Origin of the sequence: Ulvibacter antarcticus, from assembly GCF_003688405.1 — a bacterium.
Taxonomy (GTDB): domain Bacteria; phylum Bacteroidota; class Bacteroidia; order Flavobacteriales; family Flavobacteriaceae; genus Ulvibacter; species Ulvibacter antarcticus.
Genome location: NZ_REFC01000011.1, coordinates 57,672 through 173,014 on the forward strand (window position 1 = coordinate 57,672; position 115,343 = coordinate 173,014).

General features: G+C 37.3%; 99 protein-coding genes and 1 tRNA gene (2 of these 100 cut by a window edge). 26 read left to right on the plus strand and 74 right to left on the minus strand.

Annotated features, from left to right (window positions below; translation table 11 throughout):
- The 5 genes from BXY75_RS00515 to rimP all read right to left on the minus strand — a co-directional run.
- Positions 1 to 321 carry the 5' portion of a hypothetical protein gene (locus BXY75_RS00515; RefSeq protein ID WP_121905747.1) on the minus strand. 201 nt of this gene lie to the left of the window's left edge, so 321 of the gene's 522 nt are visible here — the first part of the coding sequence; the start codon lies at positions 319 to 321; the stop codon falls past the left edge of the window.
- An 18-nt stretch (positions 322 to 339) separates the two neighbouring features.
- Positions 340 to 1,560, minus strand: coding sequence for a T9SS type A sorting domain-containing protein (locus BXY75_RS00520; protein WP_121905748.1), 1,221 nt, complete (start codon positions 1,558 to 1,560; stop codon positions 340 to 342).
- A gap of 249 nt (positions 1,561 to 1,809) precedes the next feature.
- A complete protein-coding gene (infB, locus tag BXY75_RS00525; protein WP_121905749.1) occupies positions 1,810 to 4,605 on the minus strand; it encodes a translation initiation factor IF-2 in 2,796 nt (931 codons plus the stop codon).
- Between the two features lie 61 nt (positions 4,606 to 4,666).
- A complete protein-coding gene (gene nusA, locus BXY75_RS00530; protein ID WP_121905750.1) occupies positions 4,667 to 5,899 on the minus strand; it encodes a transcription termination factor NusA in 1,233 nt (410 codons plus the stop codon).
- Between the two features lie 6 nt (positions 5,900 to 5,905).
- Complete coding sequence (gene rimP / locus BXY75_RS00535) at positions 5,906 to 6,370, minus strand: ribosome assembly cofactor RimP (protein WP_121905751.1); 465 nt, start codon at positions 6,368 to 6,370, stop codon at positions 5,906 to 5,908.
- 163 nt (positions 6,371 to 6,533) lie between these two features.
- Between rimP and BXY75_RS00540 the strand changes: the two genes are divergently transcribed.
- Together BXY75_RS00540 and BXY75_RS00545 are read left to right on the plus strand one after the other, a co-directional pair.
- Positions 6,534 to 7,358: a universal stress protein gene (locus BXY75_RS00540; RefSeq protein WP_121905752.1), complete on the plus strand. Its 825-nt coding sequence runs from the start codon at positions 6,534 to 6,536 to the stop codon at positions 7,356 to 7,358.
- Complete coding sequence (locus BXY75_RS00545) at positions 7,355 to 7,963, plus strand: hypothetical protein (protein ID WP_121905753.1); 609 nt, start codon at positions 7,355 to 7,357, stop codon at positions 7,961 to 7,963. Before BXY75_RS00540 ends, BXY75_RS00545 begins: the two co-directional genes overlap by 4 nt.
- Positions 7,964 to 8,012: 49 nt before the next feature.
- On the opposite strand, the gene BXY75_RS00550 is transcribed toward BXY75_RS00545, so the two are convergent.
- From BXY75_RS00550 to BXY75_RS00705, 32 genes are all read right to left on the minus strand, one after another.
- Complete coding sequence (locus BXY75_RS00550) at positions 8,013 to 9,302, minus strand: phenylacetate--CoA ligase family protein (RefSeq protein WP_121905754.1); 1,290 nt, start codon at positions 9,300 to 9,302, stop codon at positions 8,013 to 8,015.
- A complete protein-coding gene (locus BXY75_RS00555; RefSeq protein WP_121906566.1) occupies positions 9,299 to 10,975 on the minus strand; it encodes a C45 family autoproteolytic acyltransferase/hydolase in 1,677 nt (558 codons plus the stop codon). Before BXY75_RS00555 ends, BXY75_RS00550 begins: the two co-directional genes overlap by 4 nt.
- A gap of 13 nt (positions 10,976 to 10,988) precedes the next feature.
- Positions 10,989 to 11,876, minus strand: a complete 888-nt coding sequence (locus BXY75_RS00560) for a cupin-like domain-containing protein (protein ID WP_121905755.1) — start codon at positions 11,874 to 11,876, stop codon at positions 10,989 to 10,991.
- Positions 11,877 to 11,881: 5 nt separating this feature from the next.
- Complete coding sequence (locus BXY75_RS00565) at positions 11,882 to 13,429, minus strand: phytoene desaturase family protein (protein WP_121905756.1); 1,548 nt, start codon at positions 13,427 to 13,429, stop codon at positions 11,882 to 11,884.
- A complete protein-coding gene (locus BXY75_RS00570; RefSeq protein WP_121905757.1) occupies positions 13,426 to 17,061 on the minus strand; it encodes a 1-acyl-sn-glycerol-3-phosphate acyltransferase in 3,636 nt (1,211 codons plus the stop codon). The genes BXY75_RS00565 and BXY75_RS00570 overlap by 4 nt, the downstream gene beginning before the upstream one ends.
- A complete protein-coding gene (locus BXY75_RS00575) occupies positions 17,054 to 18,250 on the minus strand; it encodes a DUF2062 domain-containing protein (RefSeq protein ID WP_121905758.1) in 1,197 nt (398 codons plus the stop codon). The genes BXY75_RS00570 and BXY75_RS00575 overlap by 8 nt, the downstream gene beginning before the upstream one ends.
- 105 nt (positions 18,251 to 18,355) lie before the next feature.
- A complete protein-coding gene (locus BXY75_RS00580) occupies positions 18,356 to 18,844 on the minus strand; it encodes a hypothetical protein (protein WP_121905759.1) in 489 nt (162 codons plus the stop codon).
- Positions 18,844 to 19,212: a hotdog family protein gene (locus tag BXY75_RS00585; protein ID WP_121905760.1), complete on the minus strand. Its 369-nt coding sequence runs from the start codon at positions 19,210 to 19,212 to the stop codon at positions 18,844 to 18,846. The genes BXY75_RS00580 and BXY75_RS00585 overlap by 1 nt, the downstream gene beginning before the upstream one ends.
- Complete coding sequence (locus BXY75_RS00590; RefSeq protein ID WP_147437207.1) at positions 19,213 to 19,803, minus strand: hypothetical protein; 591 nt, start codon at positions 19,801 to 19,803, stop codon at positions 19,213 to 19,215.
- Between the two features lie 34 nt (positions 19,804 to 19,837).
- Positions 19,838 to 20,467, minus strand: a complete 630-nt coding sequence (locus BXY75_RS00595; RefSeq protein ID WP_121905762.1) for an outer membrane lipoprotein carrier protein LolA — start codon at positions 20,465 to 20,467, stop codon at positions 19,838 to 19,840.
- On the minus strand, positions 20,457 to 21,236 hold the full coding sequence (locus BXY75_RS00600; protein WP_121905763.1) for a polysaccharide deacetylase family protein: 780 nt from the start codon (positions 21,234 to 21,236) through the stop codon (positions 20,457 to 20,459). Before BXY75_RS00600 ends, BXY75_RS00595 begins: the two co-directional genes overlap by 11 nt.
- Positions 21,230 to 22,294, minus strand: a complete 1,065-nt coding sequence (locus BXY75_RS00605; RefSeq protein ID WP_121905764.1) for a beta-ketoacyl synthase N-terminal-like domain-containing protein — start codon at positions 22,292 to 22,294, stop codon at positions 21,230 to 21,232. Before BXY75_RS00605 ends, BXY75_RS00600 begins: the two co-directional genes overlap by 7 nt.
- Positions 22,294 to 23,496, minus strand: coding sequence for a beta-ketoacyl-[acyl-carrier-protein] synthase family protein (locus tag BXY75_RS00610; RefSeq protein WP_121905765.1), 1,203 nt, complete (start codon positions 23,494 to 23,496; stop codon positions 22,294 to 22,296). Before BXY75_RS00610 ends, BXY75_RS00605 begins: the two co-directional genes overlap by 1 nt.
- 13 nt (positions 23,497 to 23,509) lie before the next feature.
- The gene (locus BXY75_RS00615) at positions 23,510 to 23,767 is read right to left on the minus strand and encodes a phosphopantetheine-binding protein (RefSeq protein ID WP_121905766.1); all 258 of its coding nucleotides are present in this window, start codon (positions 23,765 to 23,767) and stop codon (positions 23,510 to 23,512) included.
- Positions 23,764 to 24,378, minus strand: a complete 615-nt coding sequence (locus tag BXY75_RS00620; RefSeq protein ID WP_317125228.1) for a beta-ketoacyl-[acyl-carrier-protein] synthase family protein — start codon at positions 24,376 to 24,378, stop codon at positions 23,764 to 23,766. Before BXY75_RS00620 ends, BXY75_RS00615 begins: the two co-directional genes overlap by 4 nt.
- A 331-nt stretch (positions 24,379 to 24,709) precedes the next feature.
- A complete protein-coding gene (locus tag BXY75_RS00625) occupies positions 24,710 to 25,771 on the minus strand; it encodes a methyltransferase (protein ID WP_121905768.1) in 1,062 nt (353 codons plus the stop codon).
- 51 nt (positions 25,772 to 25,822) lie between these two features.
- Positions 25,823 to 26,974: a beta-ketoacyl-[acyl-carrier-protein] synthase family protein gene (locus BXY75_RS00630; protein ID WP_121905769.1), complete on the minus strand. Its 1,152-nt coding sequence runs from the start codon at positions 26,972 to 26,974 to the stop codon at positions 25,823 to 25,825.
- Complete coding sequence (locus BXY75_RS00635) at positions 26,967 to 27,407, minus strand: acyl-CoA thioesterase (protein WP_245962897.1); 441 nt, start codon at positions 27,405 to 27,407, stop codon at positions 26,967 to 26,969. The genes BXY75_RS00630 and BXY75_RS00635 overlap by 8 nt, the downstream gene beginning before the upstream one ends.
- Positions 27,397 to 28,665 carry an ABC transporter permease gene (locus BXY75_RS00640; protein ID WP_121905771.1) on the minus strand — a complete coding sequence of 423 codons (1,269 nt, stop codon included), beginning with the start codon at positions 28,663 to 28,665 and terminating at the stop codon, positions 27,397 to 27,399. Before BXY75_RS00640 ends, BXY75_RS00635 begins: the two co-directional genes overlap by 11 nt.
- On the minus strand, positions 28,658 to 29,401 hold the full coding sequence (locus BXY75_RS00645) for an ABC transporter ATP-binding protein (RefSeq protein WP_121905772.1): 744 nt from the start codon (positions 29,399 to 29,401) through the stop codon (positions 28,658 to 28,660). The genes BXY75_RS00640 and BXY75_RS00645 overlap by 8 nt, the downstream gene beginning before the upstream one ends.
- Positions 29,402 to 29,444: 43 nt before the next feature.
- Positions 29,445 to 30,449 carry a BtrH N-terminal domain-containing protein gene (locus tag BXY75_RS00650; RefSeq protein WP_121905773.1) on the minus strand — a complete coding sequence of 335 codons (1,005 nt, stop codon included), beginning with the start codon at positions 30,447 to 30,449 and terminating at the stop codon, positions 29,445 to 29,447.
- 3 nt (positions 30,450 to 30,452) lie between these two features.
- Positions 30,453 to 30,854, minus strand: a complete 402-nt coding sequence (locus tag BXY75_RS00655) for a hypothetical protein (RefSeq protein ID WP_121905774.1) — start codon at positions 30,852 to 30,854, stop codon at positions 30,453 to 30,455.
- Complete coding sequence (locus BXY75_RS00660) at positions 30,854 to 31,312, minus strand: ABC transporter permease (RefSeq protein ID WP_121905775.1); 459 nt, start codon at positions 31,310 to 31,312, stop codon at positions 30,854 to 30,856. Before BXY75_RS00660 ends, BXY75_RS00655 begins: the two co-directional genes overlap by 1 nt.
- Positions 31,313 to 31,750 carry a hypothetical protein gene (locus BXY75_RS00665; RefSeq protein ID WP_121905776.1) on the minus strand — a complete coding sequence of 146 codons (438 nt, stop codon included), beginning with the start codon at positions 31,748 to 31,750 and terminating at the stop codon, positions 31,313 to 31,315.
- Positions 31,751 to 32,884, minus strand: a complete 1,134-nt coding sequence (locus BXY75_RS00670) for a beta-ketoacyl-ACP synthase III (RefSeq protein WP_121905777.1) — start codon at positions 32,882 to 32,884, stop codon at positions 31,751 to 31,753.
- Positions 32,881 to 33,810: an NADPH-dependent FMN reductase family protein gene (locus tag BXY75_RS00675; RefSeq protein WP_121905778.1), complete on the minus strand. Its 930-nt coding sequence runs from the start codon at positions 33,808 to 33,810 to the stop codon at positions 32,881 to 32,883. Before BXY75_RS00675 ends, BXY75_RS00670 begins: the two co-directional genes overlap by 4 nt.
- Before the next feature lie 87 nt (positions 33,811 to 33,897).
- Positions 33,898 to 34,809: an LpxL/LpxP family acyltransferase gene (locus BXY75_RS00680; RefSeq protein ID WP_121905779.1), complete on the minus strand. Its 912-nt coding sequence runs from the start codon at positions 34,807 to 34,809 to the stop codon at positions 33,898 to 33,900.
- A gap of 19 nt (positions 34,810 to 34,828) precedes the next feature.
- The gene (locus tag BXY75_RS00685) at positions 34,829 to 35,071 is read right to left on the minus strand and encodes an acyl carrier protein (protein ID WP_121905780.1); all 243 of its coding nucleotides are present in this window, start codon (positions 35,069 to 35,071) and stop codon (positions 34,829 to 34,831) included.
- Between the two features lie 5 nt (positions 35,072 to 35,076).
- The gene (locus BXY75_RS00690; protein WP_121905781.1) at positions 35,077 to 36,297 is read right to left on the minus strand and encodes a beta-ketoacyl-[acyl-carrier-protein] synthase family protein; all 1,221 of its coding nucleotides are present in this window, start codon (positions 36,295 to 36,297) and stop codon (positions 35,077 to 35,079) included.
- Between the two features lie 15 nt (positions 36,298 to 36,312).
- Positions 36,313 to 37,065 carry a 3-oxoacyl-ACP reductase FabG gene (fabG, locus tag BXY75_RS00695; RefSeq protein WP_121905782.1) on the minus strand — a complete coding sequence of 251 codons (753 nt, stop codon included), beginning with the start codon at positions 37,063 to 37,065 and terminating at the stop codon, positions 36,313 to 36,315.
- A 152-nt stretch (positions 37,066 to 37,217) separates the two neighbouring features.
- A complete protein-coding gene (locus tag BXY75_RS00700) occupies positions 37,218 to 38,348 on the minus strand; it encodes a WG repeat-containing protein (RefSeq protein ID WP_121905783.1) in 1,131 nt (376 codons plus the stop codon).
- Positions 38,349 to 38,352: 4 nt separating this feature from the next.
- Complete coding sequence (locus BXY75_RS00705) at positions 38,353 to 39,888, minus strand: HAL/PAL/TAL family ammonia-lyase (protein ID WP_121905784.1); 1,536 nt, start codon at positions 39,886 to 39,888, stop codon at positions 38,353 to 38,355.
- Between the two features lie 126 nt (positions 39,889 to 40,014).
- On the opposite strand from BXY75_RS00705, the gene BXY75_RS00710 reads away from it, so the two are divergent.
- Positions 40,015 to 41,268 carry an NAD(P)/FAD-dependent oxidoreductase gene (locus BXY75_RS00710; protein ID WP_121905785.1) on the plus strand — a complete coding sequence of 418 codons (1,254 nt, stop codon included), beginning with the start codon at positions 40,015 to 40,017 and terminating at the stop codon, positions 41,266 to 41,268.
- A gap of 37 nt (positions 41,269 to 41,305) precedes the next feature.
- Here BXY75_RS00710 and BXY75_RS00715 read toward each other — a convergent pair whose 3' ends face one another.
- Together BXY75_RS00715 and BXY75_RS00720 are read right to left on the minus strand one after the other, a co-directional pair.
- A complete protein-coding gene (locus BXY75_RS00715; protein WP_121905786.1) occupies positions 41,306 to 41,908 on the minus strand; it encodes a hypothetical protein in 603 nt (200 codons plus the stop codon).
- A gap of 1,055 nt (positions 41,909 to 42,963) precedes the next feature.
- Positions 42,964 to 43,035 (minus strand) — tRNA-Gln (locus BXY75_RS00720).
- Positions 43,036 to 43,352: 317 nt separating this feature from the next.
- On the opposite strand from BXY75_RS00720, the gene BXY75_RS00725 reads away from it, so the two are divergent.
- On the plus strand, positions 43,353 to 46,652 hold the full coding sequence (locus tag BXY75_RS00725) for a glycosyltransferase family 117 protein (protein ID WP_121905787.1): 3,300 nt from the start codon (positions 43,353 to 43,355) through the stop codon (positions 46,650 to 46,652).
- A gap of 25 nt (positions 46,653 to 46,677) precedes the next feature.
- Positions 46,678 to 47,298 (plus strand): polysaccharide deacetylase family protein, encoded by a 621-nt coding sequence (locus BXY75_RS00730; protein ID WP_121905788.1) that lies wholly within the window; start codon positions 46,678 to 46,680, stop codon positions 47,296 to 47,298.
- Here BXY75_RS00730 and BXY75_RS00735 read toward each other — a convergent pair.
- Together BXY75_RS00735 and BXY75_RS00740 are read right to left on the minus strand one after the other, a co-directional pair.
- Entirely contained in the window at positions 47,295 to 47,591 is a 297-nt protein-coding gene (locus BXY75_RS00735; protein ID WP_121905789.1) for a thioredoxin family protein, read from the minus strand. The two genes, BXY75_RS00730 and BXY75_RS00735, sit on opposite strands and share 4 nt — an antisense overlap.
- Before the next feature lie 145 nt (positions 47,592 to 47,736).
- Entirely contained in the window at positions 47,737 to 48,960 is a 1,224-nt protein-coding gene (locus tag BXY75_RS00740; RefSeq protein ID WP_121905790.1) for a metallophosphoesterase, read from the minus strand.
- Between the two features lie 108 nt (positions 48,961 to 49,068).
- Between BXY75_RS00740 and BXY75_RS00745 the strand changes: the two genes are divergently transcribed.
- From BXY75_RS00745 to BXY75_RS00755, 3 genes are all read left to right on the plus strand, one after another.
- Positions 49,069 to 52,002: a GH92 family glycosyl hydrolase gene (locus BXY75_RS00745; protein WP_121905791.1), complete on the plus strand. Its 2,934-nt coding sequence runs from the start codon at positions 49,069 to 49,071 to the stop codon at positions 52,000 to 52,002.
- 328 nt (positions 52,003 to 52,330) lie between these two features.
- On the plus strand, positions 52,331 to 53,341 hold the full coding sequence (locus tag BXY75_RS00750; protein ID WP_121905792.1) for a N(4)-(beta-N-acetylglucosaminyl)-L-asparaginase: 1,011 nt from the start codon (positions 52,331 to 52,333) through the stop codon (positions 53,339 to 53,341).
- Between the two features lie 10 nt (positions 53,342 to 53,351).
- On the plus strand, positions 53,352 to 54,677 hold the full coding sequence (locus BXY75_RS00755; RefSeq protein WP_121905793.1) for a sugar MFS transporter: 1,326 nt from the start codon (positions 53,352 to 53,354) through the stop codon (positions 54,675 to 54,677).
- A gap of 458 nt (positions 54,678 to 55,135) precedes the next feature.
- Here BXY75_RS00755 and rpmA read toward each other — a convergent pair whose 3' ends face one another.
- The 9 genes from rpmA to mutY all read right to left on the minus strand — a co-directional run bounded on the left by rpmA (position 55,136) and on the right by mutY (position 62,714).
- Positions 55,136 to 55,399 carry a 50S ribosomal protein L27 gene (gene rpmA, locus BXY75_RS00760; protein WP_121905794.1) on the minus strand — a complete coding sequence of 88 codons (264 nt, stop codon included), beginning with the start codon at positions 55,397 to 55,399 and terminating at the stop codon, positions 55,136 to 55,138.
- Between the two features lie 40 nt (positions 55,400 to 55,439).
- Positions 55,440 to 56,192: a 50S ribosomal protein L21 gene (rplU, locus tag BXY75_RS00765; protein WP_121905795.1), complete on the minus strand. Its 753-nt coding sequence runs from the start codon at positions 56,190 to 56,192 to the stop codon at positions 55,440 to 55,442.
- Between the two features lie 137 nt (positions 56,193 to 56,329).
- Positions 56,330 to 56,788 (minus strand): DUF4199 domain-containing protein, encoded by a 459-nt coding sequence (locus BXY75_RS00770; protein WP_121905796.1) that lies wholly within the window; start codon positions 56,786 to 56,788, stop codon positions 56,330 to 56,332.
- Positions 56,789 to 56,849: 61 nt separating this feature from the next.
- Positions 56,850 to 57,722 carry a DMT family transporter gene (locus BXY75_RS00775; RefSeq protein WP_121905797.1) on the minus strand — a complete coding sequence of 291 codons (873 nt, stop codon included), beginning with the start codon at positions 57,720 to 57,722 and terminating at the stop codon, positions 56,850 to 56,852.
- 28 nt (positions 57,723 to 57,750) lie between these two features.
- Positions 57,751 to 59,157 carry a T9SS type A sorting domain-containing protein gene (locus tag BXY75_RS00780; protein WP_121905798.1) on the minus strand — a complete coding sequence of 469 codons (1,407 nt, stop codon included), beginning with the start codon at positions 59,155 to 59,157 and terminating at the stop codon, positions 57,751 to 57,753.
- An 85-nt stretch (positions 59,158 to 59,242) separates the two neighbouring features.
- Positions 59,243 to 59,800: a gliding motility lipoprotein GldD gene (gldD, locus tag BXY75_RS00785; RefSeq protein ID WP_121905799.1), complete on the minus strand. Its 558-nt coding sequence runs from the start codon at positions 59,798 to 59,800 to the stop codon at positions 59,243 to 59,245.
- A gap of 1 nt (position 59,801) precedes the next feature.
- A complete protein-coding gene (locus BXY75_RS00790; RefSeq protein WP_121905800.1) occupies positions 59,802 to 61,106 on the minus strand; it encodes a gliding motility-associated protein GldE in 1,305 nt (434 codons plus the stop codon).
- A 21-nt stretch (positions 61,107 to 61,127) separates the two neighbouring features.
- Positions 61,128 to 61,574 carry a single-stranded DNA-binding protein gene (locus BXY75_RS00795; protein WP_121905801.1) on the minus strand — a complete coding sequence of 149 codons (447 nt, stop codon included), beginning with the start codon at positions 61,572 to 61,574 and terminating at the stop codon, positions 61,128 to 61,130.
- 51 nt (positions 61,575 to 61,625) lie between these two features.
- Positions 61,626 to 62,714, minus strand: coding sequence for an A/G-specific adenine glycosylase (gene mutY / locus BXY75_RS00800; RefSeq protein WP_121905802.1), 1,089 nt, complete (start codon positions 62,712 to 62,714; stop codon positions 61,626 to 61,628).
- Positions 62,715 to 62,823: 109 nt separating this feature from the next.
- On the opposite strand from mutY, the gene BXY75_RS00805 reads away from it, so the two are divergent.
- The 3 genes from BXY75_RS00805 to BXY75_RS00815 all read left to right on the plus strand — a co-directional run bounded on the left by BXY75_RS00805 (position 62,824) and on the right by BXY75_RS00815 (position 66,303).
- Entirely contained in the window at positions 62,824 to 63,132 is a 309-nt protein-coding gene (locus BXY75_RS00805; protein WP_262697274.1) for an HU family DNA-binding protein, read from the plus strand.
- Positions 63,133 to 63,461: 329 nt separating this feature from the next.
- Positions 63,462 to 65,015, plus strand: a complete 1,554-nt coding sequence (locus tag BXY75_RS00810; RefSeq protein ID WP_121905803.1) for an Rne/Rng family ribonuclease — start codon at positions 63,462 to 63,464, stop codon at positions 65,013 to 65,015.
- Between the two features lie 808 nt (positions 65,016 to 65,823).
- Positions 65,824 to 66,303 carry a regulatory protein RecX gene (locus tag BXY75_RS00815; RefSeq protein WP_121905804.1) on the plus strand — a complete coding sequence of 160 codons (480 nt, stop codon included), beginning with the start codon at positions 65,824 to 65,826 and terminating at the stop codon, positions 66,301 to 66,303.
- Here BXY75_RS00815 and BXY75_RS00820 read toward each other — a convergent pair.
- The 3 genes from BXY75_RS00820 to BXY75_RS00830 form a co-directional block, all read right to left on the minus strand.
- Positions 66,293 to 66,784, minus strand: coding sequence for a DUF6646 family protein (locus BXY75_RS00820; protein ID WP_121905805.1), 492 nt, complete (start codon positions 66,782 to 66,784; stop codon positions 66,293 to 66,295). The two genes, BXY75_RS00815 and BXY75_RS00820, sit on opposite strands and share 11 nt — an antisense overlap.
- A gap of 42 nt (positions 66,785 to 66,826) precedes the next feature.
- A complete protein-coding gene (locus BXY75_RS00825; protein WP_121905806.1) occupies positions 66,827 to 67,681 on the minus strand; it encodes a cupin-like domain-containing protein in 855 nt (284 codons plus the stop codon).
- Positions 67,682 to 67,790: 109 nt separating this feature from the next.
- On the minus strand, positions 67,791 to 68,423 hold the full coding sequence (locus BXY75_RS00830; RefSeq protein WP_121905807.1) for a fibronectin type III domain-containing protein: 633 nt from the start codon (positions 68,421 to 68,423) through the stop codon (positions 67,791 to 67,793).
- Between the two features lie 674 nt (positions 68,424 to 69,097).
- Here BXY75_RS00830 and BXY75_RS00835 point away from each other — a divergent pair.
- The 3 genes from BXY75_RS00835 to BXY75_RS00845 are packed head-to-tail and all read left to right on the plus strand — an operon-like array spanning position 69,098 to position 70,416.
- The gene (locus BXY75_RS00835; RefSeq protein WP_121905808.1) at positions 69,098 to 69,301 is read left to right on the plus strand and encodes a helix-turn-helix domain-containing protein; all 204 of its coding nucleotides are present in this window, start codon (positions 69,098 to 69,100) and stop codon (positions 69,299 to 69,301) included.
- A gap of 31 nt (positions 69,302 to 69,332) precedes the next feature.
- Complete coding sequence (locus BXY75_RS00840) at positions 69,333 to 69,857, plus strand: DUF2975 domain-containing protein (protein ID WP_147437208.1); 525 nt, start codon at positions 69,333 to 69,335, stop codon at positions 69,855 to 69,857.
- Positions 69,858 to 69,885: 28 nt separating this feature from the next.
- Positions 69,886 to 70,416 (plus strand): GNAT family N-acetyltransferase, encoded by a 531-nt coding sequence (locus BXY75_RS00845; protein ID WP_121905810.1) that lies wholly within the window; start codon positions 69,886 to 69,888, stop codon positions 70,414 to 70,416.
- Here the strand turns inward: BXY75_RS00845 and BXY75_RS00850 are convergent.
- From BXY75_RS00850 to BXY75_RS00885, 8 genes are all read right to left on the minus strand, one after another.
- Entirely contained in the window at positions 70,413 to 71,498 is a 1,086-nt protein-coding gene (locus BXY75_RS00850; protein WP_121905811.1) for a hypothetical protein, read from the minus strand. The genes BXY75_RS00845 and BXY75_RS00850 overlap by 4 nt on opposite strands.
- A gap of 87 nt (positions 71,499 to 71,585) precedes the next feature.
- On the minus strand, positions 71,586 to 71,861 hold the full coding sequence (locus BXY75_RS00855) for a F0F1 ATP synthase subunit epsilon (RefSeq protein WP_121905812.1): 276 nt from the start codon (positions 71,859 to 71,861) through the stop codon (positions 71,586 to 71,588).
- 75 nt (positions 71,862 to 71,936) lie between these two features.
- Positions 71,937 to 73,442 carry a F0F1 ATP synthase subunit beta gene (gene atpD, locus BXY75_RS00860; RefSeq protein ID WP_121905813.1) on the minus strand — a complete coding sequence of 502 codons (1,506 nt, stop codon included), beginning with the start codon at positions 73,440 to 73,442 and terminating at the stop codon, positions 71,937 to 71,939.
- 505 nt (positions 73,443 to 73,947) lie between these two features.
- On the minus strand, positions 73,948 to 74,841 hold the full coding sequence (locus BXY75_RS00865; RefSeq protein WP_121905814.1) for an aminotransferase class IV: 894 nt from the start codon (positions 74,839 to 74,841) through the stop codon (positions 73,948 to 73,950).
- A gap of 1 nt (position 74,842) precedes the next feature.
- Entirely contained in the window at positions 74,843 to 75,568 is a 726-nt protein-coding gene (locus BXY75_RS00870) for a sulfotransferase-like domain-containing protein (RefSeq protein ID WP_121905815.1), read from the minus strand.
- Between the two features lie 251 nt (positions 75,569 to 75,819).
- Positions 75,820 to 77,667 carry a glutamine--fructose-6-phosphate transaminase (isomerizing) gene (gene glmS, locus BXY75_RS00875; RefSeq protein WP_121905816.1) on the minus strand — a complete coding sequence of 616 codons (1,848 nt, stop codon included), beginning with the start codon at positions 77,665 to 77,667 and terminating at the stop codon, positions 75,820 to 75,822.
- A gap of 11 nt (positions 77,668 to 77,678) precedes the next feature.
- Positions 77,679 to 79,355: a DUF4270 domain-containing protein gene (locus BXY75_RS00880; protein WP_121905817.1), complete on the minus strand. Its 1,677-nt coding sequence runs from the start codon at positions 79,353 to 79,355 to the stop codon at positions 77,679 to 77,681.
- 133 nt (positions 79,356 to 79,488) lie between these two features.
- Complete coding sequence (locus tag BXY75_RS00885; protein WP_121905818.1) at positions 79,489 to 80,298, minus strand: glycogen/starch synthase; 810 nt, start codon at positions 80,296 to 80,298, stop codon at positions 79,489 to 79,491.
- Between the two features lie 103 nt (positions 80,299 to 80,401).
- Between BXY75_RS00885 and panC the strand changes: the two genes are divergently transcribed.
- The 4 genes from panC (at position 80,402) to BXY75_RS00905 (ending at position 84,102) form a co-directional block, all read left to right on the plus strand.
- Positions 80,402 to 81,247, plus strand: coding sequence for a pantoate--beta-alanine ligase (gene panC / locus BXY75_RS00890; protein WP_121905819.1), 846 nt, complete (start codon positions 80,402 to 80,404; stop codon positions 81,245 to 81,247).
- A gap of 304 nt (positions 81,248 to 81,551) precedes the next feature.
- On the plus strand, positions 81,552 to 81,899 hold the full coding sequence (gene panD / locus BXY75_RS00895; protein WP_121906567.1) for an aspartate 1-decarboxylase: 348 nt from the start codon (positions 81,552 to 81,554) through the stop codon (positions 81,897 to 81,899).
- A gap of 2 nt (positions 81,900 to 81,901) precedes the next feature.
- Positions 81,902 to 82,876 (plus strand): lysylphosphatidylglycerol synthase transmembrane domain-containing protein, encoded by a 975-nt coding sequence (locus tag BXY75_RS00900; RefSeq protein ID WP_245962899.1) that lies wholly within the window; start codon positions 81,902 to 81,904, stop codon positions 82,874 to 82,876.
- Positions 82,877 to 82,953: 77 nt separating this feature from the next.
- Positions 82,954 to 84,102, plus strand: a complete 1,149-nt coding sequence (locus BXY75_RS00905; RefSeq protein ID WP_121905820.1) for an alpha/beta hydrolase-fold protein — start codon at positions 82,954 to 82,956, stop codon at positions 84,100 to 84,102.
- Between the two features lie 79 nt (positions 84,103 to 84,181).
- On the opposite strand, the gene BXY75_RS00910 is transcribed toward BXY75_RS00905, so the two are convergent.
- The 3 genes from BXY75_RS00910 to BXY75_RS00920 all read right to left on the minus strand — a co-directional run bounded on the left by BXY75_RS00910 (position 84,182) and on the right by BXY75_RS00920 (position 92,413).
- Complete coding sequence (locus tag BXY75_RS00910) at positions 84,182 to 88,156, minus strand: T9SS type A sorting domain-containing protein (RefSeq protein WP_121905821.1); 3,975 nt, start codon at positions 88,154 to 88,156, stop codon at positions 84,182 to 84,184.
- Positions 88,157 to 88,714: 558 nt separating this feature from the next.
- Positions 88,715 to 89,365: a response regulator gene (locus BXY75_RS00915; protein ID WP_121905822.1), complete on the minus strand. Its 651-nt coding sequence runs from the start codon at positions 89,363 to 89,365 to the stop codon at positions 88,715 to 88,717.
- A gap of 186 nt (positions 89,366 to 89,551) precedes the next feature.
- On the minus strand, positions 89,552 to 92,413 hold the full coding sequence (locus BXY75_RS00920; protein ID WP_147437209.1) for a sensor histidine kinase: 2,862 nt from the start codon (positions 92,411 to 92,413) through the stop codon (positions 89,552 to 89,554).
- 33 nt (positions 92,414 to 92,446) lie between these two features.
- On the opposite strand from BXY75_RS00920, the gene radA reads away from it, so the two are divergent.
- The 3 genes from radA (at position 92,447) to BXY75_RS00935 (ending at position 96,402) form a co-directional block, all read left to right on the plus strand.
- Positions 92,447 to 93,808 carry a DNA repair protein RadA gene (gene radA / locus BXY75_RS00925; RefSeq protein WP_121905824.1) on the plus strand — a complete coding sequence of 454 codons (1,362 nt, stop codon included), beginning with the start codon at positions 92,447 to 92,449 and terminating at the stop codon, positions 93,806 to 93,808.
- Between the two features lie 33 nt (positions 93,809 to 93,841).
- The gene (locus tag BXY75_RS00930; RefSeq protein ID WP_121905825.1) at positions 93,842 to 94,975 is read left to right on the plus strand and encodes a M23 family metallopeptidase; all 1,134 of its coding nucleotides are present in this window, start codon (positions 93,842 to 93,844) and stop codon (positions 94,973 to 94,975) included.
- A gap of 62 nt (positions 94,976 to 95,037) precedes the next feature.
- The gene (locus tag BXY75_RS00935; protein WP_121905826.1) at positions 95,038 to 96,402 is read left to right on the plus strand and encodes an acyl-CoA dehydrogenase family protein; all 1,365 of its coding nucleotides are present in this window, start codon (positions 95,038 to 95,040) and stop codon (positions 96,400 to 96,402) included.
- Between the two features lie 110 nt (positions 96,403 to 96,512).
- Here the strand turns inward: BXY75_RS00935 and BXY75_RS00940 are convergent, their stop codons facing one another.
- The 4 genes from BXY75_RS00940 to BXY75_RS00955 form a co-directional block, all read right to left on the minus strand.
- The gene (locus BXY75_RS00940; RefSeq protein WP_121905827.1) at positions 96,513 to 97,550 is read right to left on the minus strand and encodes an NADP(H)-dependent aldo-keto reductase; all 1,038 of its coding nucleotides are present in this window, start codon (positions 97,548 to 97,550) and stop codon (positions 96,513 to 96,515) included.
- A 153-nt stretch (positions 97,551 to 97,703) separates the two neighbouring features.
- Positions 97,704 to 98,666 (minus strand): OmpA/MotB family protein, encoded by a 963-nt coding sequence (locus BXY75_RS00945; RefSeq protein ID WP_121905828.1) that lies wholly within the window; start codon positions 98,664 to 98,666, stop codon positions 97,704 to 97,706.
- Between the two features lie 27 nt (positions 98,667 to 98,693).
- On the minus strand, positions 98,694 to 99,071 hold the full coding sequence (locus BXY75_RS00950; protein WP_121905829.1) for a DUF2255 family protein: 378 nt from the start codon (positions 99,069 to 99,071) through the stop codon (positions 98,694 to 98,696).
- A gap of 24 nt (positions 99,072 to 99,095) precedes the next feature.
- Entirely contained in the window at positions 99,096 to 99,860 is a 765-nt protein-coding gene (locus tag BXY75_RS00955; protein ID WP_121905830.1) for an exodeoxyribonuclease III, read from the minus strand.
- Positions 99,861 to 100,012: 152 nt separating this feature from the next.
- On the opposite strand from BXY75_RS00955, the gene BXY75_RS00960 reads away from it, so the two are divergent.
- Positions 100,013 to 103,429, plus strand: a complete 3,417-nt coding sequence (locus BXY75_RS00960) for a hypothetical protein (RefSeq protein ID WP_121905831.1) — start codon at positions 100,013 to 100,015, stop codon at positions 103,427 to 103,429.
- Positions 103,430 to 103,531: 102 nt separating this feature from the next.
- Positions 103,532 to 104,008: a hypothetical protein gene (locus BXY75_RS00965; protein WP_147437210.1), complete on the plus strand. Its 477-nt coding sequence runs from the start codon at positions 103,532 to 103,534 to the stop codon at positions 104,006 to 104,008.
- 163 nt (positions 104,009 to 104,171) lie between these two features.
- On the opposite strand, the gene BXY75_RS00970 is transcribed toward BXY75_RS00965, so the two are convergent.
- Positions 104,172 to 105,707, minus strand: a complete 1,536-nt coding sequence (locus tag BXY75_RS00970) for a glycine--tRNA ligase (RefSeq protein ID WP_121905833.1) — start codon at positions 105,705 to 105,707, stop codon at positions 104,172 to 104,174.
- Between the two features lie 141 nt (positions 105,708 to 105,848).
- The gene (locus BXY75_RS00975; protein ID WP_121905834.1) at positions 105,849 to 106,727 is read right to left on the minus strand and encodes a hypothetical protein; all 879 of its coding nucleotides are present in this window, start codon (positions 106,725 to 106,727) and stop codon (positions 105,849 to 105,851) included.
- Positions 106,728 to 106,815: 88 nt separating this feature from the next.
- On the opposite strand from BXY75_RS00975, the gene BXY75_RS00980 reads away from it, so the two are divergent.
- Complete coding sequence (locus BXY75_RS00980; RefSeq protein ID WP_121905835.1) at positions 106,816 to 107,478, plus strand: ComF family protein; 663 nt, start codon at positions 106,816 to 106,818, stop codon at positions 107,476 to 107,478.
- A 66-nt stretch (positions 107,479 to 107,544) separates the two neighbouring features.
- Positions 107,545 to 109,149 (plus strand): Ig-like domain-containing protein, encoded by a 1,605-nt coding sequence (locus BXY75_RS00985; protein WP_121905836.1) that lies wholly within the window; start codon positions 107,545 to 107,547, stop codon positions 109,147 to 109,149.
- On the opposite strand, the gene BXY75_RS00990 is transcribed toward BXY75_RS00985, so the two are convergent.
- From BXY75_RS00990 to BXY75_RS01005, 4 genes are all read right to left on the minus strand, one after another.
- Entirely contained in the window at positions 109,136 to 109,912 is a 777-nt protein-coding gene (locus BXY75_RS00990; protein WP_121905837.1) for an amidohydrolase, read from the minus strand. The two genes, BXY75_RS00985 and BXY75_RS00990, sit on opposite strands and share 14 nt — an antisense overlap.
- Positions 109,913 to 109,975: 63 nt before the next feature.
- Positions 109,976 to 110,446, minus strand: coding sequence for an ankyrin repeat domain-containing protein (locus BXY75_RS00995; RefSeq protein ID WP_121905838.1), 471 nt, complete (start codon positions 110,444 to 110,446; stop codon positions 109,976 to 109,978).
- A 97-nt stretch (positions 110,447 to 110,543) separates the two neighbouring features.
- The gene (gene katG / locus BXY75_RS01000) at positions 110,544 to 112,799 is read right to left on the minus strand and encodes a catalase/peroxidase HPI (RefSeq protein ID WP_121905839.1); all 2,256 of its coding nucleotides are present in this window, start codon (positions 112,797 to 112,799) and stop codon (positions 110,544 to 110,546) included.
- Between the two features lie 125 nt (positions 112,800 to 112,924).
- Positions 112,925 to 114,064 carry a methionine aminotransferase gene (locus tag BXY75_RS01005; protein ID WP_121905840.1) on the minus strand — a complete coding sequence of 380 codons (1,140 nt, stop codon included), beginning with the start codon at positions 114,062 to 114,064 and terminating at the stop codon, positions 112,925 to 112,927.
- Between the two features lie 104 nt (positions 114,065 to 114,168).
- Here BXY75_RS01005 and BXY75_RS01010 point away from each other — a divergent pair, with 104 nt between their 5' ends.
- A protein-coding gene (locus BXY75_RS01010) for a response regulator (protein ID WP_170152826.1) crosses the window boundary here: on the plus strand, positions 114,169 to 115,343 show its 5' portion. Its footprint extends 1,078 nt past the window's final position; 1,175 of the gene's 2,253 nt are visible here — the first part of the coding sequence; it begins with the start codon at positions 114,169 to 114,171; its stop codon lies beyond the right edge, outside the window.

Sequence of the window (115,343 nt, forward strand, 5' to 3'; positions counted from 1 at the left end):
ACCTCCATAGAATTCAGCGAATAACCAATCGTTAATACTCAGTTCTCGTCCATAAGACAAATTAGCTTCCACAAACACATCAGATCTATTCGGTCCCAATACATTAACTTTCAACTCAGAACCACCCATAGCAGAAAATCTAAACTTATTGTTATTGAGATCGAACACAACGTCCAGACCTCCTGCGGCGCCACCCGTATCCTTATCGAAATAACCACCAATCGTGCCGGATGCACTATAGATTTGAAATCCCGCTTCATTTTGTGCAACCGAGTTACTCAACACAAGTAAAAATGAACATACAATTATTAGCTTTTGCATAAGTTTTCATTTAATAGTTTAACTACTTTTTATAATTTTCTCTACAGATATTCTATTGCTCTCGTTTGTTAGATGGACAAAATATATTCCAGTTGACAGAGTGCTCATATCCAAATTGAAGGTCAGACCGTTTTTAACAAATTGATACAATAACTGGCCCTGTAAATCATAGATTTTTATATCGACAATAGGCTTGTCTGAGGTAATCTGTAATGTATCTTTTAATGGGTTAGGGAATAGAAAAATGTTTCCCAATTCATTTTCATTTAAAGACAAATTACAATCATCCGTGAATATTAACTCACGCCCTACATGAGTTTCTATAAAGCCGGCTAGATTGGAGTTTATATCATCTAAACATACAGTTTCTAATGTCGGGAGACTCTCAAAATTACTTGATGAACTTCCGGATGTGTCGAAATTTAAATTATTCCCATTTCGCAGATTAATGTCTGCTAAATTTAAATTCTCACGACAATCTAAGGTTCTTAAATTTACATTTTCGTAAAGGCTCAATACTAAAAGGTCATTATTCCTAATATTCAAACCTAGTAGCTCAATATTATTTGATAAGTCAATATTTGAAATCGTGTTATTGGCACAATTCAAATTTCTCAGATTTACATTATCACTAACATCCAAAGTTGTGAGATGGTTGAAGGGACTGATTAAAAATTCTAAATTCGGACTATTGCCAAGGTTTAACGATATTAACTCATTAGATTGACAATCAACTGTAGTCAAATTTGTTTTATTACTTAAGTCTAATGTCACCAAAGAATTTGTACTACATGAAATTGACTCTAAATTATCATTTCCGCTTAGACCCAATGTTTCCAGCAAATTATCTGATGTATTCAAGTCTCTTAATTGAAGATTCCCACTAAGATTTATTGTGGTTAAGCTATTCCTGTCACATCGAAGTACTTCTAAACTACTGTTTGTAGATAAGTTTAGATTAGTGAGTTGATTCCAACTGCAATTGAGTCCGACAATATTGACAAACGCTTCAATCCCTGTTAAATCTGCAATATTTCCTGGATTAGCAACTGTACCATTTACTTCAATAGTGCCAGTGAATGCTTCAGCTTCCGCCAATTGTATTTCACTATCACTATTGGTGTCAATTATCGGTGAATGATCAAGAAGTTTAGTCTTAAATTCAGCATCCGGTATATTAACTATTTGTGCATTTATACTTGAAGAAAGCACGAAAAAAACTATTATTATGTATTTCATTGGTCGGTGTTTTTTGATTAATTTTTGGGTAAAACTTTATAGGGAGGGTCTGTTAAAGCTACTAAAAAAAAGTCATACTCACGGAGTCTACAGTCTTGGTTCAAGAATATAGACTGAAAAATTCTACCGGAAACTGATGGCTTCAGACCATATGAGAGGCATTATATAAACAGATATTAGAAAGTTATAAAATAAAAAAAGCGACTCATATGAGTCGCTTTTTTTATTTATTCCGAAGAAAAGAAAATCCTATTTCAACTTCTTCTTCACTGCAACCTCCTGGAAGGCTTCAATAATATCGTTTTCAAAAATATCGTTGTAATTCTTGACTTGAATTCCACAATCATATCCCTTCGCCACCTCTTTCACGTCATCTTTGAATCGCTTTAAGGATGATAATTCACCGGTAAACACAACTACACCTTCACGGATAAGTCGGATTCCAGACCCTCTAAAGATCTTTCCACTTAATACCATACAACCTGCAATAGTACCAACCTTAGAAATCTTGAAAGTTTCACGAATTTCTGCAGTACCTGTAACCTCCTCTTTCATAACCGGAGATAACATTCCTTCCATCGCATCCTTCAAGTCATTAATAGCATCGTAAATAATTGAGTACATACGGATATCAATTTCTTCCTTATCTGCTATCTGTCGTGCATTCCCCATTGGGCGCACATTAAATCCTATTACAATTGCATCAGATGCAGACGCTAATAATACGTCACTTTCAGTAATTGGACCTACCGCTTTATGGATAATATTTACCTGAATTTCTTCCGTAGAAAGCTTCTGGAACGAATCTGTCAATGCTTCAACAGAACCATCCACATCACCTTTCAGAATAATATTCAATTCTTTAAAGTCTCCAAGTGCAATACGTCTTCCAATTTCATCCAACGTAATATGTCTCTGAGTTCTCACCGACTGCTCACGCTGTAATTGAGTACGTTTGGATGCAATAGTTTTTGCTTCTCTTTCGTCTTCAAATACATTAAATTTATCTCCTGCCTGTGGAGCGCCATCTAGACCTAGTATTGATACTGGTGTTGAAGGACCTGCTTGTTCTACATTGTTTCCGCGCTCATCATGCATGGCTTTTACCTTACCACTGTTTTGACCAGCAAGAACGTAATCACCTATCTTTAAAGTTCCACCCTGTACAAGAATAGTGGATACATACCCTCTACCTTTGTCAAGGAATGCTTCTACAACCGTACCATTAGCAGATCTGTTTGGATTCGCTTGAAGCTCAAGAAGTTCTGCTTCCAGTAGTACTTTTTCAAGCAATTCGGGAACTCCTTCTCCGGTTTTTGCTGAAATATCATGAGATTGGATCTTTCCACCCCAGTCTTCAACCAACAAGTTCATACTCGCCAATTGCTCCTTAATCTTTTCAGGATTGGCGTCTGGCTTATCTATTTTATTTATTGCAAAAACAATCGGCACACCAGCAGCTTGAGCATGACTGATCGCCTCTTTGGTTTGCGGCATAATTGCATCATCTGCGGCAACTACAATAATCGCTAAATCGGTTACCTTAGCACCTCTCGCACGCATGGCAGTAAAGGCCTCGTGACCTGGAGTATCTAGAAAGGCAATTTTTTGTCCATTCTTTAACTGTACTCCGTAGGCACCAATATGTTGTGTAATTCCTCCTGATTCACCAGCAATTACGTTTTCTTCTCGAATATAATCCAGTAAAGAAGTTTTACCATGATCAACGTGTCCCATCACCGTAACAATTGGTGCTCTGGCCATTAAATCTTCCGGTGCATCCTCCTCTTCTTGAACCGCTTCTTCAATATCGGCTGTGATAAATTCTACTTCAAATCCAAATTCATCAGCAACGATCGATAAGGTTTCGGCATCCAGACGTTGATTCATCGTCACCATCATACCAAGCGACATACATGCAGAAATTACCTTAGTAACCGGCACATCCATCATTGTTGCCACCTCACTTACCGTTACAAATTCAGTAAGCTTTAATGACTTATCAGCTTCTTGCAAAGCCAGTTCATCCTCCGTTTTCTGACGGTGACTATCTCTTTTCTCTCTACGATATTTGGCCCCTTTACCTTTAGATGACTTCCCTTGAAGTTTCTCTAAAGTTTCACGAACCTGCTTTTGTACTTCTTCTTCACTAGGCTCTTCTTTAGGCACATTGGTTCGCGTACCGACACCTTTTCTACCTGGCCCTCTGTTATCTCTAACGTTTCCTCCACTACCTTTTTGTGGCTCTTTACTTATACGACGACGTTTACTCCTCTTATCTTTAGAATCGGAAGATTTACTTTCAGTCTTTTTCTTTTCTGGCTTTTTGAATTTTGTTAAATCAATCTTCTGTCCTGTAAAATTAGGACCATCCAGCTTTTTATATTTTGTCTCTACTATTCCAGAACCCGCTTCACCACTTTCTTCTGTAGTTTCAGATTTCGGTGCTTCAACTTCTTTTGGTGCTTCTTCTTTTTTAGCTTCTTCTTTAGTTGCTACAGGAGCAGTTTCCTTCTTTTTCTCTTCGGAAGGAGTCGCAACTTCTTTAACAGCTACTTTTGGAGCCTCTTCAGCTTTTGGCTTTTCAGGTGTAACCGGCTTAGCCTCTTCTTTTGAAGGTACTTCTTTTACTTCTTCTTTTACAGCTTCAGTTGGAACAGGCTTTTCTACTTGTTCTTCTTTTTTGGCAGCCTTTGGGTTCAAATCAATTTTCCCAACCTGTTTTGTGCCCTCCAATTTTGCTTCAGCTTTGATAACAACAGGCGCAACTCTCTTCTGCTTTTCCTCAATTTCACGCTCTCGCTCCAGACGAATTTCTTCCTTCTCTTTTCGCTTTTCCTCACCCACTTCCTTAGAAGCTACCTTCTTGCTTTTATCCGTTTGAAATTCTTCAAACAAAACCTGGTATTCTGTATCGGAAATTTTGGTAGTAGGACGCGCTTCCACTTCATGTCCTTTGGAACTTAAAAATTCCACGGCACGATCGAGCGAAATGTTAAATTCACGTAATACTTTGTTAAGCCTTATCGATTTTACTTCAGCCATATAAATGCTTTCTCCTGTTTCTTTATTTTAAAAATTTGTATAAAAGTAATTAAACTTTCAACTACTCTTCAAATTCTTCTCTCAATATATTTATCACTTCCTGAATTGTTTCCTCTTCAAGATCAGTTCTAGACACCAAATCTTTCAAGTCGTACTCCAACACACTCTTGGCAGTATCTAATCCAATTTTATGGAATTCCTGAATAATCCAGCTTTCAATTTCATCAGAGAATTCGCTTAATTCTACATCTTCTTCAGCCCCTTCTCTTAACACATCAATTTCATAACCAGTAAGTTGACCCGCCAAACGAATGTTATGCCCTCCTCGTCCAATTGCCTTACTAACTTCCTCCGGTCTTAAAATAACCTCAGCACGTTTAGTCTCTTCATTTAACTTGATTGACGTCACTTTTGCCGGACTTAATGCGCGGGTTATAAACAACGGTAAATTACTTGTATAATTTATTACATCAATATTCTCATTACCTAGTTCACGTACAATTCCGTGAATTCTAGATCCTTTCATCCCCACACAAGCTCCAACAGGATCGATACGATCATCGTAAGAATCTACTGCAACTTTCGCTTTTTCACCAGGAATACGCACTACCTTTTTCACAGTAATCAATCCATCAAATACCTCAGGAATTTCTTGCTCAAACAATTTCTCAAGAAAAACAGGTGCCGCTCTTGACATAATAATTGTCGGCTTGTTTCCCTTTAACTCTACACTTTCAATAATACCACGAACATTATCTCCTTTTCTGAAAAAATCTGAAGGAATTTGTTTTTCCTTCGGAAGGATTAGCTCATTCCCATCATCATCCAACAAAATAACCGCACGATGACGAATATGATGTACTTCTGCCGTATATATTTCGCCTTCCAGTTCCTTGAACTGCTTGTAAATATTTGTATTATCGTGCTCGTGAATCTTCGAAATTAAATTCTGACGCAAGGCCAAAATAGAACGTCTTCCAAGATCAATAAGTTTAACTTCTTCAGAAACATCTTCCCCAATTTCAAAATCAGGTTCAATTTTTCTAGCAGCAGATAATGAAATTTCTTCGTTAGGATCTTCAACTTCTCCATCGGCAACCACAACTCTATTTCTCCAAATCTCTAAATCCCCTTTATCAGGATTGATAATTATATCGAAGTTATCATCACTTCCATACTTTTTCTTCAAAGCATTTCTGAAAACATCTTCTAGTATCGCCATAAGCGTAACTCTGTCTATCAGTTTATCGTCTTTAAATTCTGAAAACGAATCAATTAACGCTAAATTTTCCATATCATCTTAATTAAATTTTACCATCACTTTTGCTTCAATAATCTCTTTATAAGGGAGTACGGCTGTTTTTTCTACCGTAATTTTTCCTTTTCCAATTGGCTTAGGCTCTCTTGCCTTCCAATGGAGCTCAATACCTTCGTCATCAGACTTCATTAAATCTCCTTCAATTACTCGGCTATCAGCAGTTTTTACCTTCAAGGTTCTGCCAATATTCTTCTTAAACTGACGAGGTAGTTTTAAACCTTCAGTAACTCCGGCAGACATCACTTCAAGTGAGAAATCTTCCTCTTCGCGGTCTAAATTATGTTCAATCGCTCTACTAACTGCAATACAATCCTCAACAGTTACACCTAAATCTCCATCAATAGTTATCGATATTTTGTTCTGATCTGTTATAATCATATCGATCAAAAACAGTGATGAATTCTCCTCTAACGCTTGCTCTAGCAGTAGTGTTACTTTTTGATACATTACTTTTTTTCTATAAAAAGAGGGGACTTTACGTCCCCTCTTATTCTTTGGTATTAAATATTGGTGCAAATATACCATATTTTTTAATATTAAAAAAATCACTCCCTCCCATTTTATTTTTGTACTTTAATGGAACATAATCTTTTATCAAAACCGACCAAATATGAAAAGAATTTTAGTCCCTACCGATTTTTCACCACAAGCCGAAAACGCCTTAAAAGTAGCTGCACAATTAGCCTCAAAACATGGAAGTGAAATATATTTACTGCATTCACTAGAAATGCCATTGAGTATAGGTGGTTCGGGAGACACAAGTAAATTACCGGAATCCCTCTTTTTTATCAAACTAGCTGAAAAAAACTTTTCTGAGCTTTTAGAAAAACCTTACTTACAAGAGATAAATGTTTATGAAGCAATTGGGCACAATGAAATCTATAATGATATAAGTGCCACCGTAGAAAAAAGTAAGATAGACATGATTGTCATGGGGTCTCATGGTGCCAGCGGATTTAAAGAAATGTTCATTGGAAGTAATACAGAAAAAGTAGTTCGGACTTCAAAAATTCCCGTGCTGGTAATAAAAAATAATCATCCTGTTTTCGAAATAAACGATTTCGTTTTCGCTACAGATTTTTCCGAAGAATGCCGATGGAGCTTTAATGAAGCTCATAAATTCGCCAAAACGGTTGGTGCTAAAATGCACCTTTTATTTGTAAACACGCCAGGTGACTTTAAAACTACGGCACAGGCAAACGCTATTATGACAAATTTTGTGAAAGGAATGGGAGCCGAAAATTATACGCTGAATGTTTATAACGATAATTCAATCGAAAAAGGAATCTTACAATTTACAAAAGATATAAAAGCACAGTTAATTGGCATGAGTACCCACGGTCGTAAAGGTATTTCACACTTTTTTAATGGAAGCATTAGCGAAGATCTCGTGAATCACGCTAATATGCCGGTGATTACTTTTAAAATACAATGATATTAAAATCATCGTTAATCTTAAGTATAAGTGCGCTATGTCTTAGTTGTGGAACACCGAATAAAAAAAACACGAATGTAATAGGACCAAAAGAAACTATTACAGATACATTGACTACCTCAACACCAAATATTCTGAAACCAGCAGCTCCGGAAGGGGCTGTTTTTGGTAATTTCAATGGAGATAATAATCAGTTATTTTCACACATAGCTAATTTTAATAGCCATCAAGAAAAAACAGAGATCGGTTTTCAGGATAAGGATATTAAAAAGTTAATTGTCCCCAAAACCCTTGGTGGATCATTATCCTTAATAGAATTGGAAGGATTCGATAGAGATTTACTGTTATTTACCGCCAAACTCAAAGACCCCAATTTTAATAAATACTTTTTATTCGTCCAAAGGGATGGTGAATGGAAACCAGTAATAAACGGATTCGCCATTCATAAAACCAATTTAACAGACACCTTGATTCCCATAAAAATCGATCCAAATAACCTTCGAAATATCTCGCGGCATTATTCAGTATTTAATTTAGATGATAGCAATGAAAATGGCTATTCATGGTTATTACAATCGGAAAGTGTTCCAATAAAAAATTGGTAATAAGTCTGTAGGATTATACATTTGCTTTGACTTCCAAAAGCCATTTCTATTATTCGCGTCTGTCGATGATCTCAACCGGTTTTCTACTCATTTTCGGAAAACGAATAGCATTCAGTTCCTTTTTATCATGGAATTCTACTTTTGGTAGCACTCGAAGTTTCGCTCTAAAATGATCCTTTATCTCCGTAAGGAGTGAATCCGTAGGTGCTTCTGTCGCAATTTTTATAAGAATCTCGTCGGTGCCCAGCTCATTGTGAAATATCTCTATCACAAAACTGTGCACTTCACTAAAATGATTCAATATATTATACATCGCCGGCGGATAAAGCGTAGTACCTTTATATTTGATCATTTGTTTTTTTCGTCCAACTACCGGTCCCAATCGCATGGTGTTTCTTCCGCAATTACAAGCCTCCGTATGAGCACGAACCATATCTCCGGTTTTAAATCTTAGAAGTGGCATTGCTTCTACTCCCAAAGTAGTAATAACCAACTCACCAACCTCGCCTTTTTTTACAAGATTATCGTTCTCATCGAGTATTTCTGCAATGATCAATTCGGGGTGGTGATGCCCACCTATTTCATGTTCACATTCGTTAAAAGCTGTGCTCATTTCGGTAGAAGCATAGGTAGAATACAAAGCTATTTCCCACGATGCCTTGATCTTAGAGGCTAAGACATTTAAAGAAAAATCTTCATTTTTAATTGGTTCTCCAATACAAATAGCCGCCTTTACTCCCGAAGTTTCCATATTGATATTATGAAGTTGTGCAAATTCAATTAGCTTTAACAAAAAGGATGGCACACAAATAAGATAGGTAGGTTTAAACTTCTTAATCGAATCCCATTGAAGTTCAGGTATTCCAGAGCCTACTCGAATAATTCCTGCACCTAATTTTCTCGCACCCAAAAAATAAGCAAGCCCAGCCATAAAACGTCTATCCATAGTGGTCATAAGCTGCATAGTATCTTTCGAAGTCACCCCCGCACAGGCAAATGAAATTGCCTCATTATACGCCAGCCTATCCAAATCTTTATCGGTAAGGGCAAAAGTTACCGGTTCCCCCAAAGTCCCGGAAGTAGTTACATAATCGATTATTTTCTCTTTGGAAACGCAAATAAAGTCATCATTAAACTGCTGCAATTGCTCTTTGGTGGTTACAGGAATTTTTGTGAGATCTTCCAGCTTGCTTATAGAATTCAGATTAATTCCATTATCATTAAAAACCCCTTGGTAATAGGTTGAATTCTCACTTAGATAACCCAACAGTTTTTTCAGTTCTTGCTCCTGAAACTGCTGTATTTCGTCTTTAGTTGCTTTTTCAATTTCAGGAATCATTGCTGTGCTTTTCTTTTCGATTTTTTCAGATATTTAACTACATTTTCCTTGTCGGGAACTGTAGTAATTTCTTTACTATTTGCTTTTTCAAATGCTTTTCTAGCTTCGGAAAAATCTTTCTGTTCATAATAATATCGTCCTGCAAGATAATGGGATTTCCAATAATCCGGGTTTAATTGTTGTAATTCTATAAGTTCTGAAGGCTTTAAAACTGTTTCATCATCTATAGCTGCTTCCACTATACGTTCTAATATTCTATATTTTTCGTATTTCTGAAAGGCTTCAGATCTCGCAAACGGGTCTTCTGCAATCGTTAATTCCTCGTTGGCTAAAGTTACTTTTGAAGGGTTTCCGAAGCGATCATTAAACACTTCATTGAGATCATAAGCAACAAATTCTCCTAACTGATACGGATTTGTTGAAATCCAAACCTTTAATTCTTCCGGTTTAAATACGATTCCATGATGTGCTAAAAGCTGATTCAAAGCTTTCTCATTTCCGAAGCCAATTGCAGCATCATTCAAGCCTTCCTTATTCCTTAGAATCGCAACAGCTTCAGTAGGATTCAATTTATCCTCTTCTTTAATTAATTCCTCCATTCGCTCGTAACGATATTGCGAATGACTTTCGGCAATCTGCTTTAAATTTCGCTTGTCTTCAGAAAAAATCGCAGACTGAAAGTGATTGGAACAGATCAATTCATCTGAATTAGGAACTTCATACACTCCTAATTTATGTGGTGAAACTTCAATTAACGCTGCCTTACGATCCTTCGCACTGCTAATAAAAATAGCTTCAGAAACAAAAACCTCCCTTTTTTTGGCAATGGCAATAGCTTCAGAAATAGTTGACGCATATTGAAGAATTTCTCTAGTTAACAGGGAAATTGGCGTTTTTGCAGTGAGCGGAATTTTCGACTTTCCGGCGTTGATAGTGATCGTTAGTCCCTGATCGTTCATTCCTGAAACCACGCCTATCATTCCACCCCAAGTAACCGACATATATTTATGCCCTTCCGAAGGACTGATAAAAGCAATTATTTTTTCCTTAGCGAACTCATCTCCTGCATAAAAGTCAAAATTCCGTCCTACCAAAAGTTCTCCATCTTCGGTCTTATCGTCCCAGACCGCAAAGGACGAACAGCCTACAAGCGCCAAATCCTGTAACGCGTGACCAATATCATGTGCGCTGTGCAAATAAAGCGCTCTGAGATAAGGCGGGGCAATCTCGTTAAAAGCCTCTGAAGAATAGCGACTCACCCCGTAAATTTCTGTTTTATATTCTTCAGTGACATGCTTGTACATCTTCCGATTGTAATATTTTAAAAAACTTCGTAAGAGTGCTTGTTTGGTTTTTGAAGGCACTAAGTCATTTACTTTAGATAGAAAAACCGCTTCTTGCCTTTGCAATAACTCACGAGTAAGACTTCCAATGGTCAGGCCTCGTTCCAGAGGATCTCCTTCTACATACATTTCCCAAAGTCCATGTTCGTTTTTATTTAGAAAATTATTTCCGACGACATAAGAAGAATCGGAAATTTTTATCCGTTCTGGAATCTCATTTTTATATTTCGATAGATCAGGACGATCTTTAAGGGATTTCGAAATGCCACATGAAGATAAAAAAACAAGAAAAATCAAGCTATAGCGCTTGGTTAATGACTTTAAAATCATAATGTTATGACCTCTAAGCATGTTGATTCACACTTTTGCTAAATTTCTTATTGGTTTTACTAAGAATTTTAGCTTCTTTATAATCGACCCACTTTTGCCCAAAAGATTTTCGCATAATGTTTTCAAAAGGGCGCATCATAAATACATTCCCAAGCATTTTTGCAATACGTACAGGATGTTTTGGTAATGCCCTTAGCGTAATTGAAAATCCGCCGTCCAGATATTTTATGTAATGCCAATATCCGCTAGGCATATACAATGCGTCACCGGCTTTCATCTCGGCCTGTATCCCGATAACATTTTGCAGCGCTGGATACTTATTGAAATCTGGCCGGTCCATATCTATAGTTTCGAGATTATGAACGGCAAAAGGCACTTTATAAAGATATTTTGTTTGTTCGGGAGAAAAGAGGGTAACGCTTTTATTCCCTTGAAAGTGAAAATGCAAAAGATCTGAAAGGTCCATATCGTAATGGGGCAATACTCGCGAACCACCTCCACCAAAAAACATCACTGGAAGCCTTTTAAAGAATTTGAGACCAATATCCGGATAGCTGAAATCATTTAGTAACTCTGGCATATTATCCAACAAATTGAAGAAAAATATTCGTAGATCGGTTGGCTGTGTTTTAAGTAACTCCAGATAATCGAACATCTTCATTTCCTTGACTGGCTCAGCAGAATTCTGTGTTCCCTTGGTAGGCTCACTATTATATAATGGGACGATTTGTTCGCCGGCATGTTCCTGGAAAAATTCGATTGTCCATTTTTTATGTGCAGGCCAATCCTTCATCAAACCTTCAATAATAACAGGACGTTGTGGCTTATAATATTTCTCGATGAATTCCTTCTTAGAAATATCGCTAACACGCTCTACATTAACAGTTTTAATTTGATTCATCGGATTTACTCTTTTACTTCTTCCTTTAAATTAGCTTCTTGTACTTTTTGGACGAGATATTCTCCGCCCAGGATTACTGAACAGGTTACGACTCCACTGATTGTAACTCCTAAAATACCATGCATATTTAGACTTTGCCCGGTAAAAAATAAGTTGCGAATCTTAGTTCTGGCAGATACAAATGACTTTAATGAATTACTGGCATCTTTCACATAACCATACATTGATCCTCTGTTACTTCCAATATAATCACGATACGATAAAGGTGTGGAAGAATACACAGCTTCGATACAATTTCGAATATCAGGAAATTTTTTCTCAAGTTCCACAATAAACTGCTCTTCCTTATGTGCTTTGAATTGCTCGTAGGTCTGCCCACGTTCATTTTGATCGGCTGCAGTATTAAAAGTACCTTCCCAAGGAGCTACTTCGTCAAAGTTCATATAGGTCATGGCTGTAAGATTGTCACCATAACCGTCGGTATTCTTTTTTATTCCCATAGAAACCATATACGCCCTTGGCCAATCTTCTTGTGTATAATCATGTACGTTCCAAACTTGATCCAAATCTTTATAATGGTAATAATTCTTGTTTAAATATTTGAAGGTACCCGGCTTTAATACCAAGTAAAGAGTAAACGCTGCTACAGTGCTTTCAATATTTTTTATGCGGGAAACATAGGATTTCCGAAAAAACTGCTCCCCGACCATTTTGATAGTCAATTTAGGCTCAATATTCGAAATAAAAAGATCTCCTTTTACTACCGGACCATCTTTCAATTTGACTGATGCGATTAAACCATCATCAACACCAAAGCCAACAACTTCATGCCGTTTATAGGCTTCGCCACCTGCTTCTTTTAGTCTTTTAAGTAATGATTTAGTGATCTGGCTTCCTCCGTTTACACATCGATACGAACTTTCGATATATGAATTAACAGATAAGGCATGAACATAAAAGGGAGTTCTGTCTGCTTCTCCGGCATATAAAAGATTGCTTCCAGCTAGAACAGCTCTCAATTTTTTATTTGAGGTGACAGAATCAATATACTCTTTTGCATAAAATTCAAATACCTCGGTATCCTCATAATAAGGCTTCCCTACTTTTACATTATACAATGGAAATTTATCGCAGGTATCTTTTAATTTTTTACAATAGGTACGAATTGCTTTTTCCTCGTCTGGAAATTGTTCTAATAGATTTGCGATAAAGTTGTCATAACCCTGCCCGTGTCTATATTCGACCGGATCACCATCGAAAGTGATAAGATCGAAGCCATTTTCATCCAATTTTTTTAATTCCAGATCATCGAGAATACCTAAATACTTAAAATACTGATATAGGTTTTGTCCTTCAGAAAGCCCGCCAATATAATGAACACCAGTATCGAAGATCGTTTTGTTACGTACAAAAGTTTGTAGATTTCCTCCGTACTGGTTGTTTTTTTCCAATACGCAGACAGATCGACCTTCTTTAGCAAGAATTATGGCCGAAACTAAACCACCCAAGCCGCTTCCAACGATTACAACATCATATTTTTCTTTTAATTTCAAGTGACTGCGTTTTTTTTAAAGATAACAAGATTATGGTTTTCAAAAACATTTTGAAACCTTAAATCGGAATCATTTCCAGAATTTTGAAATGTAGAAGGGAACTCTTCCGAAGCATTTAAAATAAAGTAATCTGCCTTTAACGCTAAGGCTTCACTTTTTGATGTGGCGAAAGTCATTCTATTATAATGGTTTGTAATGAAGCTGTTCTTTATAATAGCTCTGGTGTTTTCGTCATTTATGAAAGTACTAATCTTACGATCCGCGCTGTCGAGCATAAGTAAAAAATCTAGCTGACCTTCTCCATTAGATACATTTACGATGGTACTTTTTTTATCTATAAGTTCTATTATTGATTTGTAATCGGCGCTATTAATCTTAAGGTCAGCTTGCACGCTTTTATACAGTGTATTTCCTTTGTAGCGATAATCATTTAATAAGACCGATTGAAAATAAGTATCATCTTCAATTTCATCTCTCAAATCATCAAATTGACTTCTAAAATAAGCACTTATGCTTTTAGTTCTTTGTTTGTACGAAGGTCCAAACGATTTATCTTCGGAAGTAATTCGATTTAGAATCTTAACCGTGATACTCCCGTTTCTAATGACAAAGCTTCCCTTTGGAAGAACCTCAGAGTTCCCATGAATCAATACCGGAATGATGTCAAGATCAAGCTCTTCAGCCAAGTAAAATGCACCTTTATGAAAACGTCTTACTTTGTTGGTAGTAGAACGCGTCCCTTCAGGAAAAGCCATAAGCGAATACCCTTGATCCACCTTTTTCCGAAGATGATCTACTCCTTTTTCAATACCTCCTGATACCGGATAAAATCCTGCCAATTGCACAGCCTTTCCGAAGATAGGTGAATTATACACCCAATCATTCACTAAAAATATAATTTTAGGATGCAGCATTCCAACAGCCAGAATATCAAGAAATGAAGTATGATTAGCGATCAAAATTCCGGGCTTGGAAAACGTCTCATTTCCTTCATTGACGATTCGCTTCTTAACAAAAGGATTGGTATACAAAACTGATTTCATAAACTTAGAAATCACCGCATGAAAGCCTTTCATCTTTACTTTTTTGCTCAGCGGAATTAGCGGCATTATCAACACACTAAAGATCGACAAGCAAAGACCTCCAAGACCATAATACAAAAATGATAACACCGAATGCAGCAACAACCTAAGGGAAATTGGACGTTTAGTATTACTCCCAATAAAAAGAACAAACAATAACGGCTGAATAGTAAACGCTACCAACATAGCCGAGAAGATCCCAATAATAGACACCAATGAAATGGAATAAAGGGCAGGATGCTTTGCGAAAATTAAGACTCCGACCCCAAGTATTGTGGTAATAACCGACAGAATTATTGACGTTTTATGAGTAGATAATGTTTTTTCTCCTGTCTGGTATTCCTTCAACATGCCGTTTGTTACGAAAATGCTATAATCAATCCCCAGCCCAAAAATAAAGGTCGAAATAATAATGTTGAAGATATTAAAATGAATTCCCGTCAATCCCATCACTCCAATTGTGATGATCCAGGTTAGCAATATAGGAATGGCTGTTACCAACGTAAGTGAAAAGCTTCGATAGTAAAGAAGAAGCAACAGCAACACTATGCCTAAGGAATACAGAATTAAACTATTGAAGTCGTTTTTTAGGTTGCCAAGCAGGGTTTCGTTCATCGCCAATCGGTCGATCACAACGGTGTCGTCGAGTCCTTTTAAGGTTTCTTTCACTTCAGCTACATTGGCTTCGTTTACTTTCACAAGACTGGTGACCGTCGTAAAATCTGAATCCTGAGTTATAAAATCATCTAAAGAAATAGAACTTAAATTCCGAAATTGGTCAATGCTAAGAGGAGCAAAATCGGTGTCCAGCAGTTCGTAAAATTGATTGAAGGTCGTTGGTTTTAATCCGAACTTTTGTCCACTTTCTATGAGGTTTGTCTTTATACTTTGCAGCGTTTGTGGGTTCCAGAATTGCGTCCATTGGCTAATTTTCTCCTTTTGAAGTGCTTCGGAAGAAATTAATGCTCCAATAGAATTATAATTAATAATTCTACCATCTTGATCTAATTTCTGAAGCTTCTTAAAAACCGCGTCGTTCTTCCGAAGCGCCTCTTCAGAAGAACTACCATAAGCTGCAATATAAATTGACTTGGAACTAAGATTCGTTAATGCATCCAGATTTTCACGGGCGATAGTGGCTTCAACAGGCTCGTAATTGAGTTTCGAAATATCTTTCTCGAAGATCACCTTATCATAGGTAAAGGCGCTAACTAGCAATGCAACTGCAATAAAAGCGACTAGAACTTTATTTTGATGAAAGTTGTAGTTCGCAATGCGATCAAAAATAGTGGTCTTTGCCTCTCGAACCTTCCCTCCTTTATAGACTTGAGGAATAAACAACAACGCAAAAATCGACGCTCCGATTACACTCACCGCTGCAAAAATCCCTAAATCTTGAAGTGCCTGAGAGTCTAGAAACAGCAGACATAAAAACGCCAAAGCAGTGGTAATACTGCTCATGAGAATTGGCGAAGTGATATCCTTATACAAACTTTCAATAGTTTCATTATTTCTAATGTGCGTAAGAATGTGCAGCGAATAATCCAGGGTCACTCCTAAAAGAACCGAGCCAATCCCAAGCGAGATGGCCGAAATTTCGGAACGAACCAAATACAAAAACGCGATAGACAGCAGACCGCCAAAAACTGTAGGTGCCAATAAAATAAGTGGAACCGTCAGTTTCTTATAGAAAACAACAAAAATGATCATTAGAATAGTGAGTGCAATTCCGACTGTAAATTGTATGTCTTTCTTGATCTGTTGTGCGTTCGCAACGGCTATAAGTGCGGCTCCAAAATACTCGCTTTTTACTTTTTCATTGAAGGCGACGTTTAGCTCATTCTGAAGAGCGTAAAGCGTATCAGCAAATGCCGCATTTTTGGAAGTTTCACTCGACGGATGTATAGGAGTGATAAACAACAACACATGTTCTTCGTCCTTGCTTAATAAAAAACCATCCTTAATAGTGAACTGGTCACCAACGCCCAGGTCCCGTAATTTTTTAAGTGCTTTAAATGTAATTCCTAGTGGGTCTCTAAGAATACTTTTTTTCGCCACGATGCCCGTTGGAGAAAGTAAAGTTTTATAATTGGCTTCTGTAATCGCCGCGATGCTATCTTTTGAGATTTGAGCAGAAATTGCTTCGTAATCAGATTCATTTAAAAAAAGTGGCGCGTTTGTGTACAGAAAATCGAGGGTTGCATCTATATCTTCCTCTTCTACTTTACCTTGAATATCTTTGACAAATTCCGAAGCATTCTTTTCAAGGCTGTCTGCAAACCGCGACGCATATTGTATAAGATCATCGGTTGTTCCTTCAGGCTCTTTGCTGATATTCACAATAATCTTATCTGTGAAATTAACCGATTTCAGGACTTTTTGAAGTTCTTGTGACTTGCTGTTGGTGGGGATTAACTTGCTTATATCCTCTTCAAACTGAATCCGACTTGCAAAGAATATCAGGGTCGCAAGCAGCAGGACTAGTGCCAATGAGCTCCATATTCTGTTCTTCAGAATTTGTTGATATGCTTTATAAAACAATCTACTCATGCTGGAGTGCGATTTGTTTTTTACTAATAATTGTGAGTATCAGATATCCCAAAGAACCTAATACAACTGCCGACAATATTGCTAAAGAAAAACTACCTACGATGTAGGTTTCAAGATGTTTTAGTAGTTCAAAATTTTCAGTCATTTCTTCCATAGTGTATGAATATTCAATACCTAGAACAAACTGTCCCATTTTGGAACTAGCATATAAAACAAAGGGAATAAAGGGTGGTAAGCTAACATTTGAAAAGGTAAAGGCAATTGCTTTATTAAGCTTTAAAAGTATTGCCAAAAAGATAACGATTATGGTATGAAAACCCCAAAAAGGAGATAAGCCAGTAAAGACACCTAACGCTATGGACATCGCTTTTTTTCTCGGGCTATCATCATTCCCTAAAAAGTCTTCCATGATGAAGCGTCTCAGACCTTTTTTTTTATATTTTCTGTAGAGATCACGGGGCTTAATAACGAAAATTGTCATCAAAACAAACCAGATATTTAAAATACTAATTCGTGTAAAATCTTTGAAAGGCCTAAAATGAGAAACCCGTTCTGTTTCATCGTATAACACTTTTATCGGCACATTCTTAACCTCAGTGCCATTCCAGGCTGCTTTTACTATAACCTCAATTTCGAATTCGAATTTTTTAGTGTAATAATTACGTTGGTTTATTTCCCGCAACGGATACAACCTAAAACCTGACTGAGTGTCTTCCAAGCTAATACCGGTTTCAAACCAAAACCAGAAATTGGAGAAATTATTTCCGAAGCTACTCTTCCCGGGAACGCCTTCCTGCTTCATATTTCTAGCTCCTATAAGTAATAAGTTCTCAGTTTCAGAACTTTCTAATGCCTCTACAAAAACAGGAATGTCATTTGGAAAATGCTGTCCGTCACTATCAATGGTAATGGCGTAATGAAAACCTAGTGCTGAAGCCTTCTTAAAACCCAATCGAAGTGCATTACCTTTTCCCACATTTTTGGAAAGATGAATTTGTTCAATTTTTGGAAAACCCTTAAGAATATCGGGCGTTTCATCGGTAGCACCATCATTAACCACAATAATATCATTGGTATAATCGAGCACACCATCGATCACCTTTTTCAACGTCTTGTGATTATTATAAGTTGGTATAATAACACAGCATTTTAGTTGCCTAAGTTTAGTATGTATTGTTGCTACATTCATTATTTCTACTCAGCAAATATACAATAGCTGGAAGAAGGTTATGGTTCAAATTAGCGGAAATTGTACCTTGATTTTATAGTTCCTAAAAAGTAATGTTTGAAGTTACTAAAATATCATTTTATCTTCCTCACTAAAGGACTCTGATGACATAACATACAATTTTACAAAATTCTTAACAGCTGTAGAAGTTGTGTTTTTATAATGCCGTAGTATAAATTCTTTGTCTTCGGAAATGTTGTCGTGGTATTTTAAAAATTTGGGAGCATGTTCCTGTATACTTAACCGAATGGTCCGAATTTCAATATTTTCGGGTTCTGAAGCAATTGCAAACTCGATTAAACCAGCACCTTCTTTGAAAAATTCCTTTTTATCAGAATTTTTTTTGGCGTATTTGGCTGCCATGGTTAACACGGCGCCTTTGTAGGCAACAAGAACTTTGTTATCATCTTTAGAAACGGTTGCAAGTTCTTTTTCTAGTTGTGCAATAATCTCGGTATTCCCGGACGCCAAACCATAAATCTTCCGAATGTGAGTTAAATCCGGCGGACTCACCATAAAGAATGCACAAAATAGTATAGAGAGAATTACTTTCATTAGTCGATTACCTTAAAAGTTGCGCTTAATTTTAGTGCTTCAGTGTCTTCAAAAGAGGAAGTATTCTTTATTTTAACCATACCATCTTCTTCTGTGTAAGAAATAAGAATGGTAAGATCCGGCGTCTTAAATGGATTGATAAGTGCCATAAATTTTATATTGGAAGAAACCGAAAGAAACAATGATTTATTAAGTGCCTTTTCGGTGAGTTCTTTTATAATTTGAATCATACAAACACCCGGCATGATTGGATTCCCCGGAAAATGACCTTTAAAAATATCATGGTCTTTGTTCAAATGAATGTTCGCGGTAATTTGTTCGTCATCCGCTTTGAAATCGGTGAGTGTATATAATCCTTCTATCAGCATTTAGTTGTTTTTTAAGTAATCAAGATGGATTGCCAACTTGATGTTTTTATGAATTATATCGATCGAATCTGCAATTTTATTCTCTTCGGAAGCAGAGTCTGGCACAATGGAATTAAACAATATTTCAAACTTTTCCTTGCGCTTCGATGTATTCGTTATTTTAGTCAATCTTCCTTCCGAAGTATTAGAGAAATAAAAATTAAAACTTTTATCGCTAACCGATTTATAAACTTCTAAATTTTCAGAAGTGAATTTTTGAACCACCGCTACATTCTCCTTAATCAGTACCCTAAAATCTTTTTCTAAAGTAGTAATTATTAACTTCCGATCGAGGTCTTCTAAAACAAAGTTCTTGGTAAAAGTATCACCTTCAAACAGAAAATCAAATATCTTACTCCCAAATTCTGTGGTAAACACTACTCTGTGCGTTTCCGGACCCATTTTCTTTATCACAAGAATTCCACCTAGATTTCTACCGTAAATCTCGATTTTAGCTTTGTAAACGTAATCTGTGTCAATCACAGAAAAATATGAGTTGGTAACTTCGAGATTGGCATGAGGAACTTCTCTTAAGCCTTCTGTTGTTCTCAAGGAACAGGAAGTTAAAAATACCCAACTTACTAGACTAATTATTAAAAACCGCATCTGGAATATCACTATTTACTACTCTTTTGCTAAACACAATTCTTGTAAAATCGGAAGAAGGCTCCACCATTTTCACTTCCAAAACTGCTGCATCATTCTTATCGAACAGTAATTCGAAGGAAGCAATATATCCCGCCATTTTCTTGTCCTTGGGTGTAAATACCGCCTTATTGAATTTGTTCATTGTGCTATATGAAATATCAAAATCTGAATCATTAAACATTGAACCTCTCACACTGTTTACAATAAGTTCGTTTAACTTTTTAAACATTTTACTACTTCCAATATCCACCTTACTTTTAGTGCCGCCATCGTTGATCAATAATTTGTCTTCCTTAAAGATCACGCTATATTTGAAAGGCTTAGTGTATTCCCATTTTACCAATCCTGGAGCTTTAAAGGCAAGTTGCCCCGAAGTTTCGATGTCGTTTTCTAAAAAGTCCATATGCTTATACTGCACAAAGTCACTTTTTATGGTGTTCGTCGCTTTTGAAGTTGTTTCTACCTGCTTCTTAAAAGTGACGATTTCCGCTGCGGACATCACTTTTTCCTGAGCGCAGAAAACTCCTGTTGTTAGGACAAAAAATAATAGTAAATACTTAGTTCGCATAGGGTTCTATTTCCAGCAATTGGTCTACTGTAACCGATTGCATTTTGTTCGATTGCAAAAATAGCAATAAGCGTTCCAAAACGGCTATCGTTTTATCACTTGAATCGTGAAGCAGGATGATATCTCCTTTTTTCAGGTTTTTGGTAATTCGTTTAAAAATGATTTCTTCGGAAAGATTTGTGGTATCAAAAGACCGTTTACTCCAACCAATGCTAATAAAATGAGTTGTTGCAAGTGCTTTTCTTATCCGCGGATTAGTAACTCCAAAAGCCGGACGATACATAGTCATTTCATGGCCGGAAACCTCTTTCACCAGTTTATTAGTTCGTTTTAATTCTGAAATGACCTTTTCTGAAGAGAAAAACCCAAAATTAGAAGCATGCGAATAGGTATGATTCCCTACCGTATGTCCTTCAGAAATAATTCGGTTAAATAAATCCTTTTCTGCTTCAATATGCTTCCCGATACAAAAAAATGTCGCTTTCGCATTGAATTGCTTCAGAAGAGATAATACTTTAGGTGTATACTCTAGATTTGGCCCGTCATCGAAGGAAATAGCAATATTATTATCAGTAATTGTGATATTGCGATGTAACGATGTAATATGATAATCCCAACTAATGAACATCGAACCCATCAAAGTAATGAGAATCCAGATTACAGCAACTATCACGTATGCATAAATAGGAACTTCGAGAAAATAATCGGCAACTATAAAAAGTATAAAAACAGCTGCGGTTATTGCGTTTATGGTAGTAAACCTTAGCATTTTTTTAGAAGAATGAAGCTATGGTTTTCACCTCTGTATTGGTTGTACAGCAGTATAGTCTTCAAATTTTTGGCTTGTACAGCATTCATCCGAACTATGTCTGGTATCGATTGAGACTTGAGAATTTTTGCTCCCAGCCAAAACCCAAAAGAAGACGCAGTATTAAATTCGCCACACAAATGTTTATATCCAACTTGAGGGGTTTCAGAAAAGAGACCGTTGCTCAATTTATTATAATATCCATCAAACTTAACATCGCCGTTATTACCCAGCACAATAAGGTCAATATCGTTTATAGTCAAATCGTTATCCTTCAGAAAATCCTTCGCTGCAGTTTCCACATCCTGTTCATTCAACGTATTGAAGGTTTTTAGATCACAAAGCTCTGCATAACAATTGCTGTTCTGTTCAGAAGAAAGCACGAAAAAATTAGCACCTTCGCTAAACACAGCCCCTTCCGAAGTTGAAGTCAACACATTCCTGAGACTAACTGCCTCAGGTTTAATATGATTTATCAATCGATGGATTTTTACCGTATGGTCGCCCAACTCGTCGACGCCTCCAACCAATATATGGTTCGCTTCTTCGTTTTCCAATTGCATCTTCGCGTCCAACACAGCCGATTCAAAAGAAATTCCGGCATGCACATAGGTAAAATTATAGCCTTTGCAACCCAGTCCGAGTGCGATCTGCCCGCCAACAGTGTTGTGGGTAGATTGAATAAAAGAAGTAGGTGTTAAGTATTCTTCATTATTGTCGATGATGGCACTTACAAATTTCTCTGAGTCAATCACACAACCCATTCCTGTTCCTGTTAAAATAGCATCTACATTTTCCAAATTAGCATCAGTAAGCGCCAATTTTGATGCTACAACGCCCATCTTAATCCCTTTTGCCATTCTACGCGCCGCAGCCGGCGGAATGTAATCCTTATACGCAGGATCTACAGCGAGAATTACCGTGTCATTATAATCGGAAATCTCGTTTAAAAACTCACTGTTATCGAATGTTTTCTGTGCAGATACCGAACCAACACTTTGTATATACACCTTCCTCATCACGCTTCTTTTGAAAAAATTACGGTGGAACAGTTTCCGCCAAATCCAAGAGAGTTGGACAATACAGTAGCAAGCTCTTTCTTTTTCAATACTGTTTGTGGACGGATAGAAAATTCCTTCATCTGGGTTTTATAGTTAAGATTGGGAAAGATTTCATTATGTTGGAGTGCCAAAAGCGAGTAAACTGCTTCAATTGCACCAGCCGCTGCCAAAGTATGTCCTGTATACGCTTTCGTGGAACTAAAATCAGGAGGTGTCTCCCCAAATACTCTAATAATTGCACGACCTTCAGAAAGGTCATTATTTCCAGTTGCAGTACCGTGAGCGTTGATATAATCGATATCTTTTGCTTCCAGCCCCGCAACTTTCAGTGCTTTTTCCATTGCCAAAGTAGCACCATCACCATTATCGGATGAAGCCGTTTGATGAAATGCATCATTAGCATTTCCGTAGCCTTTTACGTAGCCTAAGACTTTTTTATTTTCTGCTTTCACTACTTTATCGCTTTCAAGTACCAAAAATGCTGCTGCCTCGCCTAAATTTAGTCCTTTTCGGTTTTCATCGAAAGGAGTATTGTAGGTGTCAGACAATATCATTAAGGTCTTAAAACCATTAATAGTAAATTTTGAAAGACAGTCGGCGCCACCAACAACCACTCTATCCAGTTTTCCGGATTTTATAAGTCGTGCACCGAACATGATGGCATTCGCGGCAGAAGAGCAGGCGGTGCTAATCGTTGTTACCAAACTTTGCTCGATTCCTAATTGTTCTGCGATCTTTTGAGTTGAATCACCCGCATGATGACCATCGATATATTTTTGAAGTTTTTTATCTTCCAGATATTGGTAATAGTACTTTTCGGTCATATCCATTCCGCCCACGCTAGTGGCAGAAATTAATCCTGTCTTATACTTTGTAATATCCGTTATTTGTGCATCGGCAATCGCTTGTTTTGCAGCGACAGCACCTAATAATGCAGTTCGGGAGTAGTTATTATCACTATCTAAACCGAGTTGTGATTCCAGTTCAGCATTGGTAAAATCAATTTCACCAACCATTATTGCGTCGCGATGAACCGTGTCAATTTTATCAACTCTGGAAATACCCTTTCTGCCCTCTACAAGCGCGCTATAATTCTCTGCCACGTTGTTTCCAATGGCAGAAATAATTCCCATTCCGGTGATAGCAACGCCTTGTGACATATTATAATAAAATCTATTTTGTACGGTTCTCGGCTATATAGTTAGCCATCACCTCTACAGATTCGAAGATTTTTCTTCCTTCTTTTGGATCAGATAGTTTGATACCGTAATCCTTGTCCAACATAACGATCAGCTCTAAGGCATCAATGGAATCTAATCCTAATCCGTCGCCAAACAAGGCATCATTATCGGCAATTTCTTCCACAGAAACATCTTCCAGGTTCAATTGCTCAATGATCTTCTCCTTCAATTCTTGTTTTAATTCACTCATAACTTATATAATCTTGTTATCTCCTCTTTATTGTGTTTTATATTCCCGTTAGGTCCTACCAGATATAAAAATGCGTCATATTTATCGTCATCATAATCGGCCCAACCACAGAGTACTTTATCTGCCTTCCCACTATTTAGTAAACTTGAAGCATAATTGAACAAGTGTACTGCATTGAAGTGCTCAAATATAAAAAAACTATTCTCAGAATACAGCTTATGTTTTATACTTATCTCACCTATACAAATGTTTGGTAGCGTGTACACAAAAACTGCCGGACTGGGATAGTAGTTTTCTTCGTCTTTTATGGACTGTTGATGCTTACGATCGGTATCCAGACTTGAAGCTCTATTTGAAAGTATAATAGCTGTGTTTTCTATATTTTCTTCGGAAGGAAACGTGTTAAGTAAAACATCTGCAGTTAAAAATGCGAGTTTACTTAGATTGTCCATTTTGAAGAATTTCGGATATTTGGTATCCTGAGATTTGTAAGCCGCCTTTATAAAACCTGAAAATTCTTCCGAAGCATCCGTAAAAAGCACTTTTCCGTTTAAGTACAACTTATTATCTCTTATATGAGCAAAATTCTCTATGTATAATTCCTTATTCAATATACAATTTTCAACTTTTCAAATTCAATCAACAATATCAACCACAAAGGACACGAAGTTTTCACTGAGAACACAAAGCCTAGAATTGCTAGACGTTTTTTACTGCTCACTGAGCACTGATCCTTCTCAATATCCCCGAAGTGTCGGGACTTTTCGTTACCACTTCAAGAAATCACTCCTTCTCGATACTATTCCAAAATTCCTTACAGTCATTTTGAAATCACTCCTTCTCGATAATATTCCAAAATTCCTTACAGTCATTTTGAAATCACTCGAAGTGACAATTTTCTCCAACTCTCACATCTCACATCTCACATCTTATGTCTAACATCTATCCCTTCCCACAAACAAACATGGTATGGTACTCTCCTATAGTGATGTCTTCTTTAATTTTTAAACCTGCTTTGGCAATCAATCTTTCGAAAACTTTTGCTGGATACATTTTGCTATTTCCATTGGCTAGGACGGTAAAATATAATGAGGTGGCTTCCAAAATAAACTTAGCATTGTCAAATTTCTGTCGATCGGTGAAGGTTTCTACGATAATTAATTCAGCATTTTCGTCCATAGACGCGGCGCAAGTTGATAGTACTTTTACGATTTCATCTTCAGAAAAACAATCTAAAAACTGACACATCCAAATAACATCGGCTCCGGTTGGAATCTTCGGGTTTTCACTCAACCAATCGATTTCATGTCCGGAAATTCGGTCTTCAAAACCATTCTTCTTTGCATTTGCAAGTGCCTTGTTTAATTGACCGGGTAAATCGACGATCTTTATCGTAAGCTCCTCAGTTGTATTGCAACAATGAACAGCAAATTTTCCGGTGTTTCCACCAATATCAAAAAGCACTTTTGGCTTTCGCTCAAGTACCAATGACAAGGCCTCATCGAATATATCGTCTGAATAATGATGATCGAAATCGAACCAGGATTTTTGAACTTCCGGAGTTAATTGAGATAAGCCTTGATAGATGGTGCTCCAATCCCCAAGTTCCTTTAAACCCTCAGGTTTTCCTGTTTTAATCGCATCATTAAGGTGGAATAAACCCTTATAACAAACCTCGTTTGTAAAATTGATATTTACATTGGCGGTAGTGTTGTAGTTTAAAAAATAACCCACTTTGGTTAATTCGTATTTCTCTTCCTCACATTTCGAAACAATATTTGACGTCTCGGCTATTTCTAGAAGAACGCCTACTCCATATTCGCTTACCGATAATTCTTTTGAAATTTCTGAGACCGTCACGCCTCCCTCATCTCGTTTATCAAAAATGAAATCGAATATCCCCAATTTCCGAAGGGAGACTGTGGCTTGAAATACAAATGGAGCAAAAGCTATTTTCTGAGCTTCTTCTAAGGCTTCAATAGCTCTCATGGGTTTTTTTGACATGCGATAATGGTTGTTTCTACAAATCTAAACTATTTGTTATTAATCTTTAAATTAGTTTTTTGGCAAACACCTAAAAATTGCTGCCGTATTACAACCTCCAAATCCGGAGGCCGTTTTTAAAAATATATTTATCTTTTTGGATGTTGTTTTTGTGATAACATTTAACGGTTCTGAAACTCCTAATTCTGAAAAGCCCAACGAGCTAAACAACGTATTTCTATAGGCCGAATGCATCCCCACTATGGTCTCCAGCAATCCTGAAGCTCCCAATGTATGTCCAAAATATCCTTTCAAACTATTAATAGGTATTGTTCCCATTCCAGCTCTGTTAAAAGCAATGGCTTCCATTTCATCATTAAAAGTAGTAGCAGTTCCATGAGCTGAAATATAATCTATATCTTCCGATTCCAGTTTAGCCTCTTTCATCGCAGATTGAATACTTCTGAATAATCCCTCACCTGTTCGTGATGGTCCGGAGATATGATTGGCATCATTACAAGAAGCTTCTCCCAAAATTTCAACCGCTTCGGAAGCTAAATTACGATCTTGATTAGTTACCAAAACACTCGCGGCAACCTCTCCAATATTTATACCTGTTCGTTCTTTGCAATATGGTCTACAAGGTTCATCACTCATTGCCTGAAACGAATTAAAACCCGATAAAATAAACTTAGTAACCAAATCACCACTCACGATAAATACATGATCGTAAGTCCCTTGTTCGATATATCTTTTAGCTACAGAAATCGCCATTACACCAGAAACACAGGCATTAGAAAGAACGATAGCTTCATTTTTTAAACCAAAATACTCTTTAATTTCATTGCCTAATGCACTGAGATAGGCTCTCTCTTCGGAAAAAGGACTTTCTGCTTCCAATACGTCTATATTTCCTTTGGTGGTAGAGATTATGAGTCCAACGTTTTCCTTCAGAGGTATTTTTGAAGCATCAATCACTTTTTTAAGCGACACCAACATCATTTGTTCCAGTCGTGTGTATTCTTTTTTCGGATTCAGAAGAGAAAAGGCATCTATTAAAGCTTCCGAAGAAATCATCGAAGAATAAAAAGGGGTAGCAAAAAGTTTTGGGTCATTAACTAAAGTGAGTCCCGAAACTTCATCAGCAATCTTATCCACCACTGTCGTACTGTCGAAACCTAGTGAAGAGATTATATTGTTGTATGACAAATACACCTTAGCCATCCAATAAACCTTCTTTTAATTTCCAATCACGGAAAAAACCCGGAATTGTAAGTGAAAGATCTCCGCTATCCAAAGCGACAAAAACCTGAATCGTTTCACCTGTACAAACCAATTCCCCTTTCGGATTAAAGATTTCATACCTAAAAATCATTTTAGCAGCCGGCGAATCTACGTAAATTGTCTTGATGGTAGCTGTATCACCATAGCGAAGTGGCAGTCTATGTTCACTAGTCGATTTCACGATGGGCGATGCGAATCCATTATCTTTTTGATCTAAATAAGAGATCCCATGATGGCGACCAAAAGCCTCCCGGCCATCTTCAAAATATTGTATATAGTTTCCATGCCAAACGATTCCCAGTGGGTCTGTTTCTACAAAACGCACTCGGATTTCATTGGTGAAACTTATTTCTTTGTCAGTATTATACCGCATTTTTTTTTTCATTATAAACAATAGAAATCACTGAAGTAAATATAAAAAACATAAATAACAGGGCGATTTCCGGAAGGATGTCCGTTAGATTTCCATTCCTTAAAAATACATCATAGAAACCGTTTAACCCCCAATTCATTGGAGATATATTCGATAAAAGTTGCATGAATTTTGGCATCACAAAAACAGGCACCCAAACCCCGCCTAAAGCCGCAAGAATAACAACTAAAGTGGCACCAAAAGGAGCCGATTGTTCTTGTGTTTTAGCAATGGTTCCTAATAGAAGTCCTAAGCCAACTGCAGCCAATCCTGCGAAAGTGGCAATGATAAATAGTAAGGGTAATTTCCCCGAAACATCGAGTTTTGGTAATCCAATTAGTGGAAATAAAAACACACCCAGCAACAACATTAATGCAAACTGAATTAAACAAACCGCTACATACACTAGCGTTTTACCGCCTAAAACCGTTGTATAAGACACCGGATTTGTTCGCAACCTCACAAAAGTCCCTTGCGTTTTTTCTTTTACCATATTGATCGACAGCGGAACGATTATAAAGAAAATCGCAAACAAAGTCCAGGCCGGTACATTATGCTGAGTAGAATTTGGAATTACAATTGTATCCCCTTCTGTTTGAGACATTTCACGAAAAGCGATAAAGCTTTCAGTTTCAAAAATAACCTCATCTTCCTCTCCTAATTGTTCCTGAAACGCCTTGTAAATTGATTGTGTCTCAATCTTGGAGATCATTTTATCGATGCCATTTTTCACCGAACTCTTAAATGCTAATTGTGTCGCTGGATCGAAGTACAAACGGACCTCTTTTTTATCAGTTTCTGAAGCGGTTTTAGCAATAGTTTCTTCCTCCTCCAATCCGAATTTCGCCAAGATTCCTTCTACATTAGAATTCACTTTTTTCTGAAGGGCTTTAGAAAGATCTTCAGGGATAATTATGGCTAGCTGGTAGTTTCCGGAAAACACCTTTTGCTTGGCGTCTTCTTCCGAAGCAGACATAATTATCTCAAAGGAATTAGAAGACATCAAACCTTCGTGAATGCTTTCAGAAACACTTCCGCCATCCTTATCAACTAACAGTATAGGTATTTTTGTATCGTTTATTGTTTTGAAACTGCTATCCTGAATTAAGGTAATAGTAATTAATAACAGCAATGGCATTATAAACAAAATGGCAATCCCGCCAAGATCTCTTGTGAGTAATAACACTTCCTTATATGCCGATGCCAACAACTTATGCATAATCTCTAAGGGCTTTACCGGTGATAGCCAAAAATACCTCTTCCAAATTTCTCGCGTCCTGTTGTTGAGAAATTAGATCGGTGGGCTTACCTTTTACAACAATGCTTCCCTGATCAATAATAGCAACACGCGTACAAAAATCTTCGGCTTCGTTTAGATGATGCGAAGTATAGATCATCGTGGTACCATTTTTATTGAGCTGTTTTAAATGATCAATAATTACATTTTTTGACTGCACATCGACCCCAACGGTAGGTTCGTCCAAAAACAAGACCTTTGGATTATGTAAAATACTCGCAATTAGATTAACGCGACGTTTCATACCTCCGGAAAAGGTCTCAACCCGTTTATTAGCGAATTTTGAAAGTCCTAATGTTTCGAGATGATCCTTAATTTCTTTTTTTAAAGTAGCTCCTTTTAAACCGTACATACTTCCGAAGTAAGAAAGATTCTCATAGGCTGTTAATGAAGGGTAAAGGGCATATTCCTGAGGGACAATTCCTATAAGTTTTTTAAGTTCCAGCTTATTTTCTTTATAGTTAAGCTCGTTAATCGTAAACGATCCTGAAGTAGGTTTTACGAGGGAGCTTAACATAGAGATTAAAGTTGTTTTTCCGGCGCCATTGGGACCTAACAAACCAAATATCTCACCATCATTCACCGTCAATGTCAAATCCAGAACTGAAAAATCTTCGGCTCCTTTGTATTTTTTCGACAATTGATTGATCTCGATCATACATCTTCACTTAAAGCGTTTTGGGAATATTAATTCGCCCTTTCTATTTAATTGCTTTCCTCAATTTTTTAAAGAAATCCTTTTCTAAATCGGCTATTTTTTCAAGTTGTGTTGCAACATCATCGTACAAATCGATTTCCACCTTAGTACTTCGATTGCGATAAATTCGAGAGGCATCAACTGCAAAATCACGCCAGAGATCTCCAATGGCAGTCATTTCTTTAGATAATACCGAGAGCTCTTCTTTCTTAAGAATCTTAGCCGCCTCCTGTAAAAATGCTGCGTAAATATATCTGAATCCGCCTCCACCCGTTCCAATTTCTTCCTGCATTCTCACAATCTGTCCCAGATAGTGATTGGCTTTTTTGGTGCCTTGTTTCTTCGGCCATTTCCGAATTAATTTTGCAATGGTTTTAATTCCATTCACACCTACAAATGGTACTGGAGCTAGCATATCGCGACAGGTTTGTTTAATTCCTTTGCGAATTGCTTCTTCTAATTTGAGTTCTTTTGGAAATTCTATCGGGTAGTACATATGTCCTTTAGGAGCAAAAGCACCTTTCGCAAAGCGGACCTTATCGAGTTCTTTGCTACTCAAGGTAGTCACTTCCTCCATCACAGGATCACTAATTAGGTAGGTATCATTTTCTTTTCCGTAGACAACCAGATTATGCGCATTAAAATGAAAGCGATATTCATCCGGGAAATAGGTTAGATTGTACACTCCTACTTGAAGTCCGACAGGATTATTTTTTTCGAGGTTTTCATCCAAACGTTTCTTGGCAGCCTCGCTATTTCTGAATTTTTCTCTTTTAAATTTTACACCAACACGTTTGGCGAATTTGTTGAAAATAAAACCCGGCATCGCCCGATATGTAATAACCGGAGCATGATCTACTTTTAACAAAGGGATGTAACAATATAGTAATCCAGAACCAATTCCGAAGACCATTGGCTCGCTCACTTCAAAGCCGTTGTGTTGCATCAAATTTGAAACCACGCCGTTTTCGCAATGAGCAGATTGATGGTGTGTAAAGTCTATTTTCATGAATTATTGGTCTATATGCTGCAACTGTTCGATTGATATTTCGAACACATCGGCGTATTTTTGAAGTGTTTTAGAGCTTAGTTTGTTAAATACTGAAGGCTTAAAATGTCTTTTTACACGCCATTTCCAGATACCCGCATAACCTGCTAAGACAGAAAGATCCATCTTGTGTAATTCCATATAATATTCTAACGGACTAGTCTCATTGGCCAGTACTCTGGTTTTCGCTTCTTCAACGCGTTCCTTTATTTTCTCGATCGCATTATTTAGTGCAATAGTTTTAGGATCCCAACCGGTGGTATGTTCTGTGGTATACTCCCCATTTTCATCGACCGCATAACACAGCTCTCTAAAGTTGGCAGATTCCAAATTACTTTTATCCTGTGGGACATCACTTTTTTTCATCAGACTTCGTGAATTAGGAAATTTAGTGTACAAGCTACAATTAATTCATCATTATTAAAAGTCTCACATGAAATGCTACAAATAGTGATCACTCCTGTATCGTAACGTGAAATTAAGTTTGCTTTGGTGGTGATGATTTCTCCTTGCTTCGGAAGCGCATACACTTCCACTTTTTTAATCGCGCTGATGTAACCTACTAGATTATTTCCTTCACCTTCATAATCGTCATCTTCAAAATAACTTTGACCAACTATTGCTGAACAAGCTTGTGCAGCGTTTTCGATTAGACCGGTTTCTGAAAGCCTCTCGTTCTTTACGAAAATACAGTCCTTAGTGATATCAAATTCTGTGTGAACTGAAGTCTCATCAATTTCCATTAAACGGCTTACCATTAACAAAGGCTCCCTATGTGGAAGGAACTTCTTTATATCAATATGATGTCCGTCTACAGATTTCACTTATTTCGCTAATACTGTTTTCATTTCTCCCGTTGCTATAACAATACCTCCACTTTGTGTTTCGATTGTTACCAAAGTGACTCCCATTATTTCGTGTAAAATCTTCACTGTAGTTGTCAATTCTTCCGACGCTTTTGGCAGTTTATTTATTTCCACTTTTTTGATGGCGCCAATATAACCGGTAGGTGCTGGTTTTTTTTTCAGAAAATATTGATAACCCGTATGTAAAGCTATTGTTTGAGCCATATGCTCAATAAGTCCTGAAGCAATAAAGGTATTGTTATGACAAAAAATATTGTCGGTCGGAATAGTAAAACCCGATACAACTTGTTTTTCAGAATAAAACAGCAATTTATCTACCATTATAAATGGCTTCTTTTGAGGAATAAGGTTTTGGACAAAATGCTTATCGGTTATTTTTTCGGCCAGTAAATTCATCTAACAAACAGTTAAGTAGGCATACGAATAAGAAAATCTAGCACTCTCGGGCACATGAAATAAAATTCGGTCCCCTTTCTTTAGCTTTCCGGAATTTACTAACTCCTCGAGCATGATAAAGATAGAGCCTGCTCCAATGTTTCCAACGTTTTCTAAATTAAGAAACCATTTATCCCAAGGCATTTCAACTCCTTGATGTGTTAATTCATCGTAAAGATTTTCTTTGAAGTAATAAGATGATATATGCGGAAGATAATAATCGATATCATCTTGCGTAATATTGTGTTTAGTCATAGCCTTTTTAAGGCTATCAACTCCTTTTACAAGTATGTTTTCGCTTAGCAATTTCACATCTTGCTTCATGGCAAAAAGTGACATTTTTCCCCATACATCGGCAGGATATTCACTCCATGGTTTCAGATTTCCATCTTCTAACTTTTCTCCGCCTGCATACATACATGTTTCCAGTTCATGAGCATACGAATAACCTTCCATCCAGTCTATTCGAATTGGTGTTTTTCCCTTTGGTTCATTCTGAAGTAGAAAAGCACCCGCGCCATCCGAAAGCATCCAACGTAAAAATTCCTTGTTAAAGGCTAAAATCGGATTTTCTTCAAGACCTTGTAAGTGACTTATTTCGTTTTCAAAAACATCAGACTTCATCCAGGAAGATGTTCGTTCAGAACCTGTACAAACTGCGTTATTTACCTGTCCGGACTTGATGGCCATAAAGCCGTACTTAAGAGCATTCATCCCACTACAGCAAGCGCCTGAAGGTGAATTAATTTCAATATTTCCGTTTTTAAGAAATCCATGAACCATGGACGCATGTGACGGTAAAATTTGGTCAGGACTAGAAGTTCCACAAGATAACAGTTCGATCTCTTCCTTAGCGAAACCATTTTGACAAAGGCCCATTATTGCTTCTTTGGTGAGTTGCGCGTTGTTGTGAGTTACATCTCCATTTTCATCGATAGCATAATATCGAGTCTTGATCTTGTTATTCCGCAATACAATTCTTCTAGCTTTCGAAGTCTTTCCATTGATCACTCCTAGCTTTTCCTCCATTTGCTCATTGCTCACCGGTTCATTTGGCAAAAACTTTGAGACTTTTGTGATGTAAACTTCTTTCATGAATCCTTCGTTGTGGTCACAGATGAAAAATACGCTTTTTCTCTGTTAATTTTATTCCTCTTAAGGGGATAAGTGAGTAAAAATACAATAAAAACTATAGGGGCTATGACCCATATTGCAAATAACAAATAATATTTAAATAAAACGAGCCATTTCGCTCTTTTTGGACTTCCGGAAGCTCCTTTTTTTATAATAAGATTAGCCCACTTCGAAAACACAAAATTTCCCCGTTCATCGGTCGCGATTAAAAGTGGCTTTACTTTAACTGCTTTTAACTTGAGTAATTCGGGTTGTAATCCTGAAAAATCATCTGCTATTAGGGCATTTTTAATGGGCACTCCAAAAATTTCGGCTCTTTCTATATCTGCTTCGGAAACTCCCGGTTTCGGGAAAAAGCCAAGGAATCTCGTTTTTTTACCCTTAAACATCCAATGCATGATGGTTATTACGCTCACATGATTAATGTTTTTATCGACCATCGCAATGTTTCCGACTAATTTTGCATTACAATCAAGCAATAATATTTTTACTTTTTCCTGCGCCTGAATCCACATATTTCTACAAGCGATCACTGTAACTACGGGCGTGTTGTTTAATAATTTTTTGGCAGCTTCAGACTTTAAAAAAGAATTTACTGGAATAGATGGCGTCAAGTACCAAACGGTATATCCTAAAATGATTAGGTCGTATTTTTTCTGAAGTATTTCCGAAGACAACTCATTAATAGGCTCGGGAATTTGAAGAAAGGACTCCGGAAAAGCATCGTAAAAATCTTTTTCCTTCCACGGAAAGGGATATTCATTCACCGGCTGAATTTGATGATAGTCAACATGTACATCCTTCCCTTCAATAGTAGAAACTATATTCTGAAGGATCTCAGTTAACTGTCCCGTTTGAGAATAATATATAACCAGTACTTTTTTCATATTGTCGATAAATATCCTATTTCTTGATTTTATTTCAGAAAAAAGAACCTATGTCATAACCTTATTAAAAGTTAATCAAAAAAGACTTTATTCTTTGTTCTCTCTTCTTCCTTCTTTCTTCTTATTCACATTCCAGAAATCAAAATAATTAAACCATTGCAATGGGTATTTCTGAAGCATCCACTCCACACTCTTTATATATTTTTTTAAAAGATCCTTCTCATCCCTATGATTCACTTCGGCCAATCTAGCGTATAAATGATAATGTTTTGTAGTTTCTTTCATCACATACACAAAGATCACCGGAACATTTAATCGCGATGCCAATAAAAAAGGTCCCGCAGGAAAGTCGGCTTCTTTTCCTAGCAGTTTTTCCCTTAAAGATTTAGTGTTTTTAAAGTACCTGTCGCCCGTAAAACAAACTAGTTCTCCATTTTGTAGGGCACCATTGATTTCAAAAATATGTGATAAATCCTCTTGAATGAGGATAAACTTGATATTCGATCTTTTTGTAACACTTTCAAGATACTCCTTAATATTTTGGTGTTCGGCATCTGTGGTAACAAGGTTGATTTGCGATCGTGTGTCGATATCTTCAAAGAAATACTCAGCGAGCTCAAAATTTCCAACATGAGCACTTATTAATATTCCCCCTTGCCCCTTCTCGAGTAAATTGGTAATATTTTCAACGCCATCAAACTCGTAGGTGAATTGATCTTTCAGGCCTGAAGCCACTGCAGCCTTATCGATAATAGTTTGCCCAAACCGAAAATAGCTTTTATAAATATGAAGGATACTTTTTAAACGGCCATAAGAAAGACGATGCCGAAAGTAGTAGTAAATAGAATTTGTACTCCGTGTAGCGAAAAAGCAGAAATAAAACGCAACAAAATAAAGCAAAAAATATGCAGCGCGAATACCCAGTTTTCGAATAAAGAAAATAAAGATTTTATACCCTAAAACAGTACCTCTCGATTTACCTTCCCATTCATCCGACATCCGCAGTTATTCGTGATTTTTAGCCTATTTTTTTTTCAATTAAGTCGTAAAAATCCTGAAGTGTAATAACCTTCAGAAAATCTTCTCCCACCAATTTAACACCAAAATTGGCTTCAATAGCAACAACCAAATCGACAAAATCCAGACTGTCCAATTCTAAAGTTTCCTTCAAATTGGCTTGAGGGGCGATCTCCTCTTCTTCTACTTCAAACTCATCGACCAAAAAGTAGTTTATCTTCTCTACAATTACCTCTTTATTCATAACTATTAGGGCACTTTTTTAATTATTAATGCTGAATTCGTTCCTCCAAATCCGAAAGAATTGGACAAAAATACATCAATTTTTTTATTTAACGTTTTCTTAACAAGGTTTAATTTCGCTGCAGCCTCATCCGGCGTTTCCAGATTAATATTTGGAGCTACAAAAGAGTGTTCCATCATTAACATAGAATAAATAACTTCACTCGCACCAGCCATCCAACATTCATGACCTGTCATTGATTTTGTTGAACTAACACAAGGTCCGTTTTCACCAAATACTTCTAAAATCGCTTTAGCTTCATTTGCATCTCCCACAGGAGTAGATGTCGCATGAGCGTTTACATAATCTATCTCACTAGCCTTCAAACCTGCCTGTTGCAAAGCCTTGGTCATCGCCTTTGATGGTCCATCTACATTCGGCGTTGAAATATGTTCTCCGTTTGACGAAAACCCATATCCAATGATCTCCCCTAAAATAGGAGCACCTCTTTTCACGGCAGATTCGTAACTTTCTACTATCAATGTTGCAGCTCCACCACTTGGCACCAGGCCATCACGATCTTTATCGAACGGACGGGATGCTTTCGTTGGATCGTCAATGTTCATAGCAAATACGCCTAGACCATCAAAACTACCCATGGCGAGCTCATTAATTTCCTGAGCACCCCCGCAAATAATCATTTCCTGTAATCCACTTTTAATAAGTTGATATGCCATTCCAATCGCATGAGAACCACTGGCACAGGCAGCACTTACCGTAAAATTGATTCCCGTAAGTCTGAAAATAGTAGAAAGATTCATAGTTACTGTAGAGTTCATGGCTTTAAAAATAGCTCCGGAACCTACCAAAGTAGTGTCTTTTTTCTCACGTATCTTGTCTACAGATTCGATTACAGATCTCGCTGTAGAATCATTTCCATAGAGAATTCCAACTTCATTTGCATCAAGAAAATCCTGATCAATTTTGGCGTTTTCAAGGGCTTCAATCGTTGCAACATAAGCATAAAGGGCTTCTTCGCCCATACTTATACGTTCTCTTCGGGATAATTGTTTTTTAAGATCCGGTTCTTCGACCATTCCGGTGAGTGCAGAACGATAGCCGAATTCTTTTCTCTTTTCGTCAAAGACAATTCCGGATGTACCATTGTAAAGAGATTCCTTTACTTCAGAAAGATTTTTACCTATACAGGAATATATCCCCATACCCGTAATTACAACTCGCCTCATCGGTCACTTCTAATTTTAGGAGTAAATGCCTCCGTTTATATTTATTACTTCGCCGGTAATATAAGAGGATTTTTCCGAAGCCAAAAAAGAAACAATATGTGCCACCTCTTCTGCTTCTCCAAATCGATTTGCGGGGATTAATTTCTTAAGTTCTTTTTCATCCAGATCACCGGTCATATCGGTGCGAATAAAACCAGGTGCAACGGCATTCACGGTTATATTTCTTTTTGCCACCTCCTGTGCTAATGCCTTTGTCGCAGCAATTACGGCTCCTTTAGCCGCACTGTAGTTGGTTTGACCGGGAGTTCCTTTTAATCCTGAAACAGATACCATATTAATTATACGACCATAGCGATTGACCAACATTTTTTGAATAAGATGATTGGTCACATTAAAAAAGCCGTTAAGACTGGTGTTTATCACATTAGTCCAATCTTCAGGTTTCATCCACATAAACAAACCATCTTTGGTTATTCCAGCATTGTTTACAATCACTTCAATAATCGCATCTTTATGTTCCACATGCCAGGCATCCAATTTTGATATGACCTCGGCGGCATTAACAACATCAAATTGAATAATTTCTCCAGCTCCTCCAACAGACTCAACCTCCTTTAAGGTTTTTTGTGCCGCTGCTTCATTGCTATTATAGTTTATTAAAATGTGGTATTTAGTGTCCTTTGCCAATTGAACGCATACAGCACTTCCAATTCCTCTGGATCCACCTGTAACTAAAGCGTATTTTGTTGGGGCTTTTTTTTCTTCCATTATAATCCTGCTCGAAAATGTTTAAAAGGTAAAAATAATTTAATTTGTCTGGTCGAGCGCAGTCGAGACCTACTTGATAATACGTAATTTAACTACTCGACTGCGCTCGAACGGAAAATTAGCCAACACTTTGGACATCTTCGTTTTTTTATTTATTCTGAAAAGTTTTCTACATTCTGAAACCACTTCCCGCCAATTGGCTTACCACTAGTATTGATAAATCCCCATTCCTTTTTATTTTTCACTCGGGCAAGACCATTTCTGAAGCCTTTGAGGTTGTTTTTACTAAAAATTGAAAATCCACCGGCAGTAATCTCATATTCATCTGGAATAACCATCTTACCTGATTTGTCGATAAATCCCCATAATTTTTTAAGCTTAACAGGTGCCAGGCCGTCATCCGAAAAAGTTTCTGCATCTCTAAAGTTCATTGGCACTGCCATATCTCCTTTTTCGTTAATATATCCCCACTCCTTATCATTGGATACAGGTGCCAGACCTTCGTTAAATGCTCTTGCTTTGTCGTATTGTGGCTCAATCACCCAATCTCCTTTAGAATTAATAAAACCTATTTTTTTATTGTTTCGAGCATAAGTTAAGTTAGAGTCTTCAGTAAAGTCCCAAATTTTATCGGCATTCGCAACAGTTGTAAACGTTCCGCCATTGATAACACCATAAGATTCTCCTTTGGCAGCCCAAATTCCCTTCGAACTATAATCACCAATTTCAGAATATTCAACAGGAATATAAACTTTCCCAGTCTTATCAATCATTCCCCAGCTTTCACCATTTTTAACTCTTGCATATCCATTAACAAATGGCTTTATCTCTCTATAAGTTGGTTCAAGAATTAACTTCCCATCGGTACCCATGAGTCCGATATTATCTTCAACTCGGTAAAATGCGATGCCATTTTTATCGAAATCGTATAGCTTTTCTTGAACAGGGGTATTAAATATGTTTCCGGTTTTATCGATATAATTCCATTGATCATCTTTTAGAACTATGGCATATCCAGAATTGAATTCTTTTACCTTATCGTAGGTCGGTTCTATCACCCATTTTCCACTTCTATCTATAAAGCCCCATTTTTTATCTTTAAAAGCCGCGGCGAGTCCATCAGAAAAATCTCCCGCTTTTTCAAATTGTGGATTAATTACAACAGTTCCTTGTGTATTAATATACCCAAACTGATCATTATCTCTAACCAATGCCAGCTCTTGGGCCGATATTGAAGTCAGACATAGGAACATGGCAAGTGCAAAAAGAGGTAGCTTTTTCATAGTGTTAGTTTTCAGAGTTAATAATATATTCTTTTACTTTATTAACAAAAGGATACATAACGACATCATCTTTGAAAGCAGGAACAATTTTACGAATCTCATCGAAGGTTTTTCTGGTTTTGGAAGAGACTTTATCTTTAACTTCCAAATACTCTATTGCCTGTACGATGGTAATTAATTCGATGGCAACTACTTCAAAAGCATTTTCAATCACCTTTTTAGTAATTAGCGCAGCATTGGTACCCATACTTACGATATCCTGATTGTCATTATTATTGGGGATACTATGCACATACATAGGGTTGGAAAGCATCTGATTCTCTGCCGTTGTAGACGTAGCAGTAAACTGAACACCTTGCATTCCAAAATTCAATCCGAGCGTGCCCAGATTTACAAATGGAGGCAGTATATCGTTTAGTTTAGAATTAAGCAGATAATTTAACTGTCTTTCTGCCAACATGCTCATCTTCGCAACTACGATCTTGAGCTTATCCATCTCTAAAGATACGTAATCCCCGTGAAAATTACCGCCATGATATACATGCTTTTTTTCAACATCAACGATAGGATTATCATTAGCCGAATTGACTTCTTCAATTAAGATTTTCTCAACATTATTCAAGGTATCTAAAACAGGCCCTAATATTTGCGGTACACATCGCAATGAATAGTATTCTTGTACCTTTTCTTCAAATACAGAGACCTCATTATTTCCATTATTGGGATTATATAAATGATGCTCTCTTTTTCTGATGAGTTTACTATCACCAAGATGCTTACGCATTGATTCGGCGATTTTTCTTTGTCCTATATGCTTCTTTGTCTGATTCAGATCGAAAGAAAGATGATCGTCATACGCTTCAACAATTTCATTAATCGCAGATGAACAACTTATCATCCAGTTCAATAACCTTCTTGTGTATATCGTATTCACTACACCAATTCCAGTCATTACCGATGTACCATTCATTAGGGCAAGGCCTTCGCGTAATTCGACAGAAATTGGCTTCAAATTCTCTAATTCAAATACACCTTTGGTTGGTTGCAATTTTCCTTTATAAAAAACTTCGCCTTCACCAATAAGTACAAGTGCTAAATGTGCTAACTGCACCAAATCTCCACTGGCACCTACTCCACCATGTTCATAAATAAGAGGAATAATATCCTTGTTAATAAGCGAAGTCATAAGCTTAATAACCGAAGTATGAACCCCCGAATTTCCTAAACTCAATGTATTCAATCTGGCCAACATAGCCGACTTCACATACATCGCAGGAATTGGGTTTCCTGTTCCTGATGAATGACTTCTTATTAAGTTATACTGAAGTTCGATTCTTTGAGAATCTTTGATCTTATATTGAGCCATAGGACCAAATCCAGTGTTCACACCATAGATCACTTTGTTTTCTGAAAACTCTTTCAAGAAATCAAAACTTCGCTGTACCCTGTCGATTACTTGACTGTCAACTTTTATAGACTCATCCTTAAATATAACCTCGTAAAAATCCCTTACTCCTAATTCTCCTTTAATTGTTAACATGTACTTTTGATATAACTTTTAATGATAATTATCAAAAAACTTAAAATAAAAATAGTTAATTTGATTGCAAATTTAATAATTTAAAGCATCTATACGCTATTAATATAAATCAATCTAATTCAAGCAATGACGAACACGAAAAGCATTGATGTACTAATCATCGGAGCCGGCCCTTCAGGTTGTGTCGCAGCAGCACATCTCTTTAATCAAGGTCTTACCATAAAGGTGATTGAAAAAAGTAAATTTCCCAGATTCGTTATTGGCGAAAGTTTATTGCCAAGATGCATGGAGCATTTTGAGGAAGTAGGATTGTTAGACTGTTTGAAAGCTCAAGAGTTCGAAGTGAAATCGGGAGCACGATTTCTTAAAAATGGGGTTGTTTGTGATTTCGATTTTAGCCAAAAACATTCCCAGGGTTGGGATTGGACCTGGCAAGTACCCAGAGCAGATTTTGATAATGCATTGGCAGAAGATCTGGTAAAAAAGGGTGTTAATATTGCCTTTGAACATGAAGTTGTTGATGTTGAATTCGCTTCGGATGGAAAATCTCTTACGACCATAAAAGATAATAATGGTGTCATTTCGACCATAACTGCCAAGTTTATTATTGATTCTTCTGGCTACGGAAGGGTTCTTCCGCGATTATTGGATCTTGATGCACCGTCTGCTATTCCGAAACATTCTTCAATTTTTACACATGTGAAGGAAGCCGATCGTCCTGATGGAATAGAAGGCACACTAATCACTTTTGATGTTGTTACCGACGATGTTTGGTTATGGGTGATTCCATTTTCGAATGGCGTGACTAGTTTAGGATTTGTAGGTCCTACCGAAATCCTTGAATCATACCATGGAACTCCTTCAGAAAAACTCAAAGAAATGATGAAGATGTCTAACCATTATCACGATCGTTTCGACGGAATAGACTATTTATTCGAACCAAGAGAAATAAAGAATTATTCCAAAGCCGTAAAACAATTGTATGGAAAAGGCTATGCATTAACTGGCAATAGCGCTGAGTTTTTAGATCCCGTTTTTTCATCTGGAGTTACCTTCGCAACTGAATCTGCCTTACTTTCAGCAAAATTGATTGCAAAAGAATTGAAGGGTGAAAAAGTGAATTGGGAAGAAGAGTATTCAGATTATATAAAAGAAGGCGTTGGTGTTTTTAGAACATATGTGAAAGAATGGTACACTGGAAATCTTCAGAAAATTTTCTTCCATCGTCCTGAAAACCCCGAGATAAAGAAGCAAATATGTTCTGTATTGGCGGGATATGTATGGGATAAAACAAATCCTTTTGTGAAAAATCACAGCCGATTGGTGAAAACTGTTGCAACCGTTATAGACATGGAATCGAAGCAAAAAAAAAGCGTTTAAGAACAACTTAAACGCTTTTTAAACTATAGTTATAATATTATTTTGCTTTCTTTCTAATATTAGCTGTAACTTCCTTGGCTAATTTTGCGTAGGCTTCTGAAATTCTATAACCAGAATCAAAATCGTAACCCCCGGCACCACCACCTTCAACTTTCGTGTAGTTCGCTGACCAAAGTATATTAGAAGGATTTGCAGTCTCATAAACCGAAACAGTCGCTTCCACTTTTGAGTTTTTTCTAACAATCCCTACGTTGTAGCCTGCCCACATCAAGGTTGTGTGGATTTTCATGGTATAATCGGCACCGATATCCATCCCAACTTTTCTTTCATCATTTTTCCAACGCTTATTGAATGATTCGATAAACTTTGGCTCATAACGATCTTCACGATCTGCAAACCATGATTCTTTGAACTTATCTCCGGTTCCGGCTTCTTTCTCATCCCTTTTCTCCATTTTATCTTTTAGGAATTCCTCTTCAGAATCGTATTTTGGGATCATTACATCACTGTAATCAAACTCCAAATTAAATGCCGTAATATCTTTAAGATTTTTAAAGCTGCCATCAGTAACCTTTACCTTTTGCGCAACCATTATTGAAGTGCTCAAAAGCACTGCTAGAAGTAATAGTGTTCTTTTCATTTTAATAAATTTATTGATTTTAAGTAACACAAACTTAGTGTTTTTTCAATTGGGTGAGATTTTCAGCACTTCTATATTCTGGTTTAATGAATAAAATAAGTCCGAAAATATCATTCAACTAGGCAATTCCTACTCTTTAATGCTATTCTTATTTCGCTTTAAAATGACCATTAATAAGTCTAATTTGGTGTCAAAAACGATAATACCTAAATTGTTAAAGTACGCATACTGTACGGCTTAAGTATGGCTTAAGTATGGATAATGTATGGGGAGTGTATGGAATCTCATATCGGCGTTAGCGACCAAATATGGATAAAAATGGCCAAAACGACGTTTTTCGGACATATATGCCAACTATTATGCAATGAAGATGATTTTAATAACTGAGGAACGGCAGTTTTAGGGAACTAAAGATTAATACTTAGTACTTTTGTCAGTTCGAGCGCAGTCGAGAACTACCAATTCATAATTGCGGAATTTGAATTAAGCTGGGTAATCAGGATCCTTAAACAAATGGAAAACGGCAGTTTTGGGGAATTTGTACATAAAACGCTGTGTTAAAATGTCAGTTCGAGCGCAGTCGAGAACTACCACTTAATAATTGTGGAATTTCAATTAAGCTGGGTAATCAGGATCCGTAAACAAATGGGAAACGGCAGTTTTGGGGAATTTGTACGTAAAACGCTGTATTAAAATGTCAGTTCGAGCGCAGTCGAGAACTACCACTTAATAATTGTGAAATTTCAATTAAGCTGAGGAATCAGGATCCATAAATAAATGGGAAACGGCAGTTTCAAAAACACAACTTAAATCGTTCTTTACCCAGAAAGGGCAAGATGAGGATTAGTGGCAACAAGCAACTAAGACTCGGAAAGGATAGAAATCTAAAATCAAGACTCAAATACTAAGGGAAACGGCAGTTTTGGAGAATTTGTACGCTAAAAATTACAAATTCCCCAAAACTGCCACCTACAATTAAGTAGGCCAATTAAGCGAACATAAAACTTGTAAAACAAAAATCCCAACCTTTTTCAAGATTGGGATTAAGTTTGAAGTTGGCCTACAAGGACTCGAACCTTGAATGTCGGTACCAAAAACCGGTGTGTTACCAATTACACCATAGGCCATTCCAAAAATTTAAAGACTTTCGTCTTCCAGCATAAGATAATCTTTACGCGTTGGAGGCGCAAATTTAATACAAACTTTGTTTTGTGCAAATATTTTTTTGTAAAATATTACTTTGTTAAGAACTAAAGAACGAAATATTGACTCATAAATCGCGTTACATTTGTTTAAACTGTTTTTGCAAAAAATAAAAATAGCCCGTTAATAGTAGAAAGGTCTTATTACAACAGCCTATAATTGATCTATTTCTTATCGCTTTTTAAGTGTCGAACTATTTATATTATTAGTAAATTCGCGCCAACGAAAACTGTAAGCATATATGGATTCCTTTACTTTCAGAAAATGGAATAATATTTTAGGATGGACTGTCTTTGCCATCGCATTAATAACGTATTGGATCACTGTTGAGCCCACCGCCAGTTTTTGGGATGCCGGAGAATACATAACCACGGCTAGCAATCTGGAAGTAGGTCACCCACCGGGAGCTCCGCTTTATCAAATTCTTGGAGCTTTTTTCTCCATTTTCGCAATGGAACCCACCAATATTGCACTTACCATAAACTTAATGTCCGTTTTCGCAAGTGCGTTTACGATACTTTTTATGTTTTGGTCACTCACAATTTTACTAACCAATATCGTTTCAAAGAAAAACGAACTAAACTACAATAATCAAATTGCCATCCTTGGAAGCGCCGCTGTTGGCTCCTTGGCATTTGCGTTTACAGATAGTTTTTGGTTTAGCGCCGTCGAGGCCGAAGTATACGCTATGGCAGCCTTTATCATGTCGGTACTTTTTTATCTTGGCCTTCGCTGGGAACGCGATATGAATACGCCTCGAGGTGATCGCTGGGTAATTCTTATTGCTTTTATGATCGGACTTTCCTTTGGAGTACACTTTTTAGGATTATTAACAATTCCAGCTATCGGATTTCTTTATTTCTTTAAAAATTTTAAAACTGTTACCGTTAAAAATTTCATAGGTGCAAACATTGTTGTGGTGGCGATCTTGCTTTTTATTTTCAAGCTATTATTACCTTGGACAATGAAGTTTTTTAGTGCTTCGGAATTGTTTTTCGTTAACAGTCTGCAAATGCCTTTCAATTCAGGTACGATTATCGCCGGTCTAGTATTCCTTGCTGTATCCTACTTTTTATTACGCTACACACGAAAAAAACACTATGTTCAACTGAATACTTTAGTTTTATGCATCCTTTTTATCCTTATCGGATTTTCAAGTTGGTTGATGTTGCCAATTAGAGCGAATGCAGGAACAGTAATCAACGAAAACAACCCGAACAACGCGCGAGAATTATTAGCCTACTACAACCGTGAACAATATCCGGAAACACATCTCTTTTATGGACCGCTTTTCACAGAAGGATATTCTGGATTGGATCTGGATGATCCCTATAAAGACGACAAACCTAAATACGAAAAAGATCTGAAGACCGGGAAATACATCGTTGTAAATGAGTATAAAAACGCACTTCAGAATTTCGACAATAATCATAAGGCATTCTTGCCTAGAATGTGGAGTATTGAAAATAGCAAAAATTATCTGGAATTCACCGATGGGCTTGACTTTAGTATAAAACGAGAATATCTTGGGGAATCGAGATTAGTTGAAGAGGTGCAAAAGTTTAAACAGGCATACAACCAAGGCTTAGTAGATGGCGAAGACTATGATACCTTTATGAAGGATTTCGGACCATTTATGGACATCGAAAAACCATCATTTTTCCAAAACATGCGCTTTATGTTCGAATATCAATTTGGATATATGTACTGGCGTTATTTTATGTGGAACTTCACCGGGCGACAGGATGATATCCAAGGTCAATATACCAATCAACATGGAAACTGGTTAAGTGGAGTTAAATTCATAGATGAACTAAGACTGGGATCTCAGGACAATCTGCCAAGCGATGCCAAATACAATAAAGCCAGAAATAATTACTACTTCTTACCACTAATCATAGGTATACTCGGACTTATTTTCCATTTTAAAAATGACTCCAAAAGCTTTTGGGTGCTGCTAGTATTTTTCCTTTTTACGGGATTGGCTTTGAAAGTATATCTAAACGAAAGACCCTTCGAACCTCGCGAACGGGATTATGCTTTGGTAGGATCCTTTTACGTTTTTGCGATATGGATTGGATATGGAGTATATGCATTGTACGAAATCCTCAAAGATTATATAAAACCAAAAGTTGCTATACCTGTGGTGTTAGCTATTACCACTTTGGCAGCTCCGGTTCTTTTGATTTCTCAAAACTGGGATGATCACGATCGTTCTAATCGATACACCGCCCAATCTATGGCTAAGATGTATCTCGATTCGCTGGATGAAAACGCGATTCTATTTACTATTGGAGATAATGATACTTTCGCACTCTGGTATGCTCAGGGGATTGAAGGCTATAGACAAGATGTTCGCATCATCAATACCAGCCTCTTTGCCACAGATTGGTACATAGACGATATGAAAAAGGCAGCCTTTAGCAGTGCTCCTATTCCGTCCCAATTGACGCATGATAAATATCGATTCGGAACAAGAGATTATATCGCATTTCAAGCAACAAAACAGGACACCATTGATATTAAAACATGGATGAAATGGGTAGCAGATGATAGTCCGGTGACTAAAGTTGAGCTAAATAGCGGAATTTTCGCCAACACCTTCCCATCGAAGATAATTCGTGTTCCCGTGGATAAAGAAGCAGTTTTAAAAAACGGAATTGTTTTAGAAAAGGACGCAGACAAAATTGTTCCTTATATCGACATTAAACTAAGAGGGGATTTTATTTATAAAAATCGCTTATTAATGCTAGACATTATCGCTAATAATAATTGGGAACGCCCTATCTACTTTAGTGGTGGAAGTTTTGGAGATGACGATTACTTATGGATGAAGGATTACCTTCAACTCGAAGGGGTTGTCTATAAATTGGTGCCTATTAGAACACCGGTGAATCCACGAAATCCTTTTGATATGGGTAGAATTGATGCCGATAAGATGTACGATATTGTTATGGCATGGGATTGGGGTAATAGCGGAAGTCCCGATATTTATCACGATGTGGAAACTCGCAGAAACGGAATTACTTACCGAAGTAATATAGCCCGTTTGGCAGAAACACTTATCAACGAAGCTAAGCCGGAAAAGGCAGAAAGAGTATTGGATCTCGCGATGGAAAAAATGCCTGTCGATATGTTCGAATATTATTCCTTACTCGAACCTTTTGTGTTGGGTTATTATGAAGTAGATAAACCCGAAAAAGCCAGAGCCGTTTACAATGATGTGGTTAAAAAATATCAGGAAAAATTATTGTACTACAGTGGCCTCAAAGTTCAACGACAATATGGGATTGCCGACGAAATTATCAGCGATATGGAGCGCTACCGTGGCCTTATAGATATTATTATTAGAAATGATTCTGAAGAAATGGCACGTAAAGAAGCAGCAAAGTTCAATGATTATTTGAAACTCTTCCGTCATTTCTATTCTGAAGAAGAAGGGGTGGATGTGGATAAAGATCTTCCTCAAGATACAACAACCATGGAGATCCCATTCGATTCGACGCTCTTAGAAGCGGTTGAACAAACTCCTCTAAATTAAAAGCTTGAAACCTTATTTGGTAAAAATGCCCAAACTTGTGCAACGGATGTTTCCGAAGCGAGTTTGGGCATTTTCAGATAAGAATAATACAGTGTATCTCACCTTCGATGACGGCCCTATCCCAGAAGTTACCCCTTGGGTTCTATCGCTTCTGAAAGAACACAATGCCAAAGCCACCTTTTTCTGTATTGGAGAGAATATTACGAAGCATCCCGATATTTTTGAGAGAATTATTTCTGAAGGACATTCCTTCGGAAACCATACCTTCCACCATCTAAACGGTTGGAAAACTGAAACACTCGATTATTTAAAGGATTGTGAGTTATTTGAAGAAGCAATTTCAAAAGTAGATCCTAAGATGATGAAATCGCCTTTATTTCGACCTCCATATGGACGACTCAACTCCAAACAAAGCCGTCAAATTCAGAATAAAGGCTACAAAATAATTATGTGGGATGTATTAAGTTATGATTACAACTCAAATGTTTCGGAAGAAAAATGCCTTCAGAATGTATTAAAAGCAATTCAACCGGGAAGTATCGTGGTATTTCACGACAGTTTAAAAGCAGCAAACAACATGAAGTATGCTCTTCCGAAGCTATTAAAATTTATAGAAAATAAGGGGTGGAAATGTGAAGCGATCTAAACGAATTCCTTCACTAAACCAATAAGAGTATTGGCATCTTGCTCCCCACTTTGACGCCATTTCATTTCGCCATTCTTGTAAATCATGAGCGTCGGCAAACCTTTAACTCGAAGTGCTTCAGCAAGTTCCTGATTTTTTTCCACGTCGATTTTTATAACCCGGGCTTTATCACCAAGCGCAGCGGCAACATCTCGTAAAACTGGATGCATTCCCTTACAGGCATCATCCCAGTCGGCATAAAAATCTAATAATACCGGTACTTTGGTTTCAATTAATTCTCCAAATTTTGACATCTATCTAAAGTGTTACTTGAACAAGACTTATACAAATATAGCATTTCCGATTAATAAATCGCGCTATTAGCCAATTCTAATGCTTGCATAGGGTTTTACATGAAATCAATCCATAGAATTTCTACTACTTCTGAGGCAAATTACCCTAAACATTTTTCCTTTTCTTTAGCTGTATAACCGTAATTTCGGGCCAGATTCCCACACGTCCGGGGTAGCCCAAATACCCAAATCCACGGTTCACATTTATGTATCTTCCGAACTCTTCATAAATTCCTGCCCAATTCTCATAACGGTACTTAACAGGACTCCATTTTATCCACCCTGGAATTTCAATTCCAAATTGCATTCCGTGTGTATGCCCGCTTAGGGTAAGGTGTACATTCTTCTCACTTTCCTTTACTTCTGCTTGCCAATGTGAAGGATCATGGCTCATTAAAATCTTAAACTCATTAGTTGCAAGACCTTCGCAAGCCTGTTCTAAATTTCCTGCCTTTTTAAAACCACCTGCGCCCCAATTCTCAACACCAATCAACGCGAGTCTTTCTCCATTACGTTCCAGATAGCGATGTTCATTCAACAACAGATTCCAACCCATTTCTCCCTGTAAAGCTTTCAGTCGATCGAGATTTTCAATTTTAGCTTCGGAAGATTCCCAATCGACATAGTCCCCGTAATCGTGATTTCCCAACACAGAAAAAACACCATCCTCTGCTTTAAGTTCAGAAAACATAGTAAACCAATCATTCATTTCGGCTGCTACATTATTTACCAAATCTCCGGTAAAAAGTATGACATCACTCTTCTGTTCATTGACAAGATCAACAGCATACTGTACCTTTTTTCTATTGTCGAAACTTCCACTGTGAATATCACTAATCTGTGTCAGCGTGTAACCATCGAATGCTTCAGGAAGATCATCGAATTCTAATACATATTTAAGCACCTTATAATTGTACTTTCCCCGATACATGCCGTATAGCAATGAAGCCAAAGGAATGGCAGCAATACCTAGTGCTACTGTGCTAATAAATTTACGTCGTGAAGGTATAAAATAAGCTTCTTTAGGATCGGTTACTTTAAAATACACACCTACAAATAATCGTACTACGTCTTCTCCAAACATAAAAATGATAAGGACAATTTTAGGTACAAATACAGCAAGTAATAACCCAAAGGCTAACATCCTGTTCGGACTAAGAACACGACTGCTCGACTGGTCTGTTAATTGATAGATCACCACCCCTATTACCAATAAGGAGATTGTAAAATAGAGTCCGTAGACCCAATAGTTCCGACTTAATGTACGTACAGCCTGAAAGGCATAGATGTCAACCAATAAATAAATGACCAATAATATTATCCAGCGCAATTTTTTTCTTTTTTGATAATTCTTAAAGATACAGTGAATTGAAAACCTGAGTAGAACATTTACTTTTTTTTAACGGTTTTTAGTATCTTTTCACAATAGTATGCGTCCATGAAAAACCTCAGCTTCCTATTCTTTCTGTTTTTTGTTGTTAGTTGCTCTCAAAAGGAAACCCTTACACCTGCCAAAAAAGATAAGTCACTTACTGACTACGTTAATACTTTTATAGGAACCGGAGGTCACGGACATACCTATCCGGGTGCCAGTATGCCCTTTGGAATGATGCAATTAAGCCCCGATACCCGCCTTGATGGATGGGATGGCTGTTCCGGCTATCATTATTCCGATAATTATATCTACGGATTTTCGCATACCCATCTTAGTGGTACCGGCGTAAGTGATTATGGAGATATTCTATTGATGCCCACTAATTCTGTTAATTTTAATAATGGTGCAAATGGAAAAAAGGGCTACGGAGATTATTTTACACATGATAATGAAACTGCATCTCCCGGATTCTACAAAGTACATCTCGATTCGACAAACATTGAAGTTGAATTAACCGTTACTGCTAGAGCCGGAATGCATAAATATTCTTTTCCTTCTTCGGAAAATCAAGTGCTGATATTGGATCTGGAACACAGAGATAAACTGCTCGATTTCAATATTACCCAGCTTTCAGACACCGAAATAAGCGGACATCGTTTTTCTGAAGCATGGGCGACCAATCAGAAACTCTTTTTTTACATTCAATTTTCTCATCCAATTAAGTCGCCGCCCGAATCTTTGTACAGAAATCCGGACCGACGTGCTCGTAAAGCAGCTTATACTTTCAATAACCCGAAAAATGATCCAGTTTATGTGTCGATAGGAATATCTGCGGTGGATATTGATGGTGCGAAGAAAAATCTAATGGCCGAAATTGGCACCAAAACTTTCGATCAATTAAAACTAGCGGCTGAAGCTTCCTGGGAAACACAACTCGAAAAGATTGTTATAGAAAGTGATAACACCGATTACAAAACTAATTTTTATTCGGCTTTATATCACAGTATGCTGGCTCCAAACTTATACCAGGATGTGGATGGTCGTTACCGCGGAATGGATCTTGAAATTCATCAAAATGACACTTTTAATTATTATACGGTTTTTTCACTTTGGGACACCTATCGCGCTGCACATCCTTTATATACAATCATCGAACAGCAACGAACCAACGATTTTATCAATACCTTTTTAACCAAATACGACGAAGGAGGAATTATGCCCATCTGGGATTTATCTGCCAATTATACAGGTTGTATGATAGGTTATCATGCCGTACCGGTAATTGCCGACGCCTATGCAAAAGGGATTAGAGGTTATGATGCGGAAAAAGCATTTACGGCTATGAAACATAGTGCCATTCAGGATCAATTGGGTTTAGAAGCTTATAAAAAGTATGGATATATCCCCGTAGAAGAAGAAAGTGAATCGGTTTCCAAGACTCTGGAATATGCCTACGATGACTGGACGATCGCCCAAATGGCGAAAGCTCTAGGTAAAACCGAAGATTATAAATTGTTTTCTGAAAGAGCACAGAATTACAAAAATGTATTCGATCCACAGACTAATTTTATGCGGGGACGATTTAGAAATACTTGGTTCGCACCTTTCGATCCCTACGAAGTAAATTTTAATTACACCGAAGCCAATGCCTGGCAATACAGCATGTACGTGCCCCAAGACATTTCAGGGTTTATGAAAATGATGGGTGGCAAGAAAGTTTTGGAACGACAACTTGATACTTTATTTATCGCAAAGGCAGAAACATCGGGAAGAGATCAGGCAGATATAACCGGGCTTATTGGACAATATGCTCATGGTAACGAGCCCAGTCATCACATGGCATATCTCTATAATTTCGTAAATAAGCCTTATAAAACACAGGAAAAGGTGCATCAAATACTTACTGAATTGTATAAAAATGCACCCGATGGGATTTCAGGAAATGAAGACTGCGGACAAATGAGTGCCTGGTATGTATTAAGTTCATTAGGATTCTATCCAGTAACTCCCGGAAGTAATCAATATATCATTGGAACACCTTTATTTCCAAAAGCCACCATCAATCTTGAGAATAACCAACAATTCAACATAGTCGCAAATAACATTTCTAACGAAAATAAATATATCGAATCTGCTAACCTCAATGGAAAAGAACTTACCCGAAGTTTCCTTTATCATAACGAGATTGTAGATGGAGGATCACTTGTTTTTAATATGACCAATAGCCCTTCTTCTTGGGCAAACAAAGACAAAGATGTACCAGTTACCGAAATTGTTGATCATCTCATTACTCCGGCTCCTTTTCTTGCCGAAGGGGACGTTGCATTTAAAAATCAGACGAAAATTGTTTTAAAGGTGGCTTCGGAAGAAACTAAAATTTATTACAATCTCAATAATTCAGAATATAAAGAATATACAGAACCCTTAATACTTTCCGAAGAAACCATCTTAAAAACCTATGCCGAAAAGAACGATCGTAAAAGTTCCGAGCTAAGTACTCAGTTTTATAAAATCGATCCAATGCTTAGTATTTCGCTGGAAACTGAATATGCCAACCAGTACAATGCAGGTGGAAATAATGCTCTCATCGATGGGATTCGAGGCGCAAAAGATTTTAGAACCGGTGCCTGGCAGGGTTATCAGGATACCGATCTTATTGCAATGATTGACCTCGGAAGTGTAAAATCTATAGAATCCATTAGCGTTAATTTTTTACAGGATCAGCGGAGTTGGATTTTTTATCCGACGGAAGTGAACTGTTCTTTTTCTGAAGACAATACCAATTATACAAAGCTTCCAACAAGGAAAATTGCATCTGCAACTCCTTCCGAAGCTACCGAAATAAAAAATATACAGTTCGACACCCACAGCAAAAAAGGACGTTACATAAAAATTCGGGCGAAAAATCTCGGTGCTCTTCCCAAATGGCATTTAGGGGCTCCGTTCAATGGCACAGCCTGGATTTTTGTGGATGAAATTGAAATTAGTAGTGAGTAGTCAGTAAATACATGTCACTTCGAGTGGTCTCAAAATGACTGCAAGGAATTATGAAATAGTATCGAGAAGGAGTGGTCTCAGAATGACTGAAAGGAATTATGAAATAGTATCGAGAAGGAGTGATTTCAGAATGACTGCAAGGAATTATGAAATAGTATCGAGAAGGAGTGATTTCAGAATGACTGCAAGGAATTATTAAATAGTATCGAGAAGGAGTGGTCTCAAAATGACTGTAAGGAAGTTTGAGATTGTATCGAGAAGGAGTGGTCTCAAAATGACTGAAAGGAATTATGAAATAGTATCGAGAAGCAATTAAAAATACCAATAAATGAAACGTAGAAAATTTATTCAGAATGCATCACTTTCTGGTCTCGGGGTTGTTGCCGGAGCAGCAGCATTAGCCTGTAATGATGCGAAAAAACCTTCCGAGGCAATTACTTCAGCAACAGTTGCTACTAACAACGTACCAACTAAACCTCTTGTAATCGCAACCTGGAATGTCCCCAACGCGACTGCAAAGGCATGGGAAGTGCTTCAAGAAGGAAAATCGGCACTCGATGCGATAGAACAAGGCTGTATGATTGAGGAGGCCAACGCAGAAGGACAATCGGTTGGGATTGGTGGATTGCCAGACAGAGATGGAAGAGTCACCTTAGACGCCTGTATTATGAATAAGGGTGGTGATTATGGAGCGGTGGTCTGCATGCAAAATATCGTTCACCCTATTTCTGTAGCTCGAAAAGTAATGCAAGATACCCCGCACGTACTTCTAGCGGGAACAGGCGCCGAGCAATTTGCCGTTTCGATAGGTTTCAAACGTGAGAATCTTTTAACCGAAGCTTCCAGGAAAGCATGGGAAGAATGGAAAAAAACATCAGAATACAAACCCATTATCAATATTGAAAACCATGATACTATCGGTATGTTAGCGATTGATAAGAATGGAGATATTTCGGGAGGCTGTACTACCAGCGGACTCGCCTACAAAATGGCTGGACGTGTGGGAGATTCGGCTATTATTGGATCGGGATTATTTATTGACAATGAAGTCGGTGGCGCGACGGCCACAGGGCTGGGAGAAGAGGTGCTAAAGACAGTTGGAAGTTTTTTAATCGTCGAATTAATGCGTCAAGGCAAATCTCCGCAACAAGCCTGCGAGGAAGCCATTGGAAGAATTATTAAAAAAAGCCCCGATTTCAAGGATTTCCAAGTTGGATATATTGCGGTGAACAAAAAGGGTGAGACCGGAGCCTATTGTATCCATGAAGGGTTCACCATGATGCGATATCAGGACAATGTGAATGAGAATGTAGCTGTGGATTTTTACAATAAATCTTAACGATTAAGCCATGAATCAAACCAAAAATTACCGATCGGCATTTATCACAATTACCATATTATTCTTTTTATGGGGATTTATCACCGTGTTGGTGGATAGCCTTATCCCCAGATTAAGAGATGTGTTCGCTCTTAGCTACTTTCAAGCCGGATTGGTTCAATTTGCGTTTTTTTTGGCATATTTAGTGTTTTCCATCCCGGCAGGTTGGTTGCTTTCGAAAATAGGTTATAAAAAAGGAATTATACTAGGTCTCATTGCCATGGCTATAGGATGTCTTTTATTCTCACCTGCGGCATCCAACAGATTATTTTGGGTCTTTTTAGTAGGCTATTTTACATTAGCAGGCGGAATAACAATTCTTCAGGTAGCCGCGAATCCCTATGTTGCATTACTTGGGAGTGAAAGTGGTGCATCGAGTAGATTAAATTTATCGCAAGCCTTTAATTCGCTTGGAACTACCATTGCTCCAATTGTTGGTGCGCTGTTTCTGTTAAGTGATACTATAAAATCTTCGGAAGAAATTTCAGCACTTTCCGAAGTAAGCAAAAAAGCATACTATCTTTCTGAAGCTTCCGCGGTAGAGCAACCATTCATGTTTATCGCCGGCTTTATTGGATTATTGGTGATACTCTTCTTGTTGATCAAACTTCCGAAGCTAATGCATGAAAGTCCGAAAGGTGGATATGGCAAATTATTGAGCAATAAGATCGTATTAATGGGTGTCTTCGGAATTTTTCTCTACGTCGGTGCCGAAGTAGCGATTGGCAGCTATTTAGTGAATTACTTTCTCGATATGAATTTGGCAGGAATCGTTGCCGAAAACGACATAATGATGAACATTGCAAATACAATTGCCATGGTGTTCAATAAAAATTTTACAGGAAGTGATCCAAAATCTCTTTTAGGAATTTTTGTCACCTTTTACTGGGGTGGCGCTATGATTGGTCGATTTGTAGGTGCCTATCTCACCAAGATTATGGCTCCTGCGAAGGTCTTGGGAATCTTCGCTTTCATTTCAATAGTTATGTTACTCATATCGATGAATACATTTGGATTGATATCAATGTGGACAATCATTTCTGTTGGTTTATTTAATTCGATTATGTTTCCAACAATATTTACTCTTACATTGGAAGGCCTTGGAGATCTAAAAGCCCAGGCCTCCGGACTCTTATGTACAGCGATTTTTGGAGGAGCACTGCTTCCTCCCTTATATGGCTTTCTAACTGATCTAACCGGCTTTAAAATTGCCTTACTATTAATTATAGCATGTTATGGATACATTCTGTTTTTCGGATATAAGAAGCTGAAATATAATAGCTTATCGACTAAATAGGGGTTATTTTTTGGTAGGTATATTCTTACTTCAAGGAATACAATGAATTATTTTTGTAATTTTACTGGACATAAGTAGGTTGATGACCACGGTTATCGATCAAATTTGGGGCGAAAAGTCATCACATCTGTGGTGGCTTTTCAATTTTTACATCGGTTTTAAATAACAAATCTTCTATTACAATTACCCCTCAGTTTTTAAGTCATTTCAAATTTTGTAAGCAAAACAAAGCAGATTTTTAATCATTAGATAAGATTGCGCTAACTTGATTAAGAAACATCCTTATTATCTTTATACAGTACACAATCTACTAACCAAGATTTGAATATTATCTTGGAATATGAGGAGAAAAGCCGTTTGGGGAAGCGGCTTTCTTTATTTTAAAAACGAAAGTTTATGTCAATAAAAAACCCTGATAGCTAGCCATCAGGGTTTTTTTAATATAAGGTAAATAAGTCTTAAGCTTCCGCACTAGGTACGATAGAAACGTATGATTTATTATCTTTCTTCTTTGTAAATTTTACAAGGCCATCCACTCTTGCGTGAAGGGTGTGGTCTTTTCCACCATATACATTTTCACCTGGGTGATGTGTATTACCTCTTTGTCTTACGATGATGTTCCCTGCAATAGCAGCTTGTCCACCAAAAATCTTAACGCCTAGACGTTTCGATTCTGATTCCCTACCATTCTTAGAACTACCAACTCCTTTTTTGTGAGCCATTTTCTTAAGGTTTTATATTGTTATACTTAAGCAGTTGAGATTACTTCTCGATACCGCCGTCTAATCTGTCTTGTAATTCTTTAAGCTCATCCCACTTCCCTTCGGCAGCAAGTTTAGCTTGTTTTGGCCATGTATCTGTAACCAAGTGCGCTAAATTAGAACTTGCTTCAGTTAAAATAGCGGCAATTGCTTCAGGTTTTGCCTTAGCAACCTTTGCAAATGTATCCAATCCTGCAGCAACCATAGCCTCAGCAGCTTTTGGTCCAGCACCTTCAATCTTTTTAAGATCGTCAGCTTTAGCAGCCTTTTTAGCAGGTGCTTTTGCTTTTGGTGCAGCTTTTGCTTCTTTTTTAGGAGCAGCAGCCTTAGTTGCAGTTGTTTTTTCTTTAGTTTCTGTAGCTTTTTTAGCCACAGGAGCTTTTTCTTCTTTCTTTGGAGCAGCTTTCTTCTCAGCCTTAGCCGGAGTCGATTTCTTAGCTCCAGATCCAGCGATGCTTTCAATAACGATTTCAGAAAGAGACTGTCTGTGACCGTTCTTAACACGGTATCCTTTTCTTCTTTTCTTTTTGAAAACAATAACTTTGTCACCTTTAAGGTGTCTTAAGACTTTTGCTCCAATAAGAGCTCCGTCTATAGCCGGGGCGCCAATAGTAATTTTGTCACCATCACCAACTAAAAGTACATTGTCGAATTCGACTTTCTTACCTTCTTCAGTTGATAAACGATTAACAAAAACCTTTTGGTCTTTTGCAACTTTAAATTGCTGCCCTGCTATCTCTACAATTGCGTACATAGCGTAACGTTTATTAATTTAGTTAATATTACAATCTCCCATTTTCAAAGGGCTAGGCCCTCCGAAGCAAACGAAGGTTTGCGTAGGGGGGTGCAAATATAATTTTATTAATGGAAATTACAAAGTGTTTATTGTCTTTATTTTAAGGTGTTTCGCTTACCTTCAGGAGTATTCCAGGAGTCTTTGAGTAACTGCATATATGCCAGCGAAAGCACCAGAGAAGTAGATACCCCCATAACAAATATGGTAAATAATAACATAAAAGTCCCCAACTCGTATCCTTGCCCCCAAGATTCTAAAATTCTAACGGCAAATTCTGTATCGATCTGATACATATAAATTGCCATAAAAATCGTGAATATTACAGACGCTAGTGCCCCGGACATAAATCCCACCTGAAATCCTTTTTCATATTTAAAGCTACCTGCATCCCTCTTATACCTTCGCATCGCCATCATAAGCCCGGCGCCAAAAATGATTCCGTTTGCCGCACTAAATACAGGATACTGATGCAAACCAAATAATTTCAGAAGTAAAAAATAAGCAACCAAGGCGATGGCCATTAGAATTCCATAACGAGTATATATTTTTGACATAGTGGCTGGTATTTATATCTAAATTTACAAAATTGAAATTAACATTTAACAAAAGAGTGTGTTAACTTTTATTTGACAATAAAACACCTAATAATATTATTCCTCCAGCACCCAATTGTATTATAGTAAACTTCTCTCCATCCAAAACTCCCCATAAGAGAGCCACAATAGGAATTAAATAGGTGACCGAAGTCGAAAAAACAGGGGTGCTTAATTGTACTAGTTTATTAAACATCACCTTGGCCACACCTGTTCCCACCAAAGCCAATATTGTAAGATAGCCTATAGATATATGAATACTTCGGTCTGTTATAAGTGCTTCGGAAAAAAAATCGGAAAAAATTAAAACCAGTATTGCCGGAATAATAAGTACAACAAAATTTCCTACCGCAATTGTCAAGGCAGGAATATTCTGAAGGTGACGCTTTATAATATTAACATTAAAAGCATAACATATACTTGCAATCAAGACCAAACCTGCATACCAGTAATTTTGGTCAGGATTTAGATTACTTCCGCTCCAGATAAGAAGTAGACTTCCAAATAAACCCACAATAACACCGACGAACTGATTTCTAGTAAAACCAATACTAAATACCAAAGCGCCTGCTATAAGAGCCATGATAGGCGTGGTCGAATTTAAAATAGAAGCGATGGCGCTGTCTATTTCAGTTTCAGCAAAAGCAAAAAGAAAGACAGGAATAAAAGTTCCGAGCAAAGCTGAAATAATAATCCACTTCCAGTCTTTCTTCTGAATAGTCTTCAGTTTAGAATACCCGGCTATCAATAAAAAGATAGCAGCAAATAGCACTCTCAACGAACCTAATTGAAGAGGCGTAAGGCCAACCAACGATTTTTTAATAAGAATAAAAGAGCTCCCCCAAACAATTGAGAGTACAATAAGATAAATCCATTTTTTTGGGATTCCTTTCATAGAAGGTGCAAAAGTCCAAAAACTCTACCTAAGATTTAATAAATTTCTTGAAACTATTCTTACCATCAATAGTTACTTGGGCAAAGTACATTCCATTAGCAAGATTAGACACATCTATCTCAGAATAATTTGCCACTTTAATTAGTACACCTTGCAGTGAATATATCATAACACTCTGAATTTGCTCATTGGATGTAATGTTTAAAACATTCTGTGCAGGGTTAGGAAACATTGTGAATTTAATTGACGTATAATCTTCAATTCCTAAATCACAAATTTCACTATACGACGCAGTAGCATCTTTGCACCAGCCTAAATAATTAGCTTGGTCGCATAAGGGATAAGTAGCAGTTTCGTCATCTACTTGAATACATGTAAGATTCGGGTTTCCAAATGCCCACATTTTAGTCAGTCCTATATTATTTCCATTTTTAATATTTAAATTAACTAGTTGATTATCATCGCATCTTAATTGTACCAGATTCGGGTTTTGACTCACATTTAAATTTACAACTTGATTTCCAGTGATCCACAAAAGATCTAAATTCGGGTTTTGAGTTACATCTATACTTATTAATTGATTATTATGTAGAAATAAATCTTCAAGTAAGAAGTTCTGGGTTACATCTAAACTTGTTAATTGATTATTAGCGAAACTTAAATACTCAATTTGAGAATTTTGGGTCACGTCAATGTTCGCAATTTGATTATTACTGCCATCAAAATGTATAAGAAGTGGGTTATGTGATACATCTATCTCAGTAAATTGGTTAAATGGGAAACTTAATTCGATAAGATTATCATTTTGGGCAACATCTAAGTCTGTTAATTCATTAAAACCGCAAAACAATCGTTGAAGATTTTCATTTTGCGTTACATCTATTCCAGTAATTTGATTTTGTGCGCACCCTAAAGTTTTTAGATTATATAATTGAGTTACATCCAAACTTGCTAATTGATTCTCACTTGCATACAAAGATTCAAGATTTAAATTTTGAGTTAAGTCCAAATTGGCTATTAAATTATCCTTGCAGTTCAAAAATTCAAGATTCGGATTTTGTGTTACATCTAAAGCACTTAGTTGATTACTCCAGCAGTCTAAATATTTGAGGTTTATGTTTTGAGTAACATCCAATGTTGTTATTTCGTTAAAATGGCATTCTAGATATTCCAAACTAATAAAACTCTGTATTCCTTCCATAGAAGATACTTCACCTACTGTAGTTCTCAACCAAATTACTACCTCTGCCTCGCTTAGCTGAATCTCTCCATCATTATTCGTGTCAACATCCGAGTCGGCTACACCATCACCATTGGTATCTATACAGTGAGTGTTCACTAAAATATGCTTAAAAGCAGGATCAGGAATATCTACAATTTGAGCTTGTGTTATAGCACTTATAAGCAATACTAAAACGAAATAAATATAATTCATAGATTGGTTTTTAATCGAATTTGCTAAAGGTATAGTTTTCCTTCAGAAGAAAGGGTGAAGGCCATAAAGTCTTTAACTAAACAACCTATTCCTTCCAACGAATAGTCTCCATTATCTTTCGAATATCCTCCCGCAAATAAACAACCGCCGGATAAATAGAATCAAAATTTGGCTTGGCATCGAAGTAGAGTGACCCTGTTACAAAGTGATTAACACTGTCGGTAACGTAAAAATGTGATTGAGAAGCCGCATTACCATTAATCTTATAAAACATCCCATAAACATTGTTATTGGGGTTTACAAAAGGTTGTTCAGGAATACTTTCTGCTTTAATATTATGATCATACGCCAATTTCTGAGCATCGTAAACTAAAGAATCTAAATTGTTATTTCTTACACTCTGATACGTAAGATATATAGTCGCATTCATTTTCGAATACTGGACATTCATCCCACAATTTTTAGTCTTCTTTAATGCCGCCGATTCATTCTTCTCGAAAGAATATGGACAATCTTTATCAATTCGCTTATAAGCCGCACTTGGAAATTCCAGCCTCAATTTAGCATTGGGTTTCACTGTTACCGGATCTTCGCAACTCATTAGAAAAACACACAAAATAAATAAGAATGAAAATCGGAGCATACTAATTAATTGAAAGTTTAATCTGTTTGATGCGTTTATTATCGAACGCTTCAATGGTAAACGAATAATTATGGAAGGTTAGTATTTCATCCTTTTTAGGAAATCCTTTAGAAATCTCCAGAAGGAAACCCGCAAGTGTTTCGGCCTCTCCTTTTTCATCCTCAAAAGGCTGAGGATCCTCAATTTTTATAACCTTATAAAAATCCTTAAGTGGGGTTTTACCTTCAAATATATAATTATTGTCATCCAATTTTGAAAACACAAGATCCTCGTCGTCAAATTCATCACTGATTTCACCCACGATCTCTTCCAAAATATCTTCCAAAGAGATCAAACCACTCGTCCCACCATATTCATCCACAACAATAGCAAGGTGCATTTTCATCTCCTTAAACTCATTGAGAAGATCGTCCAGCTTCTTATTTTCCGGTATAAAATATGGTTCTCGTTTTAGATTCTGCCAGTCAAGCGTTTTTCTATCTATATAAGGTAAAAGATCTTTTACGTAAAGAATCCCGGTAATCGAGTCAATACTATCCTTATAAACCGGTATTCGGGAATATCCACGTTCTATAATATCTGGCATAATATCCTTAAAAGAGAGATCTTCATTTAAGGCGAAAATGTCCATTCTATTTTTCATCACCTGTTTAGTATCGGTATTTCCGAAGGTAACAATCCCTTGCAAGATCTTTTGTTCTTCGTGAGTGGTATCTTTTGCGTCGGTTAACTCAAGCGCTTGAGATAATTGATCGACACTAATATTCGATTTCTGCTTTCCAAATTTATCATGTATATAAATAGTAGCCGCTCTCATTGGCATACTTAAAGGCATGAGCAAGGTATCTAATACATTTAAAGGATACGCCATGAAATTAGTGAACTTCAATTTATTCCTACTCGCATATATCTTCGGAAGAATTTCACCAAACAACAAAATTAGGAAGGTAACGACACCTACTTCTACTATAAATCTGAGATTGTAAGCATCGGTAATCCCCGAAAAGAGTATTTCTGTAATCGAATCAAAGAGTAAAACGATGGCAATATTGATAAAGTTATTAGCTACCAAAATAGTTGCCAAAAGCTTCTTTGGTTTGGACAGTAATTTTTTAATGATATCCAGTTTCTTACTTCCCACAGCATCATCCGATTCCAGATCTGTCGTAGTAAGTGAAAATAGAGCTACTTCAGCTCCCGAAATCAGGGCTGAACAAACTAGTAAAACAAGTAAAACAACTATACTTGTTATATGAGTGTAGGAAAGAAAAGCTATAAAAAGTAAACTGGGAGGCTCTATATCCAAAATGTTTCGGTTAGTTAAACTTTAAAACGGCAAATCGTCATTTTCGCCCGGGGCATCTGTCACTTCGTTAGTCTGACTGGCAACTTGATGTCCACTATTATTCCCGGATACAGGACCAGAATTATCTTCGTTTTTAGGAGATAAAAAGGTAAAATCTGTACACTGTATTTCGGTACTGTAGCGATCCTGACCTTTATCATCCTGCCATTTTCGAGTTTTCAGCCGACCTTCAATATACACCTTGTCACCCTTTTTCAGGTACTTTTCACAAATTTCAGCCGCTTTATTCCGAACAACAATATTGTGCCATTCAGTATTATTTACTTTTTCACCGGTAGTGCGATTCGTATACGTTTCATTCGTCGCCACAGGAAATCTTCCAATGCTTCCGCCTCCTTCAAAATAGTGCATTTTAACTTCATCTCCTGTATGCCCTATTAGCATCACCTTATTTAATGTACCGCTCATTATAATTATTTTTGCAAAGGTATATTTTGTCGCTTAAATATAGGTGTTTTTTCAGATTTTAAAAACTGAAAAATCCGAAATAAAATTTTCAATCAATACAGGCACAGCGTAGTCACGAACTCTTGCAATAGGAATCTCATTTTCTATTCTATTTCCGTTTTTTTGATTTTCTTCGGAAAGGGTCGCGATCCAGAATCTGGTGTACAAATGCTGATGGGACAATTTATGCACTACCGAAGCTTCATTATATAGTACCAATGATTCGATGTTGTATCCTTCTGAAACTTCATTAAACGTCTGAATCTCCTTCAATTCAATTTCATCGACCTCTGCTTCAGTTTCCACCAATGGAAATTCGTACAATTGTTGCCAGATTCCCTTTTTTGTACGTTGCTTCAACACCGTCTTACCTTCTTCAGAAAGAATAACTATATAATTGAAATATCTCTTTTTAATCTTCAGTTTTTTAATCTTAACAGGCAATTGGCCCACCATATCCTTTTTCAAAGCGATACAACGATCACTAAAAATACAACTTCCACAATCCGGGTTCTGAGGTGTACAATGTCTGGCACCAAATTCCATGATAGCTTGATTGTAAGTGCCCGGTTGTCTGCCATCGATGAGAAGCTGCGCAAGGCTTTTAAACTCTTTAATTCCGGCAGTACTATTAATAGGTGTGCTTATTCCAAAAACGCGTGAGAGCACACGATACACATTACCATCTACAACAGCTTGTTTTTCGTCATAACAGATGGAGGCAATGGCACTGGCCGTATAATCACCGACTCCTTTTAACGTAAGTAACTCCTTATAATTAGATGGAAACTTACCGTTGCGTTCATTCCAAATATAATTAGCAGTGGCATATAAGTTTCTCGCCCTCGAATAATATCCTAATCCCTGCCATAATTTAAGTATTTTATCTTCGGAAGTCGTCGCAAGCTCTTTTATTGTAGGAAACGCCTTTAAGAATCGTTCATAATACGGAAGGCCCTGTGCGACACGCGTTTGCTGTAGCATTATTTCTGAAAGCCATATGCGATATGGATCTTTTGTATTTCGCCAAGGAAGATCTCTTTTGTGCTGTAAGTACCACAATATGAGTTTTTTATGAAAAAAAGATGAATTTTTAGGCATTTCACAAAAATACCCTATATCTAATTATATTTTAACGCATTACGATTTGATTTATTGATTTTAAAATCCGTATATTTGCCATCTTGAAAAAAAACCTATACTTATAATAATTAAAAAAAAAATTAGCATGACGAAAGCAGATATTGTAGCGAAAATTTCAGAAAAATTAGGAATGGAAAAAGGTGATGTACAAGCTACTGTTGAAACCTTCATGGAAGAAGTAAAAACTTCTCTAGAAAGTGGAGACAATGTTTACCTTAGAGGATTTGGAAGTTTTATCATTAAAACTAGAGCCGAAAAAACCGGAAGAAACATTTCCAAAAACACTACAATCAAGATCCCCGCTCACAACATCCCAGCGTTTAAACCAGCAAAAGTGTTTGTTGAAGGCGTAAAGACAAATGTTGAGGTAAAATAATAATAATCTTTCCGTCCCCCGACGGATATTTAAAATAAGTTAATATGCCAAGTGGTAAAAAAAGAAAAAGACATAAGGTAGCTACGCACAAGCGTAAAAAGAGAAGACGCGCTAACCGTCATAAGAAAAAGTAGTTTTAAAACTACTTTTTTCTTTTAATATGTAGAGTAAATTGTTCTTTGAAATTGAAATCTCGCTGTTTTATTCTCTAGATACAGACTGGTTTCAACGGGTATTTCCCGATGTAATATCGGGTAAAAAAAACCCTGTGAAAATTATTGTTAAATCCATTTGTCAGCCTAAGGGCTGATGGATAAAAATTAATTAAGGTGAACTACGAATTATTTATTAGATCCAGTTCGCGAGAAGTTGATTTTGCCCTTTTAAAAGATGGAAGACTAGTTGAATTAAACAAGGAAGAAGAAGACAATAAGTTTTCGGTTGGTGATGTTTATATTGCCAAAATCCGAAAAACAGTACAAGGTCTAAACGCTGCATTTGTAAATGTAGGGTATGAGAAAGATGCATTTTTGCATTATCACGATCTTGGACCAAAAGTCCTTACTTTGTTGAAATTCATAAAACGTGTAAGCACAGGTAAACTTAAAGAGTATTCTTTAAAAGATTTCCCATTAGAAAAAGAGATTGATAAAAACGGAGGCATAAATGATGCTTTAAAGTCGAATCAGTCTATTCTGGTACAAATCGTAAAAGAACCCATTTCCACTAAAGGACCAAGAATTAGTTCAGAGCTTTCCATAGCCGGACGATATATAGTTCTTGTCCCCTTTTCAGATAGAGTTTCTGTTTCTCAAAAAATAGAATCCAAAGAAGAAAAGGATAGGTTAAAACGCTTGATCACAAGTATAAAACCTAAAGGATTTGGCGTTATCATACGAACAGTAGCAGAAGGCAAAAAAGTAGCAGAACTGGATAGAGATTTACAAAATCTCACAGATCGCTGGACAGCGATGTGTAAAACGCTACAAGGAGCACACCATCCTTCAAAGGTGTTAAGTGAATTAAGTAGAGGATCTTCTATGATCCGTGACGTTTTTAACGATTCGTTTTCGGCCATACACATAGACGATGAGAATCTCTTCATACAAATAAAAGATTATGTGCAGGAAATTGCACCACATAAAGAGAGCATTGTTAAATTTTACGATTCAAAAGTTCCAATCTTTGAAAAATTTGGAATTGAACGTCAAATTAAAACTTCCTTTGGTAGAACCGTATCTGGTAGCAAAGGAGCCTATTTGGTAATCGAACATACAGAAGCCATGCACGTTATAGACGTAAACAGTGGTAACCGTAGTAATAAATCGAAAACCCAGGAAGGTACAGCCCTCGAAGTAAACCTAATTGCCGCAACTGAGGTTGCAAGGCAGTTAAGATTGCGAGATATGGGAGGAATAATTGTGGTAGACTTTATTGATCTGGGCCAAGCTGGCAACAGAAAAAAACTCTACGATCATCTTCGTGAAGAAATGAAAGACGATCGAGCAAAACACAAAATACTTCCGCCAAGTAAATTTGGCTTGATACAAATAACCCGCCAACGCGTAAGGCCTGAAATGAATATCAAAACCCGCGAAGAAGATCCCAGTAGTAATGGTGATGTAAATTCCGGAGAAATTGAAGCGCCTATTGGAGTGGTAGATAAAATTAATGAAGATGTTAAACGCCTCTTCAAAAAAGACTATAAAAAGATGACCTTAAACGCACATCCTTTTATAGCGGCCTTTTTAACAAAAGGTATCCCATCGGTGCGAACCAAATGGTTCATGGAGCACAAAAAGTGGGTAAAAATTCAACCAAGAGATGCTTACACGTATCTTGAATACCATTTCTATGATAAGAATGGTGAAGAGATTAACTAGAATTAAAACCTCCGAGCGTAAAGCTTTGGAGGTTTTTTTTTGCCTTCACCTCACCCTAACCTCTCCTGCTGAGAGTGAATTATTCTATATATTATTTGGGCATTCCCCTCTTTCGTTACACTTCAGAGGACCGGGTCATCCGCTATATCCCTGTAGTAGTCATGTAGTGAGCTACGCTCTACTTCATGGCTCCTCCCCCTAATGCAACCTACCCCACCTTTAAGAAGGACATAAAAAACATAACTCTCCCTCTCCCTCTGGGAGAGGGCTGGGGTGAGGGCTTTGAGAAAAAAACATGGTGAAAATCTGGGAGAGGGCTGGAGTTGAGGGCTTTGAGAAAAAAACATGGTGAGAATCCGAGTGAGGGCCGGGGTGAGGGCTTTGAGAAAAAAACATGGTGAGAATCTGGGAGTGTGCCGAGGTGAGGGCTTTGAGAATGAAACATGGTGAGAATCTGAGAGAGGGCTGGAGTTGAGGGCTTTGAGAAAAAAACATGGTGAGAATCTGGGTGACGGCCAGTGTGAGGGCTTTGAGTATGAAACATGGTGAGAATCTGGGAGAAGGCTGGGGTGAGGGCTTCGAATAAAAATCATAATGAAACCCTAAAAAACCCCACGGTGATATCCCTAATTAAAAAAATCTCTCCCTCTCCCTCTGGGAGAGGGCCGGGGTGAGGGCATTGAGAATGAGACATGGTGAGAGTCTAGGATAGGGCTTGAGAATGAAACATGGTGAGAACCTTGGAGAGGGCCGGGGTGAGGGCCTTAATCTTTAGTATAAAACACTTGAAAATAACTAACTTTACAATGTGGAAAAGCATAAGACATATACGGTTTCTGAAGCCATTCAACGATTGGAAAGCTATTGCGCTTATCAGGAACGTTGTCATAAAGAAGTGAAACAAAAACTTTGGGATATGAGAATGATTCCGGAAGCTTCAGACCAGGTTATTCATCATTTACTACAACATAATTTTCTGAATGAAACCCGTTTTTCTCAGGCATTTGCCAGAGGTAAATTCAGAACAAAAAAATGGGGAAAAAACAGAATAATTAGAGAATTGAAATTTCGGGAAATATCTAGCTTCAATATTAAAATTGCGCTTCAGGAAATATCTGAATCCGACTACTACCAAACGTTTGATCAGCTTTCAGAAAAACGACTCTCACAGTTAACTTCCGAAGAAAACATTCAAAGGAAAAGAAAAAAATTCGCCGATTATTTACTTTACAGAGGTTGGGACAGCAGTATGGTGTATGAAAAAGTCAAGGAACTAATCAAATATTAAAACTCGCACCTAGATTCACGGAAAACTGATTATGCAAAGTTTCGGCAGGTGTTAAAAGTGTGGTGTTATATTTAGCAAAAGGCACTGTAAGCTCCGAAAAAACACCAAAACCACTTGTGAAAAAATACCGAACCCCGAAGTGACCCCCGAAATTCTTCATACTAAGATACAATCCCGGATAAATATCTAGGTTTTCATCAACATTAATAACATTACCAATATTCGCATTGAATCTTCCTTTAATATCAAATCGATCAATGAACTCCGTCTCTAACACCTCGTCTACACCTAAAAGATAAGAGGACGAAACGCCAAATGAAATATTCTCCCCAACTCCAAAATCGAGGCTTCCAGAAATTCCGGTGCCATTATTCTGTAGATTAGCCCCAACCTGAAACTTAACATCGCCTTTTCCAGTATAGGCCTGACCGAAAATGCAGGTAGAAAACAATAGTATTATAACTAAAAAGGTATTTTTCATATTTCCGAATTTAGTGAACACTATAAAGATATTCCTTTTTACTTAACTATACTTATTGGAACGAATCAATGCCTGTTCATTTTTCCAATTGATCCACTTTTGACCTTTTATTTTTCGCATCAATGTATCAAAATATCGCATAAAGACTAAGTTATATACGGCTTTGGCAAGATTCATTGGGTTTTTAGGAATGGATCGCAAACTCATCGAAAATCCGGGGCTTATATAACGCATATAGTGCCAATAACCTTCAGGCATATAAAGCATATTTCCGTGCTCCAAACAAGTCTTAAAACCCTTAGCTTTTTTCAAAGCCGGCCACTTGTCGTAATCGGGATTTGCAAAGTCGATATCCTCTCTGGTAATAATTGAATGAGGTACCTTGTATAAAAAATCGTTTTGATCCTGATCGAATAAAATCACTTCTTTCTTGCCGTGAAATTGAAAGTGAAAAATATTGGCTAGGTCAATGTCATAATGCATAAACGTATAAGAATTCTTGCCTCCAAAGAACAACATTGGTAATCCCTTCATTAATTTAAGACCAAAATCGGGATATGTAAAATCCTTCTGTAGCTGAGGTACTTCTTTAAGCATATTCCATAAAAAAATACGGTACTTAGTGGGCTCACGCTTAAGTAAATCGATGTACTCGCTCATCCTCATTTTCGCATGCGGTTGATTGAACCCATCCTTATGATGAACCGGGCGATTGTCGTACAAAGGAACCATTTTATCTCCGGCAATATCCGCCATATAGTCGAGGTTCCATTTTTTAAAAGCAGGCCAATCCTCTATAAATCTTTCGATAATTACAGGTTTTTGTGGTTTAAAATAATGGGTAAGGAATTCTTCCTTAGTGATAGTTTCTACTCTGTCTATTTCCTGTAGTTTCATAAGTGTTACGGACGTAGTAAACTTACGAAACTTGAGGGAAAGTAGTTTTTAAAATTGTCACAAAAAAAAGCCGGCACATTTGCCGGCTTTTGAATTTTATAATAATTCACTAAGGATTTGTAGTCACAACCAATGCAAGTGAATATTCACTATACCCTCCAGATCCACAATTTGCTCTTACATATATTTCGTAGGTAGTAGAAGGGCTCAGTCCGGTTAGATTATAAGAGCTTTGTGAGGTTGGGAATCCAGGATTCGCATCCGGCACATAAGGAGAAACACCAAATTTAATCTCCCAGGCGGTTTCATTGTTCTCGTTCCAACTGAATGCAACAGAATTTGATGTAATTAACCCAAGTGTCAAATTTGTTGGTTTGTTACAATTCACAACAGTTTGCAGCGTCGTAAAATCATAACTTATATAATCACTAAAGCCATTACTTCCGCAATTATTCCGCAGATGAACAGTATAAGCAGTTAATGGAGTCAAGCCGGTAATAAGAAAATCTTCCTCTGAAGTGGAAATTACTGTTCCGGTACCAAGATCAAATCCTGTAGGTCCATATTCGAACTGCCAGGCAGTTCCAGTGCTGGTGTCCCATTCAAAAGAAAGTGAAGTACTAGTTAGTAATATAGCGTCAATGGTTGTAGGGCCAGAACAATTAGAATTGGAACCTTCATCGTCTTTGTTGCATGAAACAAGGACAAGAATGGCACAAACAAGTAAAAGATACTTTTTCATAGATTATGAGGTTTTGTTTGTTCTTTAACGACAAGTCTGTCATTTTATTTAATAAGTTTAAAAAAATTGTTGTTCAGGTTTCTCTTTTGCCTCTTTAATTTTATTAAAAATGTCATAATCGTCGAAGTGAATTGGTTGTATTTGACAGGAGCCTATTCGTTTGTTTATTATAAAATAAGTACAGTCGATAAAATTCTTGTTGTTATAGTTAATCTTTAACCAATTTATTTCAAACTAAGGACACTGATTAAACTGTTTTCAATTGCTTCGGAAGGGTTTGCTGGTTATTGTCAAATCATCACTTCATTTCCATCAAACTACTCATACAACATTAAACAATTCCGGAATTAACACGACAATTAAAAGCCAATTTCCTCTAGAAAACGAAGCTTCGTATTCAATAAAAGTTCTAACGTAATATTGCAATATTTGAATTTAACAATTAAATAACGTAGCACTTCGAAAAAAGCTCAATCTTGATTTCATGTATTACTTCTGAAGCTTAGCAGCTAAAATCCATCAAAGAGAATGAAGGTGATAAGTATTTAAAAGAAAAACGAGTTTTGCAATTCTAAAATAAAAATATTGAAGTTTATTATCGTTATTCGATAATTTTAAATACATTTGTTATTGTTAAACGATAATTTTATCAAAAAAATTCAAACTTAAAACCAATGCCAATTCAAATAAATCTTGACAACATCCTCGCCAATAAGGATATGAAAAGCAAAGAATTGGCTGAAATAATAAATCTAACCGAAGCCAATCTTTCCATACTAAAATCAGGAAAGGCAAAAGCTGTTCGATTCTCGACTTTGGAAGCCATATGCAAGGCTCTTAAATGTCAACCCGGTGATATTTTAGAATATATTGACTAATACTTATCAACCAATTCTTAAACTTAAAACTATGAAATCTACAACCACACCCATACTGTCTTTATTAAAAGTTATTTCCTGGATTATATTCATCGGACTACTTATTCAAGCCGGAGCGATCCTCACATCGTTCACGATAAGCCTTTTTAATCCAATAGCAGCCCAAAATCTATATTTGGGACTTGATCTTTCGGAACTTTATAATTTGAGCCTCTGGTACTATATTTGTAGCGTGTCATTTTACATTTCATTTCTAATAATACAGGCTTATATTGCATATTTAGTGATTCAGGTTTTTGCCAAACTAAATTTACAGCAACCTTTCAGCGAAGCTATTTCATTACTAATTTCTAAAATAAGTCATGCCGCTTTAACAGCAGGCTTATTGGCAGTAATCGCACAGGGATATACTAAATGGCTCTCTAAAACCGGCCTGAATGTTATTCAGGATTGGGGTAGTAGTGAGTTCCTTTTTTTAGCGGCAATTATTTTTATCATTGCACAAGTATTTAAAAGAGGGATTGAATTACAAGCAGAAAACACTTTAACTATTTAACTTAGTCTTAATTTATAAAACAAGACCGATGATTACTTTTGATAGAGCATCAACTGAAGATGAGTTACAACAAATTCTTCAGCTTCAAAAAGCAAACCTTCCTTCTGCTATCACTTCCGAAGAAAAAGAAAATGAAGGCTTTGTTACTGTGGTTCACGATCTCAAGCTTCTCAAAGCTATGAATGATGTTTGTCAACACATTATCGCAAAAGAAAGCAACAAAGTAGTAGGATATGCCCTCTGCATGCACCCAAAATTTGGAGATCAAATTGTAGTGCTAAAACCTATGTTTGCTGAAATCTTCAAAGAAATGAATAATACTAATGGCTGGATAGTGATGGGCCAAATTTGTATAGACAAAGCATACCGAAAACAAGGTATATTCCGTGGCTTATACAGTTCGATGCAGCAAGCAATACTTCCTGAATTCACTACCATCGTGACCGAAGTAGACGCATCAAACGTCCGATCATTGAATGCCCATTATGGCGTCGGATTTAAAACTTTAACTACCTATGAGGCAGATGGAAAGACATGGGCATTGATATACTTAGACTAGAAGATCAAATCACTATTGAGCATTTCTTCTTCAACTAGCTCTGTGTAAGAAATCAATTTTTTACCTTCGGGATGATTAATAAGATAAAGATCCGTTTTCAGGGTTTTTGCCAAGTCTTTTCCCGCTGATATCGCATCACTTAATTCTCCATAAATACCTAGTTTCAAACGATTTCGGGTATTGTACCACATAGATAACTGAAATTCGCCAAGTCTTTTAGTGTGCACTGAAACATGATTCAACTTTTTCATGACTTTCCATCTACCGTACGATATGAAGCCTATTCGATAAGAGACTTTAAATAAACTGTTTTTAAAGTCGAAACTATAATCCTTAACAACAGAAAAGAGTATCCCAAAACCAATAGCGTATATCAACAATTGTACAAGGCCTTGAATATTTGCAACACTTGCTTGCTGGTTCTTAAACCCTTCTAAAACCAATAAATACATGCAAAAGCTTGCAGCAGTAAAAAAAGATGCTGCTATAAAAGTCTGCCAAAATGGTCTTTCACCTTCCGAAATAATCAAACTAATTTCACGTTCATTTTCTTCGATATATGGCACCGCATTTTCATCGAATATTTCGAATATCAAATTATTTAATGGAAGAGAAAGGGCATTACTTATTTTAGCAGCTTCTCTCAGCGCCTCACCTTCCTTTTTTATCTCAAATAAATGAACCGAATTTTTAATATTATCGTCATAAAATAATTTACAATGATGAAAGGAATTAGTACTTCCATAAACAGAGACATAGTCAAGGCTTTTATAGATTTGACTTTGTTTTGAATAGATTACCGTACCCACGGCCTTGGTAATGCTCATTAAAGAATTAGTCTTGTCTATCAACAATCCTTTTTTAGTGCCTATAGTGACCCCTGCTATAAATGGAAGTACTGCTGCTAAAATTGGAGCAATCAGACTATAAGTTTCCTCTCTAAAACTACTTGAGAAAGGATAATATAAATATGAATATAAGAGTATAAAAGCCGCTAAAGAGATAAAAAGGAAAGAGAGAATACGTCTTCCATAGCTAATCTGTCTTTCAAACTTAAATATTGACTTTTTTGATTCTTTCAACTGGAAGTTATATCAAACAAATTAAAGAAAAAATCCCAAACTCCGGAAATTGGAATTTGGGATTTTAAGTTTTGTGATTAAAAGCAGTTAATCAGCCAGTACAATCACTTTATTGTTACTCATTTCAAGAGTACCGCCATTGATCTCAAAGATCCACTTATCGCCTTCTTGTTTGAATTTACTTTTAAAACCTTCTGCAATCGTCGGATTTCCCTTAAACTTCACTTTTCCTGCGCTCAATAATGAAACGATAGGAGCATGATTGTTCAGCATTTGAAATTCCCCTTCCACACCTGGAACGGTTACACTTTCAACTTCGCCCGATACTAAAGAGGCTTCCGGAGTTACGATTTCTAAATACATATTATATAGTATTGAGATATGAGATGTGAGATGTGAGAAAATCTAAAGTCTCATATCTCAAATCTTAAATCTAATTTAAGCTTCAGCCAACATTTTCTCTCCAGACTCGATCGCTTCTTCGATAGTTCCTTTAAGGTTGAAAGCAGCTTCCGGAAGATGATCTAACTCACCGTCCATAATCATATTAAATCCTTTAATGGTTTCTTTAATATCCACCAATACACCAGGAATACCAGTAAACTGCTCAGCTACGTGGAAAGGTTGAGATAAGAAACGTTGTACACGACGTGCACGGTATACCGCTTGTTTATCTTCTTCAGATAATTCCTCCATACCAAGGATGGCAATAATATCTTGTAGTTCTTTATAACGTTGTAATAATTCTTTTACACGTTGTGCACAGTCATAATGCTCATCACCTAAAATATCAGCTGCAAGGATACGAGAAGTAGAATCCAATGGATCCACTGCTGGATAAATTCCTAGCTCAGCAATTTTACGAGACAATACTGTAGTTGCATCCAAGTGGGCAAACGTAGTTGCCGGTGCTGGATCTGTTAAATCATCTGCAGGTACGTAAACCGCTTGTACAGATGTAATAGATCCTTTCTTAGTAGAAGTAATACGTTCCTGCATTGCACCCATCTCTGTTGCTAATGTTGGTTGGTATCCTACCGCAGATGGCATACGTCCTAGAAGTGCAGACACCTCAGAACCAGCCTGTGTAAAACGGAAAATGTTATCAACGAAGAAAAGAACATCCTTTCCTTGTCCATCACCAGCTCCATCACGGAAATACTCAGCAATTGTTAAACCAGACAAGGCAACACGCGCACGTGCTCCAGGTGGCTCATTCATCTGTCCGAATACGAAAGTTGCTTTCGATTCTTTCATTACGGTCTTATCAACCTTTGAAAGATCCCATCCACCAGCTTCCATCGAATGCATAAAGTCATCACCATACTTGATAATTCCAGACTCTAGCATCTCACGAAGTAAATCGTTTCCTTCACGAGTTCTTTCCCCTACTCCTGCGAATACAGAAAGACCACCGTGACCTTTTGCAATATTGTTGATCAACTCCTGAATCAATACAGTTTTACCTACTCCGGCACCACCAAACAATCCAATTTTACCCCCTTTTGCGTAAGGCTCGATTAAATCGATTACTTTAATACCTGTAAATAGAACTTCTGTAGAAGTAGATAATTCTTCAAATTTTGGTGCATCACGGTGAATTGGAAGTCCATCTTTACCTTCTTTAGGCAGGTTTCCAATCCCGTCGATCGCATCACCAATTACATTAAACAGTCGTCCGTAAACAGCATCACCAATTGGCATCTGAATAGGAGCTCCAGTCGCAACAGCATCAACACCACGGCTTAACCCATCGGTAGAGTCCATGGAGATGGTACGTACGGTATTCTCACCAATGTGAGACTGTACTTCAAGTACCAATAAATTTCCGTTGTTGTTTACTTCTAACGAATCGTAGATTTTTGGAAGCTCTGCTCCACTAGCAAACGCAACGTCCACTACCGGGCCAATAATTTGTGCAACTTTTCCTGTAACTTGTGACATGAATAACTGTTTATATTTTAGTACTATACGAGCGCTTGAAGCACCCTAATTTTCAACGGTGCAAAGATAGTTTTTTCTATTCTAATTTTGCAACTGAATTGTTTAATTTTTTGAAAGGGGTTTTTAAAGAATACTAAGGGCGATTATTAGGCGGGCTTCTCTTTCACCGCCTCTAGCAGAGAAAGAGAACCGGGCTTTCGGCTGTATCCGCATAGTAGTCATAAAGTGAGCTCTGCTCTACTTCATGGCACTATACGGGATGCCGCCTCTATCCCTGCCCGAAACCCGACTATCCACCGTTATTGGCAATTTAGACTTTGAGCCCGCCTTGAGCAACTAACCCCTCCACCCTTTGGGCACCTCCCCTAAATTAGGGGAGGAAAAGTCGTAAAGTCTTTCAAAAAACAAAAAAATCTCCCCTCCTTTTTAAGGAGGGGTGCCGAAGGCGGGGTGGTTAGGTGCAAGGCGGGGTGATTAAATGCCCAGCAAATGCGGAGACATTACGCTACAAAGGCTCACAATAGCTTTTCACATTCTTCTTAAACAAGTCCATAACTCGTTTCATGAACAAATCATCTTTAGGAATACTTCTACCGTCAATTTCAACGATGGGTGTAAGTTCGCCCATAGTTCCTGTTGCGAAAACACCTTCTGCATTGATAAATTGTGATAACGAAATATCCTCTTCTTTGATCTCAATTCCTTCTTTTTCACACATTTCCATCACGGTGTTCCTTGTTATTCCTGGTAAGCAGGCATGTGCAAAAGGAGTGAGAATTTTCCCATGCTTTACCATAAACACATTGCTTCCGTTTAATTCGGCAACAAAACCACGCTCATCTAACATAAGTCCGGCATCTTTTCCAGCAACATTAGCTTGTATTTTCGCAATGATATTATTAAGTAGATTGTTATGGTGAATTTTACTGTCAAGAAACTGAGGTCCGTTGCGCCTCTGACTCGTACTTATCACTTTAATACCGCTATTATTATCGTATACCAAAGGCTTCCATTCTGCCAGAACAATAAGGCAAGATCCACTTTGATTGAGCCGTGGATCCATACCGCTGGTTATTTTTTCGCCACGAGTCAAGGTAAGCCTGATATGTGTATCGTCATTCATCGCATTGGCATCCAAGGTTTGCTTTATCGCTTTTTTTATTTCTTCTTTGGAAGGAATATCGGAAAAGGCTAATGTTTTAGCAGATTCATGTAAACGTGTTAAGTGCTTATCCAAACAAACGATCCCTTCAGGATAAACCCGTAATCCTTCCCAAACGGCATCTCCGCCTTGAACAGCACTGTCGAAAACAGATATTTTCGCTTCATTTCTAGGGTATAACCTATCTTTAATATACACCTGTATATTGTCATTTTTGGGGTTTGATTTCTGCAACATATTAATCGTTTTTTAGAATATAGTTTTTAAGAGTTTCATAGTGCGGCATTGCTTCTTCAAGTAATGGTTCCAATCTTTTAGGCAATGATTGTGAGCTGCTTTTCTGAATAGCAAATCCTTCCGAATTATGCACATTTTTATACCAATATGGCGCCCAAACACCGTCTTCAGGAATACCTCCTTTTTTCCATGAGAGCATTTCTTCGGAAAAAGACAGCTTAAGAAGAGAACACAATTTCTTTAAATAATTCTCCGGATGCATTAAAAGGGCATCGCTATCGATTACTATGGGGGTTTTGCCCTCCGCCTTTAAATATAAAAATAGTTCTGAAGCTTTTTTTATGCCTATATCTGTAAGTGATGGGTTTTCGATGACTTTAGCAAATGAGGCAATCAGTTTTTTAGGGTGACGGATTAATATCACATTTTCCCAGTTTAAGATAAATGCAGGTCGATCTGAAAGATAGTGATGTGCCATGCCTTTTACAAACACATTTGTGGTTTCAGAAAGTGAGTTTATCTCATTTATCACCTCATCCTCTGTTGCATGATTTGCTTTCAGAATTTCATCGTGAGCAGGATGAGACACTTCTAGTGGAGCATTCCGAAGATAATATCCGTAAAAAGGTTCATCCAACACCTTCAAATCGGATAAGCCGGAAAACGAATACATCAACGCAGTCGATAAATTTCGCGGGCCGGAAATGAGGTTGATCACTTTTTTCATTAGAGTAAAGATAGTTGAAAAAGAAAATATTCAGGATTGAATTTAGTAAGATGTTAACCCCTCCGCCCTTTGGGCACCAACCACCCCGCCTTCGGCACCCCTCCTTAAAAAAAGGAGGGGAGATTATTTAATTACTAAATGGACATTCGATTTCCTCCCCTAATTTAGGGGAGGTGCCCAAAGGGCGGAGGGGTAAAAAAAGGCCCAAAACAATTAAGTCTTGAGCCTTATATTCTAGTCCTCTTTTTTGTTTATTCTACCGTTACCGACTTCGCAAGATTACGGGGTTGATCCACATTCCTGTTAAGCATTACGGCTATATGATAAGATAACAACTGTAATGGGATTGTTGTAACTAAGGGGGTAAGTGTTTCTGGAGTGTTAGGCACTTCCATAATATAATCGGCCATTTCTCTAACCACTGTATCTCCTTTGGTAACCACAGCGATTATAACTCCTTTTCTGGATTTAATCTCCTGAATGTTACTCACTACTTTATCATAGTGGTTGCTATTGATCGCAATAACCACAACCGGCATATTCTCATCTATAAGTGCAATAGGGCCATGTTTCATTTCGGCAGCAGGATAACCCTCTGCGTGTATGTATGAAATTTCTTTTAGTTTTAATGCACCTTCTAAGGCAACAGGGAAATTGTAACCCCTTCCGAGGTAAAGAAAATTCGAAGCATCTTTAAAAACTTCGGCTATCTCTTTAATCTTATCATTACTCTTTAAAGCCTCTTCTACGTGATTCGGAATTTGCTCCAGTTCACGTAAATGCATCATATAGTTCGATTTTGAAATCGTACCTTTTATCTGCGCCAATTTTAAGGCAATCATCGTTAGTACTGTGATCTGTGTTGTAAATGCTTTTGTTGAAGCCACTCCAATTTCCGGACCTGCGTGTGTATAAGTTCCACTATGAGTTTCACGTGAAATGGTCGATCCCACTACATTACAAATTCCGTAAACGAATGCTCCTTTTTCCTTAGCTAATTTGATAGCTGCTAGAGTATCGGCAGTTTCACCACTTTGAGAAATTGCGATTACCACGTCCTTTTCGGTGATTATAGGGTTTCTATATCTGAATTCGGATGCGTACTCCACTTCAACCGGGATACGTGCCCAATCTTCAAAAATATATTCGGCAACAAGACCGGCGTGCCATGATGTTCCACAGGCAACAATGATTATTCTATCAGCATTGATAAACTTCGGGATATATTCTTCCAGTCCTCCAAGTTTAATAATCCCTTCGTTGGCGAGTAATCTTCCTCTGTAAGTGTCTCTAATAACTGAAGGCTGTTCGTAAATCTCCTTTAACATAAAGTGATCGTAACCGCCTTTTTCTATCTGCTCGAGGTTTAATTTTAATTCATGAATATAAGGATTCACGAGACTATCATTTTTGATCTTTCTAATCTTTACTTCACGACCACGACGAATGATTGCCATTTCTTCATCTTCAAGATAAATAGCATTATTTGTGAATTCGATAAATGGAGAAGCATCACTTGCTACGAAAAACTCATCATCTCCAATACCAATTGCCAACGGACTTCCCAGTTTTGCAACTACAATTTCATCGGGTTTATTACGATCAAAAAGGGCAATAGCATAAGCGCCTACCACTTGATTTAAAGCAATTTGAACCGCTTTACCAAGCTTAACGCCTTCGGTCTTTTTTACTTCCTCGATAAGATTAACAAGTACTTCAGTATCTGTATCGGATGTAAAAGTATAACCCCGATTCATTAGCTCTTTTTTAATTGAAGCATAATTTTCGATGATACCATTGTGGATAATCACAAGATCCCCGCTATTCGAATAATGTGGATGTGAATTTACATCATTTGGTACTCCGTGAGTAGCCCATCTGGTATGACCAATTCCCACGCTTCCTTTTATAGAGATTTCCTTTTCTACACGTTGTTCTAGATCGACAACCTTCCCTTTGGTTTTGCATAACTGAATCTGAGACCCATCGTACAATGCAATTCCTGCACTATCATAACCTCTGTATTCTAATCTTTTTAACCCATTAATAATAATAGGATATGCTTCTCTTTTGCCAATGTAACCTACTATTCCACACATATTTTCAAGTCTTAATTAGGTAATGTATAATAAATTTGGAGCTTTAATCTTTTTTCTTCGTTGGAAGTATTATTCCCAAATAACACAGTACCTTCATGGGAACCCACAGCAGCAGAAGGAATGGATTTCAATTCAAAATCTGTAGTTCCATCATTGATTTGATCGATCGAAATAGGATTTTGTAAAGTCTGATAATCAAACGATGGGTTACCGGAGCTCACATTAGCAAGCACATTTTGGTTTACAACAAGCGCCAAAGGAACATTAGTTGAATCATTATGTACCAGATTACTAATGTGGTGGGTAATTCTTATTTTATAGAAATCCCCGTTCTCGTCGCTTCCACGATCCAGACGACCAAGATGGTTGATTACAGAGTTCACTGCAACGTCGGATGCTGATAAATCCCGATCATAATCATTTAAAATAATTGAATTTATGGCATCATAAATAAATATCCTTTCTGGTTCAGCATCGCCACCTGTAACCTGACTCTGATCCACGTAAAAAATTAGATTGGCTTCATTGATTAGCCATCTTTCCAAACGCATTTGATCCAGTTCATCTGGTACATTGTTGTTGTCGGCATCTACATCGCCAAAAAGTTTGATAATAGAACCAATTCCGTCACCACCTCTTAGGTATAATGATTCTTCACCTTGCGTTGTGTTAGGGTTTGTAACCGCCGCTTCTATTGCTGGTGGCAAGGCATCATTTGTATATAAGTTTACATTATGATGAATTACCGAATTATTAATAAAGGTAAGTGTATAAATAGCACTTTCCCTTTCCACTTCACCAGTATTTGGATCTGAGGTTGTTGTTCCTACTTCAGTATCTTGAAAAGTATAATACATACTAATACTTGCACCATCCAATTTAAACTCGAATAAGTTTCCGTTTGTTCCCATATCATCGACTTCAAAATAAAGTCCTCTAAAGTAATTTTTAAAATTACTGAAGCTTAGTAATTCGGGCATTCCTTCTTTGTCTAGTATTTTATCCCTAAAGAACTGCACAGGTAATTTCACTCTAAGTCCGGGTGCTACAATTGTTTCATCCGGATCTGTACCTTCGTCGTCCCCATCGGGTGTATAAAGTAAAATACTTTCATTGCTAGGAATAAAATCTTCAATTGTATAGATCAATGAACCTATATTGCTCTGATTTGCAAAGGCCGTATTTTTTAAATCTGAATAATATTTTTGTGTTTCCTGAAGTCCAGAATTGGGATCGAAATCTCTTAGGAGATAGTTGGATTCGTATATAGAGATATTAATTGGATCACTTCCATATACCGAATCTAAGGTATATGTAGTTATTTCATTCTCAATAGTTGCTTCTGAAAGATACGGAATATACAAAACTACACTATCCAAATGAGTCCCAAAACCGAAGTCAGGCTCAGTAGTCGATAACAAAACCTGCGCTAACAATTCAACTTTTGTTTTTCCATAAACAGGATCAGTATATGTTCCTAGTTTGTAAACTGGTAACCCATTAGTCTGTATAGGGGCAAATTTCGAGCTATATGCGATGACTGTTTTGTCATTATTGTTCTCAACATTAAGAGGTTGTCCCCCAATAATATCGGACCCTAAGGTGCTAAAATCTTCCTGACATGAAGCCAAGGCAATTATTAAAAATAGGACTGCCAACAATTGAGGCAATATATTTCTTAATTTCATCTGTATATGCTATTTATTTTTAAAGGAAGTTTCCTGTCTATTTTCCAAACAAGAATTGCCATCTAATCTCATCCTTTATTCTCTTGTTCGTTGCTATTGGGCATTTCAAAAGCAATTTTAAAAAGTGTACTTGTTATTGAAGAACTTTCGATTCGTAAAAATCTAAATAAGCCGGAGAAAAATCGTCCATATTATGATACTTTAACACTGGTTTATCTAATTTGTTAAGATATTCCTCCAGTTCACTTGGAATCTCTTCAGAACCAATAATAATCGCATCCGAATTTTTAATTGCAATCTTCATTAGGTTCACATAATTAGGGTTTTCTAATTCGGTAATAGCGTCATCATCTATTGCATCAAACCTAATTTTATCGATGGTTCCACTATCTAACGTACCGTCGAAGCCTTGATTGTATACGGAGGTAACTATTTTACTATTTTCGAACAAGGGCTCGTTTCCGTAATAGTTTCTTAAATAAAGAGGTAAAAATGAAGCCAACCACCCATGGACATGAATAATATCGGGAGACCAATTTAATTTCTTAACTGTTTCAATAACACCTTTTGCAAAAAATATAGCCCTTTCATCATTATCGGAGAAAAAATTTCCCTCTTCATCTGCAAAGGTCGCTTTTCGCTTAAAATAATCTTCATTATCAATAAAGTACACTTGCATACGCTCTTTAGGAATAGAAGCTACCTTAATAATTAGCGGCATATCAAGGTCGTTAATAACAAGATTCATTCCAGACAAACGGATCACCTCATGCAGTTGATGTCTGCGTTCGTTGATATTTCCATAACGGGGCATAAATATTCTAATCTGTCCGTTATTATTATTAACCATTCGTGGGGCTTCAAACGACATTGAAGAAATCTCGGTCTCCGGTAAGTAGGGTATCACTTCAGAAGACACATACAAGACTCTTTTATCTTTCATCTATTTTGATTTTTGGGCATTTGTATTAAAAACACGCAAAATTACGAAAATTTATGTAGATTGCTCGTAATATATTAATATTGCGGGTCATTAATTCCTTTCTATGGTCATTCATACTACCCGAGAATCACTTTCAACTACTCTTTTACCATTAAGAAAATCACAAAAAATAGGCTTAGTGCCAACAATGGGTGCATTGCATAAAGGACATCTAACTTTAGTTCAAAAGGCATTGAACGAGAATGATTGCGTGGTCGTGAGCATTTTTGTGAACCCAACCCAGTTTGATAATAATGAAGATCTTTTAAAATATCCGAGAACACTTGATGACGATGTGGCTTTGCTATCGAAATTGAAGGGTAATATTTTTGTTTTTTCTCCTGAAGCTTCAAATCTGTACCAAGGCACTATATCTTCTAAGTCTTATAACTTCGGAAACCTTGAAAATGAAATGGAAGGCAAATACAGAAAGGGCCATTTCGACGGTGTTGGAACAGTCGTTAATCTGCTTATCAGAGCTGTGAATCCTGATAATTCATATTTTGGTGAAAAAGACTTCCAGCAGTTACAAATTGTTCGAAAACTAGCTGAAATTGAAGGTTTTACTTCAAATATTGTTGGCTGCCCTATTGTAAGAGAAACTAACGGATTAGCAATGAGCTCTCGAAACCAACGTTTGACTTCAGAACAGTTTGAAGCGGCAGCATTAATTTATAAAACCCTTTCCGAAGTAAAAGAAAAATTTAATTCCATCACCATTTCCGAAGCTAATAAGTTGGTCCAAAAACGATTCGAAGAAAACAAATTTCTTCAACCGGAATACTTTGAGATCGCCAAGGAAAAAACTCTTAAAACTGCCAAAAGAAAACACAAAGGCAATCACTATAGAGCGTTCGTTGCTGTTTTTGCAGGTGATGTAAGACTTATTGATAATATCGCATTGTACTAAGCAGTGAGCAGTGAGCAGTGAGCAGTGAGCAGTGAGCAGTGAGCAGTGAGCAGTGAGCAGTGAGCAGTGAGCAGTGAGCAGTGAGCAGTGAGCAAAACTAAAACTTTACAAATTAAGGTGAAAAATAAATTAAAAAAACATCCATCCCTAGCCCCCTCTCGAACGTTACGGGCTGGCTTCCTTCGATGGAAGAGAACTATTACCGTTGCATTTCATAAATCTTTATTTTATAGCCACTTTGCCTTAAGATAATTTTGAAGCTCTTATTTTGAATCTTGAAAATTTAAAAAGTATCTTTGCGCCCATGATGATACACGTAGTAAAATCGAAAATACATAGAGTTAAAGTCACAGGTGCAGACCTCAATTATATCGGCAGTATAACGATAGATGAAGACTTGCTCGATGCCGCCAATATCACTGAAGGTGAAAAGGTGCAAATTGTAAATAATAACAATGGTGAACGACTCGAAACTTATGCTATTCCAGGACCTCGCGGCAGTGGTGAAATAACGCTAAACGGTGCAGCAGCGCGTAAAGTGGCTCCCGGGGATATCCTTATTTTAATTACATATGCAATTATGGAAAAAGAAGAAGCTAAGGCTTTTAGACCGGCGCTCGTTTTTCCAAACGAACACAACTTACTTAAATAGCAGTGAAGAAAACGCTGGGCAAAATTCTGCAAATTGCACTTCCTTTGGGTTTGGGTGTTTTTTTAATCTGGTATATTTATAATTCTTTCACACCCGAACAACTTGCCGAAACCAAAACCTATTTTAGCAACGCCAACTATGGTTTTGTTCTGCTTTCGGTACTTTTAAGTGTATTAAGCCACTTTTCACGATCTTATCGCTGGAGTTTTATGCTGGAACCATTGGGTTATACCCCTAAATTAGCCAATAATTTTATGGCAATCTCTGTAGCCTATCTTATGAATATTTTTATTCCGAAGAGTGGTGAAGTATCAAGAGGAATTATTTTGGACAAATACGAGAATATTCCTTTCGAAAAAGGTTTTGGCACCATCATCTCAGAACGGGTAGTTGACCTCATCTTTTTGCTCGCCTTTACTGCCTTAGCGCTAATTATTAAGTTTGATGTATTGTCTGAACACCTTTCAGAAACAATTCCAGTTTCGGCGGTTTATTTCATAGTCATAGGCTTTGTCGTAATGGCAATTTTGATTTTTGTCTTTCTGAAGTTTTCGAAATCCAATATCAACATAAAGTTAAAAACCTTTATTCTTGGACTCAAAGACGGCGTCCTTAGTATTGTTAAAATGAAGAAAAAAGGGGCGTTTATCTTCCATACTTTCCTAATCTGGGGATTATATCTACTTTCTTTTTATGTGGCACTTTTCGCATTACCGGAAACTGCTTCCATTAGTTTTGGCACGATCATTATTACCTTTGTAGTAGGTAGTTTTACCTTTGCATTCACAAATAGTGGATTTGGCACCTACCCCGCAGCTATCGCAGGGATGCTTACAGTATTTGGGGTAGCATGGCCCGTGGGAGTTGCTTTTGGGTGGATCGTTTGGACATCGAATATAGCCTCTATTTTACTATTTGGATGTCTCTCCCTCTTCCTACTCCCAATCTATAACCGGAAGAAAATTATTGACACTTAGCAAATCGGACCATACTTATATAGTGCCTCTAATATTTGATAATTTTACTATCTTTCCATTCCCAAAACATTTATAACATGAAGAAAACTCTTTTACTGCTGCTATGCCTCATTTTTGGTCTTAGCGCCTCAGCTCAAACTGTCTATGAAGAATTCAATTCGGCTAAATTAGGCGAAACGCGAAAATTGAAGATTCAGCTACCTCGAAACTACGATACCAATACCGATAAAGTATATCCAATAGTTCTGGTATTAGATGCCGACTATCTTTTTGAACCCGTTGCCGGGAATGTAGATTATTTCGGTTACTGGGAAGATATGCCGGAATCGATCGTGGTAGGTATTATGCAGGGTGACAGCAGATATGATGATTGCGCATACGACGACACTAACTTTCTGCCGGCAGACAAAGGGGCCGATTTCTTCGAATTTATAGGGATGGAGCTAATGCCGTATATCGATAATAATTATCGAACTGCTAAATTTATTATTGCCGTTGGCCATGATTTTACAGCCAACTTTATTAATTATTACTTGTTCAAAGATCCACCATTGTTTAATGGATATATCAATTTAAGTCCGGATTTTGCTCCTTCGATTGATACAAGTATTCCAGAACGGATTCCTAATATAAAGTCGAAGATATTTTATTATCTGGCCACAGGAACAGATGACATACAGGGGCTTAGAGAAAGCGCAGAAAGCTTGAATAACGTACTAAAAGGTTTAAAAAGCGACAGTTTCGCTTACTATTACAATAATTTTGAAGGTGCCACACATTATTCGTTGGTTGGAAGGGGAATTCCAAACGCTCTTGAAAAGATATTTGCCGTGTATAGACCTATCAGTAAAAAAGAATATACCGATGTTCTTTTAAAGATGGAAACGCCTATTCATCAATATTTAGTTGACAAGTACAAGACGATTGAAGACTTATTTGGTCTTACAAATCCAATACGAATCAATGATTTTATAGCAACCGGAAGGGCTTCAGAAAAAACAAAACAATGGGAATCTCTTAAAGAAATTGCTGAATTGGCAAAAAGACAATATCCGGATACCGTTCTAGGCGATTATTTTCTTGGGCGTTATTATGAAGAAATGGGCGAACCTAAAAAAGCAATGCGTACTTTTCAAGCGGCATTCGATAAAGAAGAAGTGGATTTTATTACTGTAGACTTGATGCTTGAAAAGGCCGATCAGATTAAAATAGACTTTGGTTATTAATTTTTATTAATCAAAAAAGTAAAGAGGCTATATAAAAGTTGAATTTTATATAGCCTCTTTAAGTATTGGGATAGTATTATTACTCTTTAATAAGCTGTTTTGTAATCGTTCCTGCCGAAGATTCTAATACTACAAAATATGTCGCACTCGATAAGCCTGACACATCGATAGTATTGTAGCCTCCAATTTCTTCCAGATTTGAATGCATTAACAATCTTCCGGTCGTATCGTAAATATCAGCTCCTAAAAGCCATACATTGGTTGGTGAACGTATCTCTATTAAATCTGAAGCTGGATTCGGATACATGCTTATTGCATTTAAATTAGCATCACTAGTTTCTAATAATTCAGGCTTAAACTGAAGTATAAAACGGTTGTTATACGTTCCTGCTGCGGCCATAAATTGATACACACTTTCGGTTAAGTTTGTAGTAATCCCCATATAAGTGTCAATTAAATATACCGTTGATGTTTCAAGTGCCGAACCTTCAATATTTGCAATTGAAATAATATATGGCAATCCTTCATCCACTTCTATTTGAGTAGAAAATCCTAATGGAATATAACTGTTAGGACTAAAATTTTCTCTCGATTGAATACCAAATTCACCTGTTCCATCTTCTAAATGTGAATACAACGACACTATTGTAGCTAGTCTCCTACTATCAAATCCATTGTCTATACCCGCAGTGGCCTCTTCAGAAAAACCTATTAAAGCAGTGTTTTGCATATTATAGGTTCTATTCTGAACAGATAGCCAAATTCTATTTACCTCTAGATCGTTAAAACGCAATGTATTGTTGTTAGAGAGTCTTCGCATTGAATTGGTAAACAACGCTGTGCCAGAAGCTGTAGCCTTTATTCCAAATCCTTGACTGGTTGCTATAAAGCCATTGGGTTCAGAATCTGTCCCCGATGGGTCACTGGCAGCGGCAATTCCTCCCATCAAATTAAACATTGATATGTCCTCCATACTAAAGTTCGCATTGAGGTAGCCGGGAAGTGATGAGTTAGGGGTAGTGAGATGTTCCCAAAAATAAACCTCGTCGACCATTGCGTTTTGATTGATAAAATCGGGCGCTGAAATAGCTGAAGCATATGGGTTCGCCAAAATGTTTGGGCTATCATTCTTAGTTGTGTTAAAAACAACTGGAAATTCAATATCTCCATTATTCAAAGTTCCTTCAGAATACGTCAAATTATATGAAGTGTTCCCTGAAGAAATATTGGGTTGTGGCCAAACTAAGAAGCCTTCCGAAGGATTAATAATTCCAGTATATTGCGACCAATTATCACCGTTATCGTCTGCAAAATTTTCAGCATTTGGAAACGCAGCAGCAACCGTAGCATCCGGAACAAAATTCGCAGTAGTATGATGTAGAACTCTAAAGGCATTTCCAAAGACGTCAGCTCTGGTTTCAGTATCCATCGGACTTCCTAGCACCATAAAATCTCTGGGCTTTAAAACAGGGGTGGTAATATGCACATTAATAGCGCCATTGTTAATAGCCAAAGCGGCAACGTCGCGTTGTACAAGATTTCCTTGATGTTCCACATTTAAGGTTCCGTTGTTATCTATCCCAAATGCAACTTCAACATATCTTTCTGAACTCACGGTGAGTGTGATTCCAGAATCTATTGCGAGCGAACAAGACGTAAAACTTCCGTGCGTAGCTGTGTTATAATTAGATCGTATTATTACATTGGTTGAAATATCCGGGTCACCATTATCCCAGGCTCCACCAATAAATTGGGTGGTTGTTGCACATGCGGCCAAAGGAGCTTCAATTGCTTTTATTCTGAAATTAATGAGATTGGCATAAATACTTCTCTTGGTAACTCTTAAGTAATACGTAGTTCCGGACACGAGGTTAAAGAACAAGCCATTTCCATAGAAACAATCAAGTTCGGCACCACCACAACTATCAAACATAGCAACTCCATCTGATCCTGATATGTTCGAAATTTGGATATTTCCATTTACGGGCATCACAAACTCGTACCATAAATCTAAATACGTGTTAGAAGCGCTTCCATCACAACTACCATCAAGACTCTCCGTGGCTGTTCTGGAATCATTTGCAATTTCACTGTAATCAACAGTTCCGACATTAATTTCTGTTGCATTCACGCATTCATCGTTGGCCGCGGTTTCAAAAGCTTCCAGATTAAAATTAACAACACCGGCGTAAATAGAACGGCTGGTAACTCGCATTATATAGGTTGTGCTCGCAGTAAGATTATAAACAAAACCATTACTATAGAAACAACTAATCTCCGTTCCACCACAACTGTCATATAGTGTAATTCCCGTAATTCCTCCTATATTGGTTACTCGAAAATTTCCGTTTACAGGCATGGAAAATTCATACCAGGCATCCAAATAATTATTTGATGCAGCACCGTCACAACTACCATCAAGACTCTCGGTGGCAGCACGCAAATCGACCGAATACGAAGAGACGCCTCCTGTAGTCACCGTAATTGGAGTTCTATCTACACATTCATCATTGGCAAGGGTTTCAAAAGCTTCAAGATTAAAATTAACAACACCGGCGTAGATAGCACGGTTGGTAACTCGCAATACATAGGTTGTGCTCGCAGTAAGATTATAAACAAAACCATTACTATAGAAACAACTAATCTCCGTTCCACCACAACTGTCATATAGTGTAATTCCCGTAATTCCTCCTATATTGGTTACTCGAATATTTCCGTTTACAGGCATGGTAAATTCATACCAGGCATCTAAATAATTATTCGATGCAGCACCGTCACAACTACCATCAAGACTCTCGGTGGCAGCACGTAAATCGACCGAATACGAAGAGACGCCTCCTGTAGTTACCGTAATTGGAGTTCTATCTACACATTCATCATTGGCAAGGGTTTCAAAAGCTTCAAGATTAAAATTAACAACACCGGCGTAAATAGAACGGTTTGTAACGCGCATTATATAGGTTGTGCTCGCAGTAAGATTATAAACAAAACCATTACTATAGAAACAACTGATCTCCGTTCCACCACAACTATCATATAGTGTAATTCCGGTTATTCCTCCTGTATTGGTTACTCGAATATTTCCGTCTACGGGCATGGTAAATTCATACCAGGCATCTAAATAATTATTCGATGCAGCACCATCACAACTACCATCAAGACTCTCGGTGGCAGCCCGCAAATCGACCGAATACGAAGAGACGCCTCCTGTAGTTACCGTAATTGGAGTTCTATCTACACATTCATCATTGGCAAGGGTTTCAAAAGCTTCCAGATTAAAATTAACAACCCCCGCGTAGATAGCACGGTTGGTAACTCGCATTATATAGGTTGTGCTCGCAGTAAGATTATAAACAAAGCCATTACCATAGAAACAACTAATCTCCGTTCCACCACAACTATCATATAGTGTAATTCCCGTAATTCCTCCTAAATTGGTTACTCGAAAATTTCCGTTTACAGGCATGGTGAATTCATACCAGGCATCTAAATAATTATTTGATGCAGCACCGTCACAACTACCATCAAGACTCTCGGTGGTAGCACGCAAATCGACTGAATACGAAGAGACGCCTCCTGTAGTTACCGTTATAGGAGTTTTACCAATACATTCATCATTGGCAAGGGTTTCAAAAGCCTGAAGGTTGAAATTAACGACACCTGCCACTGATTGGTTTCTAGAAACTCGCAGCACATACGCTGTGGATGCAGAAAGGCTATACACAAAATCATTTCCATTAAAGCATTCGATTTCGGCTCCTCCACAACTATCATAAAAGGTATAGTTATCCGAACCACTTGTATTCGTTACTCTTACGTTTCCATCCACTGGCATGGTAAATTCAAACCAAACATCTACATTATCATTGCTAGGATTTACACAACTCGAGTCGGTACTTTCGGTAGCATTTGTAAGATCGGTAGAATAACTGGATACTGAAGCTGTAGTTACAGAGATAGATAAACGGTTTACACATTCATCATTGGCAGGTGTTTGAGCAATACTCATTAATGTACTACAAAAAAGGCATGCTAAAAGTAAAGTTGTTTTCATATGATAAGGTTTTAAAAATTAAAAAAAACAGCTTAATTAATAAATAGCAATTATGTCTCTTTCAAATTAGTAATTGTTAATTTCGAGGAGTTAACTGCTTCAATAATATAAAAAAAAAAGGAATAATGACAGTGATACCCACACGTACAAGAAAGTTATGAGTTTATGTAGGATATTTCTTAAAAGAAAAAACCCTTTAAATTAAAGTAAAGGGTTTCCAATTTGGTTAGTTAGCAGCAAACAGTTAACTATTTACCGTGAATCTAACTAATTCAAAGATATTGTAGAATTCTTTCAACTCAAATACGTATAACTACGTAATACATACGTAGCCCTACGTAGACTAGGATTTTATAGAGTTATCACAAAAAACAAAAGACCCTTCACAGATTAGCGAAGGGTCTTTCATTTGGTTAGTCATCTAATGTCACCACTCCTCAATAGTGAATTAAAATTTGATCAAGAGAATTATTTATAATTCCTGAATATCAAAGATAAGGTTTTAATTAGACCGATTATATACGTAATTGTACGTATTTTTTATAATCAAATAAGAACCTATAGCCCCATTATAACACTTTTATTATTCAGCGCCCAACTCGAAAGTATATTGGCGCCTCCCTCTATTTCCAATTTAGAGATAATATTACTTCTGTGTTTTTCAATGGTTCGTATTGAAACAAAAAGAGATTCAGCTATTTCCTGATTGGTTTCTTGCTTAGCCGCAAGTTTTAATATAGTTACTTCGGAAGGAGTGAGTAATTTCAATTTGCGTAATTCTTCGGAAGCATTCTTAAGCATATTTGAAGCAAAACTAGAACTAAAGAAAGTCTCGTTATTCAATACTGCAATCATGCATTTTTCAATTTCATGAAACGAATCCTCTTTAAGTAAATAACCATTAATCTGAAGCGCCTTGGCCTGTGTAATATACTCGGTTTCTTTATGAAAAGATAGTACTATGAACTTGGTATTGGCACCCTTTTCTTTGGCCGTTTTAATTACATCAAAACCAGTAAGCAATGGCATATCGATGTCTAAGAAGGCAATAGTAGGTCTCTCTGTTAAAATAAGTTCCAGTGCCTGCATTCCATTTTCAGCACTACCACAAATATTGTATCCATGATATGTAAATTCATCATATAACCCTTTAAGTAAAATGGGGTGATCATCTGCAATAACAATGGAGAGGTTCTTTTTGTCTATCATAAAATTCACTTTCAAACTAACTGAGCCTAATCATCTGATTTGGGTAGTTTCAGAATAAATATTTAAAATTAGTTGTCAAAAAAGACAAAAAATACAGGATATCAATAAGTTAGAAACATCCTTTTATAAAGATACAGAAATTAATTACGCTCTAAAAATTAGAATCGCTTCTTTGGAGCTTAAATTTTAGGTAGGAATTGACAGATAAATGGTCGTTCCTTTATTGGGTTCACTTTGAATGTTCAATTTCGAGTGCAAAATCTTAGCTCTTTCCATTAATGTCTTCATTCCTAAGCTACTAGTAATTTTCGATTTTTCAGAATACGAAAACCCTTTTCCATTATCCTTAATTACAGTATAAATTCCATTGCTTTTGGCTTCTATAGTAACTGAAGCCGCCTTGGCTTCCGAATGTTTTACCATATTATTTAATACCTCTTGGACAATGCGATACAAATGGAGCGAAGCATCTTTGCTCAATAAGTGATCAATGTTTTCTATCTCATTAGTGAAGAATATATTGGTATTCTGATCTACTTCATTGATCATGGAAACAATTGCAGCAGTCACACCCAAACGTTTCATAGTTGCCGGATGCAGCCCTCTGGAAATACTACGTAGTTCTTCGAGCGTATTTCCGGCAAGTGCTTCCATTTCCAGATTACCAGTAGCCTTTGTTTTTTTTGTAAGTAACATTAATTTCTGGCCCACACTGTCATGAAGCTCTCTTGCAACTCTGGTTCGTTCGTTTTCCTGTGCCTGTATAAGATCGTGAGCAAATTTTTCCTGTCTAATTCTTGCCGATTTGTTTCGTTCAAAAATGACTAGAATAATTCCTAGAGAGGCTAGTGTTAGAAATGCAAACCAGAATCCCCAAGTACGCCAAAAAGGTACCTTAATCACAAAGGAATACACATATGGTTCTTCTTGCCAAACTCCATTACCGTTATCGGCGGTAAACTCAAAAGTGTAACTTCCAGGTGGAATATAAGAGAATACGGCCTGAGAATCTTCTGAAGGTACGGACCAGCCGTCACCATCTCTCAAGCCCTTCAGACGGTATTTGTATTTTACATTTTCTGGATAAGTGAAAGTAATAGCCTCCATCATAAAACTTAAGTAGTTCATTTTGTAGGGTAGCACAATTCCTTCCGAAGTACGATACAAACTGTCATTCAAAGGTTCAGAAAAAAGCAAAACCTCAGGCATTTCCAAACGTGGTGGGAGTGTATTTTCCGTAAAATTTCTTCGATCAAAAGCAATCATACCATCTCTGGATGTACCGAGAAGGATTCCTTCATCAACAATTCTAAGGCCAGACGCGTCAATTCCATTTTTCATAAAGCTCGCGGTCGTTCTATACACGGTGGTTTTTATGCTATCTGACTTTCTAAAAAGGTCAATATCGAGGGAAACAAGTTGACCGCGACTTCCCATCCAAAGATTATTTCCATCAACTCTTAGTATATTGAGGTATTCGAAATTTCCAAATTTTTTTATATCGTGTTTCTTAATTTTATAGGTATTGTCATTCAACTCAATAAGAAAAACATACTTATCATTTACCGCAATCACCGAATTATCATCTAAGGCATCCATATCACGAAAATTATTATATTCCTTGGGGTTCAATCCCGGAATAATATCGAATTTTCCATGCCTCAGCTGCCTAATAAAACGAAATTGGGCTGTGATAAATCGATCTCCTATTTTTTCTAAGGCATATGTTTTTTCATTGCCAATAGTATAAGAAGTATCTTTATTTATAACTCTTAAATTCCTGCTTGCATTAAGAAAAGTATAATCGTCGATTACTTTTAAGAAACTAAAAACTCCTTTATATTTTATAGACTGCTTTCCATTCTTCGAGAGTTCGTAAACGCCATCTTCTTCGGCAATTAGTAGATTTCCTTCGGAATTTTCTGTAAAACCTCTCACCAGTTTATTTGAAACAATTGGCTCGCTCACTACCCCATCTTTAATCGATACCATCCCATTATCAGTTCCCACCATCCATCGATCCTCCCATAAGTAAGCATCATTAGTACTGTTAGCAGGAAGCCCTAGTGTTTCATCATAAAGTGAATATGCCGTATTTCTGAATCTCACAATTCCAGCACCATAAGTAGCCATCCAGAAATTTCCCTCATTGTCCTTCTCTATATTATAAATGTATTTGGTAGGAAGTCCATTTTTTTCATTGATCATCTCATAATCTCCGGATTCCTTCTGAAACACCGCAAATCCGTTTCCTTCAAAGCCCAAATACAATGTATCGTCTCCTTCCTGATAAATAGAGTAGACCCTATTCAAGTCATATTCGTCCTTATTGAATTTGTATTTCGTGATATCATCGCCTTTAATTTTATACAACTCTCCATAAGCACCAACCCATATATTTTTGTCGGAGTCGATTTCTATAGCGTAACATATATTATTAATTCCATGGGAAGCATTATCCATGTATTCCTCTTTATAGGGATTCAAGGTAATTTTTACAACACCTCTGGAATTCGATGCCAGATAAATTGTGTTGTCATCGTACCATACCGCATCATGGGTGTTGATAATTAGGTTTTGATCGTTTCCACGAATGACTTCAGTAACACCATCTTTTACAGCGGCAATACCTTTTGAAAAGAAAATATAAACGGTTCCATCTTTAGCCTCAAGAAAACATCGCACCATTCCAAGCTCTTCTGTCTCTTTTTGGGAAGGAATAAATACCTTACCATTTTCAATGATTGCGTAACCTTTATTAACCGTACCGACCCAAATTCTGTCATTAGAATCTTCAAAAATTCGAAAGGCTAAATTTGAGGGCAGACCATTTTCTGTAGTATAGTTGGTGAAATTCTTGCCATCGAAACTACTAACACCATCTAAAGAGCCAATCCAAAGTAATCCGTTACTCGCTTGAATTATCGAATAAGTTTCATTCCCGGCTAAGCCTTGCTCTATACCATATTGTTTAAAATGATACTTTTGCGCACTCGCCATCAATGGCAGTAAATAACAAAGTGTTAAGAGAAGTATTTTTTTTACCACGACTTAAATATAGCTATTTTAGCCAAAGGAATTATGGCTAAAACAAAAACGACTTTTTTTTGTCAGAACTGCGGAACACAGTTCTCAAAATGGCAGGGGCAATGTACCTCCTGTAAGGAATGGAATACAATCGCTGAAGAAGTAATTCAGAAGGCCGAAAAGGTGAGTTGGAAATCTGAAAAGACTACATCCAAAAGGGCTTCAAAACCTCAACGTATAGCCGAAATTTCAACTACTTCCGAAGCTAGATTAAACACTAAAAATAACGAACTTAACAGAGTATTAGGCGGCGGATTAGTACCTGGATCGCTCACATTACTCGGAGGAGAACCGGGAATTGGCAAGAGTACTCTTATGCTTCAGATTGCCTTACAATTACCTTATAAAACACTTTATGTCTCAGGGGAAGAAAGCGCTCAGCAAATTAAAATGAGAGCGGATAGAATCTTTCCAAATTCAGAAAATTGCTATATACTTACCGAAACTAAAACTCAGAATATCTTCAGAAATATAGAAGAAATGCAACCGGATATTGTGGTGATAGATTCCATTCAAACCCTGCACACCGATTATATTGAAAGCAGTGCCGGAAGTATCTCTCAAATTCGTGAAACAACAACCGAACTAATCAAATTCGCGAAAGAAACAGCCACTCCCGTAATTTTAATTGGTCATATTACTAAAGACGGTAACATAGCCGGTCCGAAGATTTTGGAGCATATGGTCGATACCGTGCTTCAATTTGAAGGTGACCGTAATCATATTTACAGAATTCTTCGAGCTAATAAAAACCGCTTCGGATCAACTAACGAACTGGGGATTTACGAAATGCAAGGCAGTGGTTTACGAGAAGTTTCTAACCCTTCGGAAATACTAATTTCGAAAAACGAAGAAGAGCTTAGTGGAACTGCTATTTCGGCTACGCTTGAAGGAATGCGGCCCTTAATGATTGAAATTCAAGCCTTGGTGAGTAGCGCAGTTTATGGAACCCCTCAACGCTCTGCGACGGGTTACAATGCCAAACGCCTAAATATGATATTGGCCGTACTCGAAAAAAGAGCGGGCTTTAAATTAGGTGCCAAAGACGTCTTCTTAAACGTCACAGGAGGAATTACCGTAGATGATCCTGCTATTGACCTGGCTGTTGTAGCAGCCGTATTGTCATCGAATATTGACATCGCTATTGACAAACGAATGTGCTTTGCGGCTGAAGTTGGATTAGCAGGTGAGGTTAGACCTGTGACCAGAGTTGAACAAAGAATCTTAGAAGCAGAAAAATTGGGATTCGAAAGCATAGTAATCTCTAAATACTGCAAACTTCCGAAGCAAAACTATGTAATAAACATAATTAAAGTTGCCAAAGTGCACGATGTTGTACATCACTTGTTTGGATAATTTTAACCCAAATTCTGTTATATTTAGCCTCCTATGAAAGTTCACTCTTGGATTTTTTTTCTACTTCTTTCGATCACTTATTTTTCCTGTGATCAAATACAGAATGCCACAGATGTGGTAACAAAACCCGATGCTCGTGATTTATACAAGCGTCAATTTGAAAAAAGAGATTCCAGTTTACTTCGGTGGAAGAAAGCATATGAATATGCTAAAAAAGATAGCCTCTTAATCACGCTTCCTTATTCTGAAAGCGGTATCTTTTCGAATAGTATTCCAACAACCTACAGCTACGATGTGCGATTACGAGAAGATGAGCAAATTGTGATTTCGATTGAAACAGAAATCGACACAGCCTTAGTTTTTATTTCGTTATTTCAAAAAACCAGGAATCGAGGCATACCATTAAAGCTACTAAAAATTTCCAAGGAAGCAGACTCAAAACTCGCTCACCAAGTAAAGAATTATGCCTATTATAAAATTATCGTACAGCCAGAAATTAGCTTAAATTCACCCTTTACTTTAAAGATATACACGGCACCTGTGTATTCCTTTCCAATAAGCGGTGGCGAAAATAAAGATATTCGAGGGTTTTGGGCAGATCCACGCGATGCCGGAGCTCGCTCGCACGATGGTGTAGATATTTTTGCTCCCAAAGGAACCCCATTAGTAGCCGCTACCAAAGGAGTTATTTCATCCAGCGGAGATCATGGGCTGGGCGGAAAGCAAGTTTGGCTAAAAGATGGGGTTTATGGAAAGACCCTTTATTATGCACATTTGGACAGTATTTTTGTAGCCCAAGGAGATAGGGTGAAACAAGGAGATACCATTGGATTAGTTGGAAATACGGGAAATGCCATTACTACAGAGCCTCATCTGCATTTTGGAATTTATGAAGGTAAAAGAAAGGCTGTTAATCCTTTACCTTATATAAAAAAAGCAGCCCCAGAGCCGATAAAAACGCCCAATACGATCTCAAAAGGATTCATTACTACTAATCGGGCCAATTTACGTAAAGGCCCTGCAGAGGTATTTCCGGTTTATGGATCATTGAAAAAAAATGATACTGTAATTATCTTAGGAAGACATCGTGATTGGTTTCATATTCAATTCTCAGATAGCTTAAAAGGTTTTATTGAACCTAAATTTTTGAGCGAGTTACCAAATTAACAGTTCCTTAAGCCCACTTCAATATCTTAGCCTTTATCTTTAGGAAACTAAATCTTAAAGCTATGTCGGTATTTTCAAAAATTAAAGAAACCTTTTCTGTTTTAAAATCGGTTGATATTAAAGCCATCGCTCGCCTCTCTGAAAAAATAGACCTTTCCGAAGTTATGAAAAGTGTGGGAGAACTTGATGATAAGCAACTCGCAGGTCTTATGCGAATGCTAAAAACAAAGGCTAGAAAAGGGCAACATAAATTGCCGCCAATCGATGGAGATTTTTACGATTTAAGTTTGAAGCTTACGCCGGAACAAAGGAAGATTCAGTTGAAAATTCGAAATTTCATGGAGGATGAAATTAAACCAATCGCCAATGAATATTGGAATCGTGCCGAATTTCCGCATCATATCATTCCGAAGATGGCCAAACTCAATATCTGCGGAATGGCATACGAGGGCTATGGATGTCCAAACGAAAGCTTCTTGATGGAAGGAATTCTAGCTATGGAATTAGCGCGGGTAGATGTATCAATTTCCACTTTTTTTGGAGTGCATAGCGGACTAGCAATGGGCTCTATTTATCTCTGCGGAAGTGATGAACAAAAAGAGGAATGGCTTCCTAAAATGCAACGGATGGAAGTAATTGGCGCCTTCGGACTTACAGAACCCAATGTAGGATCGGCGGTAGCTGGAGGTATGGAAACTACTTGCTATTTGGAAGGTGACGAATGGATTTTGAATGGTGAAAAGAAATGGATTGGAAACGCCACTTTTAGTGATATAACCATTATCTGGGCGAGAGAGAAAGTTACCAATATGGTAAAAGGCTTTATTGTTCGAAAGGATAATCCAGGTTTTAAGGCAGAGAAAATGGAAAATAAAATGGCACTTCGGACAGTTCAAAATGCGCGGATCACATTAACTGAGTGTAGAATTCCGGAAAGTGATCGTCTTCAAAAGTGTGATAGTTTTAAAGACACTGCCAAAGTACTTAAAATGACACGAGCTGCGGTTGCATGGCAGGCGGTAGGTTGCGCAAGAGGTGCGTACGAAAGCGCTTTGAAATACACCAAGAAAAGAGAACAATTTGGGAGACCTATTGCGAGATTTCAACTTATTCAAAATCATTTGGTCGAAATGGTTGCCAATCTCACAGCTATGCAAACCATGTGTTTTCGGCTTTCAGAAATGCAGGATCAGGATATTTTATTAGACGAACATGCTTCGCTTGCCAAAGTATTTTGCAGTATGCGAACCCGCGATATAGTGAGTCGTGCTCGTGAAGTCATGGGCGGCAACGGAATTTTACTCGAATACGATGTCGCGAGATTTGTAGCCGATGCCGAAGCGATTTATTCCTATGAAGGCACAAAAGAAATTAATACATTAATTGTTGGTCGGGCGATTACCGGTTATAGTGCTTTTGTGGGATGATTCGATTTGAAAATTTGAAAATGAAATCCCCCCTGACTTCCTTCGAAGGAAGGGATATGGTTTTAAGTAATTTTCAAGTCTCCCTTTGAAGGGAGATTTAGAGGGATGTATTAAGGTGCCGGATTTGGAATTGCTTGATGTACCTCGTTTATTTCATTAATTATTTCTTCGGAAAGATTTAGGTGTACACTATCTATGTTTTCTGAAAGTTGTTCGATTGTTGTTGCTCCAATGATGGTAGATGTTACGAAGTCTTGCTGTCGTACAAAAGCAAGGGACAATTGGGCAAGACTGATGTTATGTTTCTTTGCGATTTCGTTATATCTGAAGGTAGCTTCAGCCGAACCCGCTCCGCTATATCTGGAGTAATTCGGAAACAAAACCACTCTTCCGTTTGCCGGTCTTGCTCCGTTGAGGTACTTTCCGGAGAGATGACCAAAAGCCAAAGGAGAATACGGTAAATAACCAACATTTTCCTGAAGCAAAACCTCACTAAGTCCGATCTCATCCCTTCTGTTTAGAAGAGAATAGGCATTTTGAACAGAAACCATTTTAAGAGCACCTTTGCGAGCCTCTTCCATATATCGCATAAGTCCGAACGGCGTTTCGTTGGAAAGCCCAATATGACGAACTTTCCCTTCTTTCACAAAATTTTCCAAGCGCTCCAGTACTTCCGAAATATTATCATCCCACGCTTTGTTCTCCGAATGACTATACTCTCGAACGCCGAAGATATTTACAGCACGCTCCGGCCAATGCAATTGATACAAATCCAAATAATCGGTCTGCAGACGTTTTAAACTTTTATGCAATGCGTCTTCCAAAGAAGCTTTGCTGAAATCGAGGTTCTTTCGAATGTGATCAAAATTACGCGCAGGACCAGTTACTTTAGATGTTAATATAACTTTATCACGGTTGTCGCGTTTGGCAAACCAAGTACCAATAATTTTTTCTGTACTTCCTTGTGTTTCTGCCTTTCCTGGCACCGAATACATTTCGGCGGTATCTATAAAATTAACGCCCTTTTCAAGTGCAAAGTCCAACTGTTCATGACCTTCTGCTTCGGTATTTTGTTGTCCCCAGGTCATGGTTCCAAGACATATTTTGCTTACGTTTAAATCGGTATTTGGTAGTTTGGTGTATTTCATTAATTATTATTTGTCCCCTTCTTTTAAAGGAGAGGTGTCCATAGGACGGGGTGGTTATAGCTTATTAGTTTAACTTATGCCATTGAATTAATTACTGTAAAAAATAACCCCTCAGCCTAACGGCAGCTCCCCTTAATAAAGGGAGCAAAAAAGTTACATCTCGTTTAAAAGCTTGTTAATTTCATCCAGTTTTGGAGTTAACACGACTTCAATTCTTCTGTTTTTTGCACGTCCTTCGGAAGTTGCATTAGATCCAACTGGTGCGTATTCTCCACGTCCGGCAGCCGTTAAATTATCCTTGGGGATTCCCGAATTTTCAGTCAGGATTGAAACTACTGCTGTTGCACGTTTAGCCGAAAGATCCCAATTGTCCTTTAAAGCACCGCTGCCACCGTAAGGCACATTGTCGGTATGACCTTCGATAAGTACCGCAATTTCAGGGTTTTGCGCTAATACTTTTCCTAATTCAACTATGGCTTCTCGACCTCTGCTATTAACCGCCCAGCTTCCGCTTTCAAAAAGCAATTTGTTTTCCATTGAGACATATACTTTTCCATCTCTTTGTTCAACTGTTAAACCATTACCTTCAAAATTTGTTAATGCGGCAGAAATTGCATCTTTCAATTTACGCATTTTCGCATCCTTGGACGCAATGATACCTTCCAATTCTGCTACTCGTTCCGATCTGGCAGCTAAATCCTTTTGAAGTTGCTTTAAACGGGCTTCTTCTGCAGATAAGGCTCTTTCTTTTGCTTCTAATTGAGTGAGCAGATTTCGATTGCGTTCCAGATTTTCGGTTAAAGCCTCCGAGCTATTTGCTTCTAAAGCATCATACGATTCCTTTAAGCGATCATAATTACTTTTGGTTGCCGCCAAGTCCATTTCGAGACGACTCTTCTCACCATTTAGCTTATCTATCTCTTTCCGAAGATTGGCAATGCTATAGGTTTCACCATTTCCACTGCTACCGTCTAATTGCGAATTTAAAGATTCGTTTTCGGCTCTCAAGGCATCGTATTTTCCTTTCAAATCTTCGTAGATCTTGGAAGATACGCAGGAGGTTGTTACTAGTGCGATTGCAATTCCGAAGAAAAGCTTATTCAAAATTTTGTGCATATATAAAATGATGTTTGGGGTTTAAATTTAATTTTCTTTGTAAAAAAATTCTATGGTAAAATCGGCGTATTCCGGCTGACTTATACCCTGAGCATAATAAATATTTTCTTTTTCTGTGTATCTTTTAACGTAGGCCTCGTTTATTTTTTGATGAAATGAATCCGTTTTTTTTAACTTCTTACCCTCTACTTCAATTACCTCATCGCCATATTGCAATTTCCCTATACCACTATTTAGAAAAGCAGTAAACCAACTACGTTCACTTTTATCCCAGCTTCGGGCGAAAACTCTTTTATTTACAGCGACAACCCAGATTTCTAAAAAAGTTTCTCTTTCTCTTCCGCCTATAATGCCGGTATAATTATTCACCTTTAAATGGGAATAAAAACTGTTTGGAAAACTCATTTTTAAAGTTAATTATTATAATTTTTAAAACTTAAGTTCCACCAGCAATGGACAATGATCACTATGCATGGCTTCGGATAGTATAACGGCCCTTTTCAAGTTTTCTTGTAGTGGCTTTGACACCATGTTATAATCGATACGCCAGCCTTTGTTATTTGCTCGGGAATTCGCTCGATAACTCCACCAAGTATAATTATCCGGCTCTTTATTAAAATGTCTAAAAGAATCTATAAAACCGCTCTCAATAAAATTACCAATCCATTCTCTTTCAACAGGTAAAAATCCTGAAACAGTTTTATTTCGTACCGGATCATGGATATCAATTGCTTCATGACAAATATTATAATCTCCACAGATGACTAAATTTGGAATTTCCTTTTTTAGATTATTAATATACTGCTGAAACATCGCCATATATTCAAGCTTATGGTCTAATCGCGCCATATTCGAGCCACTTGGCAAGTACAAACTCATCACAGAAACCTCATCAAAATCAACTCTTATATTCCTTCCTTCGGCATCCATCGATTCTATTCCTGTTCCATATTCAATATGATTTGGCTTTACTTTTGAAAAGATTGCAACACCGCTATAGCCCTTTTTTACCGCGCTAAACCAATAATGGTAAGGATATCCGGCTGCCTCAATGGCTTCCACTTCTACCTGATCAAAATTAGCCTTGGTTTCTTGTATGCAAATCACGTCTGGATTTGCCTTTTGTAACCAGTCTAGCAATCCTTTACGCATTGCTGCACGGATTCCGTTTACGTTGTACGATATTATGTTCATGTAAGCTGTTTTGAATTATTGCTACTAAATTAAATAACATTGTATTTTTACAGGGCATATCGCAAGAAAGATTTTAAAAAAGAATCAACAAAATATTCCGGGATGTGTTAAGTTGTATATAGTATAGGATTCCGCCCTCAGGGAAAATAAGTATGAAGTTATGTCTCTTTCTTTTTATGTGTTGTATTGCCAGTCTGGGGTATGCACAAGATGTATCTTCGAACGAACGAAGTAAGAAGGTCGCTATACACGATACTATTACTATTGACACAGTGAGTATCAACCCGGCAAAATTTCAAATATTAGACGCCAGAGGTCGTGCCATTGATACCCTACAATACACTGTTGATTTCAGAAAAAGTAGTATTCTCTTTTCTGAAGAAATACAAAAATTAAACGACTCTGTTACGATAGAATATTTACGTTATCCAGAATTGCTCACCCGCGATTATTTTCAATTGGATCCTAAAATCATCGTCGAAAACACTGGAGTGGTAGATCGATTGTATTCTTTGGAACAAAGTGACAACAAGAGTCTGTTTACACCATTTGAAGGCTTAAACACTGCCGGAAGCATCACTCGTGGTATTACAATAGGGAATAATCAAAACGCCGTTGTCAATTCGGAACTTGATTTACAGATTACTGGAAAGCTGAGTGATGACGTCTCCATTAGAGCCTCTATTCAGGATGCTAATATTCCAACTCAGGAAGGTGGTTATTCGCAGAGTCTGGATGAATTCGATCAGATATTTATCGAACTTTTTAGTGACAATTGGAATATTCGAGCGGGTGATATAGACCTTCAAAATAATAACAGCTATTTCGGACGTTTTCAGAAAAAAGTTCAAGGAATCTCCTTAAGAGGCACTGTAACCCATAAAAACGGTGCTAAAACTTCTGCTTTTGCTGCAGGAGCTCTCGTTCGAGGTGTTTTTGCAAAGAGCGCTTTTGTTGGGCAAGAAGGGAATCAGGGTCCTTATAAACTGGTGGGTCCCAACGGAGAGTTGTTTATTCTAATCGTTTCAGGAAGTGAGCGGGTGTATGTTAACGGACTTTTACTTGAGCGTGGAGAAACTGAAGATTACCTTATCGATTACAACGCAGGGGAGATTAAATTTAATTCCACATATCCGGTTACTGCTAATATGCGAATTAGCGTAGAATACCAATATACAGATCGAAATTACACACGTTTTATTGGTTATGGCGGCGGAAACTATAGCAGTGACAATCTCGATATTGGGGTCTATGTTTATTCTGAAAATGACGCAAAAAACCAGCCTCTACAGCAAAATCTTTCTGAAACACAAGTTGATATTCTTCAAAATGCGGGTGATGATCGAACGCAAATGATCGCTCCTTCGGCTGTGCCTGATACTTTTTCCGAAAACAGAATTTTATATAAAATGGAAGTTATTAATGGAGAACAGGTTTTTGTTTATTCAACCGATCCAACCGACGAACTGTTTAATGTTCGTTTCACTTTGATAGGAGAAAATGCTGGGAATTATATACTTAGTGAGAGTAATGCTATTAGTAGAATATTTGAATATGTAGCTCCAGTAAATGGCTTACCTCAAGGTCGCTATGACCCGGTTATCCAACTTAGCGCACCTACCAAATTACAGATTGGAGGCTTGAATGGAAGTTACCATCCTTCCGAAAAAACGCGCATTGACTTCGAAGTTGCCGGAAGCCGAAACGATCTGAATTTGTTTTCTAATCTGGACGATAGTAATAACGATGGTTTTGCAGGACGACTTAATGCGAAGCAACGAATATTAACAAGCTCCGACAGTTTGCATGTCGATGGTTTCGGCTCCATAGATTTTATTAATGAAGATTTTCGAAATATAGAGCGTATTTACAACATTGAGTTTAACCGTGATTGGAATCTAACAAATCCCATGGGAAATCAACGGTTCGTTACTAGCGGGATTGAAGTTTCTCATCCTAAACATGGAGGAGGAAGGTATGCATTTCAAAATTTGGAATACTCTGAGAATTTTATGGGCTCCCGACATGAGGTCGTTTCAGATGTGCGCATTAAAAAAATAAGAGCTACTACCAACGCTAGTTATCTTAACAGTACAGGAGATCAATTTGATTCGGAGTTTTTCAGAATACATAACCGAACAGCCTACTCTATGAAAAAAGCATGGGTTGGCGGAAAATTCAACTTAGAGAATAATCAAATAAAGAAGGCTTCTAAAGACAGTTTAACATTGGGAAGTCAGAAATACTATTCCTGGGAAACCTTCGCAGGGATTGGAGATAGTACCGCAGTTTTTGTGGAAGGTGGCTATCAATACCGTTTAAACGATAGTCTTCGAAATGCAAAACTGCGGGAAGTAAGTAGTTCGCACACTTATTTTATGAAATCCAGACCGCTAAATGGAAAGAATGCACAGCTTACCCTTTTTGCAAACTATCGCCTTTTAAAAGATAAGGATGGGAATGACGAAAATGAAAAGTCGTTAAATTCAAGAATTTTGTATAACCAGGCACTTTTCGATAATGGGATTCGATTGAATACGGCCATCGAAACGAATAACGGAGTGATACCACGGCAGGAATTTACTTATGTTCAAGTTGAAGCCGGGCAAGGTGTTTTTACTTGGAATGATTATAACAATAATGGAGTTCAGGAATTGGAAGAATTTGAGGTGGCTCAGTTTCAGGATGAGGCTACCTACGTACGGATTTTGCTTCCTAATCAGGTGTTTTTAAAGATTCGGGAGAACAAATTTAGCCAGATACTTACCTTGAATCCTCAGGCGTGGTCCGGGAAAGAAGGATTTTTAAAGCTGCTGTCGCATTTTTACAATCAGACGTCGTATGTGATAGACCGAAAAGTCAAACGTCGCAATGACACCTTTAATATTAACCCATTTGAAGATGGTGGTGAAGATCAATTGGGGCTTACCTTGAACTTCAGAAATGCACTCTTTTACAATCGAGGGAAACAGCTTTTTACGACGAGTTATACTTATTTATCTACTTCAGGAAGCAATTTGTTGTCGTTGGGTCTACAGGAGAATAAATTGAAGAGTCATCAATTGCATTTTAATCATAAATTTTGGGAGAGTTGGCTTCTGAATCTAAAGTCTTCCCTTGGAACCAATGAAAGTATTTCAGAAAATTTTGAGAATAGAAATTACAGTCTTGACACCTACGAGATCTTTCCGAAGCTATCGTATTTATTGACAAAACAGACGCGATTTGATGTATTCTATCAATTTATGAATAAGGATAATTCGCTAGGTGAGATGGAATCGTTAGATCAACAAAAACTCGGATTCTCTTTTTCATATACCAATGCCGAAAAGATATCTATTAACGGGGAATTCAATTACATAGATAACAACTTTAAAGGAAGCGCATTCTCTCCTGTTGCATATCAGATCCTTGAAGGTTTGCAGCCAGGAGTTAACTTTACTTGGAGATTACTATTTCAAAAAAGAATCACTAAATATCTGGATGCCAATCTCTCTTACTTCGGAAGGGATAGTAAAAGTGCAAAGACAATCCATACAGGAAGTGTGCAACTTCGAGCTTATTTCTAACATTCTTTCTCGCATCTACAAAAGATCGGTACGCTTATACATTTACTATTTCATCTACCTAAAGTGGAAACTATCTTTAAGGAAACAATTAAACAAACTATTATGAAAATCTTAAAAGTAACCCTCGTTGCGACTTTCGCAATGTTCGCATTAGGCTCCTGTACTCAGGACTCAGAAATTATGAATACAACCGCAGCAGCCGACCTGTCTTTTAAAGGCTCAACTCCTGCCTATTGTGATGATAATTATACGCTCAATTTCGTTGATGGACCACATTATCGATCTAAAGTTGTGTGTACCTGGGATTCAGGTTATGATGGAGGAGCCCCACCTGAGGTGATAGTCCATGAAATCGAATGGCAAGCAAATGATGATGTAATTTATCCTAAAACCGTCGAATTAGTTCAAGGAGATCTAGGTGTTATTGTCGAATTTACATCGGCTGAACTTGAGGGTAAAGTAGAAGGAAGATGGAGAGTTCGTGTTCAAGGGGGAGGCGGAAATCCTGATTGTGAATGGAGTGACTGGGTAGATCATTGGTATGTTGGTTTGCAACAAACCACCGAGATAAACTTATAAAATCCCCGGTTAAAAAACAAGGGTGTTTAAAAAGTAAATTCTATCGTTTTGTCAGGTCGAGCGGAGACGAGACCTCATTGACAGTCAGTAACTAAAAGTTCTCGACTGCGCTCGAACAGACAGAAAAATCTACTTTTTAAACACTCTTATTATTCTATTACTATTAAGAAAGCCATTTTTTAAACGAAATGGTTTCTTCCATTTTTGAAGCGATATCTTCAATAGCGATACGTTCCTGCTCCATACTATCTCGGTAACGAATGGTCACGGTATTATCTTCTTTAGTTTGGTGATCTACCGTAATACAAAATGGTGTCCCATTCGCATCCTGACGACGATAACGTCTTCCAACGGCATCCTTCTCATCATAAGTTACATTGTAGTCCCATTTAAGATCTTCGATTATTTTTTCTGCGATTTCTGGCAGGCCGTCCTTTTTTACCAATGGCAAAACAGCTGCCTTAACTGGCGCAAGAATTGATGGCAACTTAAGTACAGTACGAGTACTTCCGTCTTCCAGCGTTTCTTCTTCCAATGAATTACTCATTACAGCCAAGAACATACGATCTAATCCAATGGATGTTTCCACTACATAAGGTGTATAGTTCTTATTAGTTTCATGATCGAAGAATTGTAATTTTTTACCGGAGAATTCTTCGTGCGCCTTTAAATCGAAATCGGTACGGGAGTGTATTCCTTCTAATTCTTTAAATCCGAATGGGAAATTAAATTCAATATCAGCCGCAGCATTTGCATAGTGAGCAAGCTTTTCATGATCGTGGAAGCGATAATTTTCTTTTCCTAAACCTAAAGAATGGTGCCAATTTAAACGGGTTTCCTTCCAGTATTCGTACCATTTCATTTCCTCGCCCGGCTTGACGAAAAATTGCATTTCCATTTGTTCGAATTCCCGCATTCTAAATATAAACTGTCTTGCTACGATTTCATTACGAAAGGCTTTACCGGTTTGAGCGATTCCAAAAGGAATTTTCATTCTACCCGACTTTTGAACATTTAGGAAGTTTACAAAGATACCTTGGGCCGTTTCCGGACGAAGGTATAAATCTGTAGCGCTTTCGGCAGAAGCTCCCAGTTTAGTTCCAAACATCAGGTTGAATTGTCGCACGTCTGTCCAATTCTTCGAACCAGTATCAGGATCGGCAATTCCAAGTTCCTCAATAAGTGCTTTTACATCAGCCAGATCTTCTGCTTCTAGAGATCGCGCCATGCGTTCAAGAATCTCCTTTTGTTCTTTCTTATATCGTACAACTCTATCGTTTGTGGCAACAAATTGTGCTTCGTCGAAGCTCTCGCCAAAGCGCTTTTTGGCTTTATCAATTTCTTTTTGTGCCTTCTGATGAATTTTTTCGGCATAATCTTCAATCAGCACATCGGCACGAAACCTTTTTTTAGAATCTTTATTATCGATTAGTGGATCATTAAAGGCATCTACGTGCCCAGAAGCTTTCCAGGTAGTTGGGTGCATTAATATTGCCGCGTCAAGACCAACAATGTTTTGATGCATATACACCATGCTGCGCCACCAATATTCTCTAATATTCTTTTTAAGCTCTACCCCGTTCTGACCGTAATCGTAAACGGCGCTTAGCCCATCGTAAATTTCACTAGACCCAAAAATGTACCCGTACTCTTTTGCGTGTGATATTACCTTTTTAAATTGATCTTCGTTATTTGCCATCCGGCAAAAATAAGGAATGCCCTTCAACCCCCAAAGAGGGAGATACAATTAAATGTAAAAAAAAACTTCCAAATCCTTAATCGGATTTGGAAGTTCATTTTTACAGTGTCTTTCTTCTTATTAAAGCGAGATTAGCTCCTTTTATTTCAAGGTCATAGTTGAAGTTGCAACCTGTTTAGCACCATCAAAAACATTGATGGTATAAGTTCCTCCTACAAGATCATCTTCATCGGCATTTACAAGTATACAAACATCAAGTTCGTCATTCTCATAAAAAACATTCGTTGAAGCGCTATAAGTAAGCTCCTTTTCATCAAATGTAATAGATGTTTTATCTCCTAATAGATTATTTTCAGGGTTTATTACCTGCACATACAATTCTCGATCGCCTTTTTCTGCAATTGAATTAGGTGCTAGTGTAAAACAAGCTCTTACTTTATCCGCCCGACTTGCACGTCTAGTATCCACTATTTTACCGCTATTTCTAATAATTACAGCATCGCCTTTTAGATCGGTGGCGTTAATTGCAGATCCTTTTTTAATAGTTTCCGCTAGGGCAAGGTTTGTTTGGTTCACAGAATCTACAACCTTATAGGTTTTTGTAAGTACATTAGTTGTACTATCGCGTTCCAGTGCCAATCTTTGATTCGCCACAATAAGGCTATCGGCTCTTTTAAAGAGCATCTTACGCTCACTTTTTAATCTGCTTATTTCGGCTTTATAACGACCAATTAAAGCTACGTTGGCTTCAGATTTCTTCACCGAATCCAATAGAATCTCGATACGCTCTCTTGCAGCTAATAAATCCTTATCTTTTAGTTCATTATCCTGAATAACTTCATCATAATTTGCAATCAAAGATTCCAATTCAGTTTCGATATCAGCTTTTTGTTGCTCAAGCCCGGAAACAGTATTCTTGCTATCATTATATAAGGAAACGGTATAAACACCTAAACCTATTAACAATACAGACAGTATTCCTATTAATATCTTAAATTTTCCACTATTATTCTCTTCCATGAGATTTTATATTATATTAGTTTCAATCAGCTAATGTAGTAAGTGTGTTAAAATAAAACGTTTATAAAATGATAAAAAAAATTAAATTATGTTAAATCTTTTATTTCCTAAGGTTTGTCAAGGGTGTAAAATGGTCCTTTCTAAAGAGGAAAACATCCTTTGTGTTTCCTGTAGACATAAGCTACCATTAGCTTCACACCATACTACGGGCAGCCATGGAATGAAAGATATTTTTTACGGGCGATTTAAAGTCGAAGCCGCTACTGCCTTGATTTATTTTCAGAAAAAAGGAATCACACAAGAGTTGCTACACAACCTCAAGTATCGAGGTAAAAAGGAAATAAGCTATTTTTTCGGAAAATGGCTCGGCAATGAACTCGCTGATATTGAAGACTATAAATCCTGTGATATGGTGATTCCGGTACCCCTTCACAAGCAGAAACTAAAAAAAAGAGGCTATAACCAAGTTGAGGGTTTTGGAAAAGAAATCGCCAACGCATTAGAAATTCCTTATCGGGACGACATCCTTATCAAAGTTTCAAAAACCGGTTCTCAGGTTTTTAAGCAGCGTTTTACACGTTTTAATTCGGAAGAAATTTTTACTGTTCAACATGCTGATGAACTAGTTGGAAAACACATTTTATTAGTAGATGACATTGTAACCACTGGTGCTACTCTCGAAAATTGTGCTCTAAAACTGCTTAAAAATCCTTCAACAAAACTGAGCATTGCTACTATTGCGGTTGCATAAATTCCAGCTTTAATTCCGAAGATAAAAAGACATCAATCCTGACTAAAATCTTATTACTTTTGTGGCATGAAGCACCGCTTACTTTATATTCCTATTTTATTTCTATTCTCACTGTCTTTTGTGGATTGTGCTAAAAAAGGAACCCCTTCAGGTGGAAAACGCGATAGTATCCCTCCCGTAATCGTTAAAAGTAATCCAGAAAATTACAGTATCAATTTTAAAGGGGACGAAATTCGAATCTATTTCGACGAATATATAAAATTAAAAGACCTTCAGAAAGAACTCATCATATCACCCCCACTAAAAAGTCAGCCGAGCATTACACCCTTAAGTGCTTCCAAAATTTTAAAAATAAAAATTTCAGATACCCTAAAAGAAAACACCACCTATTCCTTTAACTTCGGAAACAGTATTGTTGACAATAATGAGGGAAATGCCTTCGAATATTTTAAGTACGTAATTTCCACCGGAAGCTATATCGATAGTCTAAAACTTTCAGGAACTGTTGTGGATGCTAAACTTCTTAAACCAGAACTGCCGGTTACTGTCATGTTATATGAAGTGAATGATACTTTTAAGGATTCGTTGGTGCTTTCAGAAAAACCTACGTATATCACGACTACAAAGGACAGTATTGGAACATTCGAACTCACTAATTTAAAAGAAGGAGACTACCTTTTATTGGCTTTAAAAGAAAAAAATAACGATTATACGTTTCAGCCGCGAAGTGATAAAATTGCTTACGAAAAATCCATTGTAACTCTTCCAACAGACAGTTCGTATGTTTTGACACTTTTTAAGGAACAAGTTGAATATAAAATCGCGAGACCTAAACAACTAAACAAGAATGAGATCATTTTTGGTTATGAAGGTCCTGCTAATGATCTATCGGTTGAACTTATATCTGAAGTGCCGCCAGATTTTGAAGCTAAAGTATTCAGAGACAGAATTAAAGACACATTACATTATTGGTTTAAACCTGCAATTAGCAACGATTCCTTACTGTTTCTAGCAAAAACCAAGAATCAAGTGGATACTCTTACCGTAAAACTGCGGGATATGTTTCGTGATTCTTTAAAAATATCGGCGATAAATGCCGGTGTTTTAACCCCTAAGGACACCCTGAAAATAAGCGCGAATACTCCTATTATTTCGGTGGCTTCGGAAAGGATTACCGTGCAAAATAAAGATTCGGTTGCTATTGAATCCACTGTAGTAATCGACACAATTTATAATATTGCTAAGCTAATTTTTCCGAAGCAAATGGAACAACGATATAAAGTACAGTTGCTACCGGGCGCCATCACCGATTTCTTCGGAAAGGAGAACGACACTCTTGATTACACAATTACGACCAAAACGGTTTCAGATTATGGGACCTTAGGACTTACTTTAAGTAATTTAAAAGAACTGCCGATTATTGTCCAATTGACCGACGATAAATTTAAGGTGGTTTCAGAAAAATATCTCAACGAAAATGATGCTGTATTGTTCGATTATTTGAATCCGGGATATTATTACCTTCGTATTGTTTACGACACTAATGAAAATGGCATATGGGATTCGGGTAACTTTCTAAATCGAATAGCGCCAGAACGCATTAAATATTACCCTTCCAAAATTGAAATGCGCGCCAATTGGAGCTTAAATGAAACCTTTATTCTAGAGTAAAAGCATCGCGATCATTGAGAAACTGAAGATGCTTGCGGTTTTTTGTGATATGTTCCTTTTTTAATTCAATAGTTTCGACAAATTCCCTTTCGAAATCGGTGGTTGAGACCTGTTCCCCTAAGATATCATATATCGCAGAATGTCCAGTATATGCATGACCATTTCCATCGAGTCCCACCCTATTTACACCTACACAATACGCCATATTTTCAATCGCCCGTGCTCTTAGAAGTGCATCCCAGGCAGCGATTCGTTTGTCAGGCCAATTTGCAACATATATTAACACATCATACTCCTGAGTATTTCGCGCCCAAACCGGAAATCGGAGGTCGTAGCAAATCAACGGACAAATTTTCCACCCTTTATAATTGACAATTAGGTGTTTGTCACCTGCAGTAAAAGTGTTATGCTCGCCAGCCAAAGTAAAAGTGTGACGTTTATCATAATATTTATAATCTCCGTCGGGCAGGACAAAATACAGTCGGTTGTAGAATTTACCTTGATCTTTTATGATAAGACTTCCTATGATCGCGGCATTTTTCTTTTTAGCTTCGGAAAGCATCCATTGCACAGTTTCTCCCTCTTTCTCTTCGGAAAGCATTTCGGCATTCATTGAAAATCCGGTGGTAAACATTTCCGGAAGCACAATGAGATTGGTATCATCAGAAATGTTTTCAATTTTTTCTGAAAGACTAGCCCGATTCGCCACAGCGTTCTCCCAATGAAGATGTGATTGAATGATACTTACTTTAAGATTGTCCATTTGTAATTTGTTTCGATATAAAGCTCAGGATTCTATTTGAATTTCATTATATACTTAGAATTCTTAATGTTGTTCTAGAATTGCTATAATTTCATTTACCCCCTGCATCTTTGCATGGTCTTTAGCTACCAAACCTTTGTCGTCTGCCAAAGATGGATCTGCACCACATTCCAGAAGTAAATTTACGATATCTTTCCTGCCAAAAGTTGCGGCAAAAATAAGTGCGGTTGCCCCATTATAGTTGGTAGCATTTACATTTGCTCCGTTCTCAATCAACAATTTCACAATAGAATTGTATCCTTTAAAACAGACGCCCATCAAGGCTGTATTGCCGGATGCATCTTGTGTGTCGATATTTTGTGGGTATCCCAGAATTATTTTAGTGATGGCTTCGAAACCATAATAGGTAGCCAATAATAATGGCGTTGACCCTCTAGCATCTTTTATAGTAACTAGTTCGGGAGATTGGCGGAGTACGGCCTCCACTTTAGTAGGATCTTCAGATCGTATTGCAGTAAAAAGTTGATCTTTCATAATAGTTAAATATAAAAAATCAAAGCAACATATATGGTATGTTGCTTTGAAGATTAGTATGGAAATATTTCCAAACTATGCTGGGGAGTCCTGTAAATTAATTCAGATCGAATCGATCGAGGTTCATTACTTTGACCCAGGCTGCTATAAAATTTTGAACAAACTGAGATTTTGCATCCTGCGAAGCGTATAGCTCTGCAATGGCACGTAGTTCAGAATTCGAACCAAATATTAAATCCGCTCGTGTTGCTTTCCACTTTAAATCGCCTGTTTTTCGATTACGACCTTCAAAGATAGAATCATCATCAGTCGATGCTCTCCACGTTGTACCTAAGTCTAGTAAATTTATAAAAAAGTCGTTAGATAGCGACTCCGGGTTACTAGTGAAAACCCCATGCTTCGATGCATCGTAATTAGCATTCAGACTTCGCATTCCTCCTACTAGAACAGTCATTTCCGGGATTGACAGCGTAAGTAATTGTGCTTTATCCACTAACAGTTCTTCGGAAGATGCAATTTGATTCTTTCCAAGATAATTTCTAAAACCATCGGCAACAGGTTCCAGGTGTGCAAACGACTCTACATCCGTTTTATCTTGAGATGCGTCAGCTCTGCCCGCGGTAAAAGGTACTTCTACAGTATGTCCGGCATTTTTCGCCGCTTGCTCAATAGCAACTGCCCCTCCTAAAACAATTAGATCTGCTAATGAAACTGCTTTATTAGCTGTCTGAGAGTTGTTAAATTCCTTTTGTACACCTTCTAACAAGTTTAAAACATTTGAAAGTTCGGCCGGATTATTCACTTCCCAATCTTTTTGAGGCGCTAATCGAATACGAGCTCCGTTCGCTCCTCCTCGCATATCTGACCCTCTAAATGATGAAGCAGATGCCCAAGCAGTCCTCACTAATTGTGAAATACTTAATCCTGAAGCGAGTAATCTTCTCTTTAGTTCTTTTATATCTGAAGCATCGACTAATTCGTAGGATACTTCAGGTATTGGATCTTGCCATAATAATTCTTCTTGCGGGACTTCAGGTCCGAGATATCTCGAAATAGGACCCATATCACGATGCGTTAATTTGTACCATGATCGCGCAAATGCATCTTCAAATTCTACAGGATTATCTAAAAAGTGTTTTGAGATCTTGTTGTAAATCGGATCCATTTTCAATGCCATATCTGCGGTAGACATCATTAAATCCTGAGTTTTAGATGAATCGTGGGCCATCGGAGCTTTTTTAGCATTCGAAGCATCGGTTGGACGCCATTGATGTGCCCCTGCCGGACTTTTAGTCAATTCCCATTCGTAATCAAATAGGACTTTAAAATAGTCATGATCCCATTTAATTGGGTTTGGTGTCCATGCACCTTCTAGACCACTTGTTGTTGTATCATCACCTTTACCTGTATTATAGGTATTTAGCCATCCTTGCCCTTGTGCTTCTATATTTCCGCCTTCTGGTTCAACTCCTACTAGTTCAGTATCTCCGGCTCCGTGCGCTTTTCCGAAGGTATGTCCGCCGGCAATCAAAGCCACAGTTTCTTCATCATTCATTGCCATACGACCAAATGTTTCTCTAATATCATGACCCGATCCTAGTACATCCGGTTCCCCGTTTGGACCTTCGGGATTAACATATATTAATCCCATATGTGCTGCACCAAGCGGTTTTTCAAGCTCTCCCGAATTTTCATATCGTTCTTTATTACCCATCCATTCGGTTTCGGATCCCCAATAAATATCTTGTTCAGGTTCCCAGATGTCTTCTCGTCCACCGGCAAAACCAAAAGTTTTGAAACCCATAGATTCCAAAGCACAGTTTCCGGCTAAAATTAAAAGATCTGCCCAGGATATTTTTTTTCCATATTTCTGTTTTATTGGCCATAACAACAATCGTGCTTTGTCGAGATTTCCGTTGTCCGGCCAACTATTGATAGGTGCAAAACGTTGATTACCTGTATTTCCACCACCGCGACCATCGGTAACACGATATGTACCTGCACTATGCCAGGCCATTCTAATAAACAAACCTCCATAATGACCATAATCTGCCGGCCACCAATCCTGAGAATCTGTCATAAGTGCAATCAAATCTTTTTTAAGTGCATTATAATCAAGACTTTTAAATTCTTCAGCGTAATCGAAATCCTCATCTATCGGTTTAGATTTCGCGGAGTGTTGACGTAAAACGCTTAAATTGAGTTTATTAGGCCACCATTCTCTATTCGATGGTCCTCCCCCTGCGGTTTGATTTTGAACTCCACCAAAATATGGACACTTACTAGCATCACTTTCATTTATATCCCAAGCTTCACCGTTATTGTTAGTAGAATTATTTTTATTCGTATCCATAGTTATTTGATTTTTATGAGGTATGTATAAATTTACCAATTAAAAACGTTCGAGCACAGCTTTTCGATCGTATCTAATAATTATTAAATTGATAAAGTCTATAACGGGAACCAAGCGAAACTCTTTTAAATAGATTTTAAGATTTTAGCAGCAGCTTCCAGTGTGGCTTCAGTTTTGGCAAAACACACTCTTATTTGTTTAAAATCTGCTCCTTCTTTATTAAATACTGAAGTAGGTATCGTTGCAATTTTATATTCTTTGGTCAGTCTTTCAGTAAAAGCAATATCTCCTTCATCAGATATTTCGGAATAATCTAATAGTTGAAAATAAGTTCCGCTTGATGGAATTATCCCAAAGCGTGAGTCTTTCAGAAGAGATAAAAAATAATTGCGTTTTTGCTGATAGAATGCGCCTAAATTCAAATAATTCTCAGGGGTTTTCAGATACGTCGCCAAAGCCTTTTGCATTGGATGGTTAACACAAAACACATTAAACTGATGCACCATTTGAAACTTTTTCATAAGTGCTTCGGAAGCAACACAATAGCCAAGCTTCCATCCGGTGTTGTGAAAAGTTTTTCCGAAGGAGGCAATTATAAAAGTACGTTGTGATAGCTTCGGAAACTTAGCCGCACTATAATGCTGTAAGCCGTCAAAAACAATATGTTCATAGACTTCATCACTAATAACCAAAAGATCATGTTTTTCTGCAATAGCCTCCAACTGAAGCATATCCTTTTCAGAAAAAATCATCCCACTTGGGTTGTGTGGAGAGTTAATAATAATCATTCGAGTTTTGGAGGTTATCTTGCCTTCCACTTCTGCCCAATCAACGTGATACCCGGGAGGACGCAACTGAATTGGCACAGAAATGCCACCAAAAAGGCGAATTGTAGGTTCATAGCAATCATAGGCCGGTGTGAATATTATAACCTCATCATTTTTGTGAATAGTAGCCGCAATGGCAGTAAATATGGCTTGCGTCGCTCCGGCAGTTATTGTGATTTCCGTTTCTGCTTTGAAAATTTTCTTATAAAGAAGTTCTATTTTTAAGGAAATTTGAGTTCGTAGTTCAAAATCGCCTGCCATTGGAGCATATTGATTATGTCCATTTCGCATGGCAGCTTCTACCAAATTTATAAGATCTGGATCACTATCAAAATTTGGAAAGCCTTGCGACAGGTTAATTGCCTCATATTTAGTGGCCATTTTACTCATTACTGTAAATATACTTTCCTTAATATTGTTTGTATTTGTAGCCTTCATCTTACAATTTTAATGTTTTTTATCGTTTAAGTCCAAAAAAGTCCGATTTTCGAGCCAATTACGTAAAAATGTGTATCTTAGCTCTAACCAAATTTACCGACCCAATGACGAAATTATATAATTTCTTCTTGTTTTTTAGTTTTTGTTTCGGGCTAACTGCTCAGAACACACTATTCGTTGATACCCAAATAGACATTGATGAAAAGGATATTTCTGCCTATTTCACGACGATGCTTGATTCATCAAATGTATATCATGCACAAGGGAATTACAAGCGATCATTAGAATTGAATATTGACTTGCTTTTAAAGGCTTTTGCTTCTGAAAACCCTCTTTATATTCATGAAGGATATCGATTACTCGGAGCCAATTATTGGGCCATGAATGACACGATTCTTGCCCGGGAGAGTTTTGAAAAATCTAAAATATTCGCCGAACAAGCTAATGATGCCCGTGCGATGGCATATTCTTACATGGATTTGGCCAGCATATATTCTGAAAATAACGCCCTTGAAAAAGCATTTATATATCATGAAGAATCTATAGAACTTTTTGAACTATCGAATGATCTTGAAGGTCTCGCTAAAGCCCATTATAAAACAGTTCTTTCTTCAATTAAAATGAAGGATTATAGAAGAGCTTACTTACATATATTAAAAGCACGAAAACTTAATAAATTCGACGAAAATAGCGCTTTGAGTGTAGGTTTAGATTTTTACACTGGAATTTATTATGCACAAAAAGATAATTTTGAAATGGCCGACACTTATTTCATGAAGGCAATAAGGGAAGCAGAAAAAGCCAATCTATCGGTCGAATTACAACGTGCATATGAAGAATACAATAAGAGTTTATTAAGACAAGGGAAATTTGAAGAAGCGGCTATTGCTCAAACGATGTACGAAATGTACAGACAGGTTAATAATGAGGATGTACGGCTTTTGGAAACCGAAACGCTCACAGCGAAACTTCAAGTAGCCGAATACAGAAAAGATGTTCAAGCAGCCGAATTACAAAATCAGTTACAGTCGGAAATAGTTGAAAATAAAAGTAAGCTAAACACTTTTCTTCTTATAGTAACTGCCTGTTTCTTGGTGCTGTTTGTCGCATTATTCTTAGCATATAGAAATAGAAAATCTCTTGTAAGTGAATTGAAACTTAAGAATAAAGAGTACTTAAAGGCAAAAGAAAAATCTGAAAAACTGGCAAAGGCAAAGAGTAAATTTTTCTCCACTGTTAGTCATGAGCTTAGAACCCCATTATATGGTGTGATTGGTTT

Coding starts and splice junctions, on each gene's coding strand:
- BXY75_RS00520 (WP_121905748.1), bottom strand. CDS start 1,560: ATGAAATACATAATAATAGTTTTTTTCGTGCTTTCTTCAAGTATAAAT.
- infB (WP_121905749.1), bottom strand. CDS start 4,605: ATGGCTGAAGTAAAATCGATAAGGCTTAACAAAGTATTACGTGAATTT.
- nusA (WP_121905750.1), bottom strand. CDS start 5,899: ATGGAAAATTTAGCGTTAATTGATTCGTTTTCAGAATTTAAAGACGAT.
- rimP (WP_121905751.1), bottom strand. CDS start 6,370: ATGTATCAAAAAGTAACACTACTGCTAGAGCAAGCGTTAGAGGAGAAT.
- BXY75_RS00540 (WP_121905752.1), top strand. CDS start 6,534: ATGAAAAGAATTTTAGTCCCTACCGATTTTTCACCACAAGCCGAAAAC.
- BXY75_RS00545 (WP_121905753.1), top strand. CDS start 7,355: ATGATATTAAAATCATCGTTAATCTTAAGTATAAGTGCGCTATGTCTT.
- BXY75_RS00550 (WP_121905754.1), bottom strand. CDS start 9,302: ATGATTCCTGAAATTGAAAAAGCAACTAAAGACGAAATACAGCAGTTT.
- BXY75_RS00555 (WP_121906566.1), bottom strand. CDS start 10,975: ATGATTTTAAAGTCATTAACCAAGCGCTATAGCTTGATTTTTCTTGTT.
- BXY75_RS00560 (WP_121905755.1), bottom strand. CDS start 11,876: ATGAATCAAATTAAAACTGTTAATGTAGAGCGTGTTAGCGATATTTCT.
- BXY75_RS00570 (WP_121905757.1), bottom strand. CDS start 17,061: ATGAGTAGATTGTTTTATAAAGCATATCAACAAATTCTGAAGAACAGA.
- BXY75_RS00575 (WP_121905758.1), bottom strand. CDS start 18,250: ATGAATGTAGCAACAATACATACTAAACTTAGGCAACTAAAATGCTGT.
- BXY75_RS00580 (WP_121905759.1), bottom strand. CDS start 18,844: ATGAAAGTAATTCTCTCTATACTATTTTGTGCATTCTTTATGGTGAGT.
- BXY75_RS00585 (WP_121905760.1), bottom strand. CDS start 19,212: ATGCTGATAGAAGGATTATATACACTCACCGATTTCAAAGCGGATGAC.
- BXY75_RS00595 (WP_121905762.1), bottom strand. CDS start 20,467: ATGCGAACTAAGTATTTACTATTATTTTTTGTCCTAACAACAGGAGTT.
- BXY75_RS00600 (WP_121905763.1), bottom strand. CDS start 21,236: ATGCTAAGGTTTACTACCATAAACGCAATAACCGCAGCTGTTTTTATA.
- BXY75_RS00605 (WP_121905764.1), bottom strand. CDS start 22,294: ATGAGGAAGGTGTATATACAAAGTGTTGGTTCGGTATCTGCACAGAAA.
- BXY75_RS00610 (WP_121905765.1), bottom strand. CDS start 23,496: ATGTCACAAGGCGTTGCTATCACCGGAATGGGAATTATTTCTGCCATT.
- BXY75_RS00615 (WP_121905766.1), bottom strand. CDS start 23,767: ATGAGTGAATTAAAACAAGAATTGAAGGAGAAGATCATTGAGCAATTG.
- BXY75_RS00625 (WP_121905768.1), bottom strand. CDS start 25,771: ATGTCAAAAAAACCCATGAGAGCTATTGAAGCCTTAGAAGAAGCTCAG.
- BXY75_RS00630 (WP_121905769.1), bottom strand. CDS start 26,974: ATGGCTAAGGTGTATTTGTCATACAACAATATAATCTCTTCACTAGGT.
- BXY75_RS00635 (WP_245962897.1), bottom strand. CDS start 27,407: ATGCGGTATAATACTGACAAAGAAATAAGTTTCACCAATGAAATCCGA.
- BXY75_RS00640 (WP_121905771.1), bottom strand. CDS start 28,665: ATGCATAAGTTGTTGGCATCGGCATATAAGGAAGTGTTATTACTCACA.
- BXY75_RS00645 (WP_121905772.1), bottom strand. CDS start 29,401: ATGATCGAGATCAATCAATTGTCGAAAAAATACAAAGGAGCCGAAGAT.
- BXY75_RS00650 (WP_121905773.1), bottom strand. CDS start 30,449: ATGAAAATAGACTTTACACACCATCAATCTGCTCATTGCGAAAACGGC.
- BXY75_RS00655 (WP_121905774.1), bottom strand. CDS start 30,854: ATGAAAAAAAGTGATGTCCCACAGGATAAAAGTAATTTGGAATCTGCC.
- BXY75_RS00665 (WP_121905776.1), bottom strand. CDS start 31,750: ATGAATTTACTGGCCGAAAAAATAACCGATAAGCATTTTGTCCAAAAC.
- BXY75_RS00670 (WP_121905777.1), bottom strand. CDS start 32,884: ATGAAAGAAGTTTACATCACAAAAGTCTCAAAGTTTTTGCCAAATGAA.
- BXY75_RS00675 (WP_121905778.1), bottom strand. CDS start 33,810: ATGAAAAAAGTACTGGTTATATATTATTCTCAAACGGGACAGTTAACT.
- BXY75_RS00680 (WP_121905779.1), bottom strand. CDS start 34,809: ATGTCGGATGAATGGGAAGGTAAATCGAGAGGTACTGTTTTAGGGTAT.
- BXY75_RS00685 (WP_121905780.1), bottom strand. CDS start 35,071: ATGAATAAAGAGGTAATTGTAGAGAAGATAAACTACTTTTTGGTCGAT.
- BXY75_RS00690 (WP_121905781.1), bottom strand. CDS start 36,297: ATGAGGCGAGTTGTAATTACGGGTATGGGGATATATTCCTGTATAGGT.
- fabG (WP_121905782.1), bottom strand. CDS start 37,065: ATGGAAGAAAAAAAAGCCCCAACAAAATACGCTTTAGTTACAGGTGGA.
- BXY75_RS00700 (WP_121905783.1), bottom strand. CDS start 38,348: ATGAAAAAGCTACCTCTTTTTGCACTTGCCATGTTCCTATGTCTGACT.
- BXY75_RS00705 (WP_121905784.1), bottom strand. CDS start 39,888: ATGTTAACAATTAAAGGAGAATTAGGAGTAAGGGATTTTTACGAGGTT.
- BXY75_RS00710 (WP_121905785.1), top strand. CDS start 40,015: ATGACGAACACGAAAAGCATTGATGTACTAATCATCGGAGCCGGCCCT.
- BXY75_RS00715 (WP_121905786.1), bottom strand. CDS start 41,908: ATGAAAAGAACACTATTACTTCTAGCAGTGCTTTTGAGCACTTCAATA.
- BXY75_RS00725 (WP_121905787.1), top strand. CDS start 43,353: ATGGATTCCTTTACTTTCAGAAAATGGAATAATATTTTAGGATGGACT.
- BXY75_RS00730 (WP_121905788.1), top strand. CDS start 46,678: ATGCCCAAACTTGTGCAACGGATGTTTCCGAAGCGAGTTTGGGCATTT.
- BXY75_RS00735 (WP_121905789.1), bottom strand. CDS start 47,591: ATGTCAAAATTTGGAGAATTAATTGAAACCAAAGTACCGGTATTATTA.
- BXY75_RS00745 (WP_121905791.1), top strand. CDS start 49,069: ATGAAAAACCTCAGCTTCCTATTCTTTCTGTTTTTTGTTGTTAGTTGC.
- BXY75_RS00750 (WP_121905792.1), top strand. CDS start 52,331: ATGAAACGTAGAAAATTTATTCAGAATGCATCACTTTCTGGTCTCGGG.
- BXY75_RS00755 (WP_121905793.1), top strand. CDS start 53,352: ATGAATCAAACCAAAAATTACCGATCGGCATTTATCACAATTACCATA.
- rpmA (WP_121905794.1), bottom strand. CDS start 55,399: ATGGCTCACAAAAAAGGAGTTGGTAGTTCTAAGAATGGTAGGGAATCA.
- rplU (WP_121905795.1), bottom strand. CDS start 56,192: ATGTACGCAATTGTAGAGATAGCAGGGCAGCAATTTAAAGTTGCAAAA.
- BXY75_RS00770 (WP_121905796.1), bottom strand. CDS start 56,788: ATGTCAAAAATATATACTCGTTATGGAATTCTAATGGCCATCGCCTTG.
- BXY75_RS00775 (WP_121905797.1), bottom strand. CDS start 57,722: ATGAAAGGAATCCCAAAAAAATGGATTTATCTTATTGTACTCTCAATT.
- BXY75_RS00780 (WP_121905798.1), bottom strand. CDS start 59,157: ATGAATTATATTTATTTCGTTTTAGTATTGCTTATAAGTGCTATAACA.
- gldD (WP_121905799.1), bottom strand. CDS start 59,800: ATGCTCCGATTTTCATTCTTATTTATTTTGTGTGTTTTTCTAATGAGT.
- BXY75_RS00795 (WP_121905801.1), bottom strand. CDS start 61,574: ATGAGCGGTACATTAAATAAGGTGATGCTAATAGGGCATACAGGAGAT.
- mutY (WP_121905802.1), bottom strand. CDS start 62,714: ATGCCTAAAAATTCATCTTTTTTTCATAAAAAACTCATATTGTGGTAC.
- BXY75_RS00820 (WP_121905805.1), bottom strand. CDS start 66,784: ATGAAAAATACCTTTTTAGTTATAATACTATTGTTTTCTACCTGCATT.
- BXY75_RS00825 (WP_121905806.1), bottom strand. CDS start 67,681: ATGAAACTACAGGAAATAGACAGAGTAGAAACTATCACTAAGGAAGAA.
- BXY75_RS00830 (WP_121905807.1), bottom strand. CDS start 68,423: ATGAAAAAGTATCTTTTACTTGTTTGTGCCATTCTTGTCCTTGTTTCA.
- BXY75_RS00835 (WP_121905808.1), top strand. CDS start 69,098: ATGCCAATTCAAATAAATCTTGACAACATCCTCGCCAATAAGGATATG.
- BXY75_RS00840 (WP_147437208.1), top strand. CDS start 69,333: ATGAAATCTACAACCACACCCATACTGTCTTTATTAAAAGTTATTTCC.
- BXY75_RS00845 (WP_121905810.1), top strand. CDS start 69,886: ATGATTACTTTTGATAGAGCATCAACTGAAGATGAGTTACAACAAATT.
- BXY75_RS00855 (WP_121905812.1), bottom strand. CDS start 71,861: ATGTATTTAGAAATCGTAACTCCGGAAGCCTCTTTAGTATCGGGCGAA.
- atpD (WP_121905813.1), bottom strand. CDS start 73,442: ATGTCACAAGTTACAGGAAAAGTTGCACAAATTATTGGCCCGGTAGTG.
- BXY75_RS00865 (WP_121905814.1), bottom strand. CDS start 74,841: ATGTTGCAGAAATCAAACCCCAAAAATGACAATATACAGGTGTATATT.
- BXY75_RS00870 (WP_121905815.1), bottom strand. CDS start 75,568: ATGAAAAAAGTGATCAACCTCATTTCCGGCCCGCGAAATTTATCGACT.
- glmS (WP_121905816.1), bottom strand. CDS start 77,667: ATGTGTGGAATAGTAGGTTACATTGGCAAAAGAGAAGCATATCCTATT.
- BXY75_RS00880 (WP_121905817.1), bottom strand. CDS start 79,355: ATGAAATTAAGAAATATATTGCCTCAATTGTTGGCAGTCCTATTTTTA.
- BXY75_RS00885 (WP_121905818.1), bottom strand. CDS start 80,298: ATGAAAGATAAAAGAGTCTTGTATGTGTCTTCTGAAGTGATACCCTAC.
- panC (WP_121905819.1), top strand. CDS start 80,402: ATGGTCATTCATACTACCCGAGAATCACTTTCAACTACTCTTTTACCA.
- panD (WP_121906567.1), top strand. CDS start 81,552: ATGATGATACACGTAGTAAAATCGAAAATACATAGAGTTAAAGTCACA.
- BXY75_RS00905 (WP_121905820.1), top strand. CDS start 82,954: ATGAAGAAAACTCTTTTACTGCTGCTATGCCTCATTTTTGGTCTTAGC.
- BXY75_RS00910 (WP_121905821.1), bottom strand. CDS start 88,156: ATGAAAACAACTTTACTTTTAGCATGCCTTTTTTGTAGTACATTAATG.
- BXY75_RS00915 (WP_121905822.1), bottom strand. CDS start 89,365: ATGATAGACAAAAAGAACCTCTCCATTGTTATTGCAGATGATCACCCC.
- radA (WP_121905824.1), top strand. CDS start 92,447: ATGGCTAAAACAAAAACGACTTTTTTTTGTCAGAACTGCGGAACACAG.
- BXY75_RS00930 (WP_121905825.1), top strand. CDS start 93,842: ATGAAAGTTCACTCTTGGATTTTTTTTCTACTTCTTTCGATCACTTAT.
- BXY75_RS00935 (WP_121905826.1), top strand. CDS start 95,038: ATGTCGGTATTTTCAAAAATTAAAGAAACCTTTTCTGTTTTAAAATCG.
- BXY75_RS00940 (WP_121905827.1), bottom strand. CDS start 97,550: ATGAAATACACCAAACTACCAAATACCGATTTAAACGTAAGCAAAATA.
- BXY75_RS00945 (WP_121905828.1), bottom strand. CDS start 98,666: ATGCACAAAATTTTGAATAAGCTTTTCTTCGGAATTGCAATCGCACTA.
- BXY75_RS00950 (WP_121905829.1), bottom strand. CDS start 99,071: ATGAGTTTTCCAAACAGTTTTTATTCCCATTTAAAGGTGAATAATTAT.
- BXY75_RS00955 (WP_121905830.1), bottom strand. CDS start 99,860: ATGAACATAATATCGTACAACGTAAACGGAATCCGTGCAGCAATGCGT.
- BXY75_RS00960 (WP_121905831.1), top strand. CDS start 100,013: ATGAAGTTATGTCTCTTTCTTTTTATGTGTTGTATTGCCAGTCTGGGG.
- BXY75_RS00965 (WP_147437210.1), top strand. CDS start 103,532: ATGAAAATCTTAAAAGTAACCCTCGTTGCGACTTTCGCAATGTTCGCA.
- BXY75_RS00970 (WP_121905833.1), bottom strand. CDS start 105,707: ATGGCAAATAACGAAGATCAATTTAAAAAGGTAATATCACACGCAAAA.
- BXY75_RS00975 (WP_121905834.1), bottom strand. CDS start 106,727: ATGGAAGAGAATAATAGTGGAAAATTTAAGATATTAATAGGAATACTG.
- BXY75_RS00980 (WP_121905835.1), top strand. CDS start 106,816: ATGTTAAATCTTTTATTTCCTAAGGTTTGTCAAGGGTGTAAAATGGTC.
- BXY75_RS00985 (WP_121905836.1), top strand. CDS start 107,545: ATGAAGCACCGCTTACTTTATATTCCTATTTTATTTCTATTCTCACTG.
- BXY75_RS00990 (WP_121905837.1), bottom strand. CDS start 109,912: ATGGACAATCTTAAAGTAAGTATCATTCAATCACATCTTCATTGGGAG.
- BXY75_RS00995 (WP_121905838.1), bottom strand. CDS start 110,446: ATGAAAGATCAACTTTTTACTGCAATACGATCTGAAGATCCTACTAAA.
- katG (WP_121905839.1), bottom strand. CDS start 112,799: ATGGATACGAATAAAAATAATTCTACTAACAATAACGGTGAAGCTTGG.
- BXY75_RS01005 (WP_121905840.1), bottom strand. CDS start 114,064: ATGAAGGCTACAAATACAAACAATATTAAGGAAAGTATATTTACAGTA.